The organism is Gordonia sp. VNK1 (genome assembly GCF_040049135.1).
In the GTDB taxonomy this organism is placed as follows: domain Bacteria; phylum Actinomycetota; class Actinomycetes; order Mycobacteriales; family Mycobacteriaceae; genus Gordonia; species Gordonia oleivorans.
This window is the reverse complement of the sequence record NZ_JBDZDJ010000003.1, coordinates 173,015-288,357: the sequence shown is the minus strand read 5'-3', so window position 1 is coordinate 288,357 and position 115,343 is coordinate 173,015. Positions and strand designations below refer to the sequence as shown.

The 115,343-nt window shown below is 67.6% G+C and carries 104 protein-coding genes, 2 tRNA genes and 1 riboswitch (2 of these 107 running past the window's edge); of the genes, 79 read left to right on the top strand and 27 right to left on the bottom strand.

What is annotated here, in order from left to right; genetic code table 11:
• On the top strand, window positions 1-1,049 hold the 3' portion of the coding sequence (sthA, locus tag ABLE94_RS05220) for a Si-specific NAD(P)(+) transhydrogenase (RefSeq protein ID WP_348803345.1). It extends 397 nt beyond the left edge of the window; only the last 1,049 of its 1,446 coding nucleotides appear in the window; its start codon lies beyond the left edge, outside the window; it ends in the stop codon at window positions 1,047-1,049.
• Between the two features lie 119 nt (window positions 1,050-1,168).
• Here the strand turns inward: sthA and ABLE94_RS05215 are convergent, their stop codons facing one another.
• The 5 genes from ABLE94_RS05215 to ABLE94_RS05195 all read right to left on the bottom strand — a co-directional run bounded on the left by ABLE94_RS05215 (window position 1,169) and on the right by ABLE94_RS05195 (window position 5,354).
• Entirely contained in the window at window positions 1,169-1,864 is a 696-nt protein-coding gene (locus ABLE94_RS05215; protein ID WP_348803346.1) for a L,D-transpeptidase, read from the bottom strand.
• Between the two features lie 197 nt (window positions 1,865-2,061).
• On the bottom strand, window positions 2,062-3,261 hold the full coding sequence (locus ABLE94_RS05210; RefSeq protein WP_425476146.1) for a lipase family protein: 1,200 nt from the start codon (window positions 3,259-3,261) through the stop codon (window positions 2,062-2,064).
• A 204-nt stretch (window positions 3,262-3,465) separates the two neighbouring features.
• A complete protein-coding gene (locus ABLE94_RS05205; RefSeq protein ID WP_348803347.1) occupies window positions 3,466-3,651 on the bottom strand; it encodes a hypothetical protein in 186 nt (61 codons plus the stop codon).
• 87 nt (window positions 3,652-3,738) lie between these two features.
• Window positions 3,739-5,193 (bottom strand): cytochrome P450, encoded by a 1,455-nt coding sequence (locus tag ABLE94_RS05200; protein WP_348808190.1) that lies wholly within the window; start codon window positions 5,191-5,193, stop codon window positions 3,739-3,741.
• An 11-nt stretch (window positions 5,194-5,204) separates the two neighbouring features.
• Window positions 5,205-5,354 (bottom strand): hypothetical protein, encoded by a 150-nt coding sequence (locus tag ABLE94_RS05195; RefSeq protein ID WP_348803349.1) that lies wholly within the window; start codon window positions 5,352-5,354, stop codon window positions 5,205-5,207.
• 170 nt (window positions 5,355-5,524) lie between these two features.
• Between ABLE94_RS05195 and ABLE94_RS05190 the strand changes: the two genes are divergently transcribed.
• Window positions 5,525-6,760 carry a sensor histidine kinase gene (locus ABLE94_RS05190; RefSeq protein WP_348803350.1) on the top strand — a complete coding sequence of 412 codons (1,236 nt, stop codon included), beginning with the start codon at window positions 5,525-5,527 and terminating at the stop codon, window positions 6,758-6,760.
• Window positions 6,721-7,410: a response regulator transcription factor gene (locus tag ABLE94_RS05185; protein WP_348808189.1), complete on the top strand. Its 690-nt coding sequence runs from the start codon at window positions 6,721-6,723 to the stop codon at window positions 7,408-7,410. Before ABLE94_RS05190 ends, ABLE94_RS05185 begins: the two co-directional genes overlap by 40 nt.
• A 71-nt stretch (window positions 7,411-7,481) precedes the next feature.
• Here ABLE94_RS05185 and ABLE94_RS05180 read toward each other — a convergent pair.
• Window positions 7,482-7,552 (bottom strand) — tRNA-Gly (locus tag ABLE94_RS05180).
• A 223-nt stretch (window positions 7,553-7,775) separates the two neighbouring features.
• Between ABLE94_RS05180 and ABLE94_RS05175 the strand changes: the two genes are divergently transcribed.
• From ABLE94_RS05175 to clpX, 5 genes are all read left to right on the top strand, one after another.
• Window positions 7,776-7,849, top strand: a tRNA-Pro gene (locus ABLE94_RS05175).
• Window positions 7,850-7,926: 77 nt separating this feature from the next.
• Entirely contained in the window at window positions 7,927-9,318 is a 1,392-nt protein-coding gene (gene tig, locus ABLE94_RS05170; RefSeq protein WP_348808188.1) for a trigger factor, read from the top strand.
• A gap of 289 nt (window positions 9,319-9,607) precedes the next feature.
• Window positions 9,608-10,186, top strand: coding sequence for an ATP-dependent Clp protease proteolytic subunit (locus ABLE94_RS05165; protein ID WP_348803354.1), 579 nt, complete (start codon window positions 9,608-9,610; stop codon window positions 10,184-10,186).
• Between the two features lie 52 nt (window positions 10,187-10,238).
• Complete coding sequence (locus ABLE94_RS05160) at window positions 10,239-10,928, top strand: ATP-dependent Clp protease proteolytic subunit (RefSeq protein WP_348803355.1); 690 nt, start codon at window positions 10,239-10,241, stop codon at window positions 10,926-10,928.
• 244 nt (window positions 10,929-11,172) lie between these two features.
• Window positions 11,173-12,453, top strand: a complete 1,281-nt coding sequence (gene clpX / locus ABLE94_RS05155) for an ATP-dependent Clp protease ATP-binding subunit ClpX (protein WP_348803356.1) — start codon at window positions 11,173-11,175, stop codon at window positions 12,451-12,453.
• 80 nt (window positions 12,454-12,533) lie between these two features.
• On the opposite strand, the gene ABLE94_RS05150 is transcribed toward clpX, so the two are convergent.
• Window positions 12,534-14,849 carry an FdhF/YdeP family oxidoreductase gene (locus tag ABLE94_RS05150; protein WP_348808187.1) on the bottom strand — a complete coding sequence of 772 codons (2,316 nt, stop codon included), beginning with the start codon at window positions 14,847-14,849 and terminating at the stop codon, window positions 12,534-12,536.
• Between the two features lie 49 nt (window positions 14,850-14,898).
• Between ABLE94_RS05150 and mobA the strand changes: the two genes are divergently transcribed.
• The 11 genes from mobA (at window position 14,899) to proB (ending at window position 28,904) form a co-directional block, all read left to right on the top strand.
• On the top strand, window positions 14,899-15,519 hold the full coding sequence (gene mobA, locus ABLE94_RS05145; protein ID WP_348808186.1) for a molybdenum cofactor guanylyltransferase: 621 nt from the start codon (window positions 14,899-14,901) through the stop codon (window positions 15,517-15,519).
• Window positions 15,520-15,547: 28 nt separating this feature from the next.
• Window positions 15,548-18,193 carry a valine--tRNA ligase gene (locus tag ABLE94_RS05140; RefSeq protein WP_348808185.1) on the top strand — a complete coding sequence of 882 codons (2,646 nt, stop codon included), beginning with the start codon at window positions 15,548-15,550 and terminating at the stop codon, window positions 18,191-18,193.
• Between the two features lie 41 nt (window positions 18,194-18,234).
• Window positions 18,235-19,782 (top strand): bifunctional tetrahydrofolate synthase/dihydrofolate synthase, encoded by a 1,548-nt coding sequence (gene folC / locus ABLE94_RS05135; protein ID WP_348808270.1) that lies wholly within the window; start codon window positions 18,235-18,237, stop codon window positions 19,780-19,782.
• A gap of 68 nt (window positions 19,783-19,850) precedes the next feature.
• Window positions 19,851-20,192, top strand: a complete 342-nt coding sequence (locus ABLE94_RS05130) for a DUF4233 domain-containing protein (RefSeq protein WP_348803900.1) — start codon at window positions 19,851-19,853, stop codon at window positions 20,190-20,192.
• A 184-nt stretch (window positions 20,193-20,376) separates the two neighbouring features.
• Window positions 20,377-20,847 carry a hypothetical protein gene (locus tag ABLE94_RS05125; protein ID WP_348803361.1) on the top strand — a complete coding sequence of 157 codons (471 nt, stop codon included), beginning with the start codon at window positions 20,377-20,379 and terminating at the stop codon, window positions 20,845-20,847.
• Between the two features lie 64 nt (window positions 20,848-20,911).
• A complete protein-coding gene (gene ndk / locus ABLE94_RS05120) occupies window positions 20,912-21,328 on the top strand; it encodes a nucleoside-diphosphate kinase (protein ID WP_348808184.1) in 417 nt (138 codons plus the stop codon).
• Window positions 21,329-21,740: 412 nt separating this feature from the next.
• On the top strand, window positions 21,741-25,172 hold the full coding sequence (locus tag ABLE94_RS05115) for a translation initiation factor IF-2 N-terminal domain-containing protein (RefSeq protein WP_348808183.1): 3,432 nt from the start codon (window positions 21,741-21,743) through the stop codon (window positions 25,170-25,172).
• Window positions 25,173-25,487: 315 nt separating this feature from the next.
• A complete protein-coding gene (rplU, locus tag ABLE94_RS05110) occupies window positions 25,488-25,799 on the top strand; it encodes a 50S ribosomal protein L21 (RefSeq protein WP_348803364.1) in 312 nt (103 codons plus the stop codon).
• An 18-nt stretch (window positions 25,800-25,817) separates the two neighbouring features.
• Window positions 25,818-26,081, top strand: coding sequence for a 50S ribosomal protein L27 (rpmA, locus tag ABLE94_RS05105; RefSeq protein WP_348808182.1), 264 nt, complete (start codon window positions 25,818-25,820; stop codon window positions 26,079-26,081).
• A 162-nt stretch (window positions 26,082-26,243) separates the two neighbouring features.
• On the top strand, window positions 26,244-27,704 hold the full coding sequence (obgE, locus tag ABLE94_RS05100) for a GTPase ObgE (RefSeq protein WP_348808181.1): 1,461 nt from the start codon (window positions 26,244-26,246) through the stop codon (window positions 27,702-27,704).
• A gap of 84 nt (window positions 27,705-27,788) precedes the next feature.
• Complete coding sequence (gene proB, locus ABLE94_RS05095; RefSeq protein WP_348803367.1) at window positions 27,789-28,904, top strand: glutamate 5-kinase; 1,116 nt, start codon at window positions 27,789-27,791, stop codon at window positions 28,902-28,904.
• Window positions 28,905-28,917: 13 nt separating this feature from the next.
• Here proB and ABLE94_RS05090 read toward each other — a convergent pair whose 3' ends face one another.
• The 4 genes from ABLE94_RS05090 to ectA form a co-directional block, all read right to left on the bottom strand.
• Window positions 28,918-29,823, bottom strand: coding sequence for a Sir2 family NAD-dependent protein deacetylase (locus tag ABLE94_RS05090; protein WP_348803368.1), 906 nt, complete (start codon window positions 29,821-29,823; stop codon window positions 28,918-28,920).
• Window positions 29,824-29,868: 45 nt separating this feature from the next.
• Entirely contained in the window at window positions 29,869-30,303 is a 435-nt protein-coding gene (locus ABLE94_RS05085; protein WP_348803369.1) for an ectoine synthase, read from the bottom strand.
• Window positions 30,300-31,571 carry a diaminobutyrate--2-oxoglutarate transaminase gene (gene ectB / locus ABLE94_RS05080; protein WP_348803371.1) on the bottom strand — a complete coding sequence of 424 codons (1,272 nt, stop codon included), beginning with the start codon at window positions 31,569-31,571 and terminating at the stop codon, window positions 30,300-30,302. Before ectB ends, ABLE94_RS05085 begins: the two co-directional genes overlap by 4 nt.
• A gap of 330 nt (window positions 31,572-31,901) precedes the next feature.
• The gene (gene ectA, locus ABLE94_RS05075; RefSeq protein ID WP_348803372.1) at window positions 31,902-32,429 is read right to left on the bottom strand and encodes a diaminobutyrate acetyltransferase; all 528 of its coding nucleotides are present in this window, start codon (window positions 32,427-32,429) and stop codon (window positions 31,902-31,904) included.
• A 198-nt stretch (window positions 32,430-32,627) separates the two neighbouring features.
• Here ectA and rsmD point away from each other — a divergent pair, with 198 nt between their 5' ends.
• The 6 genes from rsmD (at window position 32,628) to ABLE94_RS05045 (ending at window position 37,857) form a co-directional block, all read left to right on the top strand.
• Entirely contained in the window at window positions 32,628-33,197 is a 570-nt protein-coding gene (gene rsmD / locus ABLE94_RS05070) for a 16S rRNA (guanine(966)-N(2))-methyltransferase RsmD (RefSeq protein WP_348803374.1), read from the top strand.
• An 11-nt stretch (window positions 33,198-33,208) separates the two neighbouring features.
• Entirely contained in the window at window positions 33,209-33,697 is a 489-nt protein-coding gene (gene coaD, locus ABLE94_RS05065) for a pantetheine-phosphate adenylyltransferase (RefSeq protein ID WP_348803375.1), read from the top strand.
• A 104-nt stretch (window positions 33,698-33,801) separates the two neighbouring features.
• Window positions 33,802-33,910: riboswitch (SAM riboswitch) on the top strand.
• A 46-nt stretch (window positions 33,911-33,956) separates the two neighbouring features.
• On the top strand, window positions 33,957-35,015 hold the full coding sequence (locus tag ABLE94_RS05060) for an amino acid ABC transporter permease (RefSeq protein ID WP_348803376.1): 1,059 nt from the start codon (window positions 33,957-33,959) through the stop codon (window positions 35,013-35,015).
• Window positions 35,012-35,833, top strand: a complete 822-nt coding sequence (locus ABLE94_RS05055; RefSeq protein ID WP_348803377.1) for an amino acid ABC transporter ATP-binding protein — start codon at window positions 35,012-35,014, stop codon at window positions 35,831-35,833. The genes ABLE94_RS05060 and ABLE94_RS05055 overlap by 4 nt, the downstream gene beginning before the upstream one ends.
• Window positions 35,834-35,969: 136 nt before the next feature.
• Complete coding sequence (locus ABLE94_RS05050; RefSeq protein ID WP_348803378.1) at window positions 35,970-36,977, top strand: ABC transporter substrate-binding protein; 1,008 nt, start codon at window positions 35,970-35,972, stop codon at window positions 36,975-36,977.
• Between the two features lie 160 nt (window positions 36,978-37,137).
• Window positions 37,138-37,857, top strand: coding sequence for a GNAT family N-acetyltransferase (locus ABLE94_RS05045; protein ID WP_348808180.1), 720 nt, complete (start codon window positions 37,138-37,140; stop codon window positions 37,855-37,857).
• Window positions 37,858-37,946: 89 nt separating this feature from the next.
• On the opposite strand, the gene ABLE94_RS05040 is transcribed toward ABLE94_RS05045, so the two are convergent.
• Window positions 37,947-40,124: an HNH endonuclease signature motif containing protein gene (locus ABLE94_RS05040; protein ID WP_348808179.1), complete on the bottom strand. Its 2,178-nt coding sequence runs from the start codon at window positions 40,122-40,124 to the stop codon at window positions 37,947-37,949.
• A 595-nt stretch (window positions 40,125-40,719) separates the two neighbouring features.
• Between ABLE94_RS05040 and ABLE94_RS05035 the strand changes: the two genes are divergently transcribed.
• The 13 genes from ABLE94_RS05035 (at window position 40,720) to ABLE94_RS04975 (ending at window position 57,531) form a co-directional block, all read left to right on the top strand.
• Window positions 40,720-41,535, top strand: coding sequence for a DivIVA domain-containing protein (locus tag ABLE94_RS05035; protein WP_348808178.1), 816 nt, complete (start codon window positions 40,720-40,722; stop codon window positions 41,533-41,535).
• Window positions 41,536-41,622: 87 nt separating this feature from the next.
• A complete protein-coding gene (locus ABLE94_RS05030; protein WP_348808177.1) occupies window positions 41,623-42,273 on the top strand; it encodes a YceD family protein in 651 nt (216 codons plus the stop codon).
• Complete coding sequence (gene rnc / locus ABLE94_RS05025; RefSeq protein WP_348808176.1) at window positions 42,270-43,001, top strand: ribonuclease III; 732 nt, start codon at window positions 42,270-42,272, stop codon at window positions 42,999-43,001. The genes ABLE94_RS05030 and rnc overlap by 4 nt, the downstream gene beginning before the upstream one ends.
• Window positions 43,002-43,016: 15 nt before the next feature.
• Window positions 43,017-43,892, top strand: coding sequence for a bifunctional DNA-formamidopyrimidine glycosylase/DNA-(apurinic or apyrimidinic site) lyase (gene mutM, locus ABLE94_RS05020; protein ID WP_348803383.1), 876 nt, complete (start codon window positions 43,017-43,019; stop codon window positions 43,890-43,892).
• 116 nt (window positions 43,893-44,008) lie between these two features.
• Complete coding sequence (locus tag ABLE94_RS05015; RefSeq protein ID WP_348803384.1) at window positions 44,009-44,485, top strand: OsmC family protein; 477 nt, start codon at window positions 44,009-44,011, stop codon at window positions 44,483-44,485.
• 7 nt (window positions 44,486-44,492) lie between these two features.
• A complete protein-coding gene (locus ABLE94_RS05010) occupies window positions 44,493-44,789 on the top strand; it encodes an acylphosphatase (protein ID WP_348803385.1) in 297 nt (98 codons plus the stop codon).
• Between the two features lie 114 nt (window positions 44,790-44,903).
• Window positions 44,904-48,569, top strand: a complete 3,666-nt coding sequence (smc, locus tag ABLE94_RS05005) for a chromosome segregation protein SMC (protein ID WP_348808175.1) — start codon at window positions 44,904-44,906, stop codon at window positions 48,567-48,569.
• A gap of 21 nt (window positions 48,570-48,590) precedes the next feature.
• The gene (gene ftsY, locus ABLE94_RS05000; protein ID WP_348808174.1) at window positions 48,591-50,213 is read left to right on the top strand and encodes a signal recognition particle-docking protein FtsY; all 1,623 of its coding nucleotides are present in this window, start codon (window positions 48,591-48,593) and stop codon (window positions 50,211-50,213) included.
• 213 nt (window positions 50,214-50,426) lie between these two features.
• Window positions 50,427-51,773, top strand: coding sequence for an ammonium transporter (locus tag ABLE94_RS04995; RefSeq protein ID WP_348803390.1), 1,347 nt, complete (start codon window positions 50,427-50,429; stop codon window positions 51,771-51,773).
• 60 nt (window positions 51,774-51,833) lie between these two features.
• Window positions 51,834-52,172: a P-II family nitrogen regulator gene (locus ABLE94_RS04990; protein WP_348803391.1), complete on the top strand. Its 339-nt coding sequence runs from the start codon at window positions 51,834-51,836 to the stop codon at window positions 52,170-52,172.
• Window positions 52,173-52,181: 9 nt separating this feature from the next.
• Complete coding sequence (locus ABLE94_RS04985; RefSeq protein ID WP_348808173.1) at window positions 52,182-54,767, top strand: [protein-PII] uridylyltransferase; 2,586 nt, start codon at window positions 52,182-52,184, stop codon at window positions 54,765-54,767.
• Between the two features lie 96 nt (window positions 54,768-54,863).
• The gene (gene ffh, locus ABLE94_RS04980) at window positions 54,864-56,429 is read left to right on the top strand and encodes a signal recognition particle protein (RefSeq protein ID WP_348803394.1); all 1,566 of its coding nucleotides are present in this window, start codon (window positions 54,864-54,866) and stop codon (window positions 56,427-56,429) included.
• A gap of 4 nt (window positions 56,430-56,433) precedes the next feature.
• Window positions 56,434-57,531, top strand: a complete 1,098-nt coding sequence (locus ABLE94_RS04975; protein WP_348808172.1) for an amidohydrolase family protein — start codon at window positions 56,434-56,436, stop codon at window positions 57,529-57,531.
• Window positions 57,532-57,857: 326 nt separating this feature from the next.
• On the opposite strand, the gene ABLE94_RS04970 is transcribed toward ABLE94_RS04975, so the two are convergent.
• On the bottom strand, window positions 57,858-58,517 hold the full coding sequence (locus ABLE94_RS04970) for a GAP family protein (RefSeq protein ID WP_348803396.1): 660 nt from the start codon (window positions 58,515-58,517) through the stop codon (window positions 57,858-57,860).
• Between the two features lie 316 nt (window positions 58,518-58,833).
• Between ABLE94_RS04970 and rpsP the strand changes: the two genes are divergently transcribed.
• The 16 genes from rpsP (at window position 58,834) to ABLE94_RS04890 (ending at window position 70,496) form a co-directional block, all read left to right on the top strand.
• A complete protein-coding gene (gene rpsP, locus ABLE94_RS04965; RefSeq protein WP_348803397.1) occupies window positions 58,834-59,304 on the top strand; it encodes a 30S ribosomal protein S16 in 471 nt (156 codons plus the stop codon).
• The gene (locus ABLE94_RS04960; RefSeq protein ID WP_348803399.1) at window positions 59,301-59,543 is read left to right on the top strand and encodes an RNA-binding protein; all 243 of its coding nucleotides are present in this window, start codon (window positions 59,301-59,303) and stop codon (window positions 59,541-59,543) included. The genes rpsP and ABLE94_RS04960 overlap by 4 nt, the downstream gene beginning before the upstream one ends.
• An 11-nt stretch (window positions 59,544-59,554) precedes the next feature.
• On the top strand, window positions 59,555-60,103 hold the full coding sequence (gene rimM, locus ABLE94_RS04955; RefSeq protein ID WP_348803400.1) for a ribosome maturation factor RimM: 549 nt from the start codon (window positions 59,555-59,557) through the stop codon (window positions 60,101-60,103).
• A gap of 11 nt (window positions 60,104-60,114) precedes the next feature.
• The gene (gene trmD, locus ABLE94_RS04950; protein WP_348808269.1) at window positions 60,115-60,810 is read left to right on the top strand and encodes a tRNA (guanosine(37)-N1)-methyltransferase TrmD; all 696 of its coding nucleotides are present in this window, start codon (window positions 60,115-60,117) and stop codon (window positions 60,808-60,810) included.
• A 227-nt stretch (window positions 60,811-61,037) separates the two neighbouring features.
• On the top strand, window positions 61,038-61,349 hold the full coding sequence (locus tag ABLE94_RS04945) for a YbaB/EbfC family nucleoid-associated protein (RefSeq protein ID WP_348808171.1): 312 nt from the start codon (window positions 61,038-61,040) through the stop codon (window positions 61,347-61,349).
• A complete protein-coding gene (locus ABLE94_RS04940; protein ID WP_348808170.1) occupies window positions 61,346-61,678 on the top strand; it encodes a hypothetical protein in 333 nt (110 codons plus the stop codon). Before ABLE94_RS04945 ends, ABLE94_RS04940 begins: the two co-directional genes overlap by 4 nt.
• Window positions 61,675-62,700: a hypothetical protein gene (locus ABLE94_RS04935; protein WP_348803403.1), complete on the top strand. Its 1,026-nt coding sequence runs from the start codon at window positions 61,675-61,677 to the stop codon at window positions 62,698-62,700. The genes ABLE94_RS04940 and ABLE94_RS04935 overlap by 4 nt, the downstream gene beginning before the upstream one ends.
• A gap of 220 nt (window positions 62,701-62,920) precedes the next feature.
• Window positions 62,921-63,262: a 50S ribosomal protein L19 gene (rplS, locus tag ABLE94_RS04930; RefSeq protein WP_348803404.1), complete on the top strand. Its 342-nt coding sequence runs from the start codon at window positions 62,921-62,923 to the stop codon at window positions 63,260-63,262.
• An 18-nt stretch (window positions 63,263-63,280) separates the two neighbouring features.
• Window positions 63,281-64,138 carry a signal peptidase I gene (lepB, locus tag ABLE94_RS04925; RefSeq protein ID WP_348803405.1) on the top strand — a complete coding sequence of 286 codons (858 nt, stop codon included), beginning with the start codon at window positions 63,281-63,283 and terminating at the stop codon, window positions 64,136-64,138.
• Between the two features lie 38 nt (window positions 64,139-64,176).
• On the top strand, window positions 64,177-64,875 hold the full coding sequence (locus ABLE94_RS04920) for a ribonuclease HII (RefSeq protein WP_348803406.1): 699 nt from the start codon (window positions 64,177-64,179) through the stop codon (window positions 64,873-64,875).
• Window positions 64,872-65,183 (top strand): DUF2469 domain-containing protein, encoded by a 312-nt coding sequence (locus tag ABLE94_RS04915; protein WP_348803407.1) that lies wholly within the window; start codon window positions 64,872-64,874, stop codon window positions 65,181-65,183. The genes ABLE94_RS04920 and ABLE94_RS04915 overlap by 4 nt, the downstream gene beginning before the upstream one ends.
• Window positions 65,184-65,386: 203 nt before the next feature.
• The gene (locus ABLE94_RS04910; protein WP_348803408.1) at window positions 65,387-65,800 is read left to right on the top strand and encodes a YraN family protein; all 414 of its coding nucleotides are present in this window, start codon (window positions 65,387-65,389) and stop codon (window positions 65,798-65,800) included.
• Window positions 65,781-67,352, top strand: coding sequence for a YifB family Mg chelatase-like AAA ATPase (locus ABLE94_RS04905; protein ID WP_348803410.1), 1,572 nt, complete (start codon window positions 65,781-65,783; stop codon window positions 67,350-67,352). The genes ABLE94_RS04910 and ABLE94_RS04905 overlap by 20 nt, the downstream gene beginning before the upstream one ends.
• The gene (gene dprA / locus ABLE94_RS04900) at window positions 67,349-68,476 is read left to right on the top strand and encodes a DNA-processing protein DprA (protein ID WP_348803411.1); all 1,128 of its coding nucleotides are present in this window, start codon (window positions 67,349-67,351) and stop codon (window positions 68,474-68,476) included. Before ABLE94_RS04905 ends, dprA begins: the two co-directional genes overlap by 4 nt.
• A gap of 111 nt (window positions 68,477-68,587) precedes the next feature.
• Window positions 68,588-69,481, top strand: a complete 894-nt coding sequence (locus ABLE94_RS04895; protein WP_348808169.1) for a siderophore-interacting protein — start codon at window positions 68,588-68,590, stop codon at window positions 69,479-69,481.
• 94 nt (window positions 69,482-69,575) lie between these two features.
• A complete protein-coding gene (locus ABLE94_RS04890; protein ID WP_348803414.1) occupies window positions 69,576-70,496 on the top strand; it encodes a tyrosine recombinase XerC in 921 nt (306 codons plus the stop codon).
• A 23-nt stretch (window positions 70,497-70,519) separates the two neighbouring features.
• Here ABLE94_RS04890 and ABLE94_RS04885 read toward each other — a convergent pair whose 3' ends face one another.
• The gene (locus tag ABLE94_RS04885; RefSeq protein ID WP_348808268.1) at window positions 70,520-71,059 is read right to left on the bottom strand and encodes a M23 family metallopeptidase; all 540 of its coding nucleotides are present in this window, start codon (window positions 71,057-71,059) and stop codon (window positions 70,520-70,522) included.
• A gap of 442 nt (window positions 71,060-71,501) precedes the next feature.
• Here ABLE94_RS04885 and rpsB point away from each other — a divergent pair, with 442 nt between their 5' ends.
• The 5 genes from rpsB to ABLE94_RS04860 all read left to right on the top strand — a co-directional run bounded on the left by rpsB (window position 71,502) and on the right by ABLE94_RS04860 (window position 75,785).
• Window positions 71,502-72,311 carry a 30S ribosomal protein S2 gene (gene rpsB / locus ABLE94_RS04880; protein WP_348803415.1) on the top strand — a complete coding sequence of 270 codons (810 nt, stop codon included), beginning with the start codon at window positions 71,502-71,504 and terminating at the stop codon, window positions 72,309-72,311.
• A 98-nt stretch (window positions 72,312-72,409) separates the two neighbouring features.
• Window positions 72,410-73,234: a translation elongation factor Ts gene (tsf, locus tag ABLE94_RS04875; protein ID WP_348803417.1), complete on the top strand. Its 825-nt coding sequence runs from the start codon at window positions 72,410-72,412 to the stop codon at window positions 73,232-73,234.
• Window positions 73,235-73,400: 166 nt separating this feature from the next.
• The gene (gene pyrH, locus ABLE94_RS04870; RefSeq protein ID WP_348803418.1) at window positions 73,401-74,141 is read left to right on the top strand and encodes a UMP kinase; all 741 of its coding nucleotides are present in this window, start codon (window positions 73,401-73,403) and stop codon (window positions 74,139-74,141) included.
• 55 nt (window positions 74,142-74,196) lie between these two features.
• Window positions 74,197-74,754, top strand: a complete 558-nt coding sequence (gene frr / locus ABLE94_RS04865; protein ID WP_348803420.1) for a ribosome recycling factor — start codon at window positions 74,197-74,199, stop codon at window positions 74,752-74,754.
• Between the two features lie 113 nt (window positions 74,755-74,867).
• A complete protein-coding gene (locus ABLE94_RS04860; protein ID WP_348803421.1) occupies window positions 74,868-75,785 on the top strand; it encodes a phosphatidate cytidylyltransferase in 918 nt (305 codons plus the stop codon).
• Window positions 75,786-75,817: 32 nt separating this feature from the next.
• On the opposite strand, the gene ABLE94_RS04855 is transcribed toward ABLE94_RS04860, so the two are convergent.
• A complete protein-coding gene (locus ABLE94_RS04855) occupies window positions 75,818-76,198 on the bottom strand; it encodes a LapA family protein (RefSeq protein WP_348803422.1) in 381 nt (126 codons plus the stop codon).
• A gap of 30 nt (window positions 76,199-76,228) precedes the next feature.
• On the opposite strand from ABLE94_RS04855, the gene rlmN reads away from it, so the two are divergent.
• Entirely contained in the window at window positions 76,229-77,335 is a 1,107-nt protein-coding gene (rlmN, locus tag ABLE94_RS04850) for a dual-specificity RNA methyltransferase RlmN (protein WP_348803424.1), read from the top strand.
• 91 nt (window positions 77,336-77,426) lie between these two features.
• Here rlmN and ABLE94_RS04845 read toward each other — a convergent pair whose 3' ends face one another.
• Window positions 77,427-77,693, bottom strand: a complete 267-nt coding sequence (locus tag ABLE94_RS04845; protein WP_348803426.1) for a DUF2631 domain-containing protein — start codon at window positions 77,691-77,693, stop codon at window positions 77,427-77,429.
• A gap of 155 nt (window positions 77,694-77,848) precedes the next feature.
• Here ABLE94_RS04845 and puuE point away from each other — a divergent pair, with 155 nt between their 5' ends.
• The 6 genes from puuE to ABLE94_RS04815 all read left to right on the top strand — a co-directional run bounded on the left by puuE (window position 77,849) and on the right by ABLE94_RS04815 (window position 85,411).
• Window positions 77,849-78,829 (top strand): allantoinase PuuE, encoded by a 981-nt coding sequence (gene puuE / locus ABLE94_RS04840; RefSeq protein WP_348808168.1) that lies wholly within the window; start codon window positions 77,849-77,851, stop codon window positions 78,827-78,829.
• Between the two features lie 65 nt (window positions 78,830-78,894).
• Complete coding sequence (gene dxr, locus ABLE94_RS04835; RefSeq protein WP_348808167.1) at window positions 78,895-80,061, top strand: 1-deoxy-D-xylulose-5-phosphate reductoisomerase; 1,167 nt, start codon at window positions 78,895-78,897, stop codon at window positions 80,059-80,061.
• A 46-nt stretch (window positions 80,062-80,107) separates the two neighbouring features.
• A complete protein-coding gene (locus ABLE94_RS04830) occupies window positions 80,108-81,340 on the top strand; it encodes a M50 family metallopeptidase (RefSeq protein ID WP_348803431.1) in 1,233 nt (410 codons plus the stop codon).
• Window positions 81,341-81,403: 63 nt separating this feature from the next.
• The gene (ispG, locus tag ABLE94_RS04825) at window positions 81,404-82,597 is read left to right on the top strand and encodes a flavodoxin-dependent (E)-4-hydroxy-3-methylbut-2-enyl-diphosphate synthase (protein WP_348803433.1); all 1,194 of its coding nucleotides are present in this window, start codon (window positions 81,404-81,406) and stop codon (window positions 82,595-82,597) included.
• Window positions 82,598-82,631: 34 nt separating this feature from the next.
• A complete protein-coding gene (locus tag ABLE94_RS04820; protein WP_348808166.1) occupies window positions 82,632-83,468 on the top strand; it encodes a GNAT family N-acetyltransferase in 837 nt (278 codons plus the stop codon).
• A gap of 113 nt (window positions 83,469-83,581) precedes the next feature.
• Window positions 83,582-85,411, top strand: a complete 1,830-nt coding sequence (locus tag ABLE94_RS04815; protein ID WP_348808165.1) for a penicillin-binding transpeptidase domain-containing protein — start codon at window positions 83,582-83,584, stop codon at window positions 85,409-85,411.
• Window positions 85,412-85,420: 9 nt separating this feature from the next.
• Here the strand turns inward: ABLE94_RS04815 and ABLE94_RS04810 are convergent, their stop codons facing one another.
• Genes ABLE94_RS04810 through ABLE94_RS04800 form a run of 3 tightly spaced genes read right to left on the bottom strand, consistent with a single transcriptional unit; the run spans window position 85,421 to window position 88,270 of the window.
• On the bottom strand, window positions 85,421-86,197 hold the full coding sequence (locus ABLE94_RS04810; RefSeq protein WP_348808164.1) for a heme ABC transporter ATP-binding protein: 777 nt from the start codon (window positions 86,195-86,197) through the stop codon (window positions 85,421-85,423).
• Window positions 86,198-86,199: 2 nt separating this feature from the next.
• Complete coding sequence (locus tag ABLE94_RS04805) at window positions 86,200-87,285, bottom strand: FecCD family ABC transporter permease (protein WP_348808163.1); 1,086 nt, start codon at window positions 87,283-87,285, stop codon at window positions 86,200-86,202.
• A 7-nt stretch (window positions 87,286-87,292) separates the two neighbouring features.
• Window positions 87,293-88,270, bottom strand: coding sequence for a heme/hemin ABC transporter substrate-binding protein (locus ABLE94_RS04800; RefSeq protein WP_348808267.1), 978 nt, complete (start codon window positions 88,268-88,270; stop codon window positions 87,293-87,295).
• A gap of 214 nt (window positions 88,271-88,484) precedes the next feature.
• Between ABLE94_RS04800 and map the strand changes: the two genes are divergently transcribed.
• Window positions 88,485-89,348, top strand: coding sequence for a type I methionyl aminopeptidase (gene map / locus ABLE94_RS04795; protein WP_348808162.1), 864 nt, complete (start codon window positions 88,485-88,487; stop codon window positions 89,346-89,348).
• A gap of 55 nt (window positions 89,349-89,403) precedes the next feature.
• Here the strand turns inward: map and ABLE94_RS04790 are convergent, their stop codons facing one another.
• The 5 genes from ABLE94_RS04790 to ABLE94_RS04770 form a co-directional block, all read right to left on the bottom strand.
• On the bottom strand, window positions 89,404-91,515 hold the full coding sequence (locus ABLE94_RS04790) for a protein kinase domain-containing protein (protein ID WP_348803442.1): 2,112 nt from the start codon (window positions 91,513-91,515) through the stop codon (window positions 89,404-89,406).
• A 128-nt stretch (window positions 91,516-91,643) separates the two neighbouring features.
• The gene (locus tag ABLE94_RS04785) at window positions 91,644-92,612 is read right to left on the bottom strand and encodes an RCC1 domain-containing protein (RefSeq protein WP_348808161.1); all 969 of its coding nucleotides are present in this window, start codon (window positions 92,610-92,612) and stop codon (window positions 91,644-91,646) included.
• A gap of 27 nt (window positions 92,613-92,639) precedes the next feature.
• Window positions 92,640-93,860 (bottom strand): serine/threonine-protein kinase, encoded by a 1,221-nt coding sequence (locus tag ABLE94_RS04780; RefSeq protein ID WP_348808266.1) that lies wholly within the window; start codon window positions 93,858-93,860, stop codon window positions 92,640-92,642.
• 94 nt (window positions 93,861-93,954) lie between these two features.
• A complete protein-coding gene (locus ABLE94_RS04775; RefSeq protein WP_348808160.1) occupies window positions 93,955-95,232 on the bottom strand; it encodes an RCC1 domain-containing protein in 1,278 nt (425 codons plus the stop codon).
• The gene (locus ABLE94_RS04770; protein ID WP_348808159.1) at window positions 95,229-97,286 is read right to left on the bottom strand and encodes a protein kinase domain-containing protein; all 2,058 of its coding nucleotides are present in this window, start codon (window positions 97,284-97,286) and stop codon (window positions 95,229-95,231) included. The genes ABLE94_RS04775 and ABLE94_RS04770 overlap by 4 nt, the downstream gene beginning before the upstream one ends.
• A 139-nt stretch (window positions 97,287-97,425) precedes the next feature.
• On the opposite strand from ABLE94_RS04770, the gene ABLE94_RS04765 reads away from it, so the two are divergent.
• The 4 genes from ABLE94_RS04765 to ABLE94_RS04750 all read left to right on the top strand — a co-directional run bounded on the left by ABLE94_RS04765 (window position 97,426) and on the right by ABLE94_RS04750 (window position 102,083).
• Entirely contained in the window at window positions 97,426-98,976 is a 1,551-nt protein-coding gene (locus ABLE94_RS04765; RefSeq protein WP_348803446.1) for a cobyric acid synthase, read from the top strand.
• Between the two features lie 37 nt (window positions 98,977-99,013).
• Entirely contained in the window at window positions 99,014-99,838 is an 825-nt protein-coding gene (locus tag ABLE94_RS04760; RefSeq protein ID WP_348803448.1) for an alpha/beta fold hydrolase, read from the top strand.
• Window positions 99,839-100,110: 272 nt separating this feature from the next.
• A complete protein-coding gene (locus ABLE94_RS04755) occupies window positions 100,111-100,857 on the top strand; it encodes a DUF222 domain-containing protein (RefSeq protein ID WP_348808158.1) in 747 nt (248 codons plus the stop codon).
• Window positions 100,851-102,083 carry an HNH endonuclease signature motif containing protein gene (locus tag ABLE94_RS04750; RefSeq protein ID WP_348808157.1) on the top strand — a complete coding sequence of 411 codons (1,233 nt, stop codon included), beginning with the start codon at window positions 100,851-100,853 and terminating at the stop codon, window positions 102,081-102,083. The genes ABLE94_RS04755 and ABLE94_RS04750 overlap by 7 nt, the downstream gene beginning before the upstream one ends.
• 295 nt (window positions 102,084-102,378) lie before the next feature.
• On the opposite strand, the gene ABLE94_RS04745 is transcribed toward ABLE94_RS04750, so the two are convergent.
• Window positions 102,379-103,773, bottom strand: coding sequence for a mycothione reductase (locus ABLE94_RS04745; protein ID WP_348803450.1), 1,395 nt, complete (start codon window positions 103,771-103,773; stop codon window positions 102,379-102,381).
• A 3-nt stretch (window positions 103,774-103,776) separates the two neighbouring features.
• Window positions 103,777-104,835: an alpha/beta hydrolase gene (locus ABLE94_RS04740; RefSeq protein WP_348803451.1), complete on the bottom strand. Its 1,059-nt coding sequence runs from the start codon at window positions 104,833-104,835 to the stop codon at window positions 103,777-103,779.
• Between the two features lie 181 nt (window positions 104,836-105,016).
• Here ABLE94_RS04740 and mqo point away from each other — a divergent pair, with 181 nt between their 5' ends.
• The 6 genes from mqo (at window position 105,017) to ABLE94_RS04710 (ending at window position 112,920) form a co-directional block, all read left to right on the top strand.
• On the top strand, window positions 105,017-106,534 hold the full coding sequence (gene mqo, locus ABLE94_RS04735) for a malate dehydrogenase (quinone) (protein WP_348803452.1): 1,518 nt from the start codon (window positions 105,017-105,019) through the stop codon (window positions 106,532-106,534).
• A 62-nt stretch (window positions 106,535-106,596) separates the two neighbouring features.
• Window positions 106,597-107,127, top strand: coding sequence for a GNAT family N-acetyltransferase (locus ABLE94_RS04730; protein ID WP_348803454.1), 531 nt, complete (start codon window positions 106,597-106,599; stop codon window positions 107,125-107,127).
• A gap of 1 nt (window position 107,128) precedes the next feature.
• Entirely contained in the window at window positions 107,129-109,171 is a 2,043-nt protein-coding gene (locus ABLE94_RS04725; protein ID WP_348808156.1) for a VWA domain-containing protein, read from the top strand.
• A 21-nt stretch (window positions 109,172-109,192) separates the two neighbouring features.
• On the top strand, window positions 109,193-109,810 hold the full coding sequence (gene cobO, locus ABLE94_RS04720) for a cob(I)yrinic acid a,c-diamide adenosyltransferase (RefSeq protein WP_348803457.1): 618 nt from the start codon (window positions 109,193-109,195) through the stop codon (window positions 109,808-109,810).
• Window positions 109,811-109,814: 4 nt separating this feature from the next.
• Window positions 109,815-111,281, top strand: a complete 1,467-nt coding sequence (locus ABLE94_RS04715; RefSeq protein ID WP_348803458.1) for a cobyrinic acid a,c-diamide synthase CobB — start codon at window positions 109,815-109,817, stop codon at window positions 111,279-111,281.
• On the top strand, window positions 111,268-112,920 hold the full coding sequence (locus tag ABLE94_RS04710; RefSeq protein ID WP_348808265.1) for a GAF domain-containing sensor histidine kinase: 1,653 nt from the start codon (window positions 111,268-111,270) through the stop codon (window positions 112,918-112,920). Before ABLE94_RS04715 ends, ABLE94_RS04710 begins: the two co-directional genes overlap by 14 nt.
• A 332-nt stretch (window positions 112,921-113,252) precedes the next feature.
• On the opposite strand, the gene ABLE94_RS04705 is transcribed toward ABLE94_RS04710, so the two are convergent.
• The gene (locus ABLE94_RS04705) at window positions 113,253-113,966 is read right to left on the bottom strand and encodes a response regulator transcription factor (RefSeq protein WP_348803459.1); all 714 of its coding nucleotides are present in this window, start codon (window positions 113,964-113,966) and stop codon (window positions 113,253-113,255) included.
• A 220-nt stretch (window positions 113,967-114,186) separates the two neighbouring features.
• Here ABLE94_RS04705 and ABLE94_RS04700 point away from each other — a divergent pair, with 220 nt between their 5' ends.
• Together ABLE94_RS04700 and ABLE94_RS04695 are read left to right on the top strand one after the other, a co-directional pair.
• Window positions 114,187-115,185 carry an acyl-ACP desaturase gene (locus ABLE94_RS04700; protein ID WP_348803460.1) on the top strand — a complete coding sequence of 333 codons (999 nt, stop codon included), beginning with the start codon at window positions 114,187-114,189 and terminating at the stop codon, window positions 115,183-115,185.
• Between the two features lie 144 nt (window positions 115,186-115,329).
• A protein-coding gene (locus ABLE94_RS04695) for a hypothetical protein (protein ID WP_348808155.1) crosses the window boundary here: on the top strand, window positions 115,330-115,343 show its 5' portion. The gene runs 181 nt beyond the window's last position; only the first 14 of its 195 coding nucleotides appear in the window; the start codon lies at window positions 115,330-115,332; its stop codon lies off the right edge, out of view.

Here is a 115,343-nt window from a genome sequence, read left to right as displayed (position 1 = left end):
AACGGGTGACGTCGGACAAGTTCGTCATCGCGGTGGGTACCCGCCCCGCCCGTCCGAAGACCGTCGAGTTCGACGGCGAGACCGTCGTCGACTCCGATCAGATCCTGGAGATGGATCGGGTACCCGGCTCGATGGTCGTGGTGGGCGCGGGCGTGATCGGTATCGAGTACGCCTCCATGTTCGCCGCCCTGGGCACCAAGGTGACCGTCATCGAGCAACGTCCGGCGATGCTGGACTTCTGCGACCGGGAGATCGTCGAGGCCCTGCAGTACCAGCTCCGCGAACGGGGCGTGACCTTCCGGTTCGGTGAGCACGTCAAGACCGTCGAGACGCATCCGTCAGGCACCTTGACGGTCCTCGAATCGGGCAAGCAGATTCCCGCCGACACCGTCCTGTACTCCGCCGGACGGCAGGGCGTGTCCGACGAGCTGAAGGTGGAGGCCGCCGGGCTGACCGCGGACTCCCGCGGCCGACTGAAGGTCGACGGACACTTCCGGACCGAGGTCGAGCACATCTACGCCGTCGGCGACATCATCGGCTTCCCCGCGCTGGCGGCCACCTCGATGGAGCAGGGGCGTCGTGCCGCCTACCACGCCTTCGGCGAACCGGTCGGGGAGACGGCGGAGGAGTTGCAGCCGATCGGTATCTACGCGATCCCGGAGATCAGTTTCGTCGGGCGGACCGAGGATCAGCTGACGACCGCCAACATCCCGTTCGAGGTGGGGGTCGCCCGATACCGCGAACTGGCCCGCGGTGCGATCATGGGCGACTCCTACGGACTGCTGAAACTGCTCGTCCACGCCGAGGACCGGACCCTGCTGGGTGTGCACGCGTTCGGTTCCAACGCGGCCGAACTCGTGCACATCGGGCAGACGGTGATGGGCCTGGGCGGCACCATCGACTATCTGGTCGACGCGGTGTTCAACTACCCGACACTCGCCGAGGGGTACAAGGTGGCCGCGCTCGACGCGTCGAACAAGATGCGGGCCATCGCCCGCGTGCGCGCGGAGGGCCGTTCCCTCGATCTCGACGCCGACGCGGCCGTCTGACAACGGCGCCCCGCGGCCACCCCCACCGCCACCACACCGAACGACGAAGGCCGGTCCCTGTCGGGACCGGCCTTCGTGGTATCAGCTCAGCGGTATCGGCTCAGTGGAGCCCGGAGCGCTCAGTCGCCGGTGTACTGGCCACCGATGGTACCACGGACCACGATGGGGGTTCCCTCACCGATGGTGTCGTAGACCCACTTGCCGTTCTCGGTGCTCACGTTGATGCAGCCGTGGCTGACATTGCTCACGCCCTGCTGGGCGAGTGACCACGGTGCGGCATGGATGAAGATGCCGTCCCAGGACATGCGGGTCGCGTACTCGACGTAGGTGCGGTAGCCCTCAGGGGAGTCGACCGGCACACCGTAGGTGGAGGAGTCCATGTACATGTCACGGTACTTCTCCTTGGTGTGGTACACGCCGTTCGGAGTCGGGTGCTCACTGGAGCCCATCGAGATCGGCATCGACTTCACGAAGTCGCCGTCCTTGTACCAGTAGATGGTGTGGCTGGCGTCGTCGGCCAGGGCCACCCATCCGGTCGGTGTCGAGACACGCGGGACGGCCGGGACACCGGGGGTCTCCGGAGTCGTGGTCGTCGGCGGCGGAGTGGTGGTCTCCGGCGTCGGGGTCTGGGTCGGCGGAGTCGGGAGACCCGGGATGGCGGGAATCTCGACCGGCGGCAGGCCGGGCACGACGGTCACGGGCGCCGCCTGTGCCAGACCCGGAAGGGCGAAGGCCATCGCGATCACGCCGAGGACGACGGCGACAAGGCGGAAGCCTCCGCGACGGCGGCGGCGAGAGGAAGTGGTGTTCAGCACGGGACGTTGAAACCTTTGCTTTCGGGAAACTCCAGGCGCCTCCCCCGGAGTGCGCAGCCACCATCGTTACACAACCGTTGTCTTTCGGCCAAAGGCCTGCGGGGTCGGCGGTGTGTGACGGTGCCGCATCGGGGATGCGATATGTCGAAACAACAGGTGAGGGACCCTGAGAAAAGTCGATGTGACAAGCGACACACTCAGCAGGTGCGGGGTGCCGGGATCCCGGCGAATCGGTCGCCGAGGTAATTGAAGGCGGGCAGCAGCCCGATCACGGCGGCCGACATGTGGTCCGGTGACGGCGTCGAGAAGTGTTGCACTCGCACCCCGGCCCGGCAGTAACGCCCCAGGGTCTGATCGATCGACGACACCGGGATCAACGCATCGGTCGGACTGTGCCACTCGAAGATCGGGGTGGTCGGTATCCCCGGATAGAAGACGAGACTGTTGTCCCGGACCACACGTCGCGCCGTGGGGTCCTCGAAGATCTGCTCGCCGCCGACCGACACCTCCTTGGCCGAATGGCCCGCGCCGAGACGCAGGATGTCGTTGGTGCAGGCGTTGCGCATCTCGAGGAACATGCGCATCCCCACCGGCGACAGATACTTCAGCATCGGAATCTGCTGCGGATACTCGCGCGAGAGTCCGATGGCGGCGGCGAAGGCGAGACCGAAGGCCGGATGCGGATTGTTGTAGCCCAGACCCTCCGCCATCTTGATCAGATCCATCGGCACGCCGCCGTAGGCCGCGCCGACGATGTCGAGGTCGGGGGCATAGGTGGGGGCGAGAGCCGCGGCCCACGCGGTGGCCATGCCACCGCCGGAGTATCCGGCCATCGCGACCTTGCTCCGCGCGACGCCGGCGGGGGAGAAGTGCTGCACCGCGCGGATGCCGTCCAGGGTGATCTGGCCACCGAGCTTCGCCGCGCCGTAGGAGCTACGCGGCCCGAGGTGATCGGGGATGGCGATCGTCCAGCCGCGCTGCAGCGCGACGTTGAGGCCGGGTGCCTCGCGAATCGTGAGGTTCGGGTCGCTGGTCCACAGTGCCTGCGAGGGGGCGCATTCGAGTCCGGTGGCATTGATGATGTGCTGGAACGACAGCAACGGCCCGTTGGCCTGCTTGTGAACCGGAACGAGCAGCGTGGTGACCGCGGCGATCGGCGCGCCCTCGCTGTCGGTCGTGCGGAACTTGATCTGATACGTCCGCACATCGACGAATGCCGGCGGGTTGACGCGGGTGCGGGTCGCGATGATGTCGCCGTCGCGGAAGCGCCCGATGTCGGCGGGAGCGGCGTAGAACGGGTCACTCAGTGAGGTGGGCAATGCGACGTTGTCGGCGTGGGCCGGGCCGGCGGCGGTGGCGGTGATCGCCGCGCCGAGGCCCGCGACCGTCAATGCGATACACGCGAGCCGGGTGAGCGCGGCCGCGCGCACGCGACGGCCGAAGATTGTGGACAAGGTCCCCCCAAGGGATTGTGCCTGCACGCCTGCGCGGTGTGGAGTACCGCCGCAGGACCCCCGCCCGGGTCACAATCTCTTGGGTCACGCCACCGCTGTCAACTGGAACAAATGACCAGGTGCGGCCGTGGTGACGTGGGACCGGGCTCAGGCGGTCTGCAGGTGCTCGGTGTGGAGGTGGCGTGCGGGTTCCGAGCAGGCCTCGTCGCGGCACACGAGCATCGTGTCGACGCGGCGGTGACCTCCCTCGCTGGTCGCGACGTCCTTGCGGACGTGCAGATTCGCCCCGCACGAGGGGCACTTGCGTTGGCTTTTCACATGACTGGAAGACATGGCCTCAGACTACGCCGAATGTGGCGAATATCACATCAACGGACGGCCGTGTGGCGGACGCCGTGGGCGACCCGTCGGCGCCGGGCGTCAGTGCACCGCACGTGCGCGGACGCGACCCCCGTCCGCCGGGATCATCGTGACATTGCGGTGCCGCGGCCGCTCGGGCGCGCGGTCGGTGGCCTCGAGGTCGACCCGGCGCAGGACCTCGGTGACGATGATGTCGAGTTCGGCCATCGCCAGATGTGCGCCCAGGCAACGGCGGTTGCCGCCCCCGAAGGGGAGGAAGGCGTGCGGTGACGGACGCGTGCCGAGGAACCGTTCCGGCCGGAATGCGAAGGGCTGCGGGTAGAGGTCGTCGCGATGGTGCAGCAGTATCGTGCTCGCGATCACCACGGTGCCCGCGTCCACGCGGAATCGTCCGAACTTCCAGGGGCGCAACACTTCTCGCGCAATGGACGGAACCACCGGGCGGCACCGCATCGTCTCGGTGATCACCGCGTCGACGACGTCGCGTTCGCCGGCGCGTGCCGCGTCACGCGCGTCGGCCAGCATGCGCGGATGGCGGGTCAGACGCTCGAACACCCACGCCGTGGTGTGTGCCGTCGTCTCGTGACCGGCGAGGAGGAGCCCGACGAGTTCGTCCCTGATCTCGGAGTCGGAGAGTCGGGCGCCGTCGGGGGTTCGGGCGGTGAGCAACACCGACAGCACGTCGTCGCGGTCGGTGTCGCCGTGACCGCTGTCGTCGAGGCTGCGGCGTTCGGCGATCAGTCGGTGCACCGCGCGGTCCAGCGGCGCCAGACCCAGCGCGAGAATTCCGGTCGCCTCCTCCCTGCGCGCATTGCGCAACTGCGCGGCGACCCCGATGCGTGTCGTCGAGAACCGCATGCTGCGTCGCACCGCGACCCGCAGGGCACGCTCGGCCGGAGTCGACGAGGCGTCGTCGGTGAGGCCGAAGGCGACACGGGTGATGACGTCGAGGGTGATCTCCTCGGCAATGCCGGCCACCGCCACCTCCGAACCCGGCCGCCACCGGTCGATCCGCTCGCCGCAGGCCCGCTCGATGTGACCACGGCAGTCGGCGACCGCGGAACGGTGAAACGCGGGCATCAACCGGGCGCGCTGACGACGATGCTGCTCGCCGAGCGTCGTCAGGACCGAATCTCCGCCGACGATGGGCCGCAGCAGGGAATGGCGGGTGGCCGAGGGCGCGATCTCCGGCGCCGCCGTCACGATCGACCGGATGTGGCCGGGATCGGAGATCGTCACGATCGCGCCGGGCCCGCCGACGAGGTCATAGGCGACCACATCGCCCAATCGGGCGGCGTCGGCGAACATCAGGTCGGTTTCGTTGCGGGCGAAGTCGATCGTGCGCCACAGTGACGCGGCGCGGGCCAGTGGTGCGCGCGGCAGGTCGCGGGCGTCGTCGGCGACCAGTGGACCCGCCTCGCCATCAAGGGTGAGCAGACCCGACCGGGCGTCGGACGCGGCGGCGAACCAGGCGCGGCCGGGTCCGGAGTGTGAGCGCATGGTCGGGGCACTCATGCGACTCCCGCTCATGAGAACCGCGCCGTGCGGATGCGACGTTCGCGGGCGGCGAAGGCGGCCCGTTCCTCGCGGCCGCGGTAATCCATGTTGTCGGGGTCGTGTGTCAGCCAGGCGAGGAGCACGAGAACGAGAATGGTGATTCCGAGGAGCAGCCACATGACGTCTTTCCCTTCGATCGAATCCCGGTGTGGGGGTACCGATAACGCTAGGAAGAATGTCGCTGCAGGTCAGCGGGCTGCGGGTGGATCCTTTCGTCCGTCTCGGGCAGGACCGGAGAATCCGACCGTGGGTGGATGTGGCCGGTGTCACGCGGCGATAGAATCGGCGGATGCGCTGGTTGGACGCCCATTACCGGCACGCGATGGAACGCTTCGGTTTCGACTATCCGCCGGGGTACATGATGATCGCCGATCTCGCGGTGGTGACGCTGTGCGTGGCCGCGGTCGTGCAACGCGGCATCGACGGTGTTCACGGTGCGGCCTGGTTGTGGCCGGTGGCCGGCGCGCTGGTCAGCGTGGCACCTCACCTGGTGTGTCTGGTGGCGCCACTTCGCCCCTGGGTGATGGGCCTGGCCGCGTCGTCGATCATCTCGGTGGTGCTGTTCTGGCAGACGCCGGTGCACGTGGATGTCGCGTCACTGTTGCTGCCGCTGTCGGCCACCGTCACCGCCGCCATCGCCACCGGCCACCGGGGGCTGATCACCACGGCTGCGCTGTCGCTCACCGCCGTCGGCGGGGGCCTCGCCGGTGTCATCGACCAGGGCTGGTTGCTCGCCCTGATGGTCGGTTTCGCCGGCGTGGTCGGCCACCTGATGCAGAAACAACTGCATCTGTTGCGGGCCGAGCGCACCGCGCGTACCCAGCAGGCCGCACTGGACCGGGCGGCGATCGCGGGTGAGATCCACGACGTACTCGCACATTCGTTGAGCATTGTGCTGCTCAACGTCACCGCGGCCCGGCGTGCGCTGCGCGAGGACGCCGGCCGCTCTGCTGATGACCGCTCGGCTGATGACCGCTCGGAGGCGGCCGAGGCCCTCGAGGACGCCGAGAAGGTCGGCCGCGCCGCCATGCACGACGTCCGTCACACCATCGAGTTGCTGCGGGGCGAGGGGATGGACGGTGATCCGCAACCGGGGGTGGCCGACCTCGACGATCTGATCGACGGTTTCCGCCGGGCCGGTGTCGAGATCGACGGTGACCTCGCCGACGTCGGACCCGTCACCGCCGGAACCGGGCTGGCGGTGTACCGGGTGGTTCAGGAATCCCTGTCCAACGCGAGCAGACATGTGCCGGGGGCGTCGGTGACCGTGCACGTCGGGCCGGCGGGTGATGGCCGGTTGGTGATCCGGGTGGCAAATCCGGTGCCGCCCAACCTCCGTCGCGGCCGGGGCGGGTCGGGTCTGCGTGGGATGGACTCCCGGGTGCGCAACCTCGGCGGAACCGTCGACGTCGGCGTGGTCGCGGGCCGATGGATGGTGGAGGCGACGCTGCCGGCCGGGATCACCGAGGTCGCCGACCCGGGTGGGTGCGCACGAGACCACATCCCGGCGGTGACGTCGGCGTGACCCGGGTGGCGCTGGTCGACGACCAGGAACTCGTGCGCGCCGGTCTGCGCCGCATCCTGCGGGCCAGGGACGGCTTCGAGATCGTCGCCGAATGCGGCGACGGCGACGAGGTGCCCGACATGGTCGCCGAGCATCGGCCCGACGTCGTGGTGATGGATCTGCGGATGAGACGCGTCGGCGGGGCCGAGGCCACTCGCAGGCTGTCCGAGTGTGCGGGGGCGCCGCCGGTGTTGGTGCTGACGACCTACCGCGACGAGCAACTCCTGTCGGAGGCACTACGGGCGGGCGCGGCCGGATTCGTGTTGAAGGACTCGCCCGCCGAAGACCTCATCCGCGCGGTGCGAGTGGTCGCCGCGGGTGAGGCCGTCCTCGATCCGGCGGTCACCGGGCACGTTCTCGACGCGTACCGGTCCATGCCGGTCACCACCGATGCGGCCGCGGCGCCCGATCATCTCACCGCGCGCGAGATAACGGTGCTCGGACTGATCGGGCGGGGACTGACCAACGACGAGATCGCCGCGGAACTGGTGATCTCGGTGGTCACGGTCAAGAGTCACGTCGGCAAGATCTTCACCAAACTCGGGGTGCGTGATCGGGCGGCCGCGGTGATCTACGCCTTCGACCACAAGATGGTGACGCCGCGGGCGTGAGGTCACGCCCGCGAGCACCTGCGGCGAAAAACGCAGAATGCCCCGGTCCGAGGGGACCGGGGCAGTGCGCGAGCGGGTGACGGGAATCGAACCCGCGTAGCTAGTTTGGAAGACTAGGGCTCTACCATTGAGCTACACCCGCGTGCGCCGTCACAACCGCCCGAGGGGCCGTCCGAAGTGCGCGCATGAGACTGTACAGGTTCGGTGCCCCGGATCAGAAATCGCCTGCCTCGCGGCGGGTCTCCGGGTCCCGATCGGCTGCGTGGGGTGGACCGGTTTTTCTCCCCCGGTGCCCGACCCGTAAGATCGGCTGTCGGCCCTGCCTCGACACGTCGTGATGGCGGCATGTTCGGTGAACGGGACCACGGGATGTGGCGCAGCTTGGTAGCGCATCCGCTTTGGGAGCGGAGGGTCGCAGGTTCAAATCCTGTCATCCCGACAGAACCGATGACGGCCCACGGAATGGGGGCCGCGACGATCATGGCGTACGCAACGCAGATATAAGGAGCATCAGGCGTGAAGAGCACCGTCGAGCAGCTGAGCCCCACCCGGGTGAAGCTCAACGTGGAAGTCCCGTTCGAGGAGCTCTCGGGCGACTTCGACCGGGCCTACAAGGCCCTCGCACAGCAGGTCCGTATCCCCGGCTTCCGCCCGGGCAAGGCCCCCGCGAAGCTCATCGAGGCGCGCGTCGGTCGCGACTCGATCCTCGCGCAGGTCGTCAACGACGCGCTGCCCGGCAAGTACAGCCAGGCCGTCGCCGAGACCGAGACCAAGGCCATCGGTCAGCCCGAGATCGATCTCGAGGAACTCAAGTACGGCGAGTCGATCTCGTTCACCGCCGAGGTCGACGTCCGTCCCGAACTCGAACTCCCGGACTACTCGACCCTGTCGGTCGAGGTGGATCCGATCGCCGACGACGAGGACGCCGTCGACGAGCAGATCGAGGGCCTGCGTGCCCGTTTCGGCACCCTCACCGGTGTGGATCGCGGTGCGCAGGACGGCGACATGGTGTCGATCGACCTCGCCGCGAGCATCGACGGCGAACCGGTCGAGGAGGCCTCCACCGAGGGCCTGTCCCACGAGGTGGGCGCCGGAGACCTCATCGACGGCCTCGACGAGGCCCTCGTCGGACTCAAGGCCGGCGAGTCGAAGGTCTTCACCACCACACTCGTCGCCGGTGAGCACGCCGACGAGGAGGCCGACGTCACCGTGACCGTGAACTCGGTCAAGGAACGCGAGCTGCCCGAGCTCGACGACGAATTCGCGCAGATGGCAAGCGAATTCGACACCGTCGACGAACTTCGTGAGTCGCTGGCCGAGCGGGTGGCGCAGTCGAAGAAGATGGAGCAGGCCAACAAGGTCCGCGACGCCGTCCTCGACGAGCTGCTCGCCAAGGTCGAGGTCCCGTTGCCGGAGAACGTCGTGCAGGCCGAGGTCGACAACTCCCTCGAGCAGGTCCTGCACAGCATCGGACACGACGAGGCCATCTTCGCCCAGCTCCTCGAGGCCCAGGGCACCACGCGGGAGGCCTTCGAGGCCGACGCCCGCGAGACCGCCGAGAAGTCGGTGCGTCAGCAGCTGCTCCTCGACGCCATCGCCGAGCAGCAGGACACCGAGGTCAGCCAGGACGAGCTGACCCAGCAGATCCTCTTCTCCGCGCAGCGGTACGGGATGGCTCCGCAGGAGTTCATCCAGCAGCTGACCCAGGCCAACCAGGTCGGCGCCGTCTACGCCGACGTGCGGCGCAACAAGGCGCTGCTCGGCATCGTCGGTGAGGTCACCGTCACCGACACCGACGGCAACGCCGTCGACACCACGGAGTTCTTCGGCACCGCCGACGAGGACGATGCGGATGCCGACGCCACCGCAGAGGACAAGGGCGCAGACGACAAGAGCTCTGACGCCTGATCGCTTCACCATGACCTGACAGCCGGACACCGCACGAGGTGTCCGGCTGTCATGTCTTGTCCTCCGGTCCACCGATTCGGTTCTGCTGTGAGCGAAGACGGGCGTTGACGGGAGTGCCCGTGGCACCGGATTGGTTAGTGTCGGTGACGAGCGAACGACGTGCGAAGTACAGGTGCCGGCCCGGTGCGGCCGGTACGTGAAAGAGCTACGACAGGTAAAGGTAGGAATCGTGAGCAATCCGACTGTTGACCCCGCGGGTGCAATGTCCTCTGGCGGCCGCACTCCTTCGATGAGTTCGGGTGTTGCCGGGCTGAACCTCACCGATTCGGTGTTCGAGCGGCTGCTGCGGGAACGGATCATCTTCCTCGGCACCCAGGTCGACGACGACATCGCCAACCGGCTGTGCGCGCAGATCCTGTTGCTGGCGGCCGAGGACCCGACCAAGGACATCCATCTCTACATCAACTCACCGGGCGGATCGGTGACCGCGGGCATGGCGATCTTCGACACCATGCAGCTCGCCGAGTGCGACGTCGCCACCTACGCGATGGGGATGGCCGCGTCGATGGGGCAGTTCCTGCTCGCCGCCGGGGCCAAGGGCAAGCGGCACGCCCTGCCGCACGCCCGGATCATGATGCACCAGCCGTCCGCCGGCATCGGTGGTACGGCCGCCGACATCGCGATCCAGGCCGAGCAGTTCGCCGCCACCAAGAAGGAGATGAACCGGCTCAACGCCGAGTTCAGTGGGCAGCCGTTGGAGAAGATCGAGGCCGACGCCGATCGCGACAAGTGGTTCACCGCGGCCGAGGCCAAGGACTACGGCCTCGTCGACCATGTGATCGCCCGTGCCGCGATCGGCTCGCAGTAGTCGCCCGGTAGCAGTCGAGACCATCCCACCACCACCTTCACGGAGTAGGACCATGACCAACATGTATGACTCGCTGCCGGCCGACGTGGCCGCCGGAATTCCCGCCTCGGCCTTGGCGCTCAAGGGCATCCAGGCGCGCTACATCCTCCCGCAGTTCATCGAGCACACCCCCAACGGGCAGCGGCAGTACGATCCCTACGCCAAGCTGTTCGAGGAGCGCATCGTCTTCGTCGGTACGCCGATCGACCAGACCGTCGCCAACGACGTGATGGCGCAGCTGCTGGTGCTCGAGTCGCAGGATCCCGACCGCGACATCACCATGTACATCAACTCGCCGGGCGGCAGCGTGCCGGACATGCTGGCCATCTACGACACCATGCAGTACGTCCACTGCGACATCGTCACCGTCTGCCTCGGTGAGGCGGCGTCGGCCGCGGCGATCCTGCTGGCCGGTGGCACCCCCGGCAAACGTGCCGCGCTGCCCAATGCGACGATCCTCATCCACCAGCCCCGCACCGGCGGCGCCTACCAGGGACAGGTCTCCGACCTGGAGATCCAGGCCGCCGAGATCGAGCGGATCCGCAACCGGCTCGACGAGATCCTGGCGGGCCACACCGGTCAGGATCCGGCGAAGATCCGCAAGGACACCGACCGCGACAACATCCTCACCGCCGCTGCCGCCAAGGAGTACGGCATCGTGGACGAGGTGTTCGAATACCGCAAGAAGTCGCTGAAGAAGTGAGGTGAGCGGTGGTCGCGGCACCGCGACCACCGGCTCTTTCCGGCAATCTGCGCGACATTTGGCCCAAGCGGTCGAAGTAACGCGCGACCGCGGGTACCGTCGGGTGAACGAGCCTTTCGTGACGCCCGTCGAGCCTGCCCGCGGGCAGCTCACGACCGACCGCACCGCCGGTGGCGTCGTCGCCGATCCGGTGGCGATCCACGCAGGTGGTTCGGACACATCGAGGAAGTAGGTACAGCACAAGATGGCACGTATCGGAGATGGTGGCGATCTGCTGAAGTGCTCCTTCTGCGGAAAGAGCCAGAAGCAGGTCAAGAAGCTCATCGCCGGTCCCGGTGTGTACATCTGCGACGAGTGCATCGATCTCTGCAACGAGATCATCGAAGAGGAACTCGCCGAGAACGGTGACGTGAAGCTCGACGAGCTGCCCAAGCCCGCCGAGATCAAGGACTTCCTGGAGAACTACGTCATCGGCCAGGACACCGCCAAGCGGACCCTCGCGGTGGCCGTCTACAACCACTACAAGCGGATCCAGGCGGGCGAGAAGAAGGAAGCGCGCGGCGGTGAGAGCGTCGAGCTGATGAAGTCGAACATCTTGATGCTCGGCCCCACCGGCTGCGGAAAGACCTATCTCGCCCAGACCCTCGCGAAGATGCTCAACGTGCCGTTCGCCATCGCCGACGCGACCGCCCTGACCGAGGCCGGCTACGTCGGTGAGGACGTGGAGAACATCCTCCTGAAGCTCATCCAGGCTGCCGATTACGACGTCAAGCGCGCCGAGACCGGCATCATCTACATCGACGAGGTCGACAAGATCGCCCGCAAGAGCGAGAACCCGTCGATCACCCGCGACGTGTCCGGTGAGGGTGTGCAGCAGGCGCTGCTGAAGATCCTCGAGGGAACCCAGGCGTCGGTGCCCCCGCAGGGTGGTCGCAAGCATCCGCATCAGGAATTCATCCAGATCGACACCACCAACGTGCTGTTCATCGTGGCGGGTGCCTTCGCCGGCCTGGAGAAGGTGATCTCCGAACGAATCGGTAAGCGCGGCATCGGTTTCGGCAACGAGGTGGCCTCCAAGAACGAGGTGGACACCACCGATCACTTCGCCGAGGTGATGCCGGAGGATCTGATCAAGTTCGGTTTGATCCCGGAGTTCATCGGCCGTCTGCCGATCATCGCCTCGGTGACCAACCTGGACAAGGAATCGCTCGTGTCGATCCTGTCCGAGCCGAAGAACGCGCTGGTCAAGCAGTACACCAAGCTCTTCGAGATGGACAATGTGGAACTCGAGTTCACCACCGATGCGCTCGAGGCGATCGCCGATCAGGCCATTCATCGTGGGACCGGCGCCCGTGGACTCCGCGCCATCATGGAGGAAGTGCTGCTGCCGGTGATGTATGACATCCCGAGCCGCGACGATGTGGAGAAGGTCGTCGTCACGGGCGAGACCGTGAACGACAACGTGCTCCCGACGATCGTCCCGCGCAGCGACAACGACGACGAGCGGCGCGACAAGAGCGCCTGACACGCGCCCCACGCACAGACACGACGCGGGCCGCTCCACAGTCAGATCGTGGAGCGGCCCGCGTCGTTGCGCTGTCCGAATCAGTCCGGAGCGTTTGCGGTGCGCTCGAGCCGGATGACGACGGCCTTGGACACCGGTGTGTTGGATTCCTCGGCCACCAGGTGCAGGGGGACGAGGGGATTGGTCTCCGGGTAGTAGCCGGCGGCATTGCCGCGCGGGGTGTCGTAGGCGACGACCTCGAAGTCGGTGACGCGTCGTTCCTCCGGTCCGTCGGGCCCGGCGAACTCCGACACGATGTCGACGTGATCACCGGCCGTCAGGCCGTGTGCGGCGATGTCGTCGGGATGGACCATGATCACGCGGCGATTGCCCTTGATGCCGCGGTAACGATCGTCGTGGCCGTACACCGTGGTGTTGTACTGGTCGTGGCTGCGCAGCGTCTGCAGGATCAGACGCCCCTCGGGGACCGGCACCCACCGCAGCGGATGGGCGGCGAGGTTGGCCCGGCCGGTGCCGGTGGCGAACTCCCGCGAATCCCTCGGCGGGTGCGGGAGCACGAATCCGTCCTTGGCGCGCACGCGGGTGTTGAAGTCGGTGAAGCCGGGGATGACCCGGGAGATGTGGTCGCGGATCACGTCGTAGTCGCGGGCCATGGCGGTCCAGTCGACGGGGTGATCCGTGCCGAAGGTCGCCGTCGCCAGATCGCAGACGATGCCGACCTCGCTGTGCAACAGCGGTGATGACGGTGTCAGAGATCCGCGGGACAGGTGTACCACCGACATCGAGTCCTCGACCGATACCTGTTGTGCCACACCGTCGACGATGTCCTTGTCGGTGCGGCCCAGGCTGGGCAGGATCAGTGCGGCGGTGCCGGTCGCGAGGTGGGACTCGTTGAGTTTGGTGCTCACCTGCACGGTCAGTCGGCAGCGGCCCAGTGCCTGTTCGGTGACCCGGGTGTCGGGGGCGGCGGCGACGAAGTTACCGCCCATCGCCATGAACACCCGCACCTCGCCGCGAACCATGGCGTCGATGGCGGCGACGGTGTCGTGGCCGTGCGCCCGGGGACTGGCGATGCCGAACTCCGCGTCGAGCGCGGCCAGGAATGTCTCCGGCATCTTCTCGTAGATGCCCATCGTGCGATCGCCCTGCACATTCGAGTGGCCGCGCACCGGGCAGACGCCGGCGCCGGGCTTGCCGATCATCCCGCGCAACAGCAGCATGTTGACGCCCTCGGCGATGGTCGCCACGCCGTGGCGTTGCTGGGTGAGGCCCATCGCCCAGCACAGCACCACCCGCTGCGACCGCGCGACCCGGGTGGCCAGGTCGCGGATCGTGGCATGGTCGAGTCCGGTGGCGGCGAGGATCTCATCGATGTCGACCGCGCCGAGCAGATCGAGATAGGACTGCACCCCGGCGCACCTGTCGCGCAGGAAATCGTGATCGAAAACCGTTCCGGGACTCTCGTTCTCGTCGTCGAGCAGCATCCGGCAGATGCCGCGGAACAGGGCCATGTCGCCGCCGATGCGGATCTGCAGGAAATCGTCGGCCAGCCGCACACCGTCGCCGACGACTCCGCTGGGACGCTGCGGATCCTTGAACCGCATCAGTCCGGCCTCCGGCAGCGGATTGATCGCGACGATGTGCGCGCCGCCCCGTTTGGCCTTCTCCAGCGTGGAGAGCATGCGCGGGTGATTGGTGCCCGGGTTCTGTCCCGCGACGATGATCAGGTCGGCGGTCTCGAGGTCGGGGACCGACACCGAGCCCTTGCCGATACCGATCGCCTCGGTCAGCGCGGTGCCGGACGACTCGTGGCACATGTTGGAGCAGTCGGGCATGTTGTTGGTGCCGAGGCTGCGGGCGAACAACTGATAGACGAAGGCGGCCTCGTTGCTGGTGCGTCCGGAGGTGTAGAAGACGGCCTGATCGGGGTGATCCATCGCGCGCAGTTCGTCGGCGATGATGTGGTTGGCCTCGTCCCAGCTCACCGGTCGGTAGTGGGTGTCGCCCGGCGCGAGGTACATCGGGTGGGTCAGCCGCCCCTGCTGGGACAGCCAGTACCCCGAGCGGGTGCGCAGGTCGTCGAGCGGATGCGCCGCGAAGAATTCCGGTGTCACCACCCGGCGGGTCGCCTCCTCGGCCACCGCCTTGGCGCCGTTCTCACAGAACTCGGCGTGCTTACGGTGCCCGGGGGTTTCCGGCCAGGCGCACCCGGGACAATCGAAACCGTTGCGCTGGTTCAATTTTGCCAGGGTGCGTGCGGTCCGCACAGTGCCCATCTGCTCGATGCCGCGACGCAGTGCCACCGCCACCGCGGGCACGCCCGCCGCATAGGTCTTGATGTGACCGACGTGGACGTCGGCGGGTTCGTCGACCGGCGTCGTTTCCCGATGATTCATCTGCTCATCTTCGCGTATTTGTGACCCGATATCGATCACACTGTGTGTCATGACGAACACCACACAGCAATCCCGACTCGCCGCCATCGTGCTCGCCGGGGGACGATCGCGGCGGATGGGAACGGACAAGGCCGCGTTGGACTGGGACGGCGAACCGATGCTGGCGCGAATCGTGCGGATCTCCTCGGAACGCTGCGAGCCGGTCTTCGTGGTCGCGGCGGAGTCGTCGTCGGCGTATCGGCTGTTGCACGGCACCGGCGGCCCGGAGGCCACCTGGGTCACCGACGAGGCGCCCGAGGCCGGTCCGGTGGGTGGCCTGGCCGTCGGGCTGGCCGCCGCCGCGGCCGCCGGCGCCGATCTGGCCTTCGTCTGCGCCACGGACATGCCGCTGATCTCGGCCCGGCTGATCGACGAGCTGTCCGGAGCGGTCGTCGACTCCGCCGACGCGGTGATCGCCCACGACACCGAACGTGATCACCCGATGGCCGGGGTGTATCGCACCTCGGCGGCGTCGAGGATCGCCGAGTTGGTGGCGACCGGGGAGAAACGGATGACCGCCGTGCTCGACGCGCTGGCGACCCGTCGGGTGAGTGTGTCCGATCCGGACTGGCTGACCAACGTGAATGCCCCCGAGGACCTGCACCGGCTGCGCGCGGCCTCCGGGATCTAGCGCCGGAGGCGTTCCCTAAGATTGTGGGGTGAGCACACCCGAATCCTCCCGCGAGCTGCCGAAGTCCTGGGACCCCGCCGAACACGAGGCGAAGCTGTATCAGGGGTGGGTCGACGCCGGCTACTTCACCGCCGACGCGGCAAGCGAGAAGCCCGCATTCTCGATCGTCATCCCGCCGCCCAACGTCAACGGTTCCCTGCACATGGGGCACGCCTACGAACACGTCCTGATGGACGCGTTGTCGCGGTGGCGGCGCATGCAGGGGTATGAGGTCCTCTGGCTGCCCGGCATGGATCATGCGGCGATCGCGATGCAGACGATGGTCGAACGCAAACTGGCCGACGAGGGACTGACCCGCGACGACCTGGGGCGCGAGAAGTTCATCGAACGGGTGTGGGCCGAGAAGGTGGAGATCGGCGGCAACATCGGCGAGCAGATGCGCCGCCTCGGTGACGGCGTCGACTGGAGCCGCGAACGCTTCACCATGGACGAGGGCCTCTCGCGGGCGGTGGCCACCGTCTTCAAGAAGATGTACGACGACGGGCTGATCTATCAGGCCGAACGCCTGGTCAACTGGTCGCCGGTGTTGCAGACCGCGGTCAGCGACATCGAGGTCAACTACGCCGACGTCGAGGGCGAACTGGTCAGCTTCCGTTACGGTTCGCTCGACGACGCGCAGCCGCACATCGTCGTCGCGACCACCCGACTGGAGACGATGCTCGGTGACACCGCGATCGCGGTGCACCCCGACGACGAGCGCTACGCCCACCTGGTGGGCACCGAACTCGAGCATCCCTTCGTCGACCGCAGCATCCCGATCGTGGCCGACGACTACGTCGACCCGGAGTTCGGTTCCGGCGCGGTCAAGATCACCCCGGCACACGACCCGAACGACTTCGCGCTCGGGCAGCGTCACAACCTGGCGATGCCCACGATCATGGACACCCAGGCCCGGATCGCGGGCACCGGGACACCGTTCGACGGCATGGACCGCTTCGAAGCGCGTGTGCGGATCCGGGAGGCGCTGGCCGAGCAGGGACGCATCGTCAAGGAGGTGCGGCCGTACCTGCACAGCGTCGGTCATTCCGAACGCACCGGCGAACCGATCGAGCCGCGTCTGTCGATGCAGTGGTGGGTCGATGTGTCCTCGCTGGCCAAGGCCGCCGGCGACGCGGTGCGCGACGGGTCGACCGTCATCCACCCGACGACCATGGAACCGCGGTGGTTCGCCTGGGTCGACGACATGCACGACTGGTGCATCTCGCGGCAGCTGTGGTGGGGTCACCGCATCCCGATCTGGTACGGACCCGAGGGCGAGGTGGTGTGCGTCGGTCCCGACGAGACGCCGCCGGCCGGCTACACCCAGGAGACCGACGTCCTCGACACGTGGTTCTCCTCCGGGCTGTGGCCGTTCTCCACGATGGGCTGGCCCGATCAGACCGCCGACCTCGAGAAGTTCTATCCCACATCGGTTCTCGTGACGGGCTACGACATCCTGTTCTTCTGGGTGGCGCGGATGATGATGTTCGGCACATACGTCGGCAAGGACCTCGGGCCCGGCAACGAGGTCCCCTTCCACAACCTCTTCCTGCACGGATTGGTGCGCGACGAGCACGGCCGGAAGATGAGCAAGTCCAAGGGCAACGGCATCGATCCGCTGGACTGGGTGGAACGCTTCGGCGCCGACGCGCTGCGGTTCACCCTGGCGCGCGGGGCGAATCCGGGCAGCGACATCTCGGTCGGCGAGGACCACGCGTCGTCGTCGCGTAACTTCGCGACCAAGCTGTTCAACGCCACCAAGTTCGCCCTGATGAACGGCGCCACCCTCGGCGAGGTCCCGTCGCCGGAGCAGCTGACCGTCGCCGATCGCTGGATCCTCACCCGGCTCGACGAGGTGCTCGCACAGGTGCAGGGCGGCCTCGAGTCCTTCGAGTTCTCCAAGGCGTGTGAGGCGCTGTATCACTTCGCCTGGGACGAGTTCTGCGACTGGTATCTCGAACTCGCCAAGGTCCAGTTCGCCGAGGGTGATGAGAGTCGCTCGCAGACAACACGTCTGGTGCTCGGGGGAGTGCTCGACCCGCTGCTGCGGGCGCTGAGCCCGGTGATGCCGTTCGTCACCGAGGTGCTGTGGACGGCGTTGACGGGAGGCGAGTCGGTGGTGATCGCGCCGTGGCCGCTGCCGTCGGAACGTGCGGCCGATGCCGCGGCCGCGGGCAGCGTCGAGGATCTGCAGAAGCTGATCACCGAGGTGCGCCGATTCCGCAGCGATCAGGGACTCAAACCCGGTCAGAAGGTGCCGGTGCGTTTCGATCATCTCGCCGAGTCGGGGCTCGAGCCGTTGACGCCCGCCATCGCCTCGCTGGCGCGACTGGAGGATCCGTCCGAGGCGTTCACCGCGACCGCGACGCTGGAGGTGCGCCTGTCGGCCGCCACCGTCGGCGTGCAGATCGACACGTCCGGAACCGTCGATGTGGCCGCCGAACGCAAACGCATCACCAAGGATCTCGCGGCGGCCGAGAAGGAACTGGCGCAGACCACGGCGAAACTGGGCAACGAGCAGTTCCTGTCGAAGGCGCCCGAGCCGGTCGTCGCCAAGATCAAGGCGCGGCAGGGGATCGCCACCGAAGAGGTGGAACGGTTGACCGCCAAACTCGCCTCGCTGGGAGGATCGTGAGCGACCGCAGGGACGACGCCGTCGACGATGACGGTCAGGAGATGGGGGCCGACGAACCCATCTTCACCGCCGAGGATCTCGCCGGTTTCGAGGATCCGGGTGCGATCGAACCGGACCGGATGGATCTGGCCTCGCTGCTGACCGACGACGACGCCGAGGGCTCCGACGTCGACGATCCCGACGCGCCGATCTTCCGGGTCGACAGCGCCTCGGATCTCGCCGAACTCGCCGACCTGGAGGCCGAACTCGACACCCGGTGGCCGGAGACGAAGATCGATCCGTCCCTCGCCCGGATCTCGACGCTGATGGATCTGCTGGGTTCGCCGCAGCACGCCTACCCGGCGATCCACGTGGCCGGAACCAACGGCAAGACGTCGGTGACCCGGATGATCGACGCGCTGCTGATCGCGCTGCACCGGCGCACCGGCCGCATCACCAGCCCGCACCTGCAGCGGGTCACCGAACGCATCGCCGTTGACGGACAACCGATCTCGGCGCGCGCCTACATCGACACCTACCATGATCTCGAGCCCTACATCACGATGGTCGACGATTCGTCGACGGCCGCCGACGGCCCGCGGATGAGCAAGTTCGAGGTGCTCACCGCGATCGCCTACGCCTACTTCGCCGAGGCGCCCATCGACGTGGCGGTGGTCGAGACCGGGATGGGTGGCCGCTGGGATGCGACCAACGTCGTCGACGCGACCGTCGCCGTCATCACGCCCATCGCCATGGACCATGCCGATTACCTCGGCGACACCCTCGCCGCGATCGCGGGGGAGAAGGCCGGAATCATCAAGCGCGGCAAGGACGATCTGGTACAGGTCGATCCGGTGGCGGTGATCGCGCCGCAGCAACCCGAGGTGATCGACGTCCTGCTGCGCGAGACCGTCGAGAAGGGAACCATTGTCGCCCGCCAGAATTCGGAGTTCGCCGTCCTCGAGTCGGTGACCGCCGTTGGCGGCCAACAACTCCGGATACAGGGCCTCGGTGGCGTGTACGACGAGGTGTTCCTGCCGCTGCACGGTGAACATCAGGCGGCCAACGCGGCGCTCGCGCTCGCGGCGGTGGAGGCGTTCTTCGGGGCCGGTCCCGATCGTCAACTCGACATCGACGCCGTGCGAGCGGGATTCGCGTCGGTGACCAGTCCCGGTCGCCTCGAACGGGTGCGCAGCGCGCCGAGTGTGTTCGTCGACGCCGCCCACAATCCGCACGGGGCACAGGCCTTGGCGCGGGCGCTGACCGACCAGTTCGATTTCCGCCGCCTCGTCGGCGTGATCGGCGTGCTCGGTGACAAGGACGCCGAGGGTCTGCTCAGTGCGCTCGAACCGATCCTCGATCAGGTGGTGGTGACCAACAACGGGTCGCCCCGCGCGCTCGACGCCGAGGACCTCGCCGAGATCGCCCGCGAGGTGTTCGGTGAGGACCGGGTGGTGGTGGAGCCGTTCCTGCCCGATGCGGTGGCCGCGGCCATCGGCCTCGCCGAGGAATCCGAGGGCGAACCGGTGTCCGGTGCGGGCGTCATCATCACCGGGTCGGTGGTCACCGCCGGTGCCGGACGAACCCTCTTCGGGAAGGAACCCTCGTGAATCAGGCCGACGAACACCCGGGTTTCACCGCTCCGGCCACCGACCCGTGGCGCGGTCTGCGTGGCGTGATGGCCGGAACGTTGATCCTGGAGGTCATCGTCATGGTGCTGACGTTCCCGGTGGTCGCGAAGATCGGGCCGGGACTGTCCTGGTTCTCCGGTGTCTACCTCGGTGTGGTCACGCTGTTGCTCATCCTCGCCGCCGGCATCCAGAAACGTTCCCGCGCCCTCGACATCGATCTCGGCCTGCAGGTGCTGGTGATCCTCGGCGGCTACTTCCACTGGTCGATCGCGATCGTCGGGGTCATCTTCCTGTTCGTGTGGATCTACATCCGCTACGTGCGCAACGACGTTGCCCGCCGGATGCGTGAGGGCCGACTGGCCGGGCAGGAGCCGATCGGCAACGCGTGAGGTGTGTACGCACCGCGACCGGATCGTGACCTGTTCGTGGCCCCCCGGGGACGCGACGGTGCCACACTGGCGGCCAGTGTGTCCGGGGACACGTGCGCGTCCGCCGCATGTCCGTGGCACATCGATTCCGATGCCGACACGAGACGTCGACATCGCACACTGACGTCAACCCGTGAGGAGCCGCGTGACCGTCGATCGACCCCGCACCCTGCCCATCAGCCGTTTCTCGACACGACTCCGGGCGGCGGCGCTGGCCGTCGGGGTCGGTGCGGCACTGGCATCGGCGCTGTCGGCGGGCACCGCGCACGCGGCACCGGTCGCACCCACCGAGACGACGCCGAGTTTCTCGGTTCTCGAGATTCCGCAGGCCGGTCCGCCGATGTCGGTGCCGGCCGGATCATTCGAGTACACCGCGACCCACTCGGTGACCAAGCAACTGTCGACGATGAGCATCCCGGAGGCGATCCTCGCCCTGCCGGTACCCGCCGATTACCGCCCGGCCAACGCCGCATTGGCCGCACGCCTCGATGTCGCGATGATGGCGGCGCTGGCCGACCCGCGGGGATGCCTGCAGATCATCGTCGATCCGCAACCCGACAGCGGCAACCTCTTCGATTACGGGGTGTACCCGATCTCCGGCGAGTACTGCCCCTGATCTGGTACGGCCCTGATCCGGTACTGGCCCTGATCCGGGCGGTCCCGATGGATACAGTGTCGGGGTGACTGAACGGACACTGGTACTGATCAAGCCCGATGGCGTCGCCCGATCGCTGGTCGGCGACGTCATCGCCCGCATCGAACGCAAGGGCCTGACCCTGGTCGCCCTCGAATTGACCCAGGTCAGCGACGAGGTGGCGCGTAAGCACTACGCCGAACACGAGGGCAAGCCCTTCTTCCCGTCGTTGCTGGAATTCATCACCTCGGGACCGCTGGTGGCCGCGGTCGTCGAGGGGCCCCGCGCGGTGGCCGCATGGCGGCAGATCGCCGGCGGCACCGACCCGGTGGAGAAGGCCGTCCCGGGAACAATTCGCGGCGACTTTGCGCTGACCACACAGAACAACCTCGTACACGGATCGGATTCCATCGAATCCGCGGAGCGCGAGATCGCGATCTGGTTCCCCGACCTCGACTCCTGAGGCGTTCGGCGGACGCCGACGACACCGGGCCGACGCGCATTGCGGCACACGTGTGCCGGCGTCGGCCCGTCGTGTGGGATACTTGGGAAGTTATCGCGGACACACTTTGCCCGCGTTGACGCCGATGACGAACGGAAAACGGGTCGGACCAGCACGAAACATCTTGTGCCCGCCCACCCGCCCTCCCCATCGAGGTGGTTCACCAGCGGTGATCCATTCACAGGCCACAGCCCATTCGATGGCGTGGAGGGTGGACCAGAGCTCATCACCCAGCAAGAGCGTCTTGCGGAGCCGGATTCCGGCACCGACGGGACGCGCAGACCACACAACACCGGCCGAAGGCCGGGACACAGGATGAGGCCCTCGCGTGGCCGCGTCGATACGACGCGCCCGGGGGCTCGAGGAGACACGAGTGACCGACAACGGGTCACCGGCTGACGCGAACGCTGCGTCGGATCCGGTGGAAGAATTTCCCAGCAAACTCCGTGTGCACGCGCTGGCGCGCGTACTCGGCGTGACAAGCCGCCAGGTCTTGGCCCACCTGGCAGAACTGGGCTCGCATACGCGCAGCCCACAATCGAGTATCGAACGCGACATGGCCGAGGCCGTCGCCCAGCGGGTTCGCGACCCCGAGGCCGCCGACGGCGCTCCCGAGCCGACCGACAACGCTCCCGACACCACTGACAGCGCTCCCGACACCGCTGACAGCGCTCAGTCGGACGTTGACAGCGCTCCCGAGGTCACTGACAGCGCTCCCGAGGCCACTGACAGCGCTCAGTCCGACGTTGACAGCGCTCCCGAGGCCACTGACAGCGCTCAGTCCGACGTTGTCAGCGCTCCTGAGGTCACTGACAGCGCTCAGTCCGACGTTGTCAGCGCTCCCGAGGTCACTGACAGCGCTCAGCCCGACGTTGACAGCGCTCCCGAGGTCACTGACAGCGCTCAGCCCGACGTTGACAGCGTTCCCGAGCCCGCCGCGATGACGTTGTTCTCGGCGGCCGACGCCGCCAGTCATGAGCCGGTTGTGGTGACCGAGGTGGCCGACGGCCCGCTGTTCCTGCAGCCGAGTGCTCCCGAGGCCACCGGCTCGGGTGGTTCGGGGCGTCGCCGGACCGCGAGTGCGCCGACCGAGAGCTGGTCGAAGACCGACACTTCACCGACGACCGACAGCTCACCGAAGACCGAATCGTCGGCCGATCAGGCCGACGCCGATGCCGATGCATCGTCCGACGACTCCGACGATGCCGGCTCGGGGGAGTCCGGTCGCAACCGTCGGCGGCGTCGCGGACGTCGAGGTCGCGGTCGCGGCCGTGGCGACCAGGGCGAACGGTCCGACTCGGGTGACGACTCGACGAGTTCGGAGGATTCCGACGACACCTCGGTCGCGGCGTCCGACGACGACGCGTCCGAGGACAACGCCGATGCCGCATCCGGTGGCGGCAAGAAGTCCAAGAAGGGCGACAAGAAGGGCAAGAAGTCCGACGCCAAGAAGGACGAGGCCGCGAAGGACGGGGCCACGAAGTCCGCCGCCACGAAGGACTCGGACACCGACGCGGCCGGGGCCGCCGAGGACACCGAGTCCGACGAGTCGACGGAATCCGACGACGATGATGCCGATGCGTCGGTGCCCACCTCCAAGCGCCGGCGTCGTCGTCGGCGTCGCAAGGGTGGTGGCGAGCCCGATGAGGCCTCGCCGGACGATCCGCCGAACACCGTCGTGCACGAACGGGAACCGCGCAGCAAGCGGGTCCGCGACGAGGTGCAGGGCATCTCCGGATCGACACGCCTCGAGGCGAAGCGTCAGCGACGCCGCGACGGACGTGACGCGGGCCGTCGCCGGCCGCCGATCCTGAGCGAATCGGAGTTCCTCGCCCGCCGCGAATCGGTCGAACGCGTCATGGTGGTGCGCGAACGCAGCGCCAACAGCGCGCTCACCGGATCCGATCACTCCGACCACTCGGTGATCGAGGACTACACCCAGGTCGCCGTGCTCGAGGACGGCGTGCTCGTCGAACACTTCGTCACCACCGAGACGTCGTCGTCGATGGTCGGCAACATCTACCTCGGCCGCGTGCAGAACGTGTTGCCCGGGATGGAGGCGGCGTTCGTCGACATCGGTCGCGGCCGCAACGGCGTCCTCTACGCCGGTGAGGTGAACTGGGATGCCGCGGGCCTCGACGGCGGTTCCCGCAAGATCGAACAGGCGTTGAAGCCCGGCGACAACGTCGTCGTGCAGGTCAGCAAGGATCCGGTGGGTCACAAGGGTGCCCGACTGACCACGCAGATCTCCCTCGCCGGTCGCTACCTGGTGTACGTACCGGGCGGATCGTCGACCGGCATCAGCCGCAAACTGCCCGACGTCGAGCGCAAGCGCCTCAAGCAGGTCCTCGCCAAGTTGGTGCCCGACGATGCCGGGGTGATCATCCGCACCGCCTCGGAGGGCGTCAGTGCCGAGGATCTCGGAACCGACATCGAGCGGCTGGAATCCAAGTGGAAGTCCATCGACGCCTCGGTCGCCGACGCGAAGAAGAGCAACGGCTCGGCCGGCCCCCGGGCACTGTACGAAGAGCCCGATCTGCTGGTGCGGGTGGTCCGCGACCTGTTCAACGAGGACTTCCGCAAGCTCGTGATCGAGGGCAACAAGGCCTGGAGTCTGGTCGAGGGCTACGTGCAGACCGTCGCGCCGGATCTGCTCGATCGGGTGGAGCGGTTCGAGCGGACGCACGCCGACGCCCCGGATTCCTTCACCGTGCATCGCATCGACGAGCAACTCGCCAAGGCGCTCGACCGCAAGGTGTGGTTGCCGTCGGGCGGCACGCTGATCATCGAGCACACCGAGGCGATGACCGTCATCGACGTCAACACCGGTAAGTTCACCGGCTCCGGTGGCAACCTCGAAGAGACCGTCACCCGCAACAATCTCGAGGCCGCCGAGGAGATCGTGCGGCAGATGCGGCTGCGTGACATCGGCGGCATGATCATCGTCGACTTCATCGACATGGTCCTCGAATCCAACCGCGACCTCGTGCTGCGACGACTCACCGAGTCGCTGGCGCGGGACCGCACCCGTCACCAGGTATCCGAGGTGACGTCGCTGGGCCTGGTTCAGATGACCCGTAAGCGGCTGGGAACCGGTCTGCTGGAAGCGTTTTCGACCACCTGCACGTCGTGCGGCGGTCGCGGTGTGATCGTGCATTCGTCGCCGGTCGAGGTGAAGACCGAGGACACCGGGCGAGGTGATACGTCCGGGTCCAAGCGGTCCCGCCGCGGCAAGCGCAAGAACGACCAGCCCGCCGAGACGCCCGCGAAGCCCGCACACAATCCCGCCGAACACCCGATGTTCCGCGCCATGGCGGCACACGCGCACGACGACGACGTCGAGCCGGTGTCGGTTGAGCAGAACGCCGACGACCAGACCCCGCCCGAGCACAACGCTGCCGACCGCGGCACCGACGCCGGCGTAACGACCGTTGCCGACGAGTCGCACGACGATGCGGTCGAGGTCGACGGCGCCGGTTCCGACGGCTCAGGAGGGGCGCCGCCCGCACCCACCGACACCCCGGAGGTCGAGGCAGCCGAGGTGCACACCAACGGTGCGAACGGCGCCGCATCGGGAACCCAGGCCGCTTCCGGGCAGCGGCGCCCGCGGCGCCGGGCCGCTCGTCGTGCGGCATCGCCGACGACGACGGAGGCGCCGACGATGATCCGCGCCGAGACGACGGCAGCACCGCTGACGACGTTCGGCCCGATCTCCACCTCGCCCACCGAGGCGGTCGTCGCGGTACGCCGACGCCCCCGTCGACGGGCCGCCGGACGCCCGGCCGGTCCGCCGGTGGAGGACTGACGCCGATCACGGGACACGGGGCCGGAGGTCGGGGTCGTCCACGCTCGTCGGAGCGAGTTTGACCTGACGTGACCGGCTCCCGTAACCTTGATTGGTCGCCTCTGGCGAAGGGTTCCAGCTGTGCGCGGTATCCATCCGGATGCACCGCGAACGGTGATCGGAGATCCTTCCCGGCAGGCCCTTCGGAGCGATCTGAGCGAATCCCCACCGCTGTGCGGGGTCTCGCACGGCCCGCACCGGACGCACACACCCACACACTCCGTGGCACGCGAACGCATGACACGGCCCGAGATGATGAACAAGAGGACAGCTTCGATGGCAACGTACGCGATCGTCAAGACCGGCGGTAAGCAGTACAAGGTCGCAGAGGGCGACATTGTGAAGGTCGAGAAGATCGACAGCGAGCCGGGCAGCACCGTCAGCCTGCCGGTGGCACTGGTCGTCGACGGTTCGACGCTGACCACCGATGCCGACAAGCTCGCCAAGATCTCCGTGACCGGCGAGGTCGTCGAGCACGTCAAGGGCCCGAAGATCCGTATCCATAAGTTCAAGAACAAGACCGGCTACCACAAGCGCCAGGGACACCGTCAGAAGCTGACGGTCCTCAAGGTCACCGGTATCAAGTAAAGCCAGGAGGACGAGACAATGGCACATAAGAAGGGCGCGTCCAGCTCGCGCAACGGTCGTGATTCCAACGCCCAGCGCCTCGGCGTGAAGCGCTTCGGTGGTCAGCAGGTCAGCGCGGGCGAGATCCTGATCCGCCAGCGCGGCACCAAGTTCCACCCCGGCGTCAACGTCGGACGCGGTGGCGACGACACCCTGTTCGCCCTCGAGGCGGGTGCGGTCGAGTTCGGCACCAAGCGCGGCCGCAAGACCGTGAACATCGTTCCGGAAACCGCTCAGGCCTGACCGAGCGGTTCACCAGAACCACCAGAGCTCTTTTCGACAGGGCGGGCAGGGGCATACGCACCCGGCCCGCTCTGTTGTCGTTTGTGGGTCGTGCCGATGGCACGGCTGTTTGTTTGAGACGTCCGTCCCGGTAGGGGAGTTCGTCAACGGAAGGAAGTCCTCATGTCGCGGTTCGTCGACCGGGTGACCATTCACGTCGCCGCCGGCAACGGCGGACACGGCTGTTCGTCGGTGCACCGGGAGAAGTTCAAGCCCCTGGGCGGACCGGACGGCGGCAACGGCGGCAACGGGGGATCGGTGCGCCTCGTGGTCGACCCGCAGGTGCACACGCTCCTGGACTTCCACTTCCGCCCGCACGCCAAGGCGAGCAACGGACGGCCCGGCATGGGTGACAACCGGGACGGCGCGACCGGTGACGATCTGGTGTTGGCGGTCCCCGACGGGACCGTGGTGCTCGACGGCAACGGGACGATCCTGGCCGATCTGGTCGGGGAGGGAACGACGTTCGAGGCCGCTCAGGGTGGCCGCGGCGGCCTGGGCAACGCCTCGTTGGCGTCGAAGGCCCGCAAGGCGCCGGGTTTCGCGTTGCTCGGTGAAGAAGGACAGCATCGCGACCTCGTCCTCGAACTGAAGTCGGTCGCCGACGTCGGACTCGTCGGTTTCCCGTCGGCGGGCAAATCGTCTCTGGTGTCGGTGCTGTCGGCCGCCAAGCCGAAGATCGCGGACTATCCGTTCACCACGCTGGCACCGAATCTCGGTGTGGTGCAGTCGGCCGGCGACGTGTTCACCATCGCCGACGTACCGGGCCTCATCCCCGGAGCGTCCACCGGACGCGGACTGGGCCTGGAGTTCCTGCGTCATCTCGAGCGGTGCGCGGTGCTCGCCCACGTCGTCGATTGCGCGACACTGGAACCCGGGCGTGACCCGATCTCCGACATCGATGCCCTCGAGGCCGAGTTGGCGGCCTATCGTCCCGCTCTCGACGCCGATCACGGACTCGGTGATCTCGCCGAACGTCCGCGCGTGGTGATCCTCAACAAGATCGACGTCCCGGACGCCGCCGAACTCGCGGACCTGGTGGAACCCGAACTGGTACAACGCGGTTGGCCGGTGTTCCGGATCTCGGCGGTGACCCATCAGGGACTGAGGGAACTGACCAATGCCCTGGCGCGGATGGTTGCGGACTACCGTGAAGCCCATCCGAAACCCGCGGCCCGGCGAACGGTCATCCGGCCCAAGGCGATCGACGAGGCGCAGTTCAGTGTCGAGCCGGATCCGTCCATCCCCGGCGGCTTCATCGTGCGGGGTACGCGACCCGAGCGGTGGATCGCGCAGACCCAGTTCGACAACGACGAGGCCGTCGGCTACCTCGCCGACCGACTCAACCGTCTCGGCGTCGAGGACGAATTGACCCGTCTGGGAGCCGAACCCGGTGCCTCGGTGACGATCGGCGACATGACCTTCGACTGGGAGCCGTCCACCCCGATGGGTGAGGACGTCCCGATCACCGGTCGTGGTACCGACGTGCGACTCGACCGTTCCGAACGGATCGGCGCCGCCGAACGCAAGCAGGCCCGCCGCCTGCGGCGCGGACTCGTCGACGATGACGACAGCGACGAATGAGCGGCGACGAATGAACGGCGACGAATGAGCGGCGACGAATGAGCGGCGAGGAATGAACGGCGAGAGTGCAGTGAGCGATCAGGCATGAGCGATGTCCGTGACACGATCACCCATGCGCGCAGCCTCGTCGTCAAGATCGGCTCGTCGGCGCTGACCGACCTCGGCACCGGACTCGACACGGCACGTCTGGATCGGCTCGCCGACGCACTGGAAGCGCGGATGCGATCGGGCTCGGATGTGATCGTGGTGTCCTCGGGTGCCATCGGTGCCGGTATCGCCCCGCTGGGCCTGAAGAAGCGACCGACCGATCTGGCCACCAAACAGGCCGCGGCCAGCGTCGGTCAACTCGTCCTCGCACACGCCTGGGGCACCTCGTTCCATCGATACGGACGCACCGTCGGACAGGTGTTGCTGACCGCATCCGACATCTCCAACCGCGCCCATCACGCGAACGCCCAACGCACCCTGGACCGGCTGCGTTCGTTGGGGGCGGTGGCCATCGTCAACGAGAACGACACGGTGGCGACCAACGAGATCCGCTTCGGCGACAACGACCGCCTCGCCGCGCTGGTGGCCCACCTCGCCGGTGCCGACGCCCTCGTCCTGCTGTCCGATGTCGACGGCCTCTACGACGGTGACCCGCGCAAGGTCGGCCCGAACGGCCATGTCGCACAATTCATCTCCGAGGTCAACGGGCCCGACGATCTCGACGGGGTGATCGCCGGTTCGGGCGGGGCGCTGGGCACCGGTGGGATGGCATCCAAGCTCGCGGCGGCGCGATTGGCCGCCGATGGTGGCGTCCCGGTGCTGCTGGCCGCCGCGGCCGATGCCGCCCAGGCGTTGAGTTCGGCATCGGTGGGTACCGTCTTCGCGCCGCGTCCCGAACGTCTCTCGGCGCGGCGATTCTGGGTGCGGCACGCCGCCGATGCGCACGGTCAGATCGTCATCGACGACGGTGCGGTGGCCGCGGTGTCCCATCGTCGCCGGTCGTTGCTGGCCGCCGGAGTGGTCGGGGTGCGGGGCGGCTTCTCCGACGGGGACGTCGTCGAACTCGTCGGCACGTCGGGGCGGGTGTGTGCGCGTGGCGTGTCGTCGTATGACGCCGACGACGTCGCGGCCATGGTGGGCCGCTCCACCTCGGAACTGCCGGTGGAGTTGTCCCGGCCGGTCGTGCACGCCGACGATCTGGTGACCGTCTGACGTTCGGTCCGGGTCAGGGTGCGTCGAGATCGGCCGCCGCGGAGTCGGCGGCGAGTGCGGGCAGGACAACGCCGCAGTAGTGGTCGATCTTGAGGTCGGCGATGTCGTCGGCGCGGGTGGCGCCCCGGTTCACCACGATCAGCAACTTACCGGTGCGTCGCGCATACCGGGCGAAGCGCAGACCGCTCATCACGGTGAGCGAAGAACCCACGACCAACAGGGCGTCACTGTCATCGACGAGTGAGAATGACTGTGCCACAGCACTCTTCGTCGCATTCTCACCGAAGTACACGATATCGGGTTTGAGGATTCCGCCGCAGCGCGGGCAGTCGGCGACGACGAAATCGCCGGTGTGCTCGACGGTCATGTCGGCGTCGGGGGCCACCTCGATGGCGCCACGACCCAGAACCCGGTCGGCGAAACCGGGATTCAGCGATTCCAGACGTTCGGCGAGCCGGTGCCGCGAGGTGATGGCGCCGCAGCGCAGGCAACGTACCCGGCCGTAACAGCCGTGCAGTTCGATGACGCGCCGCGTGCCGGCCTTGGTGTGCAGCATGTCGACGTTCTGGGTGATGATCCCGGTCAGCCGGCCCGCGGCCTGCAGATCGGTGAGCGCCCGGTGGGCCGCATTGGGACGCGCGGCGTCCATGTGGCGCCAGCCGAGATGGTTTCGGGCCCAGTAGTGTTGCCGGAACTGCGGCGACGATCGGAACATCTGCGCGGTCATCGGCGTGCGGACCGGGGCGCCGGGACTGCGATAGTCGGGAATCCCGGAATCGGTCGAGATGCCGGCCCCGGTGAGCGCGCAGATCCGCGCACCGTCGGTCAACGCACGAAGCCGCTCGATCCGGATGTCGATATCCGGATCGAGCGGCGTCTGTTCGGCCGGGGTCCAGCCGATCTGTAGGCGGGTGCGCACGTGATCCAGGGTATCGGCGCGCACGCGTCGAGGTGGCCGGGCGGCTCAGGCCTCGACCGGCTCCGCGTGCCGACCCTCGGGTTGTTCGGGCACTGTGACCAGGGGATACACCCCGTTCTCGTCGTGCACCTCGGTCCCCACCACGGGCGGATTGAACACGCACAGCATCCGCATCTGCGTGTCGGCGGTGACGGTGTGCCGCTCGTGCCCGTTGAGCAGATACATCGTGCCGGGGGCGAGCGGGTAGGTCTGCCCCGTCTCGCGGTCGAGGAGCGTGCCGGTGCCCTCCACCAGCCACACCGCCTCGATGTGGTTGGCGTAGTGGAACTCGTTGACGCTGCCGGCGTTGATGGTGGTCTCGTGGAAGGAGAAACCGACCCCGTCTCCGCCGAGCACGATGCGCTTGGACACCCAATTGCCCTTGGGGTCGGCGACATCTCGGTCGGTTCCGGTGATCTCGTCAGTGGTACGGACGATCATGCGAGTACCTCCTCGGTGGCATCGGCGAGGATTCCCAGACCGCGGTCGAGATCCTCGGGCGAAATGGTCAGGGGCGGGAGCAGTTTGACGACCTCGTCGGACGGTCCGGAGGTCTCGGTGAGCAGTCCGGCGCCGAAGGCGGTGGCGCACACCTTGCCGGCGTTGGCGGGCTCGTCGAAGACGAGTCCTCGAACCATACCCCGGCCGCGGGTCGACACGCCCTCGTGCCGGGTCGCGAGGGTGGTGAGCACCTCGTCGATCTGGCGGCCCTTGATGTGCACGTCACGCGACAGCGCGTCGTCGGACCAGTAGTGCTCGATGGCCCGCGTTGCGGTGATGAAGGCCGGGTTGTTGCCGCGGAAGGTGCCGTTGTGTTCGCCGGGTGACCACACGTCGAGGTCACGGCGGATCAGGGTGAGTGCCAACGGTAGGCCGTATCCACTGATCGACTTCGACAACGTGACGATGTCCGGGGTGATCCCGGCCTCCTCGAACGAGAAGAACTCGCCGGTGCGGCCGCAGCCCATCTGCACGTCGTCGACGATGAGCAGGATGTCGCGGCGGGCACACAGGTCTGCCAGGGCGCGCAGCCACTCCGCACGGGCGACGTTGACGCCACCCTCACCCTGCACGGTCTCGACGATGACGGCGGCCGGCAGGTTGAGGCCGCTGCCGGAGTCGTCGAGGACCCGCTCGAACCAGCTGAAGTCCTCGACGGCGCCGCCGAGGTAGTTGTCGAACGGCATCGGGGTGGCGTGCACCAGCGGAATGCCCGCACCGGCCCGCTTCATCGAGTTGCCGGTCACCGACAGGGAACCCAGCGTCATGCCGTGGAAGGCGTTGGTGAAACTGACGATCGACTCACGGCCGGTGACCTTGCGGGCCAGCTTGAGGGCGGCTTCGACGGCGTTGGTCCCGGTGGGGCCGGGGAACTGGACCTTGTAGTCGAGACCGCGCGGGGTCAGGATCTTGTCGGCGAACGTCTCCAGGAACCGGCCCTTGGCCGCGGTGGCCATGTCGAGTCCGTGGGTGATGCCGTCCTCGTTGATGTAGTCGAGGAGTGCGGACTTGAGGACCGGATTGTTGTGACCGTAATTCAGCGATCCGGCGCCGGCGAAGAAATCCAGATAGCGATCGCCGTCGGTGTTGGTGAGCCACGATCCGCGGGCCCGGCCGAATACCGTCGGCCAATTGCGGCAATAGCTGCGGACCTCGGATTCGTGCTGGGTGAAGACCGAATCGTCAATCGTTGTATCGAACATACTCATGAACAAACCTCCGATAGGTGAAAAATCGTGGGTAATGACGCACGGCCGCGTCCCGGGTCGTGCCCCATGCGCGATGGAATACCAACGAGCGCAAGGGATACGGACGCGCATGCGACGGAATCGCATGCGGCACTACGGTGCCGCCTGTGCCGAACCGTGCCACTTCACCGGCGGGCGGACGATCGCAGTGCGAGCCCGGTCGAAACTGCTCGCTGAGCGCCGTCACACCGTGCGCTCCCTCAACACCGTGCGTTGAGCTCGTCAAGCCGCTCGTTGAGCTCCGTCACACCGCTCGTTGAGCTCCGTCGAAACGTCAGTCCTGAAAGTCCCTCAGGGTTCCGGGATCTCGGGTTCCAGCAGGTAGAGATCCTCGGGCTCGTGGGCGTCGGGGAAGTCCGTCGCGGCGAAGAGATCGCGCCGGTCGAACCGAAGGCCGCGGGCCGCTGCCACGGACGCGAAAAGCCGTTGGGAGGCAACGTTATCCGGGCTGATGGTGGTGTGCATCGCGACGATGCCACGTTCTGCGGTGCGATCGAAGAGGCGATGCAGCATCGCGGCGGCGATGCCGTGGCCGCGATGGTCGTCGTCGACGGCGACCTGCCACACCATCAGGGTCGACGGGTCCGACGGTCGGCGGTAGCCGGTGACGAATCCGACTGCGCGGCCGTCGACTTCGGCAACGATGGACGTCTCTGCGAAATCGGAGCACCACAGTACGTAGGCGTAACTCGAGTTGACGTCGAGGACGCGGGAATCGCGGGCGATCTCCCAGAGCCGGGTTCCGTCGGTCACCGTCGGAATGCGGTAGTCGAGAGTGAGTGTGTTGGATGGGGCCGTTCTTATGTGGGACGGGCTCATGACGGATCCGACGTTAACAATGTGTGTCGTCGGATTCACCCACCGACGGAAATCGGTCACGGAATGACCCACCAATTCCCAGTTCAGCGGGCACATGTGAGGCCAGTCACATCGGGGGATCTGCAGGGCGGCAGAGCGGGGTCGCACGGGCGCGCTGGGCTCCCCTTCGTCGGCGCGGCCCTGGGGCACAATGGCGGGGTGACCCGCATCATTGCCGGCCGGTTCGGTGGACGCCGACTCAAGGTCCCCGACGACGGCACCCGACCGACCTCGGACCGGGTGCGAGAAGCACTGTTCAGCATGCTCGCCGCCCGCATCGACCTCGACGGCGCCCACGTCCTCGATCTGTACGCCGGATCGGGTGCCCTCGGCATCGAGGCCCTGTCGAGGGGTGCAGCGACGGCGACCTTCGTCGATGCACGCCGCAAGGCGAGCGGTGTCATCACGGCGAACGTCGCGGCGCTGGGCCTCGCCCCCGATGCGCAGGTCGTCACCTCGTCGGTGTCGACCTTCCTGGCCGGCTCGCCCTCACAGCCGTTCGATCTCGTCTTCAGCGACCCGCCGTATGCCATCGACCCGGCTGAGATCGAGGACGACCTCGCGCGACTCGGTGAGCGGTGGGTGTCCGCCGATGCATTGATCATTCTCGAACGTGCCCGGCGGACGTCGGTGAGCTGGCCGGAGGACCTCGAGGTGATCCTGACGAAGATGTACGGGGACACCGCCGTCGACGTGGGCATGCGACGGTGGGCCGCAGGGGACGGGTAGGTTCAACGGTCATGACCAGTGCGGTGATCCCCGGCTCCTTCGATCCCTTCACACGTGGGCACCGTTATGTGGTGGAGCGCGCCGCGAGGTGTTTCGACGAACTCGTCGTCACCGTCGTGGTGAATCCGAACAAACGGGGACTGTTCACCGTCGACGAGCGCCTCGAACTCATCGCCGAGGACTGTGCCGATCTGCCCAATGTGCGGGTGGACCGGTGGACCGGCTTGCTGGTGGACTACCTGCGGGAGAACTCGATCCATTCGATCGTGAAGGGTCTGCGGTCGGCGGTCGACTTCGATTACGAACTGCCGATGGCCCAGATGAACCGCGACCTGGCCGACGTCGAGACGATCTTTCTGCTGACCGATCCGCGCTACGCGCATGTGTCGAGTTCGTTGGTGAAAGAGGTCGCGAAACTGGGCGGTGACGTCTCGCCGTTCCTGTCGGCCCATATCCATCAGCGTCTCCTCGCCGAGATCGCGGGCGAGCGGCGGGTCTGATCGGCCGCTCGTTCGGCACGAGATCTTCACCTCTGCACAGAGAAAAACTCTCGCGGGTGCAAACCCGACATCGAAACATCCTCGCGCAGTAGCGTTCTGACCACGGTGATGAGCGTCAGCGTCAAGCCCTGGCTTGCTGGCCGGCAACCCTCGCGTCGCGGTGGGGTGCTCCAGGTGACAACCGGATCGGTATCGGACCGATAAGCGCGATGGCCACCGTGTGGCCGGAAGAGGTTGTATTGATGTTGCTGGATGTGTCATGCCGTTCGACGTCGTTGTCGACGAGACCACAGGGTTCGGCGGGCCGGAGATGACGGCATCTCGGGGCCGCGATGCGGGCTCGGTGGCGCTGACGGAGTCGCCGCAGGCCCGCGATGATCACCCGACCGTGCCGGTCGATGTACCCGCGCCGCCGTCGCGTGATCCGGTGATACCGCTGCGTCATCCGGGGCGGTGGATGCTCACGGCAGTGGTCGCCGTGATCGCCGCGCAGATCGTCCACGGGCTGATCACCAACCCGTTCTTCCAGTGGGATCGCTTCGCGTACTGGTTCTTTCGTCCGGTCGTGATCGAGGGACTCTGGGTAACCCTCGAGGTGGCGGCCTACAGTGCGGTTCTCGGGTTGCTCGGGGGTATCGTCCTGGCCCTCATGCGCCTGTCGCGGAGTCCCGTTCTGGCAGCGGTCAGTTGGATCTACGTGTGGGTGTTCCGATCCATTCCGCTGATCGTGCTGCTGCTGATCTTGTACAACTTCGGTGCGCTGTATGAGTCGCTGAGTCTGGGAATTCCGTTCGGGCCCGGGTTCTTTCACTTCTCCGAGGCCGATCTGGCGACTCCGCTGATCATCGCGATCGTCGGGATCAGCCTGCACGAATCGGCCTTCGCCGCCGAGATCGTGCGGGGCGGAGTGCTGTCGGTGGACGCCGGCCAGCACGACGCTGCCGCGGCACTGGGATTGCCGCGCCACTATCACTTTCTCCGCATCACCCTTCCTCAGGCGTTGCGCACCATCGTCCCGTCCTATGTGAACCTCCTGATCGGTCTGATCAAGGCGACGTCGCTGGTCTATTACGTGTCGCTGCTGGATCTGTTCGGGGTCGTCTCCACCCAGAGTTCCACTTACTCCGGCGACGTGGTGCCGCTGCTCCTCGTCGCGACAGTCTGGTACATCGTCCTGACCAGCATCGTGTCGGTCGCACAGTTCTATGTCGAGCGATACTTCGCGCGTGGTGCGGTTCGGACCCTACCGCCGACACCGCTGCAGCGACTGCGGATGACCGCGGCGACACTCAGCCGGCAATCGAGGTGGACATCATGAACGCGGCATCGGGAGTCGGCATCGACGCCGCGGACCTGGCTGGCGTCACCGGCGCCGGTGCTCGGGTCGAGGTGCGCAACGCCCATCGCTGGTACGGAAACCTCCATGTTCTGAAGGGAATCGATCTCACGGTCGAACCCGGTCGGGTCGCGGCGATCCTCGGCCCGTCCGGGTCGGGAAAGTCCACCTTGCTGCGTACGATCAATCATCTCGACCGCCTCGACGCCGGACATGTGAGCATCGGGGGAGAGTTGATCGGCGTGCGCCGCGTCGGGGGTGGGCGTCTCAAGGAGCTGCCGGAGCGGGTCATCCTGCGTCAGCGACGTGACGTCGGCTTCGTCTTCCAGAACTTCAACCTCTTCGCCAATCTCACCGCCCTGGACAACGTTGCTGCGGCGCCCACGGCGAGCGGAGTGTTGTCGCGTGCCGCAGCGGTGGCGCGGGCCCGTGACCTCCTCGACCGAGTCGGGTTGTCCGACAAGGCCGATGCCTATCCGCGGCAACTGTCCGGCGGTCAGCAGCAACGTGTGGCGATTGCGCGTGCTCTTGCGCTCGAGCCGCGAGTGTTGCTGTTCGACGAGCCGACCTCGGCACTCGACCCCGAACTGGTCGGCGACGTGCTCTCGGTGATCGCTGATCTCGCGGCCACTGGTACCACGATGCTCATCGTGACCCATGAGATCGGCTTCGCGCGTCAGGTCGCCGACTCGGTGATCTTCATCGATCACGGCGAGATCATCGAACAGGGCACGCCGGACCAGGTCCTCGATCATCCGTCGCACCCACGGACACAGGACTTCCTGCGCCGCGTCCTCTGACGCACGCCCGGTAACACCATCCGGCGCACGTGGCCGGAGACGATTCATCGCCGCTCGGGAGTCCGTCGGCCAGGCCGGCGTTCCGGCACCGCAGTCACTCGGTTCCCGCCCACACCCACCCACTGAAGGAGTAGTCATGTCTCGACATCGATCGTTCGTCCGGCGCGTCGCCGCCCTCGCTGTCGGCGGGGTGATCGCCGCGACCGCACTCAGCGCGTGCGCGGGGGCATCCGCCGACGACACCGCCACACCCGGCTCGGTGGTGGTCGGTGCCGTCTCGAACGGAGCCGCCAAAGAAGTCACTCTGTCTGTGCCGCAGGTGGATTCGATTCGCGGTCAGCTTCCTCAGGAGGTCCGTGACTCGGGTGAATTGTCCATCGGGATCGGCGCACTCCCGTCGGGATACCCGCCGTTGGCCTTTGTCGGGTCCGACCAACACACGTTGACCGGTGCCGAGCCGGATCTGGGCCGGCTGGTGGCATCGGTGTTCGGACTGAAACCGGTGATCGAGAACTCGACCTGGGAGAACCTCTTCGTCGGAATCGACAGTGGGCGAGTCGATGTCGGATTCTCCAACATCACCGTGACCGAGGAACGCAAGGACAAGTACGATTTCGCGTCGTACCGTCGCGACCAGCTGGCATTCGAAGTGCCGGCGTCGAGTTCGTGGAACTTCGACGGCGACTATCACACGCTGGCGGGAAAGACGGTCGCGGTGAATTCGGGAACGAATCAGGAGCGCATCCTGTTGGCGTGGCGTGATGCTTTGGCTTCGGAGGGGAAGACGCTGACCGTCGTCCACTTCCCGGATTCGAACGCCACCAATCTCGCCCTGGCGTCCGGCAAGATCGACACGTATCTCGGGCCCAATCCCTCGATCTCTTACCACGTCCGGCAGACCGCGAACACTCCCAAGGCCACCCGCATCGCGGGCACCTACTCCGGTGCCGGTGCGAGCCTGCAGGGCATGATCGCCGCCACGACCAAGAAGGGGTCCGGGCTCGCCGCTCCGATCGCGGCGGCGATCAATCACTTGATCGAGACCGGTGTATACGCGAAATGGATTGCCGCATGGAATCTCTCGGCCGAGGCAGTGCCTGCCTCCCAGATCAACCCGCCCGGACTACCCCGCTCGGACTCCTGATCACCTCGGTGCACGACTCATCGGAGAGTGAACTGCCGCGCGGAGTAACAGCCGTGCGGGGGCAACAATGGAGTTGACTGCGGCGGCGACCAACTATGACCAACGGAGCCGTGAGAGGTGGGGGCGAAAGGAGTCGGGTGAGGTGACCACACACAAGGACATGACAACAGACCGGGCGGCGGATGTTTCGGCCGTCGGCAGTGCCGATGTCGGGGTGCTCGATCACGCCGTGCGTTCGGCTCTGACCGGCCCCCATGCGCACTTCGCGGAGCGCCGCGGACGGGTGCTCCGCTACCCCCGCGATGTGTCGGTGTACGGCGATTTCCCCGAGGACCCGACTCCGCAGGATTGGGCCGACGCGGCCGAACTCTATGGGCCGGGCGCGGATCTGCCGGTGTCCGGCGATCTGCCCTCGCCCCCGCCCGGGTGGGCGGTGTCGATGAATATCCCGGGTGTGCAGATGGTCGGCACGAACGTGTGGGGCGCGGCAGACGCCGAGGCGGTGGTGTTGACGCGCGCCGACGTGCCGGAGATGCTGGCGTTGGTTGGGCGCACGCGTCCGGGGCCCTTTCTGACGCGGACCATCGAGCTGGGTACCTACCTCGGAATCCGGCGTGGGGGAGAGCTGGTCGCCATGGCCGGGGAACGTCTCCATCCGGTGGGGTGGACGGAGATCAGTGCCGTCTGTACCGATGAGGCGTTCCGGGGGCAGGGGTTGGGGACGCGGCTGGTCCTCGCGGTCGCCGCGGGTATCCGTGCCCGGGGCGAAATCCCATTCCTGCACACCGCGGCTGCCAATGTCACTGCGATCCGCCTGTACGAGGAACTCGGCTTCGTTCTTCGGCGCACGTTGACGTTCGGAGGCATTCGCATCCCCTGATGGCGGCCGACGCTGAGCGCTGAGTCCGTAAGTGGGGCTTGCCACGTCCCGGGAGGCGACGCACTCGGGCCCGTGGGCGCGGGGTGGGTTCAGGAGGTGTCGAGGCCGGCGTGTTGCAGGGCGGCCAGGAGACGTTCGGCTCGATTCCCGCGCGGGATCATGCCGGCGGCGTCCATCTCGGGTCGCTCGACCTCGGGCTCGACGCGACCCATACGAATGAGGTGCTGACGTGCCTGCCCTTCGGTAATCGTGCCGCCGACCTGGATACGGGCACTCAGAGCACGACGCAGCGCCGCAGCGGTGTCGATCTCCCCGGTGTTGGTGACACCAGGTTCGTCGGAGTGCTCGTCGCCCATGGCGTCGGGCCCGTCGGGTGGTCGGGGCTCGACAGGGTCGGATTGGCCTGCGCCTGAATCGTATTCGTCGATGACCGGGTCGGGCTGGCGTCCGACGACGTCGCCGTCGTGATCGTCATCCTCGTCGACGCTGTCTATATCGTCGATGCTCGAGGAGTCGGCGGTCGGAGCCTGATGATCCTTCAAAAGACCACGATCGGACAAGGTTTCGGCATCCACAGCCGACGGCGCGGTGTCCTCGTCGTCGCTGTCAACGTCGGGATCGGCCGGTACATCGACGTCGGCGGCGGCGTCGGCTTCGACCGACTCGGTCTCAACCTCTGCTTCGGCGTCGGCTTCGATGTCAGCAGTTTCGGCATCGACCGCTTCGGCGTCGACCGCATCGGTGTCTGCGGCTTCGGTTGCCCCGGAACCACTATCGGTGCCGGTATCCGCGCCGTTGTGGTCGCGGTGGATCTGGTCGCGGATCTGGTCGAGTTTCTGCTCGTAGAGTGCGGTGATGTCGGGGTGATCGTTGACGATCTTCGGGTTTGCCGGCATCCCGGGTTCGGCGTTGAGTTGCCACCAGCAACGTCCGGCGAGGGGGCCGTCTTCGTAGATGCCGGTGGTGTACTGCCCGGGGTTGGGGCCGACCATCCGGTTGTGCGGCCCGCATGCCGGCGCAAGGTCGGTGATGTCGGTTTTCCCGCCGTTGGCCCAGTCCTGTTTGGCGTGGTGCATTTCCGAACGCGACGCGGGTTGTCCGCAGCCGGGGAACGAGCACACTTCACCGCCGGTGCGGGAGAACGACGCGATCCGCTGCTCGGTGGATGCCAGGCGTCGGGACCGCCCGAGATACAGGGGCAGGTCGATGGCGTCGGAGAACACCGCCAGGAACTGCTGCACATCGGTGGGGTCGGTGACCTCACCCAACGCGGTCAGCAAATCCGGAATAGGAATGGTGGAACCTGAAGCGGTGGTGGCATATCCGGCGCCGGCCAGCAGATCCGTCACGGACGCTTTCGCGATCAACGCCACGGGCAGGCCTCGATGAGTTTTGCCGAGGACGCCTTCTTTCATCGCCGACACCAACAACATGTGCATCGCATCAAGATTGCGTTGCGCCTGGCTGCGGTCGTCACGCTTGACCGCGGCCGCGAGGACGTCGGGGTCGGCGTCACCAATAGCACCGGTCGGCGATTCCGGATCGCTGAGACTGTTCATTCCGGGCTTGGCCCAGGCGTCGAGCATGGTGTCCCACAGGGCACGGGTGATCGGGGGCAGGTGCCCGTTGAGTTTCGCCATCCCATCGACCCGGTTCTGGTTGATCCACAGGTTGCGGCGCTGTTGGCGTTCTTTCTCCTCCACCAACTGTCCGTCGGGGTCGAGGTGCGCCAGGATCCGGGCGCCCATGTTGGTGATGTCCGACGGAATATGTTCGGTGGCTTTCTCACCCAAAGTGGCTTCGGCGGCGACCTTCTTGTCGTGCGGGACCGCGCCCGGGATCTTGTCCAGGGCTTCCAACGCCGCGGACAGGTGGGTGTGACCGATCAAGCCCTGCTCGTACGCCTTGGAGAGGGTGGGGTATTTCGGTTCCTCGGGTTGCCCGGTCAGCCCGTGGAATCGGGCGGTGGCCTTCATATGCGCGATGCGCATGGTGGGTTGCGCGATCCGCAGATCGTAGTTCAGGAAATTCGACAGGCTGACTTTGCCGACTTTGCGGTGCACACCACGATCAGAGATTTCCAGGATCGCGCGGTCGCCTTGGAAGTGAGTACGCATGGCGATCTGCTCGGACAGTTTCGCCGCCTCCACCACCTCGAGGTCGGAGCAGGCGGTCATCGGAGTCTTCGCCAGCTCGTCCAGGATTTCGGAGAGTTGGTGCATCAGCTGCAGTGGTCGTGACATGGGAGTGTCGGTTGTGTCTGTCATGCTGATGTCACCTCCCCCGAGAAGGACGTTGTGGCGTATGTGTTCTATTATAGCCGATCTCAACGACAATCGCAATTGTTTTCTATCCACAGGATGTGGATGCGTGAATGTGGTTGGGGTGGTGGAGTTTTCAGAGTCGGCTTGCGAGGTCTCGACACGGGCTCCGCTAGCGCTCCGCCCGGCTCGACCGGCGGGCTAGCGGCTCGACTTGCGGGACAAAGATGTTCGGCCGGTGGGATGAGGGGCTCGACCTGCGGGATGCGGGCTCGACCTGCGGGATGCGGGCTCGACCTCGACCTCGACCTCGACGAGCTCGGCCCGGCGGACAAGCTCGGCTCGGCGGACACGGACGTCGTTTCGACAGAGCTCAACGCGGCTGCCGGCGCTCCGCCCGGCGAATGCGGGTCTCGGCTGGCTGCCGGGTGCGGTGACCTGGCTCGGCGGCGGTATCGCGCGCGGTCCCCGGATGGCGGGTCGATGTGCCATCCCGACACGCCGACCCCATTCACCTCCTGAGTCACAACCATCTCATTCGGCACAATGGCCACAGACGTTTCACCAAGAGACCAATGGCAGAAGCCGGATTGGGGTGGCTGTGTACCGGGTATTCGAAGCACTCGACGAACTCATGGCAATTGTCGAGGAGGCACGGAGCGTGCCGATGACGGCGGGCTGCGTGGTGCCGCGGGGTGATGTCCTCGAACTTCTCGACGACATCAAGGATTCGATCCCCGGCGAGCTCGACGACGCGCAGGACGTGCTCGACAACCGGGACTCGATGCTGAACGAGGCCCGCTCGCACGCCGACACCGTCATCACCGGGGCCGACTCGGAATCCGAGGCCGTGCTCGCCCACGCCCGCGCCGAGGCCGACCGCGTCCTGTCGGAGGCCAAGGCCCAGGCCGATCGCATGGTCGACGAGGCGAGCAACCACGGCAAGTCCCTGGTCGACGAGGCCACCGAAGAGGCGCGTCGGATGTCGGCCAGTGCATCCCGCGAGTTCGAGGCCGTCACCGGCCGGGCCCGCGCCGAGGCGCAGCGCACCATCGACTCCGCGAACAACATCTACGACAAGTCGGTCGCCGACGGCATCGCCGAACAGCAGCGTCTGGTCTCCGAGGCCGAGGTCGTGGCGGCGGCCAAGTCGGAGGCCGAACGGATCATCGACGCCGCACACGCCGAGGTCGACCGCCTGCGTGGCGACTGCGATGTCTACGTCGACGAGAAGCTCGCGCAGTTCGAGGAGGTCCTCACCAACACCCTGCGTTCGGTCAACCGCGGCCGTCATCAATTGCGCACGGGTGCGGGCATGCACGACTACGTCGAATACCCCCGCAGCGTCGATCAGGACGTCGCGCGGGGCCGGGGTCGCGCCGACGCCGACGACGAGGTGTCACCTCTCGCTGTCTGACTCTCGCCGTCTGACCCGGCCGGTGGTCCGGGCGACACGGATCAGTGGTCATTCGAGGAATTTCTGACCCGAGCGTATGGTTTTTGTGTGGCCGACAACGCAGTGACGCCGGATGCATCCACTCCCGGCGCCGATTCACACGGGACAGTTCGGGATCCTTTCGTCCTCGACATCCGTTCCCTGGGACGCCGCCCCGGCACCATGACCGAGGTGCATCGCACCGTCGCGACTCCCGAACGCATTGGCGTCGAGATGATCGCCATCCCGACGGGCTCGGACGTCGACCTCGATCTGCGCCTGGAATCGGTGAGTGAGGGCGTCCTGGTGACCGGGACCGTCGCCGGTGAGACCGAGGGGCAGTGCTCGCGCTGTCTGGAACCGCTCGACGGCACCGTGACGGTGTTCCTCACCGAACTGTTCGCCTACCCCGACAGCGAGACCGAACAGACCACCGATGCCGACGAGGTGCACCGGATCGTCGACGACCGCATCGATCTCGAACAGTCGATCATCGACGCCGTCACCCTGGAACTGCCGATGTCGCCGCTGTGCCGCGACGACTGCCAGGGACTGTGCAGCGTCTGCGGAATACGGCTCGCCGTCGCCGAACCCGATCACGGACACGAGGTGATCGATCCGCGGTGGGCGGGACTGGCCGACAAGTTCGGCTCCCTGAACGAGTCATCGGACGACCTGGGCAAGGGTGACGCCGATACCGAGGTGCGAGGCGACAAGTGACCGACGGTAAGCGACGGGGTAATCAACCGCCCTCGTTCGATCCGCTGCTGAGCGCGCTCGGCGTCGAGATCTCCGATGAGATGCTGACGCTGGCGCTGACCCACCGCTCCTACGCCTACGAGCACGGCGGCCTACCCACCAACGAGCGCCTCGAGTTCCTCGGGGATTCGGTGCTCGGCGTGGTGATCACCGAATGTCTCTACAAGCGATTCCCCGAGCGTCCCGAGGGCGAGCTCGCGAAGATTCGTGCCAGCGTCGTCAACATGCATGCGCTCGCCGACGTCGCACGTGGACTCGGACCCGACGGGCTCGGCCACTTCCTGTTCCTGGGCCGAGGTGAAGAACTGACCGGTGGCCGCGACAAGGACTCGATCCTCGCCGACGGCCTCGAATCCCTTTTCGGCGCCGTGTATCTCGAACACGGCCTGGCGATCTCGCAGAACGTCGTCATGGGGTTGTTCGACGAGATCATCGATCGCGCAGGCGATCTCGGTGCCGGATTGGACTGGAAGACGTCGCTGCAGGAACTGACCGCCGAACGAGGCTATGGCCCCCCGCAGTATCAGATCACCTCGACCGGACCCGACCACAACAAGGAGTTCACCGCCGTTGCGGTGGTGGCCGGCGAGAACATCGGCGAGGGTACCGGCCGCACCAAGAAGGAGGCCGAGCAGAAGGCCGCGGCACTCGCCTGGCAGGCGTTGTCGGACCGGGCCGGCGCCTCGTGAGTCCCGCACCCACAGATGCCTGAACTCCCCGAGGTCGAGACGGTTCGCCTCGGTCTTGCCGATCACGTTGTGGGACAGCGGATCACCGATGTCGACGTGATGCACGAACGGGCCGTCCGGCGGCATGCCGGCGGCGCGCCCGACCTTCGCTCACGTCTGCGCGGCAAGACGGTCACCGCGGCACGGCGTCGCGGCAAGTACCTCTGGCTCGACGTCGCCGACGCCGACGATGACGCCGCGCTGGTGGTGCACCTGGGGATGAGTGGCCAGATGCTCATCGCTCGTGAGGGCGCGCCCGATCACACCCATCTGCGGATTCGGGCCCGGCTCGCCGACGGCAACGAACTGCGATTCGTCGATCAGCGCACCTTCGGTGGGTGGCACGTCGATGATCACGTCCCCGATCCGTTCGGCGGCGCCGGGCAGGTGCCCGCCTCGATCGCCCACATCGCACCCGATCCCTTCGAGACCGCCTTCGACCGCGAGGCCGTCGTCGCGGCGATGCGTGCCAAACACACCGAGATCAAGCGGGCTCTGCTCGATCAGTCCCTGATATCCGGGGTGGGCAACATCTACGCCGACGAAGCGCTGTGGCGAGCCCGGCTGCACGGCACCCGACTGACCGACACCCTCGCCCCGAAACGGCTACGGGAACTCCTCGATGCGGCGACGGCGGTGATGTCGGAGGCACTCGACGTGGGTGGGACGTCGTTCGACACCCTCTACGTCAACGTCAACGGTCAATCCGGTTACTTCGAGCGATCGCTGAACGCCTACGGGCGAGAAGGGCAGCCGTGCCGACGATGCGGCCGAACGATGCGCCGCGAACACTTCATGAACCGCAGTTCGTTCTCCTGCCCGCAATGCCAGCGACGGCCGCGCGAGGCGTAGACAGTTATCGAGCGGGAAGCCACGGAAACGCCACGGTGTTGAGCAAACACGGTGTTGAGCCACACGATGATGAGCACACACGACACGACAGATGCCACGAAGGAGCCGTCACCACGATGACCGTTGAGCAGGAGAACGCGCAGGCCGGGTCGAGCACCGCCGACACCGCCGGAGGGGCGCAGCCGCACACCGAACTGTGGGTGCAACGCACCGGCACGCGTCGCTACACCGGGCACAGTTCACGTGGCGCGCAGGTGCTCGTCGGTTCCGAGGATGTCGAGGGCGTCTTCACCCCCGGTGAGTTGCTGAAGATCGCGCTCGCCGCATGCACCGGCATGTCCTCGGATCGCCCACTGTCGCGGCGCCTCGGCGATGACTACGACGCCACCATCCGTGTCGGCGGCGCCGCCGACCGCGAGAACGAGGTGTACCCGAAGCTCTCCGAGGTTCTCGAGGTGGACCTCTCGGAGCTGGAACCCGAAGCGGCACAACGGCTTCTCGTCGTCGTCGAGCGTGCGATCGACGCCGTCTGCACCGTCGGACGCACCCTGCGGGCGGGCACCGACGTCGACCTGCGGATCGACACGGAATGAGCGTGTCATGACCGACGCGTCCGATGCCGCAACCACCGTCCGCCTGACCGCGTTCGTCCACGGGCACGTGCAGGGCGTCGGATTCCGGTGGTGGACCCGTTCCCGTGCCCTGGAGCTGGGCCTCGTCGGCTACGCCGCGAACCAGCCCGACGGCCGGGTCCTGGTGGTTGCCGAGGGGCCACGCTCGTCGGTGTCCGCGCTGGTGGAAGCGTTGCGCTCGGACCGGACCCCCGGGCGGGTTGATCTGGTGGTGGATCGACTGGATCCGCCGCGCGGGGATCTGACGGGGTTCGTCGAGAAGTAGGGCCACCTCGACGATGCCGTCCGTGGGTGTGGACGCGGGGTCGATTGTGGACAAGTGCTGCGCCGTCGCGGTGTCGGCCGCCCGACGATCTCCAGGTGGGTAGGCTGTACCGTCGTGCACCTCAAGTCGCTCACCCTCAAGGGCTTCAAGTCCTTCGCGTCGGCGACGACCCTGCGTTTCGAGCCCGGGATCACCTGCGTCGTCGGCCCCAACGGCTCGGGCAAATCGAACGTCGTCGACGCCCTGACCTGGGTGATGGGGGAGCAGGGCGCCAAGGCGCTGCGCGGCGGGAAGATGGAGGATGTCATCTTCGCCGGCACCTCGGGCCGCCCGCCCCTCGGCCGCGCCGAGGTGACCCTGACCATCGACAACTCCGACGGCGCCCTGCCGATCGAATACTCCGAGGTGTCCATCACCCGGCGGATGTTCCGCGACGGTGCCGGCGAATACGAGATCAACGGCAGTACGTGTCGCCTGATGGATGTACAGGAGTTGCTGTCGGATTCGGGTATCGGCCGGGAGATGCACGTCATCGTCGGACAGGGGCGTCTCGCGACGATCCTCGAATCCCGGCCCGAGGACCGTCGCGCCTTCATCGAGGAGGCCGCCGGCGTCCTCAAACATCGAAAACGCAAAGAGAAGGCCGTCCGCAAACTGCAGGGCATGCAGGCCAACCTGGACCGGCTCTCCGACCTGACGGCCGAACTGCGCCGGCAGCTCAAACCGCTCGGTCGGCAGGCCGAGGTCGCCCGCCGCGCCCAGACCATCCAGGCCGACCTGCGTGATGCGCGACTGCGCCTGGCCGCCGACGACCTCGTCAGCCGGCGCGAGGAGATGGCCGAACACACCGCCGTCGAGGACCAGATCCGCGGCGAACAGGACGAGGTGTCGGCCGAACTCGACACCGTCAGCGCCGACGTCGCCGATCACGAGGAGCACCTCGCCCAGGTCGTGCCCGCCGCCGAAGCCGCCGGTCAGGCGTGGTTCACGTTGTCGGCGCTGGCCGAGCGGGTGGGCGCGACCGGCCGGGTGGCCGCCGAACGCAGCCGCTACCTCGACGAGCCGGCGGCCGAGACGGGCGGACCCGACCCCGACGACCTCGAACGTCAGGCCGATGAGGCCGCCGAGACCGAGGCCGAGATGACCTACGCGGTCGAGAGCGCCGCGGAAGTCCTCGAGGGAGCGGCCGACGACCTGGCCGATGCCGAACGTGCCGCCGGTGCCGCCGAGGCCGCCCACCTGGCCGCGGTCCGCGCCGTCGCCGATCGTCGCGAGGGCCTGGCCCGCCTGGAGGGTCAGGTCGGGAGTCTGCGCACCAAGGCCGAATCGGTCGACGCCGAGATCGACCGCATGACCACCTCGATCGCCGAGGCCACCGAGCGTGCCCAGCGGGCCCAGACCCAGCAGGACGCCGTGGCCGAGTCGTTGGGTGAACTCGAGGCATCCGAACAGGGTCTCGACGAGCATCACGAGCGATGTGTCTCAGCGCTCAACCTGTCCAATGAACGGGTCGCCACCCTGCAGACCGAGGAGCGGGCGACCGAACAGCGCATCGCGTCGCTGACCGCGCGGATCGAGGCCCTCTCGGTGGGACTGGAACGTGGCGACGGCGGTGCGTGGCTGCTCGAGCACGCCACCGACGGTCTGCTGGGACCGATGTCGGGGCTGATCACGGTCACCTCCGGATGGGAAACGGCCATCGCCGCAGCCCTCGGCTCGGCTGCCGATGCCATCGCGACGGTCGACTCGCTGGCGGCGCTTCGAGCCCTCGACGCGCTCAAGGGCGGCGACGGGGGACGGGCGTCGCTGATCGTCGGCGGTCTCGCCGAAGCCGCGGCGCCCCGCACCGACTCTCTTCCCGACGGGGTGGTGTGGGCGGCGTCCGTGGTGACCTGCGACGACGCGATCCGGGGCGCGGTCGATCACCTGCTCGCCGACACCGTCGTGGTGGACACGACCGCCCGGGGCGTCGATGTGGCGACGGCGCTCGGCGTGCGCGCGGTCAGCCGCGAGGGTGATCGCATCACCCGCGCGTCGCTGGAGGGTGGTTCCTCGCATCGCCCGTCGACCCTGGAGGTGACCTCGGCGATCGACGCCGCCACCGCCCAGTTGGCGACGGCCCGACGCCGCGTCGAGGAGATCGGTGCCGCCCTGCAGGGTGCGCTCACCGAACAACAGCAGCGTCGGGAGGCGGCCGAGGAAGCCCTGGCCGCGTTGCACGAGTCCGACAGCGCGGTCGGCGGCGCGTATGAGCACCTGGCGCGATTGGGGCAGGAGATCCGCGCCGCGGAGGCCGACGCCGATCGCCTCACCCGGCAACGCACCTTCGTCGAGACCGGTCGTGCCGAAACCCTGACCTCCCTGCACGAACTCGAACAGCGTCTGGCCCTGGCCCGCGACGAGGGTTCCGACGAACCCGCCGACATCGAGTCGCCTGACCGTTCGGCGGCCGCCGAGGCGGTCGCGGTGGCCCGCGCCGCCGAGATGGAGGCGCGTCTGGGGCTGCGCACCGCCGAGGAACGGTTGGCCTCGGTGCGGGGGCGCGCGGAATCGCTGCGTCGCGCGGCCGCGCGGGAACGCGACGCCCGTGAACGGGCCCGACGGCAGAACGAGGCGCGCCGTCAGGCGGCCACCGTCGCCGCGGCCGTTGCCGCCGCGGCCGCCGAGGTTTCCACCCGACTCGTGGGTGCCGTCGCCGACGCCCAGGCCGGTCGCGACGAACTCGAACAGGTCCGGGCCACCCGAACGGTGGCGCTGGATGAGCTCAAGAGCCGTGCGAATCTGCTGTCGCAGCGACTGAGCACCCTCAAGGACGCGGTACATCGTGACGAGGTCGCCCGCGCCCAGGCATCGCTGCGCATCGAACAGCTCGAAGAACAGGTGATGGAGTCGTTCGCGATGACACCGGACGATCTCGTTGCCGAATACGGCCCCGACGTGCCGATGCCGCCGTCGGCGTTGGAGATGAGTGAGTACGAGGCTGCCAAGGCCCGTGGTGATCAGGTGGTGGCCCCGGCCCCGATGCCGTACGACCGTGCCACCCAGGAGTCGCGGGCGAAGAAGGCGCAGAAGGATCTGAACACCCTCGGCAAGGTGAATCCGCTTGCGCTGGAAGAGTTTGCGGCGCTGGAGGAGCGTTACAACTTTCTCTCCGCCCAACTCGAGGACGTCAAGGCCGCCCGCAAGGACCTGCTGTCGGTGGTCGAGGAGGTCGACGCCCGCATCCTGCAGGTCTTCACCGACGCCTACGCCGACGTCGAACGCGAGTTCGCGCAGGTCTTCTCGACACTGTTTCCCGGCGGCGAGGGACGTCTGGTGCTGACCGAGCCCGGTGACATGCTGACCACCGGCGTCGAGGTGGAGGCGAGGCCGCCCGGCAAGAAGGTCAAGCGGCTCTCGCTGCTGTCCGGCGGTGAGAAGTCGTTGACCGCCGTCGCGATGCTGGTGGCGATCTTCCGCGCCCGGCCGTCGCCGTTCTACGTCATGGACGAGGTCGAGGCCGCACTCGACGACACCAACCTGCGACGACTCATCAGCCTGTTCGAACAGTTGCGGGAACGCTCGCAGCTGATCGTCATCACCCATCAGAAACCGACCATGCAGGTCGCCGACGCGCTGTACGGCGTGAGCATGCGCGGTGACGGGATCACCACGGTGATCTCGCAGCGGCTGCGCGGGGTGGAGATCCCCGTCGCCGCGACATCCGACCCAGCCGCGTCCGACCCCGCCGCGTCCGACCCGGCAACCGGGTCGGATCAGCAGGACCCAACGAGCGCGTAGAGAACAGGACAGGACCCCTCAGTGGACACCCAACTCATCATCGGCATCGTCGTCATCGCCGTCGTCGTGATCCTCGCACTGATCGTCGCGGGAATCATCCTCGCGCGGCGGCGACGGATCTCGTTGAGCGACAAGCCCGATACGCAGGTCATCGACGGCAGCAAGCCGCAGGTCGACAGATCCGGCGGCTACCAGGCCGGGTCCGGGTTCAGTTTCAGTCAGGGTGGGACCACCACAGTCGCACCCCCGCCCGAGCCGGTGCGCCCACCCGTGGAACGGACCGAGACCGACGGTCAGCCCGGGGTCGGCGACGACGCCTCGGTTCCACGCGATTCCGAGCAGCGCAAGATCACCGACATCACGCTGCCCGACAGCGACACCGTTGAGACCGACACCTCCACCGCCACCGACACCATTGACAGCGCCCCAGAGGTCACTGACAGCGCTCCCGACACCGTTGACAGCGCCCCGGAGGTCGTTGACAGCGCTCCGGAGGTCGCCGACAGCGCTCCGGAGGTCGTTGACAGCGCTCCGGAGGTCGCCGACAGCGCCCCGGAGGTCGTTGACAGCGCTCCGGAGGTCGCCGACAGCGCCCCGGAGGTCGTTGACAGCGCTCCGGAAGTCGTTGACAGCGCTCCCGAGGTCACCGACAGCGCTCCGGCACCCGAGATCACCGCTCCCACGGATGCCTCCACGGCCGAAGTGGCGCCCCCGCGGGAGGAGATCGCGCCGACCGCCGGTCGCCTCGGCCGCCTGCGCGGGCGACTGTCGCGGTCGCAGGGCGCCATCGGCAAGAGCATGCTCGGCCTGCTCGGCGCGGGTGACCTCGACGAGGATTCCTGGGAGGAGATCGAGGACACGCTGGTGATGGCCGACCTCGGTACCGCGTCGACCACCGCCGTCGTCGAACGGCTGCGGACCGAGTTGGCGACCAATCCGGTCCGCACCTCCGACGATGCACGGGCACTGCTGCGACGTGTCCTCGTCGAGCAGCTTCATCCCGAGATGGATCGTTCGGTCCGGGCGCTGCCGCATGCCGGTAGTCCCGCCGTGGTGCTGGTGGTCGGCGTCAACGGCACCGGAAAGACCACCACCACCGGCAAGCTGGCGCGGGTTCTGGTCGCCGACGGCCGGCGCGTGTTGCTCGGTGCGGCGGACACCTTCCGTGCCGCGGCCGCCGATCAGCTGCAGACCTGGGGGGAGCGGGTCGGCGCCGACATCGTTCGTGGCAAGGAGCAGGCGGATCCGGCCTCGGTGGCCTTCGACGCGGTGGCCAAAGGCATCGACACCGGTGTGGACGTGGTGATGATCGACACCGCCGGGCGCCTGCATACCAAGACCGGCCTGATGGACGAGTTGGGCAAGGTCAAGCGGGTCGTCGAGAAGAAGGCCCCGGTCGACGAGGTTCTCCTCGTTCTCGACGCCACTGTCGGCCAGAACGGGCTCACCCAGGCCCGGGTGTTCGCGGAGGTCGTCGACATCACCGGCGTCGTGTTGACCAAGCTCGACGGTACGGCCAAGGGCGGCATCGTCTTTCACGTGCAGGAAGAACTGGGTGTTCCGGTCAAACTGGTCGGGCTCGGTGAGGGGGCCGACGATCTCGCCCCCTTCGAGCCGGAGGCGTTCGTCGACGCGTTGCTGTGACGACACGCAGACACTGATGTGGGAATCGGTGGAATTGCCTGTGGGATTTCATGCGGCGCCGTGCATATGTGACCAGGGATGTTACCTGCGCGAAATGTAAACCGGCCACCGGTTCACATATCGGAAACGTCAGAGCACCACGGCTGAAACCGAGTGCCGACAGTCTCTTTGGAGGCGCCGAGCGGTCGGCGCACTCTAGGGAGGTTTCTCACAGTGGTTTCTGCACTGCCAGAAAGCGTTTTCGGAGAGTTCGACACCGGTGATACGGCATGGGTCATCACGGCCGCCGGCCTGGTGCTGCTGATGACTCCCGGTCTTGCTTTCTTCTATGGGGGTTTGTCTCGGGGCAAATCCGTCCTGAACATGATGATGATGTCGTTCGGCGCACTCGCCACGGTCAGCGTCATCTACGTTCTGTGGGGTTTCTCGATGTCGTTCAGCGACGGCATCACCGGGGAGAGTGACATCGCAGGCATTTTCGCGAATCCGTTCGCATTGTTCGGCTCCGATCAGTTGATGAACACGATCGGGGAGGGCGACACCGAAAAGGTCGTCACCGCAGGGTTGTCCATTCCGGCGGTCGTCTTCCTCGGCTTCCAGCTCACCTTCGCCGTGATCACCGTCGCGCTGATCTCGGGCGCGGTCGCCGAGCGCGTGAAGTTCTCGACCTGGTTGGCGTTCTCGGTGCTGTGGGCCACCATCGTCTACTTCCCGCTGTCGCACATGGTGTGGGGTGGCCTGGTCGGCGGCGGCGGCATCATGGGTGGCGGCGAGGACGGCTTCGCTGCGTGGATGTTCGGTACCACCGACGGTGAGGCCAACGTCGCGCCCATCGACTTCGCCGGTGGCACCGTGGTTCACATCAACGCCGGTATGGCCGGCCTGGTGCTCGCGCTGATCGTCGGCGCCCGCGTCGGCTTCGGCAAGACCGCCTACCGTCCGCACAACATCCCGTTCGTCATGCTCGGTGCCGCTCTGCTGTGGTTCGGCTGGTTCGGCTTCAACGTCGGTTCCGAACTCGCCGCGGACCTGACCGCCGGCAAGGTGTGGCTCAACACGACCGCCGCCACCGCTGCGGCGATCATCGGCTGGCTCGCGGTGGAATTGATCCGCGACAAGCACGCCACCAGCGTCGGCGCGGCCTCGGGAATCGTTGCCGGTCTCGTCGCGATCACCCCCGCGTGTGGCAATCTCACCCCGGTCGGGTCGCTGATCCTCGGCGTGATCGCCGGTATCCTCGCGGCGCTGGCCATCGGACTGAAGAACAAGTTCGGTTACGACGACTCCCTCGATGTCGTCGGCGTTCACCTCGTCGCCGGCCTCTGGGGCACCGTCGGTATCGGATTCCTGGCGCAGGACACCGGCCTGTTCTGGGGTGGCGATTACAAGCAGCTCGTCGTGCAGGTCGTCATCGCCCTGTTCGCGCTCGCCTTCACCGGCGTTCTGACCACCATCATCGCCCTGATTCTCAAGCCGCTCGGCTGGCGTGTCGCCTCCGACGAGGAGAAGAGCGGAATCGACGAGGCAGAACACGCGGAGACAGCGTATGAGTTGGCGTGAATCCGGCACCGTTGACCACTACGCTGAATCACAGCTGAATCCTTTGGAGAGGGATAATTCATGAAGCTGATCACCGCGATCGTGAAGCCGTTCACGCTCGAAGACGTCAAAGCAGGTCTCGAGCAGGCCGGCATCCTGGGCATGACCGTCAGTGAGGTCCAGGGTTACGGACGCCAGAAGGGCCACACCGAGGTCTACCGTGGCGCCGAGTATTCCGTCGATTTCGTTCCCAAGGTGCGTGTGGAGGTCGTCGTCGACGACGCCGCCGTGGACAAGGTCGTCGACGTCATCGTCGAGGCCGCCCGCACCGGCAAGATCGGTGACGGCAAGGTATGGGTGTCGCCGGTGGAGTCGGTCGTGCGCGTCCGCACCGGTGAGCGTGGCTCCGACGCCCTATAACGAGGGTCGATGCCCTTCGTGAGCACAGGTCACGGCCCCGCATCCGACGACGAGTCGGGCGCGGGGCCGCGTCCTTCCCAGACACCGGTCGCGGCAACAGATCTCGCGGCCACCCGGCGGCAACTGACCGAGGCCACCGGACCCAACCGACTCGACGCTGCCGGACTCCGGCAGGTGCTCGTCGATCTGCACGAGTTCTGGCTGACCAGCAAGGGTGCCGAACTCGGCATCCGGCCCGGCAGCGGCTTGTCGATCGTCGCCGTCGGCGGACTCGGCCGGGGCGAACTCCTGCCGTTCTCCGACCTCGACCTCATCCTGCTCTACGAGGACCAATCACCGGAGCGGGTGTCCGAGGTCGCCGACGGACTCTGGTATCCGCTGTGGGACGCCAACATCCCACTCGATCACAGTGTCCGGACGGTTCCGCAGGCCCTGCAGGTCGCCTCCGACGACGTGACCGCGGCACTCGGCCTGCTCGAGGCCCGACACATCGCCGGCGACGAGGACCTCTCGGCGCTGCTGATCGGTGCTGTGCGCCAACAGTGGCGATCGGAGATCCGTACCCGATTCGGTGCGGTCGTCGAACACGCGCGGGATCGTTGGCGCCGCAGCGGCGACATCGCCCACCGCGCCGAACCCGATCTCAAGAACGGCCGTGGCGGCCTGCGAGACGTGCAGCTGTTGGGCGCACTGTCGATCGCCCAGCTCACCGACGGCATGGCCAACCTGCGGCCCGACTCGCCGGGCGCCGGCCCCCAGGTGGCCTATCAGCGACTCCTGGACATCCGTACCGAATTGCATCGGATCGCCGGGCGGCCCCGGGAGCAGGTCCGCGCCCAGGACGCCGACGAGATCGGCGCCGCGTTACGCATCGGCGACCGTTTCGATCTCGCGCGCGTCATCAGCGACGCCGCACGCACCATCAGCTACTCCACCGATGTGGGGCTGCGTACCGCCGGTAACGCGCTGCCCCGACGCGGCCTGGCCAAGTTGCGGCGGTCACCGATCCGCCGACCGCTCGACGAGGGGGTCGTCGAGCACAATGGCGAGATCGTGTTGGCGCGCAATGCACTTCCGAGCAAGGACCCGGGTCTGATCCTGCGGGTGGCGGCCTCGTCGGCGCGCACCGGACTGCCGATCAGCGCCTCGACACTGTCGCGGCTGGCCGACTACGCCCCCGAACTGCGCGAACCCTGGCCCGCCGAGGCCCTCAGCGACCTACTGGTCCTGCTCGGCTCGGGCCCGCACATGGTGGCGCCCATCGAGGCCCTGGATCGCACCGGACTGTGGGGGCGTCTGCTCCCCGAATGGGGTGCGGTCCGTGACCTCCCGCCGCGCGACGCCGTGCACACCTGGACGGTGGATCGCCACCTGGTGGAGACCGCGGTCAACGCGAGCCGGATGACCACACGTGTCACCCGGCCCGATCTGCTGCTGCTCGGCGCACTGGTCCACGATCTCGGCAAGGGCCGCGGCGCCGACCACAGCATCGTCGGCGCCGACCTCGCCATTCAGGTCGGCACGCGGATCGGATTGTGGCCGCAGGACGTGACGATCCTGTCGGAGATGGTGCGGTATCACCTGCTCCTGCCGACCGTCGCGACCAGGCGGGATCTCGACGACCCGGCGACCGCGCAGGAGGTGGTCGACAAGCTCGGCCGCAGCCGGGTGCTGCTCGAGTTGCTCGCCGCGCTGGCCGAGGCGGACTCGCTGGCCACCGGCCCGGGCGTGTGGGGGGACTGGAAGGCCTCCCTCATCGGTGACCTGGTGCGGCGGGCCACCCGACTGCTCGACGGCGACGAACTGCCCACGCCGGAACCGCTCACCGATGAGATGATCGCGGTCGCCGAGAGCGGCGAGTACGCCGTGAAGGTGTCACCGACCGAAGGGCCACATACCTTCTCGGTGATCATGGTGGCCCCGGACCGTCCCGGTCTGCTGTCGAAGATGGCAGGTGTGCTGGCGCTCAACGGCCTTCGGTCGCATTCGGCGACCGTGCAGGGCCACGCCGGTCGCGCGGTCAACGCGTTCGTGGTGGTGCCGGCGTTCGGTGATCCGCCCGAGGCGGGTCTGTTGCGTCAGCAGCTGATCGCGGCGGTCGAGGGCAAGATCAAGGTGCTCGACCGGCTCGACAAACGGGAGCGCGAATCGCCGACACCGACGATCGGGACCGTGGCCGGCTCGCCGGGTGCGGCCACCACCGAGACCGACGACGACATGCCGACCGTGGCCGCGGTCAACGCGGTGCCGGCCCTGTTCGCGGTGGCGCCGTCGCGGGTGCTGTGGGCCGAGGTCGGCGACGCCGGCGAGTTGCTGATGGAACTGCGCACCGACGACCGGCTGGGTCTGCTCAGCCGGGTCAGCGCCGTGATCGAGGAGTCGGGTGCCACTGTACGGTGGGCCAAGGTCGCGACGCTCGGCAACACCGTCGTCGACACCTTCTGCCTGACGCTGCCCGCCGACACCGACGAGACGCGCGCCGCGTTGGAAGAGTCGGTTCTGGCCGTGTGTCCGGTCATCCGCCCGTTCTCGGACGACGACGACGCGGGCCCGCCGACCGCGGGGTCGTCGCGATCCGGGGTTCCCATCAGCTGACCGCTCGGCCTCGCACGGGCCGCGCCCGGGCGCCGACACGGACGAGGCGACGTGGTCGAGCGGTCACCTCGAGCGCGGTCATGGAAAGATGGGGGAATGTTCGACTCCCTCTCCGATCGGTTGACCGGTGCGCTGAAGGACCTGCGTGGCAAGGGCCGCCTCTCCGACGCCGACATCGACCGCACCTGTCGTGAAATCCGGCTCGCACTGCTCGAGGCCGACGTCTCGCTGCCCGTGGTCCGTGCCTTCATCGCACGGATCAAGGAACGTGCCAAGGGCGCGGAGGTGTCCGGTGCGCTCAACCCGGCCCAGCAGGTCGTCAAGATCGTCAACGAGGAACTCGTCGCGATCCTCGGCGGCGAGACCCGGCGGGTGCAGTTCGCGAAGACCCCGCCGACCGTCATCATGCTGGCCGGTCTGCAAGGTGCCGGTAAGACGACCCTGGCCGGAAAGCTCGGTGCGTGGCTGATCAAGCAGGGGCACACCCCGTTGCTGGTGGCATGTGACCTGCAGCGCCCGGGTGCGGTGTCCCAGCTGCAGATCGTCGGCGAGCGTGCCGGCGTGCCGGTCTTCGCGCCGCATCCGGGTACCTCGATCACCGGCGAGTCGTCGCCAACCGGGGTGAACGCATTGGGTGTCACCGCCGGTGACCCGGTGTCGGTGGCCAAGGCCGGTGTGGACGAGGCGCGTGCACGCCACCACGATGTCGTCATCATCGACACCGCGGGCCGGCTCGGCATCGACACCGAACTGATGAAGCAGGCGTCCGACATCCGCGACGCCACCCAGCCCGACGAGGTGCTCTTCGTCGTCGACGCCATGATCGGTCAGGACGCGGTCTCCACGGCCGAGGCGTTCGCCGACGGTGTCGGATTCACCGGCGTGGTGCTCACCAAACTCGACGGCGACGCCCGCGGCGGTGCGGCGCTGTCGGTGCGTGAGGTGACCGGCCGACCGATCATGTTCGCCTCCTCGGGTGAGAAACTCGAGGACTTCGACGTCTTCCACCCCGACCGGATGGCCAGTCGCATCCTCGGCATGGGCGATGTGCTCTCCCTGATCGAACAGGCCGAACAGCACTGGGATGCCCAGCAGGCCGAGGAGGCCGCGGCCAAGATCACCCAGGGGGAGCTGACCCTCGAGGACTTCCTCGAGCAGATGCAGATGATCCGGAAGATGGGGCCGATCGGCAACATCCTCGGCATGCTGCCCGGCGCCAACCAGATGAAGGACGCCCTCAGCCAGGTCGACGACAAGCAACTCGACCGGGTGCAGGCGATCATCCGTGGCATGACCCCCGCCGAGCGGGAGAATCCGAAGATCATCAACGCCTCCCGCCGACTGCGCATCGCCAACGGTTCGGGTGTGACGGTCAGCGAGGTCAACCAACTCGTCGACCGGTTCTTCGAGGCCCGCAAGATGATGGCCCAGATGTCCGGCCGGATGATGGGCCCGGGCCGAAAGACCAACCGTAAGAAGGGCAAAGGCAAGAAGGGCAAGAGCCGCGGACGCGGACCGACCCCGCCGAAGGTACGCGGCGGCTTCCCGGGCATGCCCGGCGGCTTCCCGGACCTGTCCAACATGCCGGCCGGACTCGATCAACTCCCGCCGGGCCTCGAGGGCATCGACGTCTCGCAGTTCCAGCAGCCGAAGAAGAAGTGAGCCGATGACCGTCGGCGGTGGATCCGGTACCGCACCCGCACAGCACTACCGGGGTCGGGATCCGCTGACCGACGAGCCACTCGAATTCTGGGTGGTCGACGGCACGATCACCTCTGAGCCGGTGGCCGCGGCCGACACCGTCGTCGCCGACGGCTGGATCGTGCCGGGACTCGTCGACGCGCACAACCATGTCGGGATCGCACCCGGACTCGGTGTGACCATCGAGCAGGCCCGCGACTTCGCCCGTCAGGACGCCCTCGCCGGCACCCTGCTGATCCGCGAGGTCGGATCCCCGCTGGACACCCACCCACTCGACGACGATCCGGCGGGGCCGCGATTCATCCGTTCCGGCAAGCACATCGCCCGGCCGAAGCGGTATCTGCGTGACTACGGTGTCGATCTCGACGATCCGGACGAACTGGCCGACGAGGTGGCGCGGCAGGCGAAGGCCGGCGACGGATGGGTGAAGATCGTCGGGGACTGGATCGACCGGGAGGTCGGGGATCTCGCGCCCCTGTGGACCCGGCGCCAGCTCGACGCGGCGGTGACCGCGGCGCACGACAACGGTGCCCGCATCACCGCGCATGTCTTCGGCACCGACGCGCTCGGCGACCTCATCGACGCCGGCGTCGACTGCATCGAGCACGGTACCGGCCTGACCTCCGAGCACATCGATGCACTCGTCGAGCGCTCGATCGCCTTGGTGCCCACACTGATCCAGGTCGACAACTTCCTCCAGATCGCCTCCGGCGCCGACCGGTTCCCGACCTATGCGGCGACGATGCGCAAGCTGTACGCGCACGCCGAGGACACCTTCGCCGCGGCACGCGAAGCCGGAGTGACGATCTTCGCGGGCACCGACGCGGGTGGATTCGTCGAACACGGACGCATCGTCGACGAGGTCGAACGGCTCGCCGGCGTCGGTCTCGGCGCCCGGGGAGCTCTCGCCGCCGCCACCACCGAACCGCGGCGCTGGCTCGGTGCCGGAATTCTCGACGACGGTGACCGCGCCGACTTCCTGGTGTTTCGGGAGAACCCGGTGGAGAACCTGAACATCCTGCGTCATCCGGCGGCCATCGTCTGCGCGGGCACGCACCTCTGATCACGCCGCCGCGATCGCGACAGCATGCTGGTCGCCGAGCGGGAGGTCGTCGAGTGAGGGGTCGGGTTATTCCGCGCTATACACCTCACGGGCCGATTTTGTGAGCCAAATCACCCATTGACCGTTGGTCGATATCCTTACTGTTCGGTAGGGTCACAGTCACATCGCGAGGTTGACCACTTCGTGATCAGTTCACAAGTCTTCTCGTCGCCCGTACCGCGGTGCGATCGGCGGGATGTTCACCGGGGTGAGGTGCGGGCATGTGGGTGTCCTTCGCGGGGTGGACAGCCACATGCCCGATCCCGTTTCCGGGTTCGGATCACCCGTCAGAGCAGTCGCAGGATGCCGATCGCGATCAACAGTGCCGAGACCAGGTAGGCGGCACCGCGGGCGACGAGTGTGTGGTGTCGCCGAGCAGTGACGAACAGCCGTCCGGCCCACGATCGCGGCCGGACCCGGACCAGTCCGAGCGCCATCGCGGCCAGCACCGGGATGCTGAGGGCGACCGTCGCGTAGGCCAGCAGCGCGGTGTAGCGCTCGCCGGTCGGTAGACCGCTCGACGACAGCACCGCGAGCCCGGCGTAGAACGGCACCGAGGTGGCCGACTGCACCACGCCGAGACCCACACCGGCCAGCACGGTCAACGGCGACGCCGTACGCACCGGCGTGAGGATGCGGTCGACGATCGGGGGTGGCCCGTCGTCGCCCTGGCGCAGCGTCCACAACGCGGTGACGACACCGGTGAGGATCAACAGCGCGCCGAATGCCGGAGAGTCGACGACCCGCTCGACGATGGTGCCCAACCCGTCGAAGGCGAGCAGGACGATCAGGGCCAGGCCGATGACGCCCAGCCAGTTGCCGATGAGCAGCAGAATGGTGATGGAGCGATACCGGCCGCGTGCGGTCATCATCGCGAGCGCGACCAGGACGCCGATCAACAACACGTTGACCGCATCGACGAGGGCGTAGGCCAGGGCGTTGAGCATGGGGTGCGGTGCTCTCCTCGCTGACTGTGTCGACTGCTGGTGTGGGAAGGGTTGCGGCCCGACGTCAGGTCGCCGAGTACCGCCCGCTGGTCACCCCCGACCGCCCGGACGAGCGTACCGGGTCGATCGCAGGGGGCCGATGCGCGCTGGTCGATCGGCCGCGATTTGGGCCGGTGGGCGCGTCTCTGGCAGAATCGAACGCTGGTTCGTCGGACACGGTCACGTACCGGCCGACGGTCACACCCGATCGCAAAACCGGGCCCCGCATTCCGGCGGGGTCGCTGAATTGCGCAGTGGCCAACGAAAGAAGAAGAACATGGCTGTCAAGATCAAGCTCACGCGGCTCGGCAAGATCCGCAACCCGCAGTACCGCATCATCGTCGCCGATTCCCGCACCCGCCGCAACGGCCGGGTGATCGAGACCATCGGCAAGTACCACCCCAAGGAAGAGCCGAGCCTCATCGAGGTCGACTCCGAGCGCGCACAGTACTGGCTCGGCGTGGGCGCCCAGCCGACCGAGCCCGTCGCCGCGATCCTCAAGGTCACCGGCGACTGGCAGAAGTTCAAGGGCCTGCCCGGCGCCGAGGGAACCCTGAAGACCGCCGCCGAGAAGCCCTCCAAGCTGGACCTGTTCAACGCGGCCCTGGCCGCCGCCGACAGCGAGCCGGTCGCCGAGGCCACCACCCCGAAGAAGAAGGCCGCCAAGAAGGACGAGGCCCCGGCCGCATCCGCCGACGAGGCCGTCACCGATGAGGCGGCCGCCGAGGGCGACAAGGCCCAGGCGTGAGCGCTGTCGTCGCCGACGCCGTCGAGCATCTCGTTCGCGGGATCGTCTCCAACCCCGATGACGTGCGCGTCGAACTGATCACCGGCCGTCGTGGTCGCCTCGTCGAGGTGCACGTGAATCCGGAGGATCTCGGCAAGGTGATCGGTCGCAACGGCCGCACCGCCACCGCACTGCGCACCCTCGTGAGCGGTATCGGTGGCCGCGGCATGCGTGTCGACATCGTCGACACCGACCGCTGAGCGTCACATCAATGGAGCTCGTGGTGGGCCGTGTGGTCAAGTCGCACGGCATTCGCGGCGAGGTCGTCGTCGACGTCCGTACCGACGAACCGGAGCAACGGTTCGCGACGGGTGCGACTCTGGTCGGTCGCCTGCCACGAGGTGGGGGCGAACGCGATTTCACGGTGACAGCCGCCCGGGAACATTCCGGGCGGCTGTTGCTGTCGCTGGCCGAGGTCGGCACGCGGGCCGACGCCGACGACCTGCGGGGGACGTTGTTCCTCATTGACAGTTCGCAGGTCGATTCCGGTGACGATCCCGACGCCTTCTACGACCACGAACTCGAGGGTCTGCCGGTGACGACCGTCGCGGGAGTGGCGGTCGGTGTGCTGTCGTCGGTGCTGCATCTGCCCGCCAACGACGTGCTGGCGGTGCGTGCCCCGGACGGTCGGGAGATCCTCATCCCGTTCGTACGGGAGATCGTCCCGGTGGTCGGGCGCGACGGTATCGTCGTCGACCCGCCGATCGGTCTGCTCGACGACGCGGACGCGGACGCGGGCACTCCCGACGGCGCATCGTGACCGATCCCCGCATGCGTGTCGACGTCGTCACCATCTTTCCCGAGTACCTCGAGCCGGTGCGAGTGGCCTTGCTGGGCAAGGCAATCGACCGTGGCGTCATCGAGGTCGGGATACACGACCTGCGGTCCTGGACCCACGACGTGCACCGCAGCGTCGACGATTCCCCGTACGGCGGCGGTCCGGGCATGGTGATGAAACCCGATGTCTGGGGTCCCGCGCTGGACGAGGTGTGCCCGGACGAGGCGTTGCTGATCGTCCCCACACCGGCGGGGGTGCCCTTCACCCAGGCCACGGCCGTCCGCTGGAGTACGGAACTACAACTCGTGTTCGCATGCGGCCGATACGAGGGCATCGACCAGCGGGTCTTCGACGACGCCGCACGCCGGGTGCGCGTCGAGGAGGTCTCGCTCGGTGATTTCGTCCTCATCGGGGGTGAGGTGGCGGCGATCGCGATGATCGAGGCCACCGTGCGGTTGATCCCCGGGGTCCTCGGCAATCCTCGTTCCCACCAAGAGGATTCGTTCTCCGACGGACTCCTGGAGGGGCCGAGCTATACCCGCCCGGAGACGTGGCGGGGGCTGCCCGTGCCGCCGGTGTTGCTCTCCGGCGATCACGCCAAGGTCGCGCGGTTCCGCCACGAACAGTCGTTGCAGCGCACGCGCGAGCGTCGCCCCGACCTCCTCGCCGAACCCGGCGCCGACAACTGACGGCGACGAACGACCCGTCCCCGCGCTGACGGGTTCGCCACTGTGGACGCATTCGCGGTGGGAGCACTCTGTTCGGGCTACGCTCGGTCGATCCGCGTCCGACGACCTCACACGCGGGTACTGACGACCTCACACGCGGGTACCAGGGGGAAACGACGGTGGATGAACGGTCCGATGCACACGACACGCGTGATCCGGGTCGGCCGGGTGACTCCCACTGGTCGGCGATGCTCGAAAAACTGGACCGGCAGCGCACCGACCTCGCCCGCGCCGCCGAACAACTCGCGACGCTGACCGCCCGCGCGGTCAGCACGGACCGGCTGATCGAGGTCACCGTCGACGCGCGCGGCCTGCTCGTCGACCTGCAGATCGAACCGGCGGCCCTGCGCCGACACCGCGCGCCCGTGTTGGCCGAGCTCATCACGGACCTGGTCGCCGCGGCCGACCAGCAGCTGCGTCACCAGCGTGAACACCTCCTGGCGGCGGTGGCCGAAACGGCCCCCGGATACGCCGATGTGTCCGGCGGGAACCGCACATGAGCCGGTCCGAGGGCGTCGCGGTCGACCCGGAGGCGGGCCACACGCTCGTCGGCGAGGTGACCGAACTCGCCGACGAGGTCACCGCCATCGGGGCGGACCTCGGTCGCATCATCGACGAACTCACCGAAGCGCTCGGACACGACGTCGGCGCGACCGCGTTCGCCGCCGCCTTCGTCCCCGGTGTCACCGCGCTGCACGATGCCCTCGGCCGGATCGCCGACGCCCTGACCACCCAGGCCGCACAGATCGCTCACGGCGTGCTCGGCGTCGAGGCCGCCGAGGACACCGCCGCCCATGGCGTGCGACGAAGCGTGGACCGGACCGCATGAGTGGGCCGGACGACCTGCGGCGCATCGCCGAGGAACTCGCACCCGATCGGTGGCCGGACACCGACGTCATCGCCATCGGTGAGCTCGCGCAGCGACTCGCCGGGCTCGCCGCGCGACTACGGGCGGTCGCGAACACCGTCGAGACCGTCCACCACGTCCACCGGATCGGTGCGGGCGCCTTCGACCAGGCGACCATCGACACCGCCGCCCGGCTCGCCGACGACGCGACCGGGACCGCCGGCGGGCTCGCCGTCTCGGCGACGACCCTGGCGGCCTTCGCCGACCTCACCACCAGGACGCGGCAGAAGATGGCGGTCGTGGCGACGATCGCCGATCGTGATCGGCTGCTCGGGATGATCGGCTCCGCGGTCGGCGACGACACGCCGGCTGTCCGGGCGGCCAGTGCCGGACGCGCGGCGATGACCGCTGCCGGCGACGACTACGCCGACGAGGCCGCGGCACACGGAACCGCGGCCACCACCACCGCGACCACCGACGATCCGCAACATCCCGCCGCCGCGACGAGCGGGATGATGCCGATGGGTGGGCTCGGGACCATGGGCGTGGGTGCGGTGGGCGTGGGTGCGGTGGGCGCCGCGGCTGCTGCCGGGAGAAACCGGCGGGAGCCGGGAACCGACGACGACGAACCGCCCGAACTCACCCGCGCTGAGCACGAGGACCTCGTGCGCTACGCCCGGACTCTGGCCGCCGACCTCGACGGTCGGGCCGGGGGCTGGGTTCAGGTGGCCGTCGGCATCGGGCACGATCGGGCCCAGGGACGCGCGACGGTCGTCGGGACCAGCGATCCGGTGCCCTATCTGCGCGTCGGGATGCGGGTCCGCACCACCGACGAGGTGGCCGGTGACGGGCGGGCACCGGAGATCGCGGTGGTCGACCATCTCCGCGCCCGCGGATACGAGCCGATCGCGGTGGCCTCACCGTCGACGCCGTCGGCGGCGGCGCGGGCCGTCCTGGCGACGGCCGGGGTGACCTCGATCATCATCGACCCTACCCGGACGTGACGACGTCACCGCTGGTGAGGTCGCGATTTCGTCGGACGCGGGTCGGTCTGGCACAATAGTCGGGTTGCCTGACGACGGCCCCCGGTCGGGGTCGCGAGCAGGCGCGCACATGACTCGGAGCACGAACCGGCCGAACCCATGCCCCCGATCCGGGTGATCCGGGTGGGGGAGGGCCGCCAGGTTCCTCTGTTCGCAGCTAGCACCCTAAGGACCAACCATCATGAACACCCTGGACATCCTCGACCAGCAGTCCCTGCGCGACGACATCCCCGCATTCGGACCCGGCGACACCCTCGACGTGCACGTCAAGGTCATCGAGGGCAGCAAGGAACGTGTCCAGGTCTTCAAGGGCGTCGTGATCCGTCGCCAGGGTGGTGGCGTCCGCGAGACCTTCACCGTCCGCAAGGTCTCCTTCGGCGTCGGCGTGGAGCGTACCTTCCCGGTGCACAGCCCCAACATCGCCAAGATCGACGTCCTGACCCGCGGTGATGTGCGTCGCGCCAAGCTCTACTACCTGCGCGATCTGCGCGGCAAGGCCGCCAAGATCAAGGAAAAGCGCTGACGCGTCTACCCTGGCGACGTGGCTGACACTGACCGCCGAGGCGATGAGGCCGGCGAGGACCGGGTCCCGCGCGACGACGATTCCGTCGACGCCGACTCCGCGTCCCGCCCCTGGCGCACCAAGAGCGACAAGCCGGAAAAGAAGGGTTCCCTGCTGCGGGAGACGATCATCATCGTCGCCTGCGTCCTGCTGATCAGCTGGATTCTGCAGACCTTCATCGGACGGCAATACGTCATCCCGTCCGAGTCGATGGAGCCGACGCTGATCGGCTGCACCGGTTGCTCGAACGACCGGATCTTCGTCGACAAACTGTCCTACACCTTCGGTGATCCCGCACCCGGCGACGTCGTGGTGTTCAAGGTTCCCGAGTCGTGGGGCGAGGACGGATGGGTGTCACCCCGATCCTCCAATACGGTGATCCATGGACTGCAGAACGGCCTGTCGTGGTTCGGCTTCGCGCCGCCCGACGAGAACGACTACGTCAAACGCATCATCGCCACCGGCGGTCAGACCATCGAATGCCACAACGCCGACGGCGTCGGCGTGAAGGTCAACGGCAAGGTTCTCACAGAGCCGTACGTCGACATGGCCCTGCAGGAGCAGAACCTCGCCGACGGCACCGCGACCCCGACCGCCATCGGCGAGGACGGGAAGCTCAACAGCTGCCTCGGCAAGGACTTCGGCCCGATCGTGGTGCCCGAGAACAGCGTGTTCGTGATGGGCGACAACCGCACCCGTTCCTCGGATTCGCGCTACCACATCACCGAGACCAGCGACGGCACCGTCCCCGTCGACGATATCCGCGGCAAGACGCAGTTCATCATCTTCCCGTTCTCCCGGATGGGCGGGGTGGACTCCGTCAACCCCCAGCAGTGATCCCACAGCAGTGACCGCGAGTCGATAGCAGATCCACGATGAGTCGCTGGCCACCCCGTCTGCCGATCCGCCGCGCGGCGGGCCTGCGCACCTTCGAGTTCGCCCTGCATCGCAGTGGTCTCGGTCCGGTCGCCGGGGTCGACGAGGCCGGGCGCGGCGCGTGCGCCGGGCCGCTGGTGGTGGCCGCGTGCGTGCTGCGACCCACCCAGCTCGTGTCGTTGTCGGAACTCGACGACTCCAAGAAGCTCACCGAGTCAACGCGTGAGAAGCTCTATCGCTCGGTCACGCGATACGCCGACGCCTGGTCGGTGGTGATCGTCGACGCCGACGAGATCGATCGGATCGGCATCCACGTCGCCAACATCGAGGGGATGCGTCGCGCCGTGGCCGGTCTGGATGTGACTCCGGGCTACGTCCTGTCCGACGGGTTCGCGGTTCCCGGACTGACCGCCCCGTCGCTGCCGGTGATCGGCGGTGACGGCGCCGCCGCCTGCATCGCCGCGGCCAGCATCCTGGCGAAGGTGACCCGCGACCGCATCATGGTGGCGATGGACTCCGAACTGCCGGGGTACTCCTTTTCCATCCACAAGGGCTACAGCACGGCACTGCACATGAGCTGCCTGGACGAACTCGGACCCTCGCCCCAGCATCGGATGTCGTATCGCAACGTCGCCGCCCGCAGTCGCGACATTCCTGCCGCATCCGCCGACACGTCGCGCGATAGGCTTACAGGATGAGTGCTGAGGATCTCGAGAAGTACGAAACCGAGATGGAGTTGTCCCTGTACCGCGAGTACAAGGACATCGTCGGTCAGTTCACGTACGTCGTCGAGACCGAGCGCCGTTTCTATCTCGCCAACTCGGTGGAGGTCGTGCCACGTAACCCCGAGGGTGAGATCTACTTCGAGCTGAGGATGAGCGATGCGTGGGTCTGGGACATGTACCGCCCGGCTCGTTTCGTCAAGCAGGTCCGGGTGCTGACCTTCAAGGACGTCAACATCGAGGAACTGGAGAAGTCCGAACTGCGGCTGCCCGACGAACCGTGATCTGACATCGCCTCGATTGCGACGAAAGTCGTTGTAGGGGTATCGCTTTTGCGGTCTGATGGTCCGCCGAAGGTGCGCCGATCCGGTTGAACCGCGGGTCTGATCCCGGCGGTGATCCCCAGAAGCGCCGTCATCCACAGGTATCGCCCGTCGCGGCAGACATCCGGGCGGTCCGGTCTGCGCGGTGAGTGATGCTGTCGGACATGACAGCACAATCGGTGGGACCCGGGCCCAATCGCCGGCCCAATCGCCGGGCCGGGGTGGGGCGGTTGGGTGAAGACCTCGCGGCCGACTACGTCAGCGGTCTCGGGTGGAACATTCTGGATCGCAACTGGCGCAACAGGTATGGCGAACTCGACCTGATCGCGGCCGACGGACGCCGACTGGTGGTCGTCGAGGTCAAGACCCGCGCCTCGCGGATCTTCAACGATCCGGTGGCGGCGGTGACCCGCGACAAACTGATGCGGATGCGACGGCTGACGCGCATGTGGTTGGCGCAGCAGGATCGGCACTGGGAGCAGATCCGATTCGACATCATCTCCATCCAACTCGATCCGGCACATCCGATGTCGGCCGACGGCGCGCGGGTGCGGCACCATGTCAACATCGTGGAGTGAGGACCCATCGCGGAATGAGGATGAGGAGTCCTCACGGATGCTCGGGTGCACGAACTCCGTGGGGCTCAACGCCTTCGAGGCATCGCCGGTCGAGGTGCAGGCCAATGTCGGGCACGGCCTGCCCGGCGTGACGATCTCCGGCAGCGTGGATTCGTCGCTGCGCGAGGCCAAGGAACGCATCCGTTCGGCGATCAACAACTCGGGATTCTCGTTCCCCGACATGAAGGTGACGATCAGCCTGTCGCCGGCCGAAATGCCCAAACGGGGTTCCACCTACGACCTCGCGATGGCGGTCGCGGTGCTCGCCGCGATCAAACGGGCGCCGACGGCCAGGCTCGGTCGCACCGTGCTGGTGGGTGAACTCGCACTCGACGGCAGCCTCCGGCCGGTGCGGGGTGTGCTGCCCGCGGTGATCGAGGCCCGCGCCGCGGGCATGGCCGCGGTGGTGGTGCCGATGGCCAACATCGCCGAGGCGACCCTGGTCTCGGGGATCGAGGTGGGTGGCGCGCACAACCTCGCCGAGGTCGTGCGGTGGCTCGCCGGCAACCATGTGCTCGACACCGTCGACGACGCGACGCCGCGGCAATCGCCGTCGCGGATACCGGCGGACATGGCCGATGTGGCGGGTCAGGCACAGGCCCGGCACGCTCTCGAGATCGCCGCCGCCGGAGGGCATCACGTCCTGATGACCGGTCCGCCCGGGATCGGCAAGACGATGCTGGCGCGTCGGCTGCCGGGGATTCTGCCGCCACTGTCGACCGACGAGTCCCTGCAGGTCACCGCGATTCACTCGATCGCGGGTGCGCTGTCGCCCGGCTCGCCGCTGGTCGTCGAACCGCCGTTCATCGACCCCCACCACAGCATCTCGCTCACGGCGATGCTCGGCGGCGGAACCGGCATGGCCCGCCCGGGTGTCGTCTCGCTGGCGCATCGGGGAGTGCTGTTCCTCGACGAGTGCGCGGAGATGGGCACCAAGGTCCTCGATTCGCTCCGTCAACCGCTCGAGGAGGGCGAGGTGCGGGTGACCCGCCGCGACGGGGTCGCGGTGTATCCGGCGCGTTTCCAGCTCGTGCTGGCCGCCAACCCGTGTCCGTGTGCCCCGGTCCGTGACGTCGAGTGCGTCTGCAGTTCGGTGACGCGGCGTCGCTACCTGGGCAAGTTGTCCGGGCCGTTGATGGATCGGGTGGACATCCGGGTGCGCATGGATCCCCCGGGCAATGCGGCACTGACCACCGACACCGGGGAATCGAGTGCCGACATCCGGGCGCGCGTCGCGGCCGCCCGGGAAGCGGCGGCCGAGCGGTGGAGTGGGCGCGGCTTCCGCACCAACACCGAGGTACCGGGACCACTGCTGCGACGCGAGTTCCGTCTCCCGCCGGCGGCGACGCGACCCCTCGAACTGGCGATGCGCGACGGCCGGCTCACCGCCCGTGGCGCCGACCGCGCATTGCGGGTCGCCTGGACACTCGCTGACCTGTCCGGGCAGACCGTGCCCGCAGAAAACGAAGTGGCACAGGCCCTTCACTACCGTGACCGGGGAATCCATCGATGACGAGCAATGATTCCGAACGCGCCGCATGGGCCTATCTGGTGGCGGTGGCCGAGCCGCCGTGCCGCGCGGTGGGTGCGCTGGTGGCCGACATCGGGGCCGAGGCGGCGGCCGAGGCCATCCGCACCCGAATGGTTCCCACGGCACACCGGGCGGTGCTCAAGCCGACCGCATCGCGGGCGGCGGCCGTCCGTCCGGAGCAGGCGCTGGCGGCCGCCGACGCCGTGGGGGCGCGGCTGGTGACCCCGGACGACGACGAGTGGCCGGGATTCTCCCTGCTCGCATTGGATCAGGCGGACACGGCATCCGCGGGGGGAATGCCGTTGGCGCTGTGGGTACGCGGTCCTCGGCGACTGGACGACTTCGCCGAGCAATCCATCGCCGTGGTGGGGTCCCGCGCGGCGTCGGACTACGGCACCCACGTCACCGGCACCCTGACCGAGCAGTTGGTGTCCCGTGGGTGGGGCATCGTCTCGGGTGCGGCCTACGGCGTCGACGTCGCCGCTCACCGTGCCGCGCTCGCGTGTGACGGCGCGACGATGGCCGTCATGGCCTGTGGCATCGACCGGGACTATCCGGCCGCACATTCGCGGCTGCTGGCCGCGATCGCCGAGAGTGGGCTGATCGTGTCGGAGTACACGCCCGGGACGACGGCCGCCCGGCACCGGTTTCTGGCGCGAAATCGCCTGGTCGCGGCCCTGTCGTCGGCGGTACTGGTGGTCGAGGCGGGTGCGCGGTCCGGGGCGGTGAGCACCGCGGCCTGGGCCTGCAAGCTGGGACGTCCATTGGGTGCGGTACCCGGACCGGTCACCTCGGCGACGTCGGTGGGATGTCACGAGATGATCGCCGATGGCCGTGCCGCCCTCATCGCCGACGTCGACGCGCTGGTCTCGGTGGTCCGCCCGGACGGCCTGGGGGTACCCGATCACGGTGCGGCCCGGCCCACCGACGGTCTGACCGCGCAACAGAAACTGGTGCACGACGCCATTCCCGGTCGCGGCGGGGCCACCCTGGAGGAGATCGCATTCTCCGCGGGTGTCGAGATCGATGCCACCCGGGTGGCCCTGGTGATGATGGAACTCGGGGGACTGGTCGGCACCGACGGCAGTACGTGGCGACTGGCGTGAGGCCGTGCCACGGGTGTGGGTGTTCGGTGTGCGCTTTCTGCGAGAAGCCAACCGCCGCCCAGTTAGGTAAACCTAACTCGGCGTACGCTGGTTCGGGAGAAGGAGGTCTGCATGGCCAAGCGAGTGAATACGATGACCGTCCTGCGACGTGAGCAGGTGACGCCGCACATGGTGCGGCTGTTCTTCGGCGGAGAAGGGTTCGACGACTTCCTGCCGGCCGTCGGCAAGGACGGTCTGCCCGAGACCGACATGTACATCAAGCTGATCTTCATGCCCGAGGGCGTGGAGTTCCCGGAGGATTTCGATCCGCGCGCGTCGCGGTCGTTGCCCACCGAGCAGCAGCCGACGTTGCGCACCTACACGGTCCGCAAGGTCGACGCCGAACGCCGGGAACTGCTCGTCGACTTCGTGGTGCACGGCGACGAGGGGCTCGCCGGACCGTGGGCGGCCTCGGTCGAGCCGGGAACTGTCGTGCGGTTCCTCGGGCCGGGCAGCGGTTATCACCCGAACCCGGACGCACCCTGGCATCTGCTCGCCTGCGATGAGGCGGGATTGCCCGCGGTGGCAGCAGCGCTGGAAGCACTGCCGGCCGACGCGACCGCGCGGGTGTTCATCGAGGTCGCCGGTCCCGAGGACGAGATCGATCTCGTCGCCCCCGCCGGGGCGCAGATCACCTGGGTGCATCGGGGTGGCGGTGCCGGTGAGGTCGGCGACGATCGTGCCGGGGACAACGCCCCGCTGATCGCCGCGGTCCGCGGCGCGCAGTGGCTCGACGGTGAGCCGCAGGTCTTCATCCACGGGGAGGCGCAGGCGGTGATGCACAATCTGCGTGCCTACATCCGCAAGGAACGTGGTGTGGGCGCGAAGAATGCGTCCATTTCCGGATACTGGCGCCGCGGCCGCACCGAGGAGGGCTTCCGCGAATGGAAGGCCGATCTGCGCGCCACCGAAGAGGGGGAGCAGAAGGTCGGCGTCGGGCAGCGCCTCCGCAATCTGGTGCGCTGAACCGGGCGCGAGGACGATCGGGCGGTCGTACCGATCCGGCAACGGCGTCGCGTGTGCGGTTGCGTGAGTGCGGCGCGGTGGGTGTGCTGGGGTGATGACCGAGTCGGTGGTGTCGGAATTCGCGCGGTATCTGCGCTTCGAGCGTGGACTCAGCGAGCACACGATCCGTGCGTACACCGGTGATCTGCGCGGCCTGATCAGCTTCGCGGGCGTGCGCGGCGTACCCGTCGGCGACATCGATCTGGCGCTGTTACGCGCCTGGCTGGCCGACCACACCCGTCGGGGAGCCGCGCGGACAACGGTCGCCCGACAGGTGTCCTCGGCAAAGACGTTCTGCGCGTGGGCCGTTCGCGAAGGGATTCTCGGCGCGGACCCGGCCACCCGGCTGCAGGCCCCGAAGGCGCACCGGAGGTTGCCTGCCGTGCTCACCGCCGAACAGGCGGCGACGGTCGCCGCCGGCACCGCCGTATCGGGTGCCGACGACTCCCAGGGCGACGCCGGCCCCGACGATCCGATCGTGCTGCGTGACCGCGTGATCACCGAGCTGCTCTACGCCAGCGGAATCCGGGTGGGCGAGTTGTGCGGTCTCGACCTCGCCGACGTCGACGACGCGCGAGCGGTGCTGCGGGTCATCGGCAAGGGGGACAAGCAGCGCAGTGTGCCCTACGGTGCGCCCGCCGCGCGCGCGTTGCAGCGGTGGCTTGCCGTCGGACGGCCCGCGCTGGCGACCGCCGCCTCCGGGTCGGCCCTGCTGCTCGGTGCCCGGGGCGGCCGACTCAACCAGCGGGTCGCGCGGGCGGTCGTCTCCTCGGCGGTCGCCGCGGCCGGCGGCCCGCACATGGGACCCCACGGTCTGCGCCACAGCGCCGCGACGCATCTCCTCGAGGGCGGTGCGGATCTCCGTGTCGTGCAGGAACTCCTGGGACATTCGTCGCTGGCGACGACCCAGATCTACACCCACGTCAGCGTCGAACGGCTACGCGCCGCCCACCGGCAGGCGCATCCGCGGGCATAGGGCATACGGCATAGGGCACGGTCTCACCCGTCGAGCGGCTTGAGCCGCACCCGGACCGCACCCAGCAACGCCAGCGGATCGAGATACTGCGCCGCGTGACCGGCCCCGCGTCGCGCGCCCCAGTGCAGGCAGGCGGCCGCGGCGCAGCCGGGATGACCGGATTCGAGGATGCCGATCGGCTCACCGCGCCGCACCAGGGTGCCCCGTCGCACGCTCGCGCGCACCGGCTCGTAGGTGGTGATCACGCCGTCACCGTGCTCGATCGACACCGACGGTTTACCTGCGACGATCCCGGCGAACCGGATCACACCGTCGCCGGCCGCCCGGATCACCGCACCCGCCGGCGCCGCCAGATCGACTCCACGGTGACCGGGTTGCCACCGCTGCGGGGGATTGTCGAAGCCGCGGACCACCGTCGGCCGCGGGGACAGCGGCGCCGAGTAACCGCGCGGTGACACCGGGATCTGGGACACCGGGATTTGGGACACCGGGGTCGGGGACACCGGGATTTGGGACACCGGGGTCGGGGCGGCACCGACGACACCGGGCACCACCAGCATCATCGACGCGACGACCAGCAGCTCGACGAGCACCGCCGTCAGATGCCGGATCAGGCCCACCGCTCGTCGTGGTCGTGGCGGCGTCACGGCATCGTCGTCATCACGGTCGTCGGCGCCGAGATGCGCGGTCTCACGCCATGTCGCAGAATCTGCAGAACGGGTCACAACAGATCAGACGCACGCCGGGGCCATTCGGCTCCATCGCGGGCCGAGAAATTTCGGGGAGTTCTCGGGCTTTTTGGAGACCGGCATGCGCGCGCGTAGACTTGCCAGAGCACCTCGCTTCGGCGGGGTGACTTCGCGCGTCTGCACCCGGTCGCCGCACTGCGGCCCCGAACAACCTCCGCGCGGCGGTCCCGGTCTCCCGGGTCCGCGTGGACGCAGACGCCAGGGTCGACGCCACCCGGTGTCGACGTCAACTGCGCACAAAGGAATGAACACACTCATGGCTGTCGTAACCATGAAGCAGCTGCTGGACAGCGGCGCACACTTCGGGCATCAGACCCGCCGTTGGAACCCGAAGATGAAGCGATTCATCTTCACCGACCGCAACGGCATCTACATCATCGACCTGCAGCAGACGCTGACCTACATCGACAAGGCGTACGAGTTCGTCAAGGAGACCGTCGCCCACGGCGGCACCATCCTGTTCGTCGGCACCAAGAAGCAGGCCCAGGAATCCATCGCCGCCGAGGCCACCCGCGTCGGCATGCCGTACGTCAACCAGCGTTGGCTCGGTGGCATGCTCACCAACTTCCAGACCGTGCACAAGCGTCTGCAGCGTCTCAAGGAACTCGAGACCATGGAGCAGACCGGTGGCTTCGAGGGTCGCACCAAGAAGGAAATCCTGATGCTGACCCGCGAGAAGAACAAGCTCGAGCGGACACTCGGTGGTATCCGCGATATGGCCAAGGTGCCGTCTGCCATTTGGGTGGTGGACACCAACAAGGAGCACATTGCTGTCGGTGAGGCACGCAAGCTCAACATCCCGGTCATCGCGATCCTCGACACCAACTGCGACCCCGACCTCGTCGACTACCCGATCCCGGGCAACGACGACGCCATCCGCAGTGCCGCCCTGCTCACCCGCGTGGTCGCCTCGGCCGTCGCCGAAGGCGTCCAGGCCCGCGCCGGCCAGTCCTCCGACGACTCCAAGCCGGAGGCCGGTGGCGGCGAGCCGCTCGCCGAGTGGGAGCAGGAACTGCTGACCCAGGCGGCCGCACCCGCCGAGGGTGGCGCCACCCCGGCGTCCTGACCTGATCGGGTCCACGTCGTCGACCTGCGCGCCCGGTATCTCGGGCGCGCAGGTCACCAGACACATCGACACTCTTTCCTAAAGGAGGCTCGCCAACGATGGCGAACTACACCGCAGCGGACGTGAAGCGTCTCCGCGAGCTCACCGGCTCCGGAATGATGGACTGCAAGAAGGCCCTCGAGAACAACGACGGTGACTTCGACAAGGCCGTCGAGGAACTGCGCATCAAGGGCGCCAAGGACGTCGGCAAGCGTGCCGAGCGGTCCACCGCCGAGGGTCTCGTCGCCGCTCGCGACGGCGTCATGGTGGAGATCAACTCCGAGACCGACTTCGTCGCCAAGAACGCCGAGTTCCAGGCGCTCGCCGACCAGGTCGTGGAGGCCGCGATCGCCGCCAAGACCAGCGACGTCGACGAACTCAAGGCCGCCAAGCTCGGCGACGGGACCGTCGCCGACGCCGTCCAGGCACTCTCGGCCAAGATCGGCGAGAAGCTCGAACTGCGTCGCGTCGCCTACTACGACGGCCCGGTCGCGATCTACCTGCACAAGCGTGCCTCGGATCTCCCGCCGGCCGTCGGTGTGCTGGTGTCCTACACCGGTGAGGGCGACGCTGCGGCCGAGGCCGCACGTGGCGCCGCCATGCAGGTCGCCGCGCTCAAGGCGCGCTACGCCACCCGCGATGAGGTCCCCGCCGACATCATCGAGAACGAGCGTCGCATCGCCGAGGAGACCGCGAAGGCCGAGGGCAAGCCGGAGAAGGCACTGCCCAAGATCGTCGAAGGTCGCGTCAACGGCTTCTACAAGGATGTCGTGCTGCTCGACCAGCCGTCGGTGCAGGACTCCAAGAAGACCGTCAAGGCACTCCTCGACGAGGCCGGTGTGACCGTCAACGGTTTCACCCGCTTCGAGGTCGGCCAGGCCTGATCGGCCCTGATCGCACGACGACCCCGTGTCCGCACTTCTCGTGGACACGGGGTCGTCGCGTCAGGGCGGCAATCGGGCACGCCCTAAGATGATTCGAGAAGGTCGTGTGCACCGCCCGCGCGGATCGCATGCGGCCCACCACCGTCGGCTGTCAGTGAGGAAGTAGATGATGCAATCCCCTGATCCCCAGCAGTCCGAGCGTTCCGGTTTCCACCGGGTGCTCCTCAAGCTCGGCGGTGAGATGTTCGGCGGGGGAGAGGTCGGACTGGATCCCGATGTGGTGGCCACCGTCGCCGATCAGATCGCCGAAGTGGTGGAATCCGGGGCGCAGGTGGCCGTCGTCATCGGCGGCGGCAACTTCTTCCGCGGCGCCGAACTGCAGCAGCGCGGCCTGGACCGGGCCCGCTCGGACTACATGGGCATGCTCGGGACCGTCATGAATTGCCTTGCGCTGCAGGACTTCCTGGAGAAGCGCGGGGTCACCACGCGAGTCCAGACGGCCATCACGATGGGTCAGGTCGCCGAGCCGTACCTGCCGTTGCGGGCACAGCGTCACCTCGAGAAGGGCCGGGTCGTCATCTTCGGCGCCGGTATGGGCATGCCGTACTTCTCCACCGACACCACCGCCGCGCAGCGCGCCCTCGAGATCAAGGCCGAGGTGGTGCTGATGGCCAAGGCCGTCGACGGTGTCTACAGCGCCGACCCGAAGGTCGATCCCGACGCGACCCTGTTCCGCGAGATCAGTCACCGCGAGGTCCTCGACCGCGAACTCAAGGTCGCCGACGCGACCGCGTTCAGCCTCTGCATGGACAACAAGATGCCGATCCTGGTGTTCAATCTGCTGGAGCGGGGCAACATCGCCCGGGCGGTGGCCGGTGAACCGATCGGGACACTCGTGAGCACCTGAGCCCCACACACCTTCGCGACCACCCACCACACACCAGAACCAGGGAACTCAACACATGATCGACGACACCTTGCTCGATGCCGAAGAGAAGATGGAGAAGGCCGTTGCCGTCGCCAAGGACGACATGGGCTCCATCCGGACCGGCCGAGCCAATCCGGCGATGTTCAACAAGGTCACCATCGAGTACTACGGCGCCATCACCCCGATCACGCAGGTGGCCGGCATCACCACCCCCGAGGCCCGACTGGTGGTCATCAAGCCCTACGAGGCGTCGACCCTCCGCGACATCGAGACCGCGATCCGCAACTCCGATCTCGGGGTCAACCCGACCAACGACGGTTCGCTGATCCGGGTGTCGATCCCGCAGCTCACCGAGGATCGGCGCAAGGACCTCGTCAAGCAGGCCAAGGGCAAGGGTGAGGACGCGAAGGTCGCCATCCGCAACGTCCGGCGCAAGGCCGTCGACGAGCTCAAGCGCATCCAGAAGGACGGCGAGGCCGGCGAGGACGAGGTCGTGCGGGCCGAGAAGGAAATCGACAAGACCACCGCCGACTACGTTCATCAGGTCGACGAGCTGGTCAAGCACAAGGAGTCCGAACTCCTCGAGGTGTGAGGATCGCGAACCCCTGGTGAGTCGGGACCCGGGGACCCGACGACCTCGAACCCAACACCTCAACCTCGCGACGCACCTCGACTCAACGGAGATGACAGGCGGACACCACAGCAATGCCACACGAATCGTCGGCGCAGCCGTCGGGGACGGACGGATCTTCGGAGGGTCGGGAGGCCGGATCACCTGCGGATCCGTCGGCATCGGCCCCGAAGAAGTCACGCGCCGGTCGGGATCTGCCGGCGGCCATCGGGGTCGGTGTGACCCTGGGTGTCTCCATCATCCTCATCCTGCTGTTCGCACCCATGGTCTGGTACGGCGTCGTCTCGGTGGCCTTCGCGATCGCCACCTGGGAGGTCACCAAACGGCTCCGCGGCGGCGGCTATGACGTCGCGTTCTGGCCGCTGCTGATCGGTGGGCAGGCCATCGTGTGGTCGAGCTGGCCGTGGGGAACGACCGGCATCCTGGTGGCATTCGTCGCGACCGTGCTCGTGCTGATGGTGTGGAAACTGTTGTCGCAGGGCATCACTCACGCGCCGGAAAACTATCTGCGCAACCTCGCCGTGTCGATCCTGGTGCTGGCGTGGCTCCCACTGTTGGCCTCGTTCGGCGTCGTGATGGTCACCCAGGATCACGGGGCCGCCCGCGTCGCCACCCTGATGGTCGTGGTGGTGTGCTCCGACGTGGGCGGCTACGCCGCGGGAGTGCTCTTCGGCAAACATCCGATGGCGCCGGCGATCAGTCCGAAGAAGTCGTGGGAGGGCCTCGTCGGCTCGTTCGTGGTGGGGACCGCGGGCGCGGTCGGATGCGTGATGCTGTTGCTCGACAACGCCTGGTGGGTGGGCGTCATCCTGGGGCCGGTCCTGGTGATCTGTGCGACCCTCGGTGACCTCGTCGAATCGCAGATCAAACGCGATCTCGCGATCAAGGACATGGGAACCCTGCTCCCCGGCCACGGCGGCATCATGGATCGCCTGGACTCGCTGTTGCCGTCGGCGTTCATCGTGTGGGCGGTCCTCACCGCCCTGCTGTAGACGACGCCGCCTCGACGGTTACTTCTTGGCCTCTACTTTTTTGCCTTCTTCAGGGCCCGGCTGAGCTGAATCATCCGGAGTCCGCCGACCAGCGCGACGATCAACGCACCGGCGATGGCGGCGATGAGCAGACTCACGCCCATCGGTAGCGTGACATGCCACGCGAGGAACGTGATCTGCTGCTTGTCGAGATTCTGCAGGATGAAGACCAGGAGCAGGACGGTGATGACGGCCCCGATCACCAGCCCGATGAAGGTGGCGCGGGTCCGCGTGTGCTCGACCTTTTTCACTTGTTTGCGCAGCGCGTCGCGCTCGTCGAGCAGTGCTTGGCTGTCCACATCGGGGGTGGCGGGGTCGGTGGTTCCGGCAGAGCTATCCTGCGCCGCCGGACCGTGCGGATCGGGACTCGTCATGCACCCATCATGACATGCGACAATGGCGTTATGACGTCATTGCCACTCGTGTTCGACGCGCCCAAGCGTGGGCGTCCGCCGACACACTTCGCCGATCTCGACGCGGCGGACCGTGTGGCGGCCCTCGGCGAGATCGGGCTCCCACGATTCCGCGCCGATCAGCTCGCCCGCCAGTACTACGGCCGCCTCAACGGCGACGTCGACGAGATGACCGACCTCCCCGCCGCCGCCCGTGACAAAGTCGGCGCGGCGCTGTTCCCGCAGCTCCTCACCCCGGTCCGGCACATCTCCTGCGACGACGACAGCACCCGCAAGACCCTGTGGCGGCTGCACGACGGCACCCTTCTGGAAAGCGTGCTGATGCGCTATCCCGACCGCAACACGTTGTGTATCTCCAGTCAGGCCGGCTGCGGCATGGCCTGCCCGTTCTGCGCGACCGGGCAGGGCGGCCTCGACCGCAACCTGTCCACCGGCGAGATCGTCGACCAGGTGCGCGCCGCCGCACGGGCGCTGCGCGACGGCGAATTCGGCGAACCGGGCCGACTGTCCAACGTCGTGTTCATGGGAATGGGTGAGCCCCTCGCGAACTACAAGCGCGTGGTCAGCGCGGTCCGCCAGATCACCTCGCCGGCACCCGCCGGGCTGGGGATCTCGGCGCGGTCGGTGACGGTGTCGACGGTCGGTCTGGCGCCGGCCATCCGGCGCCTGGCCGACGAGAAACTGTCGGTCACCCTCGCCGTGTCCCTGCACACCCCCGACGACGAACTACGCGACACCCTGGTCCCGGTGAACAACCGGTGGTCGGTGGCCGAGGTCCTCGACGCCGCGCGGTACTACGCCGACTCGAGCGGTCGTCGCGTGTCGATCGAGTACGCCCTCATCCGGGACGTCAACGACCAGCCGTGGCGCGCCGACATGCTGGGGGAGAAGCTGCACAAGGCGCTCGGTTCACTGGTCCACGTCAATCTCATCCCGCTGAACCCGACCCCGGGCTCGGAGTGGGACGCCAGTCCCAAACCGGTGGAACGGGAGTTCGTGCGACGGGTCCGCGAGCAGGGTGTCTCCTGCACGGTGCGCGACACCCGCGGGCAGGAGATCGCGGCGGCCTGCGGTCAGCTCGCCGCCGAGGAGAAATAGACCTCTCCGGGCCCGGCGACACGACCGGAAGAACGACCAGAGCCCGGCCGGTGATCACCGGCCGGGCTCTGTGACGTCTGGGAGGAGCGGGCTAACTCCACTTCTTCTTGGCGAACATCGCACGCAGGAGGAAGACCGCCAGCACCGCCGCGGAGACGGCCAGCCAGATGTCCTCGACGTGCCCCACGTGATTGCCGAAGAACATGAGCAGCAGCAGGATCACGCTCAGCCAACCGGCGATGTAGAAGGTCTTCGTCGCGGTGCCGTGCCAACCGAACCGCGCCGACGGCGCATCGGCGGGTTCGTGCACCCAACCGGTGTCGATGTCCTCGCTGTGCTCCACATCGGTGCTTGCCACGCCTGGCTCCTCACTGCGGGCGCCGAAGCCCCCGGAGGGATCTTCGACGGTCGGTAGTAGTTCTGCTCTGGGGAAAGCATAGCGGCCCGACCCACACGGCGTCGCACTCCCCACGCCGACGGGTGCCGACGTCGGATCGGTGTAAGAATCTGGCCATGCATCCGCCGTCTCGATCACTCGCCGACCATCGCTCCGAGGACTACCCACGCGACATGGTGGGATACGGTCCGACGCCGCCGGACCCGCAGTGGCCGGGTGGCGCGAAGATCGCGGTGCAGTTCGTCCTCAACTATGAGGAGGGCAGTGAGAACAACGTCCTCGAGAACGATCGCGGCAGCGAGACCTTCCTCTCGGAAATGATTGGCGCCCAATCCTTTCCGAACCGACACATGAGCATGGAATCGCTCTACGAATACGGGTCGCGGGCCGGTGTGTGGCGCATCCTGCGGACCTTCTCCCGTCGTGGTCTCCCGTTGACGATCTTCGCGGTCGCCCAGGCGATGGCCCGCAACCCGGAGGCGGCCGCGGCCTTCGTCGAACGCGGCGACGAGATCGCCTGCCACGGCTACCGGTGGCTGAGTTATCAGATGGTCGACGAACACGTCGAACGCGAGCACATGCGCACCGCGATCGATGTCCTGACCGAGATCACCGGCTCCCGGCCACTGGGCTGGTACACCGGACGCGATTCACCCAACACCCGGTCCCTCGTGGTCGAACAGGGCGGCTTCGTCTACGACTCCGACAGTTACGCCGACGACCTGCCGTACTGGGTGAAGGTCCCGCGCACCGACGGCTCGGTCACCGGGGCGGTCGATCACCTGGTGGTGCCCTACACCCTCGACACCAACGACATGCGGTTCGCCTCGCCCGGCGGATTTCCGTCGGGGGAGCAGTTCTTCGCCCATCTGCGGGACGCGTTCGACGTGCTCTACCGCGAAGGCGTCGAAGGATCACCCAAGATGCTCTCGGTGGGTCTGCATTGTCGTCTGGTGGGTCGCCCCGCCCGGCTGGCGAGCCTGGAGCGCTTCCTCGACCATGTCCAGTCCCACGACGATGTCTGGATCACCCGCCGCATCGACATCGCCGAACACTGGCGCACGGTGCATCCGGCGCCGGGCGGAATCGGCGGCTGAGCCCGAGCCCGCATCGTCGGCAAGGGTGGCGGTGACCTGTCGCGGCCGTCGGCCACAATGAACGTGTGACGACGCGCGTGCTCATCCTCGGTTCCACCGGATCGATCGGGGTCCAGGCCCTCGACGTGATCACCGAACATCCCGACCGGTTCTCGGTGGTCGGACTCGGCGCCGGAGGCGGCAATTGTGACGTCCTCGCACGTCAGGCCCGGGAACATGGCGTGCCCGCGACGGCGATCGCGGTCGCCGATCCGGCGGCGGCCCAGGCACTGACCACCGAACTCGGTGACGGCGTCCTCGGTGGCGAGGATGCGATGTGCCGGCTCATCGAGACCGTCGAGGCCGACGTCGTCCTCAATGCCGTCGTCGGGTCGATCGGACTGCGGCCGAGTCTCGCCGCACTCGACTCGGGTGCGCGACTCGCGTTGGCCAACAAGGAATCGCTGGTCGCCGGTGGTGCGCTGGTGTTGCGGGCCGCCGCACCCGGCCAGATCGTGCCGGTCGATTCGGAGCACTCCGCGATCGCGCAGTGTCTGCGGGCGGGCACCGCGGCCGAGGTGGATCGGCTGGTGCTCACCGCCTCCGGCGGGCCGTTCCGCGGGTGGAGTGCCGCGCAGCTCGAGGATGTCACCCCCGAACAGGCCGGGCGGCATCCGACGTGGTCGATGGGGCCGATGATCACCCTCAACTCGGCGACGCTGGTCAACAAGGCCCTCGAGGTGATCGAGGCGCACCTGCTGTTCGACGTGCCCTACGACCGCATCGACGTCACCGTCCACCCCCAGTCGATCGTGCATTCCATGGTGACCTTCGTCGACGGTGCGACCATCGCCAAGGCGTCCCCGCCGTCGATGAAACTGCCCATCGCGCTGGCCCTCGGCTGGCCGGACCGGGTGCCCGGATCGTCGCAGGCCTGCGACTTCTCCACGGCCTCGGCGTGGACCTTCGAACCCGTCGACGACGAGGTGTTCCCGGCGATCGAGCTGGCCCGGCGTGCCGGTGGGGCCGGTGGCAGCCTGACCGCGGTCTACAACGCCGCCAACGAGGCCGCGGCGGCCGGCTTCTTCGCCGGTGAGATCGCCTTTCCCCGCATCGTCGAGGTGATCGGTCGTGTGCTCGACGACGCCGATCAGTGGCGTGCGACCCCGGGTACTGTGGACGAGGTCCTCGCCGCAGACACCTGGGCGCGGGTCCGTGCGGCGGAGCTGGTCGCGGCATCGCGCCGGGGTTGAGACGGCCGGCACAGGCTGATCGGTAATCAACAGGAGAGTCGGAGAAGTGGTTTTTGCGATCGGGGTGGTGCTGTTCGCCCTCGCGTTGCTCGCGTCGATCGCGTGGCACGAATGCGGTCACATGTGGGCCGCTCAGAGGACCGGGATGAAGGTCCGGCGCTACTTCGTCGGTTTCGGGCCCACCCTGTGGTCGACGCGTCGCGGTGAGACCGAGTACGGCGTCAAGGCCCTGCCGTTCGGCGGGTTCTGCGACATCGCCGGCATGACACCGCACGAGGAGCTGACCGCCGACGAGCGTGAGCGTGCGATGTACCGGCAGAAGCCGTGGAAACGGCTCGTCGTGCTGTTCGCCGGTCCCGCGCAGAACTTCATCCTCGGATTCGTCCTGATCGTGATCGCCGGGCTGGTCTGGGGACTTCCCGATCTCTCGCCGCCGGCCACCGGCACCACCGTCGCCAAGATCTCCTGCGTCACCCCGACCATCACGGTCGATGCCGGCAACTCCGCCACCGAGGCGCCCTGCGCGGGCAGCGGACCGGCCGGTGCGGCGGGACTGCGCACCGGTGACCAGATCGTCGCCGTCAACGGCACACCGGTGGACACCGCATCGGACCTGACCCCGAAGATCCAGCAGAGCGTCGGTCCGGTCGAACTCACGGTGCGTCGCGACGGCAGCGACTTCACCGCCGTGATGACCCCGCAGCCGGTGACGATCAACACCACCGACAAGGCCGGTGCCACGACCAGCCGAACCATCAACCGGGTCGGGATCACCTTCGAGCAGCCCCCGTTGTGGAAGCACTACAACGCGCTGACGATCCTGCCCGGATCCGCGGTGTTCACCGCCGAACTGGCACATCAGACCTGGAATGCGCTGCTGTCGATGCCGACGAAGGTGCACAACCTGTGGATCGCGGTCACCGGCGGCGAACGCGACCCGGACACCCCGGTCAGCGTGTACGGCGCCACCGTGCTGGGCGGTCAGGCCGCCGAGCGGGGCCTGTGGGACACCTTCCTGCTGCTGCTGATCAGCATCAACTTCTTCCTCGGACTGTTCAACCTCGTCCCGCTATTACCCTTGGATGGTGGACACATGGCCATCGTCGGGTACGAGAAGGGACGTGACACGGTGCGTCGGTGGTTCGGCCGGGCCCCGGGCGGTCCGGTCGACTACTACAAGCTGCTGCCCCTGACCTACGCGGTGGTGGTCGTGATGGCCGGATTCATGGTGCTGACGCTGACCGCCGACATCATCAATCCGATCACCATCCCCAACTGATGGTTGCCCTCCCAGCCCCGCGAGCCCGCCTCGCACCCCTCGACACGCCCGCAGGAGAACGCGATGTCCGCCCCTGACCCGAACTCGTCCGGCCCGATCGCGATCGGCCTCGGCATGCCCGAGGCGCCACCGCCGGTGCTGGCCCCCCGACGCAAGACCCGCCAGATCCAGGTCGGCTCGGTCGGCGTCGGCAGCGATCACCCCATCTCGGTGCAGTCGATGACCACCACCAAGACCCACGACATCAACGCGACGCTGCAGCAGATCGCCGAACTCACCGCGTCGGGCTGCGACATCGTCCGCGTGGCGTGTCCGCGTCAGGAGGACGCCGACGCGCTGCCGATCATCGCCAAGAAGTCCAAGATCCCGGTGATCGCCGACATCCACTTCCAGCCGAAGTACATCTTCGCCGCCATCGACGCCGGATGCGCGGCGGTGCGCGTGAACCCCGGCAACATCAAGGAATTCGATGGCCGCGTCAAGGAGGTCGCCAAGGCCGCCGGGGACGCCGGCATCCCGATCCGCATCGGCGTCAACGCCGGATCGCTGGACAAGCGCATCATGCAGAAGTACGGCAAGGCCACCCCGGAGGCGCTGGTGGAGTCGGCGCTGTGGGAGGCGGGCCTGTTCGAGGAGCACGGCTTCGGCGACATCAAGATCTCGGTCAAGCACAACGACCCGGTCATCATGGTCGAGGCCTACCGCCAACTCGCGGCGCAATGCGACTACCCGCTGCACCTCGGCGTCACCGAGGCCGGTCCCGCATTCCAGGGCACCATCAAGTCCGCGGTCGCGTTCGGGGCGCTGCTGAGCCAGGGCATCGGCGACACCATCCGGGTGTCGCTGTCGGCGCCGCCCGCCGAGGAGATCAAGGTCGGCGATCAGATCCTGCAGTCGCTCAACCTGCGTCCCCGCAAGCTGGAGATCGTCTCCTGCCCGTCGTGCGGGCGTGCCCAGGTCGACGTCTACAAGCTCGCCGACGCGGTGACCGCCGGGCTCGAGGGCATGGAGGTACCCCTGCGGGTGGCGGTGATGGGCTGCGTCGTCAACGGTCCGGGCGAGGCACGCGAAGCCGACCTGGGCGTGGCGTCGGGCAACGGCAAGGGTCAGATCTTCGTCAAGGGGGAGGTCATCAAGACCGTCCCCGAGGCCGACATCGTCGAGACACTGATCGAAGAAGCGCTGCGAATTGCCGAGGAATCAGGGGACACTGGTGAGGGCGCGCCGGTCGGGCCGCCGGTCGTGACCGTCTCGTAGGGTCGCGCAGGGCTACGGGAGCGAAGGAGCAGCGGTGCTGAAGCTGCTGGGCGACAAGCCGCTCGGAGCGCGGGACGCACCCGCGGTCAGTCGTGTCCTCAACGCCGACCCGGTCGCCAACTGCATGGTCGCCGCGCGCTTCGAGTCCCACGGCATCGAACCCCGGATGCTCGGTGGGGAGATGTGGTCGGCCGGTCATCCCGAATCGTCGCTGTGCTTCTCCGGTGCCAACCTCATCCCGATCCGGGGATCGCTGGCCGACATGGCGTACTTCGCCGACCGTGCGACGTCGGGGGCCCGCGTCTGCTCCTCGATCGTCGGGGACACCGATCTGGCGTTGACCCTGTGGGAGAACATCACGCCGGTCTGGGGGCCGGCCCGTGAGGTCCGTCCCACCCAGCCGCTGATGGCGCTCTACGGCCCGCCCGCCGTCGAACCCGACCCCGCGGTCCGGCTGGTCACCCCCGACGACCTCGACGCCTACCTGCCGGCGGCCGTCGACATGTTCATCGGTGAGGTCGGCGTGGATCCGCGTGCCGGCGACGGTGGCCGGTCCTATCGCCGTCGTCTCGCGTCACTGATCGCGGCGCGCCGGGTGTTCGCGCGCTTCGACGACGGCGAGGTCGTGTTCAAGGCCGAGATCGGGTCGATGTCACGGGCGGTCGGCCAGATCCAGGGTGTCTGGGTGGACCCGCAGATGCGTGGGCGCGGGTACGGCGCCGCCGGTACCGCCGCCGTGGCCGCCGCGGTCGCCGCCTACGGGCGCATTCCCAGCCTCTACGTCAACAGCTTCAACCTGCCGGCCCAGGCCGTCTACCACCGCGTCGGGTTCACCCAGGTCGGCACGTTCGCCACGGTGCTCATCGACTGACCGGCCGCGGTGCCCATCGGCACATCGGTGGGCCGAGAAGATCGCAGAGTCACAGCCTTTGGCGCCGCGTGGCTCCCGGATTCCGGGTGCCGCCGACCCTAGGATCGGCAGCGATGGAATTCTCGACGCGCAGAGCGGCCTTGATCCTGGCCATGCTGATCAGCGCTGTGCTCGTCGTCGGCGCGGCGACGGCCTGCAGTTCGGCCGACGACGGACCGCGTGGTGCCGTCGACGACTTCCTGTCCGCCTACAGCCGCGGCGACATCGCCGGCGCCGCCGCACAGACCGACAATCCGCAGGCAGCCGCGGCCGCGTTGCGTTCGGCATGGGATGGGCTCGCCGCCGAGTCGGTGACCGGGCGGACCGGCCGGGCCGACGTCACGCAGGACACCGCCGACATCGACGTCGCCTACACGTGGCGGTTGGCCGATGCGCGGGAATGGCGCTACGACGCGACCATCAAGGTGGTGCGGTCGGACTCACGCGGCTGGCAGGTGCGCTGGACCTCCACCGACATCCACCCGAACCTCGGCGCCGATCAACGGCTCATCCTGCGCACCACCGCCGCGCCGCGGGCCACCGTGAACGAGGCCGACGGTTCGGAGGTGATGGTCAACGGCACCGTCATCGGCATCAACTTCGACGCGAAAGCCGCAGCGGCCCAAGGGTCCGTCGGTGATTCGGTGACCCGCCTCGTCGACGTGCTGGCACCCATCGACCCGACCCTCAACGCGCAGAAGATCGCGGAGGAATCGACCGCCGACGACGGGCAGTACCCGATCACCCGCCTGTCCACCGCCGACTTCGACCGGTTGCGCGACCAGTTGGCGATCCCCGGCGTGGTCCACAACGAGCAGGCCGAACTGGTCCCCACCAACCCCGCCTTCGCGCCCGCACTCCTGACCGGGGTGCGCAGCGTCGTCGACGGCGAACTCGCCGGGCGGTCCGGCTGGCAGATCGTCACCGTCAATCCGAACGGCCTGGACGCCGACACCCTCACCGACCACGCGGCCGAGCCGTCGCCTGCGGTGTCGCTGAGTCTGTCCCGTCAGGTGCAGGACGCGGCGCAACGAGCGGTCAACGCCACCAACGCCTTCCAGATCGCCATGGTCGTCATCCAGCCGTCGTCCGGCCGTATCCTGGCGGTCGCGCAGAACCCGGCCGCCGATGCCCACGGACCGATCGCGACCACCGGCCTGTACCCACCGGGCTCCACCTTCAAGATGGTGACCTCGGCGGCGGCGTTCAATGCCGGAATGGTGCACCCGGATTCGACGGTGGGGTGCCCCGGCGAGGTGACCATCGGGCCGCGCACCATCCCCAACTACGACCGGTTCGCGTTGGGGCCGGTCAGTCTGCTGCGCGCCTTCGCGCAATCGTGTAACACCACCTTCGCCAAACTCGCGAGCGAGATGGGGCCGTCGGATCTGCCGCATGCGGCCGCGGCGATGGGTATCGGACGCAACTACGACATCCCCGGCCTGGCCACGGCCACCGGGTCGGTACCGATCGAGAGCGATCTGGTGGCGCGGACCGAGGACGGCTTCGGGCAGGGCCGGGACCTGGTCAGCCCGTTCGGCATGGCGCTCGTCGCGGCGACCGTCGCCAACAACGGCACACTGCCTGTCCCGCAGTTGATCCTGGGCCGCACCACACAGGTGAGCGGGCCGTCGGCGGAACTCAACCCCGACGTCGTGGGCCAATTGCGGCCGATGATGCGCGAGGTCGTGGTCTCCGGCACCGGCACCGCCATCGCGGGGCAGGGTGAGGTGTACGGCAAGACCGGTGAGGCGGAGTTCGATGGTGGGTCGCACGCCTGGTTCGCCGGTTACCGCGGAGATCTCGCATTCGCGACTCTCGTTGTGCGCGGCGGTGATTCGAACAACGCCGTGGGCGTCACCCGTGACTTCTTCTCGTTCCTGCCGGCCGGTTTCGGAGTCTGATCACAGCGTTCACCTGCGACGCGGTATGACGATCAGCCGACCGCCGCGGTCGAGGATCTCGACCGGGTAATCGTAGGTCTCCGACAGCAATTCGGTGGTCATCACCGCACGGGTCGCGCCGAAGGCGCGAAGGTGACCGTCCTTCATCACCGCCACTTTGTCGGCGTAGGCGGCCGCGAGTGTCAGGTCGTGGACCACGAGGAGGACCGCAGCGCCGGAATCTCGGTGCTCGCAGAGGATGTCGAGGACCTGCTCCTGATGCCGGATGTCGAGGGACGCGGTGGGCTCGTCGAGCATCATCACCGGGGTATCCTGCGCGATCGCCCGGGCCAGCGACACCCGCGCCTGCTGACCGCCGGACAGCTGCGGAAACGGCCGCGCCACGATGTCGGACAGGTCGCACCGGGCGATCGCGTCGGCGGTCACGGCGGGGGAATCGGCCGCACGTGGGGTGCGCAGCCACGGGAAACGTCCCATCTCCACGACCTCCCCGACGGTGAACGGGGTGTCGACGCGGTTGTGCTGGGTGACCATCGAGCGGCGGCGCGCGAGATCGCGATGGGAGGTGTGGGCGACGTCGTGACCGTCGATGAACACCTGCCCGCGTCGGGGGCGGCGTACTCCCGACAGCACCGACAGCAGGGTGGACTTGCCACAACCGTTGGGGCCCACCAGCGCGACGAGCTCGCCGGGACGCACCGACAGCGACACCCCGGACACCACGTCGCGGCCACCGAGTTCGACGACGATGTCGGTGGCCTCGATCCCGGCGTGGGGGTCGGCCATCGTCACCACCCGGCCCCGGCGTGGCGGCTGCGGCGCAACAGGATGAAGAACACCGGGCCACCCACCAACGAGGTGAACACGCCCAACGGCAGGTCGGCCCCGCCGAGTACGGTGCGTGACGCCAGGTCGGCCGCCGCGAGGACCAGTGCGCCGCCGATCACGCTCGCCGGCAACAGCACCGCGTGACGCGGACCGACGATCAGGCGCATCACATGCGGCACGACCAGACCGATGAACATCACGATGCCGGTGAAGGCGACGGCGGCGGCGGTGAGGATCGCGACGAGCACGACGACCTGCCGGCGCACGGTCTCGACGTTCACACCCAGCGACGCGGCCTGGATCTCGCCGAGCGCGAGCAGGTCGAGCTTGTGCACCAGAAGCATCGCCGCCGCCACGCCCGCGACCACCAGGGGCAGCGTCACCCACACCGCGTTCCAGTTTGCCCCGGCGAGAGAACCCAACTGCCAGAACACGATCTGTTCGCGGGCGGCGGTGGTGGCGACGAAGGTGAGGTAGGAGATGATGCCCAGGGCGAACGCGTTGATCGCAATGCCGGTGAGCACCAACATGATCGCCGACGACGACCCGTCCCGCAGGGACAGCACGTACACCGCGGCGGTGGTGATCAACGCTGCCACGAAGGCCGCCCCGGCCAGTGCCCAGCCGTTCACACCGACCCCGCCGATCACGATCATCAGGCAGGCGCCGACCGCCGCTCCCGACGACACCCCGATCACACCGGGTTCGGCCAGTGGGTTGGCCAGCACCCCCTGTAGTAGGCATCCGCCCGCTCCGAGCGCGGCGCCGACGATGAGGCCCAACACGATTCGTGGGAATCGCACCACCCACAACGCGTGCTCACCCTGCGGATGCGACGGCAGCGATCCGATGTTCAGGCCGAAATGGTGGGCGATGCTGCCGAGTACCTCGCTCGGCGCCACCGGAATCTGACCGATGGCGGCCGACGCGACGACGACGACGATCGTCGCCACGATCAGTGTCGCGATGACCACCGGTGCCGAGACTCGTCCGGCCGCCCGCGCCCCCGGCCGCGACGTCGACGGTGACTCCGTGGGAATGCTCATGTTGTGCTCACGTGTAGATCGCGTGGGACAGTGCGCCGAGGACCCTCCCGACGTCGGGTCCGAAGGCGAGGATCTCGGTCTCGTCCATCTGCACCACGCGGCGTGCCCGCCCGGCATCGGTGTCGGCGACGCCGGGCAGTGCCAGGACACCGTCGAGTCCACCTACCGAGTCCGCGCCCTGGGTCATCACCAGGATGACGTCGGGGTCGGCGCGCAGCAGCGCCTCCGGGGTGATGGCGGTGAAGGCTGCGCTCAGACCCGCCGCGGTGCCGGCGTCCTTGCCGCCGAGCGCCTCGATGAGATCGTCGGCGCCGGAGTTCGGGCCGGCCAGCAACACCAGGTTCGGTCCGCGGATGTACAGGAACGCCATCGTGGGGTCGCCGGACGGGTCGGGGATCGTTGCCTGCGCGTCGGCGATCTGCGCCTGGGTTCGTGCCACCAGGGCGTCGCCCGCGGGCGTGACGCCGAGTGCGGCCGCCACCGCCCGGATGAGATCGGGTGTGGTGGACACCGACCGCGTGTCGGTGAACGCCACCACCGGGATCTGCGAGGCACGCAACGCTTCGACCGCCTGTGGCGGGGTGGTCGTCTTGTCGACGAGGACCACCGACGGGTTCAGCGCCAGCACGGCCTCGGCGTTGAGTTGGTGCCCGTTGCCGGTGACCACCGGCAGGTCGGCCGCCGACGGGAACGTCGTCGACTGATCGCGTCCGACGACGCGGGAGCCCAGTCCCAGGGAGAACACGATGTTGCTCAGGGTGCCGTTGCGGTCGATCGCGATGATCCGGCTGGTATCGGTCACGGTCACGCTGCCCCCCGATGCCGACCCGACGGTGACCGGCAGGGTGATCGTCGGATTCGAGGTCACCGGCACGACGTCCGCATCGGGCAGAGTGGCCGTTTGCGGGCCACTGCGCAGGTGCGCGGCCGCGTCCGACGGCGATGCCTGTTCGATCGGCGCGGTGCTGCACCCGGTGGTCAGCATCAGAGTGGCGGCCAGAGCCACCAGCGCGGGGAGAACCGCGGGCCGCCCCGACGGTCGACGATACCGAGCCCGCTTCCCGATCAGGTCGCCGCCGATGACGGGCGTGGCCGTCTCCATCTGTTGCACAGGCTCACCTTAATCACGGATGGTGAGAGGTCGGCGATGTACCTCCGGCCGGTCCGGGGCGCTCATCGGCGTTCACTAAGCTGGGGCCATGACCGTTCGTGCCCCGCTTCACCCCGGCAAACTCTCACCCATCCGCCAGGTGCCCGACTCGATTGCACGGCCGGAGTACGTCTGGAAGGACAAGGTCAACGAGGGACACGAGCCCTGGGTGCAGACTCCCGAGGTGATCGAGAAGATCCGGGTGGCCGGCAAGATCGCCGCGAACGCCCTCGCCGAGGCCGGCAAGGCAGTCGCCCCCGGAGTGACCACCGACGAACTCGACCGCATCGCGCACGAGTACATGATCGACCACGGTGCCTACCCGTCGACGTTGGGCTACAAGGACTTCCCGAAATCCTGCTGCACCTCGCTGAACGAGGTCATCTGCCACGGCATCCCGGATTCGACCGTCATCGCCGACGGCGACATCGTCAACATCGACGTCACCGCCTACATCGACGGGGCCCACGGCGACACCAACGCCACCTTCCTCGCCGGCGACGTGTCGCAGGAGGCACGCGATCTCGTCGAGCGCACCCGCATCGCCACCGAACGCGCCATCAAGGCGGTCAAACCGGGACGTGAACTCAACGTGATCGGCCGCGTCATCGAGGCCTACGCCAACCGATTCGGCTACACCGTGGTCCGCGACTTCACCGGCCACGGCATCGGCGAGACCTTCCACAACGGACTCGTCGTCCTGCACTACGACCAGCCCAACGTCGACACCATCATCGAACCCGGCATGGTGTTCACCATCGAACCGATGATCAATCTCGGTGGGCTGCCGTGGGAGATGTGGGACGACGGGTGGACCGTGGTGACCGTCGACCGCAAGTGGACGGCCCAGTTCGAGCACACGCTCGTCGTCACCGACACGGGCGCGGAGATCCTCACGGTGCCCGACGCCTGACCGGGCCCGACGCCTGACCGGGCCCGACGCCCGACCGGCCCGACGCCGACCGGCCTCACGCCGGATCGCGGACCCGCACCGGCTGATCGATCGAGGTGGTCGTCGTCCCGTCGCCGAGTTGCCCGGCATTGTTGAGACCCCAGCAGTACAGCCGGCCGGCCGAGATCGCGCAGACGTTGATGTTGCCGTCCAGCGCCGTCACCTGATCGATGCCCGCCACGTCGGCGGGCGTCGGCGCCACGTCGCCACCACTACGCCAGCACGAGACGTGGCCGCTGACGACCGCGGCGCATCCACCGGTCCCGGTGTTGGCGACGTATCGTGCGCCGTCGAGTCCGATCGGCTCGGGGCGCAGATGCTCGTTCTCGGTGCCCGAGGGATACTGGCCGGGACCGTACCCCCAGCAGTAGACCTGCCCCTCGGCCACGGCGCAGGTATTGCTGGTGCCGGGACTGACCGAGGTGACCGAACGTAGTCCGGGGATCTTCACCGGGGTTGCGCGGTTCTCCCGGGTGCCGTCGCCCACCTGGCCGGTGTTGTTCTGGCCCCAGCAGTACAGTTCGGCCCCGCGAGTGATGGCACAGGTGGTGGCGACCCCACTCGTGATCGACGCCACGTTCTCCAGACCGGCCACCTTCGTCGGATCGGCCACCGACGTGGATGTCGTTCCGACGCCGGCACTTCCGTACACGTTGTTTCCCCAGCAGTACACCTCACCCCGACGCACCACACACGTGGCGATCCCGGAGGAAACCCCACTGACATCGGAGATGCCGTCGACGCGAGTGGGGATTCGCTGCATGTCGCCGCCCGCGAGATCCTGACCCCAGCAGTACAGGTCGCCCTTGCTCACCGCACAGACCCGGGCCTGACCGAACGCCACCGACACCGACGAGACATCACTGATGCCCGTGACCGCCGTCGGGACGGTGCGGTCGGTGGTCGTGCCGTCACCGACGGCGCCGTAATCGTTGTCACCCCAACACAACAGCGCACGCCCCTTGATCCCACAGCTGACGGTCGTCGAGGTGCTGACCGCGGTCCAGTCACCGCTCGCGTCCGGCGCGCTCGTGGCCGCCGGCGCACCGGTTCCCGACGCGGCGGCCGGCGGCGTGGACGGTTCGTCACCCGCCGACAACCAGACGGCGACACCCGCGACGGCCGCGACGAGGAGCAGCACACTCACTGCAGCGGTCACCAGCAGGGCCGTTCGCCGTGCCGATGACCCGCGCGGCGACGTCGGAGCGGGTGGCGCAGGCGTGGCAGGGGTCAGGCCGGTACCCGGTGCGCCGGGGTGCTGCGGCGGCATCGGTACCGCGCCCGGTATCAACGTCGGTGCACCGCGGGACGACATGGCGCGGTGGAGGTCGGTGGTGAAGTCGTGGCAGGTGGGGTAGCGGTCGGTGGGGTTTTTGGCCATGGCTCGTGCGATGACCGCGTCGGCTGCCGGTGGTGTGGGGATGCGTTCGGAGAGTCGGGGGATGGGGGCGTGGAGGTGGCCGGAGATGAGGTGGCCGGGGTTGGTGGCGGGGAAGGGTGGGGTGCCGGTGAGGAGGGTGAAGGTGGTGCAGGCCAGGGCGTATTGGTCGGAGGCGGGGGTGGCGGGTGCGCCGTTGAGTATTTCGGGTGCGGCGTAGGCGAGGGTGCCGATGAAGGCGCTGGTGGCGGTCATCTTGGGGGCGTCGATGAGTCGGGCGATGCCGAAGTCGAGGACGGTGACGCGGTCGGGGTGGCCGTGGGGGTCGGTGGTGATGACGATGTTGGCGGGTTTGATGTCGCGGTGGATGATGCGGCGGGCGTGGGCGTAGTCGAGGGCGTCGGCGACGCGGGTGGTGATGTGGAGGGTGTCGTCGATGGGGAGTGGGGGGTGGTGGTCGAGGTCGTGTCCCTGGAGGTAGGTCATGGTGAACCAGGGGGTGCGGTTTTCGATGCCGTGGGCGTAGACGGTGACGATGCCGGGGTGGTCGAGGGAGGCGGCCATGCGGGCTTCGTTGGTGAAGCGGGCGAGGAAGTCGGGGTCGTCGGTTCCGGTGGAGACGATTTTGAGGGCTTCGTGGCGGTGGAGTGAGGGGTGTTCGACGAGGTAGACCTGGCCCATGCCGCCGGCGCCGAGTTGTCGGATGACGCGGTAGCCGGCGAAGAGTGTGCCCGGTTCGAGCAGCGTCATGCGCCGATTCCCCCCAACTGCGTCGACAAATGTGCGATCAACTGTAGCGATACGCCCGTCGCGGACCGCGCGACCGGGTCGGCGGAGTCATCCGATCATGCCCCGACCCACCGCGACGGCGACCGCTACTACTCCGGATCACGAACGCGCACAGGTTGATTGAGGGATGCGGTGGTGGTGCCGTTGCCGAGTTGTCCGGAGTTGTTGAGTCCCCAGCAATACAGTTGACCCGCCGAGATCGCACACATGGTCGCCGCGCCGAGCAACTGCGTCACATGGTCGAGCCCGGAGAGCTCCGTCGGTCCGGGTTCGGACGAGGTGTCGAAAGCCCCGAAGCACTGCACGTCTCCGCTGATCACCGACGCACATCCGCTGTCACCGACGGAGACAACCTGTCGAGCGCCCTCGATGCCGTCCACGCGCTCCGGTGCCAGATGCTCGTCCTCGGTCCCGGCCGGATACTGGCCGGTCGAGAATCCCCAGCAGTAGACGGTGCTCTCGGCGACGGCACACGTGTTCTGGGGTGAGAGACTGACCGAGGTCACCGAGCGCAGGCCGGTGATCTTCACCGGGGTTGCGCGGTTCTCCTGGGTCCCGTCGCCGACCTGTCCATTGGCGTTCAATCCCCAGCAATACAGTTCCTGGGCGCGAGTGATCGCACACGCGCTGCCGACGGCGGTGCTCACCGATGCGACATTGTCGAGGCCGACGACCTTCGTCGGGTCGGGGACCGAGCCGCCGATCTTTCCGTTACCCGCGTTGCCGTATGAATTGTTGCCCCAGCACCACACCTCGGCCCGGCGCACGGCACACGAGGTGAGTCCCGCGGAGACCGAGGACACGTTCGAAATGCCGTCGACGACGACCGGGGTCCGACGGACGTCACCGGTGACGATGTCCTGCCCCCAGCAGTACACCTGGCCCTTGCTGACGGCGCACGTCATCGGTGCTCCGGGCGCGACGGACACCGAGGTGACCTCGGTGAGTCCACTCACCGGCGTCGGGACATGGCGATCGGTCGTGGTGCCGTCGCCGACGGCGCCGTAGTCGTTGTCACCCCAGCACAGCAGGGCACGACCCTTGATCCCGCAGGACACGTCGTTGTACGCGGTGGCCGTCGTCCACTAACCGCTGAAATCCGCTGCGGGACTGGGCGTCACCGAGCTGGTCGCGATCGGCGCATCGGGCTCGTCGTCGCCACCGGACGACCAGATCGCCACACCGGTCACCGCGGCGACCAGCAGCATCACGCTCCCGATCACCCCCGAGACAACCGCGGCGCGGCGCCTGGTAAAGCGTTGCGGCGACTGCGGAGGTCCTACCGGCTCGGGTGGCGCACCGAGGAAGTGGGGGAAGCGGGGAGGCACACCCCCGTGCATCGTGGGTAGGCCGGCTCGGGCACCCGAAAACTGCGTCGGTGGATTCCCTGGTGGGATCATCGTCGACCCGGGAGTCACCGTCGGCGCATACACGGGCGAGGGCGCCAGTGTCGGTGCACTGCGGCCGCCGTCCGGCGCAGCACCCGGGGACAGCAGCGCCTGCCGGAGGTCGGTGGTGAAGTCGTGGCAGGTGGGGTAGCGGTCGGTGGGGTTTTTGGCCATGGCTCGTGCGATGACCGCGTCGGCTGCCGGTGGTGTGGGGATGCGTTCGGAGAGTCGGGGGATGGGGGCGTGGAGGTGGCCGGAGATGAGGTGGCCGGGGTTGGTGGCGGGGAAGGGTGGGGTGCCGGTGAGGAGGGTGAAGGTGGTGCAGGCCAGGGCGTATTGGTCGGAGGCGGGGGTGGCGGGTGCGCCGTTGAGTATTTCGGGTGCGGCGTAGGCGAGGGTGCCGATGAAGGCGCTGGTGGCGGTCATCTTGGGGGCGTCGATGAGTCGGGCGATGCCGAAGTCGAGGACGGTGACGCGGTCGGGGTGGCCGTGGGGGTCGGTGGTGATGACGATGTTGGCGGGTTTGATGTCGCGGTGGATGATGCGGCGGGCGTGGGCGTAGTCGAGGGCGTCGGCGACTCTGCCGATGATGTGGGACACATCCTCGATCGGCAGCGCCGGGCTGTGATAGAGGTCGCGCCCCTCCAGATAGCTCATGGTGAACCACGGTGTGCCGTTCTCGACGCCATGCGCATGGACGGTGACGATGCCGGGGTGATCGAGGGACGCTGCCACTCGGGCCTCGTTGGCGAAACGATGAAAGAAGTCGGGGTCGTCGGTGTTGGCGGAAATGATCTTGAGCGCCTCGCGGCGATGCAAAGAGGGATGTTCGACGAGGTAGACCTGGCCCATGCCGCCGGCACCGAGCCGGCGGATGACGCGGTAGCCGGCGAACATCGTGCCGGGCTGGAGCAGCATCACGCGTCGATTCCCCCGACTTCGTCGACAAATGTGCGCTCAACTGTAGCGAAACGTGGTGGAAGGGGGCACGCCGAGAACGTTGCACGCACCGTCATTCCGGGTCGCTGACGCGTGCGGGTGTGCCGAACGACGTGGTCGTGGTCCCGTCGCCGAGCTGCCCCGCGTTGTTGCGTCCCCAGCAGTACAGGTGACCGGCCGAGATCGCGCACGTGTTCGCCACACCCACCAGGTTCGTCACCTGATCCAGTTCGGGCAGCACCGCAGGCGTCGACGGTGGCGCCGTGTCGAGGACCTGCCAGCAGGTGACGCGGCCGGAGTTCACCGTTGCGCAGCCGCCGTTGCTGGTCAGGGCGACGTCGCGGGCACCGCTCACACCCACCGGGGTGGGGCTGAGGTGGCCGACCCGGCCATTCTCCGGACGGCCGACGGGCCCGGAACCCCAGCAGTAGACGGTCCCGTCGGCGACGGCGCAGGTCGCGTCGGCGCCCAGGGTCACCGAGGTGACCGACCGCAGTCCCGCGATCCTCACCGGCGTCAGCCGATTCTGCGTGGTCCCGTCACCGACCTGTCCGGTGGTGTTCCTCCCCCAGCAGTACAGGTCGGCCGCGTGGGTGATCGCACAGGTGGTGCCGACGCCGGTGGCGATCGATGCCACATCCTCGAGTCCGATCACCCGCGTCGGCTCCGGGATGAAGCCGATCGTGGATCCGGTACCGGTGCCGCCGTCGACATTGCTTCCCCAGCAGTAGGCCTGTGACTGCCGCACGGCGCAGGTCGTCACTCCGGCGGTGACCTCGCTGGCACCGGAGATGCCGTCGACTCGGGTCGGTTTGATGTCGCCACCGGAGGCGTTCTGGCCCCAGCAGTACACGTCGCCGTCGCTCACGGCGCAGGCCCGGGCCTGCCCGTAGGCGACCGACACCGACGAGACGTCGCCGAGCCCGTGGACGGGCGTGGGAACCGAGCGATCGGTGGTGGTGCCGTCGCCGACGGAGCCGTATTCGTTGTCGCCCCAACAGAACAGCCCACGACTCTTGATTCCGCAGGTCACGTTCGTGGATGTGCTGACGGCGGTCCACTCGCCGACGGTCGACTCCCGTGATGCGGTGGTCGGCGCGTCCGATCCGTCGCCGACCGACGTCACGAGAGTGACACCCGCGATGGCGGCGAGGAGCAGGAGTACGCCACCGAGTACGACAGTTCGTCGTGCGGAGCGGGACCCGCGTCCCCGCCGATGGCCGGTGGACGATTGCCCCGCGGCAGGCTGCGCGAGCACCGGTGGTGGCGGAGCGGACCCCGGCGCGACGGTCGGAGCACCGGAGAACACCGTCGGCATCGCGGACGACGCATCCGTCGTCGGTGCGCTCATCGGCGGTGCGTTCCGGGGTGCGGACGCCGCGTGCGCGAGAGCAGCGCTGAACTCGCGGCAGCTCGCGTACCGCTCCGCCGGATCCTTGGCGAGGGCTCGAGCGAATACCGCGTCGACCTCCTCCGGAACCGGGACGTGTGGGCATCGCCGACGCTGATCGATGTCACATCGTCGACTCCGTGCACCTGTCGAGGGACCAGCAGGTTCGGCGCACCTCGCTCGCCCGATTCGTTGACGCCTGCCTGGCCCGAATGATTGTCGCCCCAGCAGTACACATCGGCCTTCGACAGCGCACAGGCCGTCCCGAACAGTGAGCCCACCGACACCTGCGACACCCCGGTCAGGGTGCCCGAGCGCACCGGAACCGTCGAGTCGGTCTCGTCCGAGGCCAGGGATCGCCCGTCCCCGAGCGTGCCCCGGCTCCCGCCGCCCCAACAGAACACGGTCCCGCCGGTTGCCGTGGCACACGAGGTGTTGGCGACGGTGCTCACCGACGTCGAATCCGTCAGCCCGAGTACCCGTACCGGCGTCGTGCTCGCGGTGGATGAACCATCGCCGAGCGCGAAAGTGCTCTTACCCCAGCAATACGGAACGTCCTGGGCCACCGCACACGTCACGTTGATCGACGCGGAGATGGCCGTGACGTCCGTGAGGCCGACGACCTCGACTGGAGTCGCGCTGTCGGTGGTGGATCGGTTGCCGAGTTGTCCCTTGTCGTTCTCGCCCCAGCACCATGCCCGACCGGAGTCGATGGCGCAGGTGTGGCCCGACCCGGCGCTGATCGCGGTCACGTGGGCGAGCCCGACGACCTTCACCGGGACCACCGGCGCGCCGGTGCTGATGCCGTTGCCCAGTTGGCCCGCATCGTTGTTTCCCCAGCAGTACGCCGATCCGGCCGTCGCGATGGCACACGCGTGACCGGCACCCACCGATGTACTCACCCAACCACCGACGGGGATCTCCGCGGGATTCTGCACCAGGAACTCGGAGCGCGGCAGTGCCGATGTCGAGTCCGCATCGCCGACGTCGGCGACAACTGCCACCACGACGGCGACGAGCGCCATCACGAGAACCAATGCCGCGACGCCGACACCGATCGCCAGTCCACGTCGCGGCCGTCCACGTGGAGGTTGCGGGTTCCATGCGGGCGCTGCCACGTGGGGATGGACGGGAGGACGCGCGACACCCGGCACCGGTGAGAAGTGCGCGGCCGGGGCTGGGGCGGACGGTCCCATGTGAGCCGCGGCGTTGGCAAAGGCCGAGGCGAACGCGGCGCAGTTCGGGAACCTTTGCTCGGGGGTCTTGGCGAGTGCACGTCGAAACACGTCGTCGAACGGTGCCAGGGTGGGGTCGGCTGCAGACACCCGCGGAATGGGTGAGTTGATATGACCCATCATCAACGCGCCCGGATTGTCGGCGACGTACGGCGCGCGGCCGGTCAACAATTCGAAGGTCGTGCACGCCAACGCATATTGATCTGACGCCGGACTCGCCGCCGAGCCGGTGAGGACCTCGGGCGCGGCGTAGGCGACGGTGCCGATGAACGCGTTGGACGTCGTCATCCTGGTGCTGTCGAGAAGGCGTGCGATGCCGAAGTCGAGCACCGTGACCCGGTTGAGGGAACCGTCGGCGCCGCGGGTGACGAGGATGTTGGCCGGTTTGATGTCGCGGTGAATGATTCGGTGAGCGTGAGCATCGTCGAGCGCGTCGGCCACCCGGGTCAGGATCGCAACTACCTCGTGCGGCGGGAGCGGGCCCGCACCGGACAGGTCGGTGCCCGCGATATAGGCCATCGTGTACCACGGCTGGCCGTCCTCGATCCCGTAGTGATAGACGGTGACGATGTCGGGGTGATCGAGGGACGCCGCGGTCCGGGCCTCGCTGGTGAATCTCTCGGAGAACGACGGGTCGTCGGAGCGAACCGAGATCACCTTCAGTGCTTCACGACGTCCGAGATGCGGGTGTTCGACGAGATAGACCTCGCCCATGCCGCCGGCACCCAGCTGTTCGATGACGCGACAACCGGCAAAGGTCGCACCGGCGGCCAGTGCCATCGATATCTCCTCACCCCGACGTTCTCGGGTGAGGGTATCGAACCCCGGGGGCCCCGCGTCGACGCGGATGGCGGAGGCGGGCTCTGATCGACGGCGCGGAAAGCACCCGAACGACGAACGCACCGATAGGGTGACCGAGGTGACCGGGATTCGTGGTGCCGTACTGATCGGGGGGACGAGCTCGGACGCCGGCAAGAGCCTGGTGGTCGCCGGGCTGTGCCGGGCGCTGGCGCGACAGGGCGTGCGGGTCGCGCCGTTCAAGGCCCAGAACATGTCCAACAATTCGGTGGTCACGATCGACGGCGGCGAGATCGGTCGCGCGCAGGCGTTGCAGGCGTACGCCTGTGGTCTGGAACCGTCGACCCGATTCAATCCCGTGCTGCTCAAGCCGGGCGGTGATCGACGGTCGCATGTGATCGTGCGTGGGCAGCCGGCCGGCGACGTGGGCGCTCGCGACTACATCACGCGCCGGTCCCATCTACTCGAGGTGGTCGCCGATGAATTGTCCTCGCTACGTGACGAATTCGATGTCGTCATCTGTGAGGGTGCCGGTTCGGTCGCCGAGATCAATCTGCGTGATACCGACATCGCCAACATGGGATTGGCGCAGGCTGCCGACCTTCCGGTGCTGCTCGTCACCGACATCGACCGCGGCGGATCGCTGGCGCACCTCTTCGGTACCACCGCCATCCTGGACAGCGCGGATCAGACGCGCATCGCCGGCTACATCATCAACAAGTTCCGTGGCGATGTGTCGATCCTCGAACCGGGACTGATGCAGCTGCAGGCGTTGACCGGACGGCCGACGCTGGGCGTGTTGCCGTTCGACACCGGCCTGTGGATCGATGCCGAGGATTCGCTGTCGTCGCCGGTCGGCCGTCGGGTGGGACCGCTCGGGACGTCGGATCGGTCGGGCCGCAACCTCACGGTGGCCGCGATCCGGCTACCTCGGATCTCCAACTCCACCGACGTGGAGGCCTTGGCATGCGATCCGGGCGTGGACGTCACGTGGGTGGACGATCCGGGCAGCGTCGCCTCCGCTGATCTGGTGGTACTCCCGGGCACTCGGGCCACCGTGTCCGACCTCGCGTGGCTGCGGTCACGGGGGATCGACAGCGCCGTGCAGGCGAGGGCTGCTGCCGGCCGGCCGATCCTCGGGATCTGCGGAGGATTCCAGATGCTCGGCCGACTCATCGTCGACGATGTGGAGTCGGCGACGGGACACGAGCGGGTGGACGGTCTCGGCCTCCTCGACATCGACGTGGAGTTCGATCAGCAGAAGATCCTCCGCGAGGTCAGTGGCACCGGTGGCGGTCTCCCGATCAGCGGATATGAGATCCATCACGGACGGGTGACGCGTTCCGCCGAGGAACCCTGGCTGCGCGACGACCGTTTCGGCGACGAAGGCGCGGCTCGAGGATCGGTACGGGGGACACACTGGCACGGCTTGCTCGCCTCGGACGGGTTTCGCCGGGACTTCCTCTGTTGGGTCGCAAGAGAATCGGGCCATAGCGAGTTCGAGCCCGACGAAACCGTCACCTTCGCCGACGTGCGCGCCGAGCAGGTCGACCGCATCGCGGATCTGGTGGTCGAGCATCTCGATCTCGACGCCGTCGTGGACATCCTCGCCGCCGGAGCTCGCGCGGACCTGCCGATCATCGCCAGCGCGCTGATTCCGCGCCCGTGTTGAACCTCTGACGTGTCGGCGATCACCTAGGCTGGACCGAGTGGACACACAACAGCGCACGGTCGATGTGGGGGATCTGAGTTTCGAGGTCACCACCGGGGGCCCGGACAAGGGCCCCTGGGTGCTACTCCTTCACGGCTTTCCGGTGAACGGTTCGTGCTACGACGCCGTCGTCCCGCGTCTTCATGAGGCGGGATTGCGGACCATCGTGCCCAACCAGCGCGGCTACAGCCCGGGTGCCCGTCCCGACAAGGTCGAGGATTATCGGATCGATCATCTCGTCGACGATGCGATCGGCATCCTCGATGCGCTCGGCGTGCACTACGCGTTGTTGGTCGGACACGACTGGGGAGGGCTGGTTGCCTGGCACCTCGCCGCCAAGCATCCAGACAGGTTCACCGGATTCGTCGCGGTCAGCACGGGTCACCCGTCGGCGACCCGAGATTCACTGGACACCAGTGATCAACGGGAAAGATCCTCCTACATCAAGGATTTCATTGCCGACGGTGCGGAGGAGAAGCTCCTCGCGCGCAACGGTGTACTGCTGCGTCGGGCGGGTGTCACTGCGGAAGAGCTTGCCCCACTGAAGGAACCGGGGGCGATGACCGCGGCGTTGAACTGGTACCGGGCGAACTTCACCACCGACATCGCCAAGACGATGTCGTGCCGACCCGTCGAGATTCCCACCACCATGGTGTGGAGCGACGCCGACTCTGCGCTCGGGCGTGAGCAGGCCGAGCAGAGCGGGCGGTATGCCTACTCGGACTTCCGCTTCTGCGTACTGTCCGGCGTCGACCACTGGATTCCGCAACACGCGCCGGCCGAACTGGCCAGCGAGATCTCCTTGCGCTCAGCAGTTTTCTGAGCGCCGTCGGTCAGGCGACGCTCGACCAACCCCATCTCCTGACGCGTCCCAACGGCCTCGTCGAGCACCCTCATCCCGCCGGTCGAGCCGGTGAGGAGCGCAAGCGACGAACCGTGTCGAGACCCGGTGACGCAAGGCTGGAAATAGCCAGCACCCCAACCATATTCACGCATGCACACCCTGTGGGTAGAAAAGCCTTGCGAATATAGATGTGGACCGCTATAATAGAACACATACGCCACAACGGCCTTCTCGGGGGAGGTGACATCAGCATGACAGACACCACCGACAGTCCCATGTCACGACCACTGCAGCTGATGCACCAACTCTCCGAGATCTTGGACGAGTTGGCCGAAACTCCGATGACCGCATGCTCCGACACCGAAGTCATCGAAGCGGCGAAACTGTCCGAACAGATCGCGACCCGTACCCACTTTCAGGGTGATCGCGCGATCCTGGAAATCTCTGATCGTGGTGTGCACCGCAAGGTCGGCAAAGTCAGCCTGTCGAATTTTCTGAACTACGATCTGCGGATCGCGCAACCCACCATGCGCATCGCTCATATGAAGGCCACCGCCCGGTTCCACGGTTTGACCGGGCAACCGGAGGAACCGAAATACCCGACCCTGTCGGCCGCGTATGAGAAGGGTCTGATCGGTCACACCCACCTGTCGGCGGCACTGGAAGCCCTGGACAACATCCCCAACGCCGTACCGCATGACAAGAAGGTCGCCGCCGAAGCCACCCTCGGTGAGAAAGCCACCGAACACATCCCGGCCGACATCACCAAGATGGGTGCCCGCATTCTGGCGCACCTCGACCCCGACGGACAGTTGGTCGAGGAGAAAGAACGCCAACAGCGTCGCAACTTGTGGATCAACCAGTCCCGTGTCGATGGGATGGCGAAACTCAACGGGCACCTCCCTCCGATCACCCGCGCCCTGTGGGACATCTCCTCGCGGGGGCTGGGTATGCCACCACTGCGTCCGGATCCACGATTCCTATTCCGGATTTGCTGAGTGCGTTGGGGGACATCAAAGACCCCAACGATCTGCAGCAGTTCCTGGCGGTGTTCTCCGACGCCATCGACCTCCCGTTGTATCTGGGGCGGGCCCGCCGGTTGGCGTCGACCGAGCAGCGGATCGCGTCGTTCTCCCGCACCGGCGGTGAGGTGTGTTCGTTCCCCGGATGTGGGCAACCCGCCTCGCATTCGGAGATGCATCACGCCAAAGAGGACTGGGCTGATGGCGGGAAAACCGACATCACCGATCTGGCGCCGGCGTGCGGGCCGCACAACCGGATGGTCGGGCCGAATCCGGGTCAGTACACCACCGGCATCTACGAGGACGGACCGCTCGCCGGTCGGTGTTGGTGGCAGCTCAACGCCGCACCCGGGATGCCGGAGAACCCGAAGATCGTCAACGATCACCCCGACATCACCGCACTCTACGAGCAGAAACTCGACCAGATCCGCGACCAGATCCACAGCGACCACAACGGCACCGATACCGGTAGTGGTGCCGGCGCAACCGAACCCGCAGACACCGACGTGGTTGACGCCGACGTGGTCGACGCTGAAGCGGTCGATGCCGAAACTGCTGACATCGAAGCCGAAGCCGCTGACGGTGAAGCACGTGGTGAGGCCGAGGACGACACTCGCCACGACCACGAGGGCGCGGCACCGACCGTCGAGGCCGAAACCCCGTGCGATCGTGGCGTTTCGAGTGACCATCCGGCTCCGGCCGTCGACTCGTCCAACATCGTCGACAGCATCGACGAGGGTGACGACCGCAAGTCCGGCGTCGCTGAGCAACCCGAACCAGGCGTCGACGAGTTCGATTCAGGCGCAGCCCATTCCGATCCTGTTGAGCCCCAACCACCCGATCAGCGGGACGGGCCCGACGCCGTAGGCGGCGAGCACCCCGACGAACCTGGTGTCACCGGTACCGGGGAGATCGACCTGGTCATCTTTGACGGGGACGGTGTTCCGATCACCGACGATCCCGACGACCCTGACACCGTTGCCGGGCTGGATCGTGCCTCACGTACCCGGATTCGTGTCCGCGACACGGCCACTGAAAGTCAGGCACGCGAGCGCCGCATCCGTGATGGCGGATTCCGTACCAGCGATGCCGACCGGGAGCGTGAGCTCGAGGAACTGGCCGCCATCGGCATGAACCCGCGCAACAGCCGGATCGAACGTGTCCTGGCCGCCAGGCTCCACTACCGGCTCGACACCTCCTGAACCAGCCCGCCCCACCGGGACTGTCCGGGCTCCGCTGCCGCAGAAACGTTGTGGCCGTGGGGAGTTACAGCGCTTGCCTTGCGAGGCCTCGACCTCGACAAGCTCGGCCCGGCGGACACGGTCCTCCGTTTCGACGGAGCTCAACGCGGCGGCTAACGCTCCGGACCGGCTCGACCACCGGGACGGGACCTCGACCTCGACCTCGACAAGCTCGGCCCGGCGGACACGGTCCTCCGTTTCCACGGAGCTCAAACACCGCGACCAACGGGACGGTCGGATCGACCAACGGGCCGGGTCAGATCTCCAGTCCGAGAAGGGCGTTCTCCAGGACCTCCGGCATTGCCGGGTGAATCCAGTACTGGCCGCGCGCCATCTCGTGGGCGGTGAGCCCGAAGGACATCGCCTGAATGACCGGTTGGATGACGGTCGGAGCCTGCGGACCGATGAGGTGGGCGCCCAACAGTTTGCCGGTGCCCTTCTCGGCGATCAGTTTGCAGAACCCGGTGGAGTCCTCCATCGCCCAGCCGTAAGCGACGTCACCGTATGCCTGGACCTTGACCGTGATGTCGTGGCCGGCCGCGCGGGCCTGCGCCTCCGACATGCCGACGCAGGCGATCTGGGGGTGGGTGAAGACGGCAGCAGGAACGTATCGATGATCAAAGGACTCGAGATCGTCGGCGTCCCAACCCTTGCACAGGTTGGCCTGCACGACACGCTGTTCGTGATTGGCGACGTGCTTGAGCTGGTACGGCGAACTGACGTCGCCCAGCGCCCATACGCCGGGGGCGTCGGTTCGGCCATGCTCGTCGGCGATGACCCGGCCGTCATCAGAGAGGGTGAGTCCGATTGTGTTCAACCCCAGCCGATCCGCGTTGGATACTCGGCCGACGGCCACCAGGAGCACGTCGGCATCGAGATGGGTCCCATCCTCGAAGTCGACGCGAACTCCGCCCCCGGGAAGATTCGCCGCCCCCGACACCTGCGTGTCGAGATGCACATCCCAGCGGTCCCGGGCGATCTCGGTGAACCGCTCCGAGACCTCGTCGTCCAGCTTGCGGAGCAGTCGCGGTCCGCGGGCCACGATGGACACGTCGGTACCCAATGCACCGAAGACATGCGCGAACTCGGCGGCGATGTACCCGCTGCCCACGATGATCATCCGTTGCGGCAGCTTCTCCAGCCGCATCACGTCATTGTTGGTGTAGTAGCGGACGCCGCTCTCGGCGATCGGGGTGGGGATGGTGGCACGCGACCCTGCGGCGATGACCACCTCGTCGGCGAGGACCACCGAATCCCCGGTGACGAGCCGATAGCGGCCGGAATCATCGCGACCGTCGAACTCGACATGGGAATCGAAGACGGTGATGTTGTCACAGTCCTCGACGCGATAACGTTTGCCGCCCACCGAGATTGGGTCGATCCGCCCGAAGACACGCGACACGATCGACGGCCAGTCGACCCCGTCGACACGCGAATGAACGCCGTACTTCTCACCGTGAGAGGCGATGTCGGCGACTTCGGAGGCGTAGACGAACATCTTGGTCGGGATACAGCCGACGTTGAGGCAGGTGCCCCCGTAGATGCTTTCCTCGAAGATGGCGATGCTCTTCCCGGCGAAGCGATCGTCGGGAATGGAGTTTCCACTGCCCGATCCGATGATGGCCAGATCGACAGATGTGGTTGTTCCCACGGGTTAGTGACCTTTCGCAGTCTGTTGTTCGTGCAGGGCCGCGAGCCATCGGTCGACCTCGAGGTAGGCCTGCTCACGGGCGTGACGCACCGACAAGAACACGTCGTGCCGGGCATCGGTGATCGGCACGGTGGTGACTCGATTACCGAGGCAGCCACTCCACTGGGCGATCTGCCCGACGTCGAGGACGGCGTCCGCGGTGTCGGTCGCCGACGAGTAGTGCGGGCTGAAATGTGTTTTGTCAGAACGTAAGACGAGTGATGGAACGCCGACGTCGATGCCGTGGTGCAGGTGCCGCTGAGCCGTTCGGGCGGCATTGAGGAAGCCGAAGGTCTTGGGAAACCCGCCGAGGGGCTTCTTTGCCAGGTCGTAGCTCCACTCGCCGAACTTGCTCACGTGGATGCTGTCGCCGTATGCGGATGAGAACTCCTGCGGGATCACGGTTTTCGGCCGAACCGCGGCCACGATCCGGAACAACAGGGTCACCGGGTACGAACGGAGCAACGGCGCGCCCTGCAGATCGAACCACGGACTGTTGAGCAGCAACCCGTGGATGCGATCGTGGCGGGTTGGGTCGGTTCGGCGGAGTCGGTCGAGCCACAGTGCTGCAACCAACCCGCCGGTGGAGTGGCCGGCAACCAGGATCTCGGCGTCGGCGCCCACGTCGGCGCCGATGATGTCGATCGCGGCGCGCAACTCCTCGTCGTACACCGCGAGATCGGCGGTGTAGTGCGGGGTGTGCTGGGGCAGCAGCGAACGCCCGCACTTGCGCAGATCGATCGCGTAGAACGCATAGCCGAGTTCGGCGAAGTGGTCGGCGAGGGGTTCATGAAAGAAGTAGTCGGTCAGGCCGTGCACGTACAGCACGGCTCCGCGTTCGGCATCGGCCTGACCGGCCGGGCGGCGGACGAGGGTCGCGGTGATGGGATCCTCGCCGTCGGGGTCGGGCCCGAGGTCGATGGTGCAGGTTTCGTAGCGGTCGAGGAAGTGGTCGGGTTGCCAGCCGTGGACGACGGCACCGGTGCTGCTGGCGGCGTTGACGAGGCCCTGCTGAGACGTCACGCCACCACTGTAGTGAAGCGGCACCGGCGGCATCGACCAGCGCAGGGGGTGCGAAAGTCCGGGTGCAGTGTCGCCCAGCCCACACTTGACAGGAGTCGATGCTGCCGGAGCGCCGCGATAGGGGACAATGGGCTATCGAGAAGGGACGACGGTCGTCCCGGCTGCGTGAATTGGGGTCCAGGTGTCTGAAACGGTGATCAAGACAGATGTGGCGTTGGTGGGCGCGGGCATCATGAGTGCCACTCTGGGAGCGCTGCTGCGGCAGCTCGAGCCCAATTGGTCGATCAGCCTGTTCGAACGGCTCGACGCCGCCGCCGCCGAAAGCAGCGACCCGTGGAACAACGCCGGGACCGGTCACTCGGCACTGTGCGAGCTGAACTACACACCGAAGACCGCCGATGGTGATGTCAACATCGACAAGGCCATCAACATCAACGAGCAGTTCCAGGTGTCTCGTCAGTTCTGGGCCCACGCCGTCGACAACGGCATCCTCGGCTCGCCCAGCGAGTTCATCAACCCGATCCCGCACGTCAGCTTCACCCACGGTCAGGCCGGCGCCGACTACCTGCGCAAGCGTTACGACCGTCTCTCCGGACAGGTCTTGTTCGAGGGCATGGAGTTCATCGACGACCCGGCCGAGTTCAGCGCACGGCTGCCACTGATGGCCCAGGGCCGCGATTTCAGCGATCCGGTGGCGCTCAACTGGTTCACCGACGGCACCGACGTCGACTTCGGCGCACTCACCCAGCAGTTGCTGAACTTCGTCAGCCAGGGCGGCGACATCTACTTCGGTCACTCGGTGACCAACCTGAACAAGCAATCCGACGGCAGCTGGATCGTCAAGGTGAAGAACCGTCGCACCGGCGAGAAGACCCAGGTGCACGCCAAGTTCGTCTTCGTGGGCGCCGGTGGCGGCGCGTTGAGCCTCCTGCAGAAGTCGGGTATCGCCGAGGCGAAGGGCTTCGGCGGCTTCCCGGTGTCGGGTGAGTTCTTCCGCTGCACCAACCCCGATCTGATCGAACAGCACGCGGCCAAGGTGTACGGGCAGGCCGCCGTCGGCGCCCCGCCGATGTCGGTGCCGCACCTCGACACCCGCGTCATCAACCACTCCAAGGGACTGCTGTTCGGCCCGTACGCCGGCTGGTCGCCGAAGTTCCTCAAGAGCGGCAAGGTCACCGACCTGCCCGCGACCATCAAGCCCGGCAACCTGCTGCCGATGATCTCGATCGCGCCGCAGGAGTTCGGTCTGCTCAAGTACCTGATCGGGGAGCTCGCCGCCAGCCCCGCCGACCGCGTGAAGACGCTGTCGGAGTTCGTACCCCGCGCCCTCGGGCACGACTGGGAGTTGATCACCGCGGGCCAGCGTGTCCAGGTGATCCGTAAGACCGGTGTCGGTGGCTCGCTGGAGTTCGGAACCGCGGTGGTCGCCGCCGGTGACGGCACCATCGCGGGCCTGCTCGGTGCCTCGCCCGGCGCGTCCACGGCCGTTCCGGCGATGCTCAACGTGCTCGAGCAGTGCTTCCCCACGGAGTATCAGGGGTGGACGTCCAAGCTGACCGAGATGATTCCGTCCTTCGGCCAGAAGCTCTCGGGCAATCGCGACCTGTTCCGGCAGGTGTGGGATTGGACCAGCGCCAGCCTGCAGCTCAAGAGCGGAGCCACCCAGTCCTCCGACGCGGTCGCGACCTCGGCCGGCTGACCGCGGCGGTGTGATGTGCGGGAAGGTGCACGGCCCGTGCGTCCTGTGATAGTCACGACATCATGAGCTCAGCGACGTCGAACGCGTACCGGCTGCATCACAGTGCCGCCGCCGACCTCGATCCCGCCACGCTGTACCGGATCCTGCGGTTGCGGGTCGATGTCTTCGTCGTCGAGCAGGCCTGCCCCTACCCGGAACTCGACGGCCGGGACCTCGAGTCCACCACTCATCACTGGTGGTTCACCGAGTCGCCGTCGGTGTCGGACGAGGTGGACGGCACGGGATCTCCGGTGGCGGCGACGTTGCGTGTCATGCAGGACGGTGTCGGTCCCGATGGCAGGCCCGAATTCCGTATCGGTCGGGTGTGCACCGAACGGGCCCACCGTGGCATGGGCCTGACCGCACAATTGTTGACCGCCGCGCTCGAGGACATCGGAGAACACGTGTGCCGGATCGAGGCGCAGACCTACCTGACGCAGATGTATGCGAAGTTCGGCTTCCGGGTCAACAGTGACGAATACCTCGAGGACGGGATACCCCACGTGTCGATGGTGCGTGACGGTGCTGGTCCGGCGGAGACGGGTGTGAGCTGAGATGACCGCAGACCTTGCGTCGGGACACACCCCGCGCGACCCGATCGCCGCACCGGTGCGGTATCCGTTCACCGCGGTCGTCGGACAGGACCGACTCAAACTCGCCCTCATCCTCAGTGCGATCGCACCCGGGATCGGTGGAGTGCTCATCCGCGGCGAGAAGGGCACCGCGAAGTCGACGATCGTGCGTGCGCTCGGTCCACTCATTCATGACGCGCGCGCGGACGGTCAAGGTGCCCGCGTCGTCGAACTACCCATCGGTGCCACCGAGGACCGGGTGATCGGATCGCTCGATCTCACCGGTGTCCTGCGCGACGGTCGGGCCGACTTCACTCCCGGATTGCTGGCGCAGGCCGACGGGGGAGTGCTCTACATCGACGAGGTCAATCTGCTCGCCGATCACCTCGTCGACGTTCTCCTGGACGCCGCGGCGAGCGGGCGGGTGACGATCGAACGTGACGGGGTGTCGCACACCCAATCCGCCGACTTCGTGCTCGTCGGCACCATGAATCCCGAAGAGGGAGAACTACGTCCGCAACTCCTCGACCGTTTCGGTCTGGCCGTCGATGTGATCGCCGGACGAGACGTCGACGAACGGGTCGAGATCGTCCGTCGTCGCATCGACTTCGACGCCGATCCGGTGGGTTTCGCGGCGCGCTACGCGGATTCCGAAGACGAACTCGCGCAACGTATCTCGGCGGCAAGGGCAAGTATCGACTCCGTTGCGCTCCCGACGTCGCAGCTGCGCCGGATCGCCGGGATCTGTGCTCACCTGCAGGTGGACGGATTGCGCGGTGACATCGTCGTGGCACGGACCGCGACGGCCCACGCCGCGTTGCGGGGTGCCACCGAGGTCGACGCCGAGGACGTGCGCGTCGCCGTCGAACTGGCACTGCCGCATCGGCGCCGACGCAACCCGTTCGACGAATCCGGTCTCAGCGATCAGCAACTCGACGATGCGATGGCGGCCGGCGATGAGGCCGCCGGCGATGATGATTCCCCGGAACCACCGGACGATCCCGGGTCCGGAGATCGTGAACCCGATGACCCAGGACCCGATGGGGGAGAACCGACGGGCGAGGCACCCCGCGATTCCACCGAGCCCTCCACGCCCGACCCCGCCCCACCCAACAACGCTGCCCCACCCAACAACGCTGCCCCATCCGACGACGCCGCCCCACCCAACGACGAGGAGGGTGCCGAGTCGACGACGCCGGCCGGTCCGGCGCCGGGGGCCCTGTTCGGCGGGCCCGCCGCGGCGACCGCCCGCCGGATGCGTCGCCTGCGTGTCGACGGCATCGGCGACGGCGAACCCGGCCGACGATCCCGCGCCCGGAGTCGACGTGGCCAGACGATCGGCGCCACCGATTTCGGTCCCGGCACACCGATGCATCTGTTCGGCACGGTCTTGTCGGCGGCCGGCCGCGGTGTCGACGACGCCGGGCGGGTACGGGTCGCCGAAAGAGATCTCCGTGGGGCCGCGCGGATCGGTCAGGAAGCCAATCTGGTGGTCTTCGTCGTCGATCTGAGCGGATCGATGACCGCGCGCCGCCGACTGGCCGCCGTCAGTGAACTGTGCGTCGATCTGCTCCGCGATTCCTACACCCGACGGGATCGGGTGGCCGTGGTGATCGCGCGTGGCTCGCGCGCCGAAGTCGCTGTGCCGCCGACGAAGTCGGTCGACATCGCGGTGCGTCGGATGGCCTCGGTCCGCACCGGTGGACGCACCCCGCTCGCCGAGGGGCTGCTCGCCGCCGACGAGGTCATCACCCGAGCCCGACGTGCCGATCCGCATCGACGCCCCCTGCTGGTGGTCCTGACCGACGGCCGGGCCACCGCGGGGGCCGACGCCGCGCCCCGGGCCCGCGCGGCCGCCGAGACGATCGGGCGCAAAGGCATCGACAGTGTTGTCGTCGACTGTGAGCAGGGCATGGTGCGTCTGGGTCTCGCGGCGGAGCTCGCGGTGCACCTCAACGCGGAACTGTTGCCCATGGAGCACCTGAGCCTGGCCGCCCTGGCCCGCCCCGTCCATTCGGCCGCATAACGATAGTCGAGGAGAAATTCTGTGCCGCAAGGTGTTCCGACCGCCATTCCCGACGACGGCCTGACCACTCGGCAGCGCCGGAATCTCCCGGTGCTCGCCGTGCACACCGGCGACGGGAAAGGGAAATCGACCGCCGCGTTCGGCATGGCGATGCGGGCGTGGAACTCCGGCATGCGGGTCGCGGTGTTCCAGTTCGTCAAGAGCGCCAAGTGGAAGGTGGGCGAGGAGTCTGCCATGACCGCCCTCGGCGAACTGCATGAGAGGACCGGGCAGGGCGGACCGGTCGAGTGGCACAAGATGGGCCAGGGCTGGTCGTGGTTGCGCGCCAACGCCGATGACACCGACGACCACGCCGCCGCGGCCCGCGCCGGGTGGGCGGAGATCGCGCGGCGCCTCGCAGCGAACGAACACGACTTCTACGTCCTCGACGAATTCACCTACCCGCTGGACTGGGGCTGGGTGGACGTCGACGAGGTCATCGAGGCACTGGCCGCGCGACCCGGCCGGCAACACGTCGTCATCACCGGACGCCGCGCCCCGCAGTCGCTCATCGACGCCGCCGACCTGGTCACCGAGATGCGCAAGATCAAGCATCCGATGGACTCGGGTCGTAAGGGGCAGAAGGGTATCGAGTGGTGAGGCCGTGACGTCGCCGACGGCCACCGGCATCCCCACCGTCGTCATCGCCGCGCCCGCGTCGGGTAGCGGCAAGACGACGGTGACCACCGGACTGCTCGGCGCGTTGCGCGCCGCCGGACACCGGGTTGCGCCGTTCAAGGTGGGACCCGACTACATCGACCCCGGGTACCACGCGGTGGCGGCCGGTCGGGTGGGACGCAATCTGGACCCGAATCTCGTTGAGGCGGAGATGATCGCCCCGCTGTTCGCCGCGGGATGCGGCGGAGCCGACATCGCCGTCGTGGAGGGGGTGATGGGCCTGTTCGACGGGCGGATCACCGGGATCGGCGACGACGCGGACATCTCGGAGGCCGACCCCATCGGCATGGGATCGACCGCGCATGTGGCGACGCTGATCGGTGCGCCGGTGATCCTCGTCGTCGACGCCGGCGGCCACAGTCAGTCATTGGCCGCACTGCTGCACGGCTTCCTCGGATACTCGCCGTCGGTGCGGATCGCCGGGGTGATCCTCAATCGTGTCGGTTCACCGCGGCACGAGGCGGTCCTACGTCAGGCGTGTGCGCGGGTCGGTCTCCCCGTTTTCGGTGTGCTGCACCGCAATCCCGAGCTGGCGGTCCCGTCGCGTCATCTCGGCCTGATACCCGCCGCCGAACGCAGCGCGGATGCGGTGACCGCGGTGGCCGCAATGACGGCGACGGTGGGCGCCGGACTCGACCTGCCGGCCATCGTCGCGGCGGCACACGCCGCGCGTGGGGTCCCGGATCGACCGTGGAGTGCGGCGGAGGCGATCGCCGAGGCCGTCGGCCCGGACGTGTCACCTCCCCGGGCCCGCCCGGTGGTGGCGGTGGCCGCCGGGGCGGCCTTCACCTTCGGCTACGCCGAGCACACCGAACTGCTGAGGGCCGCGGGTGCCGACATCGCCGAGTTCGATCCGCTGACCGACCGACTTCCCGACGGCACCGCCGCCGTCGTCATCGGGGGTGGGTTCCCCGAGGAACATGCTGCCGAACTGTCGGCGAACACGCTGCTACGCAACGATATTGCCGACCATGCCCGCGCCGGAGGCGCGATCCACGCCGAGTGCGCCGGCCTGCTCTACCTCTGCCGGGAGCTCGACGGGCATGCGATGACCGGTGTCATCGACGGTGTCGGCGTCTTCGGTCCACGGTTGAATCTCGGATACCGGGATGCCGTCGCCATCGCCGATTCGGTCTTGTATCGAGCCGGTGAACGGGTCACCGGCCACGAATTCCACCGCTCCTACGTCGACATCGACCAGGGGGCACCCGCCTGGGGATGGCGTGGCGTCACTGGGCTGCCCGTCACCGACGGGGCCATCGGTGACGGCGTGCACGCGTCCTACCTGCACGTACACCCGGTGGCGACGCCACATGCGATCGCGCGATTCGTCGACGCGGCAACGACGGCTATGACGATCGGTGGTGACCGCGATGACCATGTCCGGAACTGAACTGCGGGCCGTGCTCGACGCTCTGCTCGAGTACGGTGTCGACGACCCCGACATCCTTCGGGACCTGCTCGAGGCCGTCCTCGTTGTGGGGCAGGGACTCGAACTCGACCGCGCTCTGCAGCGGATCGTCGAGGTGGCGGTCGGCGTCGTCGACGCCCGCTACGGGGCGTTGGGCGTGCGCGGACCGGATGGCGGTCTCAGCGAGTTCGTCTACACCGGCATCACACCCGTCGAGCGGGCACGGATGGGGGCGCTGCCCGTCGGTCGCGGTGTGCTCGGTGTGCTGATGGACGATCCGCACGTTCTCCGGATTCCCGATCTCGCCAAACATCCGGCGTCGGTGGGATTCCCGCCGAATCACCCGCCGATGACCACCTTCCTCGGCGCGCCGATCATCATCCGCGGCTCGATCTTCGGGCGCATCTACCTGACCGAGAAGCGGGGCGGTGCACAGTTTTCCGAGCTCGACGAGACGTTGATCGCCGTCCTGGCGGTGGCCGCGGGTATCGCCGTGGACAACGCCCAACTCTTCGAGCGTGCGCGCACCCGACACCGGTGGATGCAGATCCTCGCCCGTCGCGGATCGGAGCCCCTGGCCGGAATCGCGTTGTCGGACACGCTGTCCCGGATGTGTTCGGACGTGGCCGAGTTGGTCAACGCGGTGGACGTGTACTTGATCACCGGCGAGCAGGGCGATCGGTCGGTCGCCGGGGCCACCCGCACCGGGTTGGATCTGTCGCGGTTGACACTGCCCGCCGGTACCGGGTTGTCGGTGGTGCCGATCGAGGAGATCGACTCGGAACTGTCACGTTCGGGGGCCGGGTGGGCGACGGTGCAGCCGCTGCATCGCGCGTCGGGGGCGTTCGGCTGGTTGCTGATCACCGCCCGCGAGAAGACGTTCTGGGAGGACGAGGAGATCGCCGGTCTGGCCGGTGTCGCCGAGGTGGCGTCGCTGGCCATCGTGTACGCCGAGCAGCAGCAGGTCGCCCGCGATCTGGAGGTACTCGAGGACCGGCATCGCATCGCCCGTGACCTGCATGACCATGTGATCCAGCGCCTTTTCGCGATCGGTATGTCGATCCAGACGATGCAGGCACGTTCGGCCGCCCAGCCGGGGACCACCGACGAGGCGACCACCGCGCGTCTCGAGCAGGTGATGACCGATCTGGACCGGACGATCGCCCAGATCCGGACCTCGATCTTCGATCTGCAGACCGTGTCGGATCATCACGACACCTCGACGTTGCGTCGTCGTGTCCTCGACATCGTCTCGGAGTTGTCGGTGCACGCGCCGATCGCGCCGAGCGTGCAGTTCATCGGCCCGGTCGACACCGTGGTACCCGATGCGCTCGGACCACACATCGATGCCGTGCTGCGCGAAGGGCTTTCCAATGCGCTCCGGCATGCGCACGCCGAGCACATCTCCGTGTCGGTGAGCGCCGACGACGTGCTGACCGTGAAGATCGAGGATGACGGCGTCGGAATCGCCAAGGACGTCAACTACCGGGGACTGGACAATCTGACCCGTCGCGCCGAAGAGTGTGACGGCGTCTTCGACATCCACACCGCACCACGCCGGCGCGATGGGCGCGGTGGTGGCACGACGCTGACCTGGTCGGTGCCGCTGGCCGAGGGGTGAGGAGGGCGCGTCCTGCCGGTCGGGGTGTGGTGGGCCGATCCGCTGGTCGGTGTGCGTTGTGGAGTCGCGGCGAGCCCCCAGGGCGAGCCGCCAGTCGCTTTGACCACCTGCCTGATGACACCGGCATTGGCCGATTCCAGCTCTGGCACAAGAGGTCTCGAGGCTCGTCGCTAGCGCTCCTCGCACCTCGACCGGCGGACTGGCCGCGCCACTACGCACCACCGACCGGCGGATTGGCCGCGCCACTACGCACCACCGACCGGCGGATTGGCCGCGCCACTACGCACCACCGACCGGCGGGACCGGCGCATTGGGTCGGCTCGACCGCAGGCCTACGCCTTCCCGTCGCGCAGTTTGGTCGCCATCACCGCGACCTGGGTGCGGCGCTGCATGTCGAGTTTGGCGAGGATGCGTGAGACATAGTTCTTGATTGTCTTCTCCGCCAAGAACATTCGTTCTGCGATCTGGCGGTTCGTCATACCGTCGCCGATCAGGTTGAAGACCTCGCGCTCCTGATGGGTCAGCTCGGCAAGCGGATCGGTGTGCTGCTTGCCGTCGCGCAGTTTCGCCAGAAGTGCCGCCGTGCTGCGATCGTCGAGGAGCGAACCACCCTTGCCGACGGTGCGCACGGCCGCCACCAGGTTGTGTCCGAGGATCTGCTTGAGCACGAATCCGGACGCCCCGGCCAGCACGGCGGCGAGCAGGGCATCGTCGTCGGCGTAGCTGGTGAGCATCAGACAGTGGATGGAGGGATCGGCGGCGCGGATGTCGCGGCACAGTTCGACACCGTTGCCGTCGGGCAATCGGACGTCGAGCACCGCCACGTCGGGCTTGGCCGCCAGGACGCCGACGCGGGCCTCTCCGACGCTCGCCGCCTCACCGACCACCTCGATGTCGCCGGCGGTTCCGAGCAGGTCACGCAGACCGCGCCGGACGAGTTCGTGGTCGTCGACGAGGTACACCCGAACCGGTGCGGTCGGCGCACCGTCGTGGCCGAGCTCACCACCGGAATCGTCGGCAGAAGCGGGATGGACGTCGGAGGACATGACACGAAGTTACCGCACCGGGCCGCCCAGATCGCGACGTCGGTCCCCACCGACAGGGGACCTTTGGCTCACGTGTGACGGGTGGGACGTGGCGGAGAGTGTGGAGAACCGGGAGCGCGTGTCGGGCCGCGCGCCGGGAGGACCGCCGAGCGGGCGTGGCAACGACGCACATCCCGCCGCGGTCGTAACGATCCGACACGAAGAGCACTAGGAGCGACGCGTGAGCACCCTCATCGGACCAGCCACCAGTGACGCCGGGATGACCGGCTCCGACTTGCTGCGTGAACTGTTGCCGGTCTGCGAGACCGAAGTCGAACGCCACATGAAGATGACCAAGGACTGGCACCCGCACGACTACGTCCCGTGGGACGACGGGCGCAACTTCGCCGCTCTGGGCGGCGTGGACTGGGATCCCGAGCAGTCGCAGCTGTCGGAGGTCGCGAAGGCGGCGATGATCACCAACCTGCTCACCGAGGACAACCTGCCGTCGTATCACCGCGTGATCGCCGACAACTTCACCCTCGACGACGCCTGGGGTTTCTGGGTCGGGCGGTGGACCGCCGAGGAGATGCGCCACTCGACGGTGATGCGCGACTACCTCGTCGTCACCCGCGGGGTTGACCCGGTGGAACTCGAGGAAACCCGCATGCTGCACATGACGCACGGATTCAATCCGCTGCCCGAGGACGACGGTCAGCGCGATCACAGCTTCGACATGCTCTACGCCGTCAGCTACGTCAGCTTCCAGGAACTGGCCACCCGCGTCAGTCACCGCAACACCGGCAAGGCGTGCGGCGACCCGATCGCCGACAAGATGCTGCAGCGTGTCGCGGCGGACGAGAACCTGCACATGCTCTTCTACCGCAACATCGTCGCCGGTGCGCTCGACCTGGTGCCCGATCAGGCGATGGCCGCCATCTACGGGATCGTCTCGAACTTCCAGATGCCCGGTGCCTCGATGCCGAACTTCCGGCGCAACGCGGTGCTCATCGCCAAGGGTGGCATCTACGATCTGCCGCAACACCTTTCGGAGGTGGTGATGCCGGTGCTGCGGAAGTGGCGGATCTTCGAGCGCGACGACTTCGGCCCACTCGGAGACATGTACCGCGACAAGCTCGCCGACTTCCTCGAGGAGATGAACGTCAAGGTGGAGAAGTTCCAGCGGGCCCGCGAGCGGGCGCTGGAGCGTGAGTCGCGAAGGGCGATGGCGGGCGCATGACGATCGCGGACCTACCGATGAACCTGGGAATCGAGCCGTCGGCACCCGCGGCGGGGGGGCTGCGGCGACTGCTGCGGCAGTTGTGAACGCCCGGTACCGGCACCGGAACCCGACGTCCCGGTCGGCTTCCACGCCGCGATCACCATGGCCGAGGCCGC

Coding starts and splice junctions, on each gene's coding strand:
- rplS (WP_348803404.1), top strand. CDS start 62,921: ATGAACACCCTGGACATCCTCGACCAGCAGTCCCTGCGCGACGACATC.
- rlmN (WP_348803424.1), top strand. CDS start 76,229: ATGACGTCATTGCCACTCGTGTTCGACGCGCCCAAGCGTGGGCGTCCG.
- clpX (WP_348803356.1), top strand. CDS start 11,173: ATGGCACGTATCGGAGATGGTGGCGATCTGCTGAAGTGCTCCTTCTGC.
- ABLE94_RS05085 (WP_348803369.1), bottom strand. CDS start 30,303: ATGATCGTCCGTACCACTGACGAGATCACCGGAACCGACCGAGATGTC.
- coaD (WP_348803375.1), top strand. CDS start 33,209: ATGACCAGTGCGGTGATCCCCGGCTCCTTCGATCCCTTCACACGTGGG.
- pyrH (WP_348803418.1), top strand. CDS start 73,401: ATGATGCAATCCCCTGATCCCCAGCAGTCCGAGCGTTCCGGTTTCCAC.
- ABLE94_RS05010 (WP_348803385.1), top strand. CDS start 44,493: ATGACCGACGCGTCCGATGCCGCAACCACCGTCCGCCTGACCGCGTTC.
- ffh (WP_348803394.1), top strand. CDS start 54,864: ATGTTCGACTCCCTCTCCGATCGGTTGACCGGTGCGCTGAAGGACCTG.
- ABLE94_RS05190 (WP_348803350.1), top strand. CDS start 5,525: ATGCGCTGGTTGGACGCCCATTACCGGCACGCGATGGAACGCTTCGGT.
- tsf (WP_348803417.1), top strand. CDS start 72,410: ATGGCGAACTACACCGCAGCGGACGTGAAGCGTCTCCGCGAGCTCACC.
- ABLE94_RS05055 (WP_348803377.1), top strand. CDS start 35,012: ATGAACGCGGCATCGGGAGTCGGCATCGACGCCGCGGACCTGGCTGGC.
- ABLE94_RS05060 (WP_348803376.1), top strand. CDS start 33,957: ATGCCGTTCGACGTCGTTGTCGACGAGACCACAGGGTTCGGCGGGCCG.
- ABLE94_RS05150 (WP_348808187.1), bottom strand. CDS start 14,849: ATGAATCATCGGGAAACGACGCCGGTCGACGAACCCGCCGACGTCCAC.
- ABLE94_RS04905 (WP_348803410.1), top strand. CDS start 65,781: ATGTCAACATCGTGGAGTGAGGACCCATCGCGGAATGAGGATGAGGAG.
- ABLE94_RS04885 (WP_348808268.1), bottom strand. CDS start 71,059: ATGATGCTGGTGGTGCCCGGTGTCGTCGGTGCCGCCCCGACCCCGGTG.
- ABLE94_RS04945 (WP_348808171.1), top strand. CDS start 61,038: ATGCTCGAAAAACTGGACCGGCAGCGCACCGACCTCGCCCGCGCCGCC.
- mobA (WP_348808186.1), top strand. CDS start 14,899: ATGACGAACACCACACAGCAATCCCGACTCGCCGCCATCGTGCTCGCC.
- ABLE94_RS04915 (WP_348803407.1), top strand. CDS start 64,872: ATGAGTGCTGAGGATCTCGAGAAGTACGAAACCGAGATGGAGTTGTCC.
- ABLE94_RS04805 (WP_348808163.1), bottom strand. CDS start 87,285: ATGAGCATTCCCACGGAGTCACCGTCGACGTCGCGGCCGGGGGCGCGG.
- ABLE94_RS04800 (WP_348808267.1), bottom strand. CDS start 88,270: ATGCTGACCACCGGGTGCAGCACCGCGCCGATCGAACAGGCATCGCCG.
- ABLE94_RS05200 (WP_348808190.1), bottom strand. CDS start 5,193: ATGAGTGCCCCGACCATGCGCTCACACTCCGGACCCGGCCGCGCCTGG.
- ABLE94_RS04790 (WP_348803442.1), bottom strand. CDS start 91,515: ATGACGCTGCTCGAACCGGGCACACTCTTCGCCGGCTACCGCGTCATC.
- ABLE94_RS05205 (WP_348803347.1), bottom strand. CDS start 3,651: ATGTCTTCCAGTCATGTGAAAAGCCAACGCAAGTGCCCCTCGTGCGGG.
- ABLE94_RS04705 (WP_348803459.1), bottom strand. CDS start 113,966: ATGTCCTCCGACGTCCATCCCGCTTCTGCCGACGATTCCGGTGGTGAG.
- ABLE94_RS04910 (WP_348803408.1), top strand. CDS start 65,387: ATGACAGCACAATCGGTGGGACCCGGGCCCAATCGCCGGCCCAATCGC.
- rpmA (WP_348808182.1), top strand. CDS start 25,818: ATGGCACATAAGAAGGGCGCGTCCAGCTCGCGCAACGGTCGTGATTCC.
- ABLE94_RS04985 (WP_348808173.1), top strand. CDS start 52,182: ATGCCCTTCGTGAGCACAGGTCACGGCCCCGCATCCGACGACGAGTCG.
- ABLE94_RS04755 (WP_348808158.1), top strand. CDS start 100,111: ATGACAGACACCACCGACAGTCCCATGTCACGACCACTGCAGCTGATG.
- ABLE94_RS04730 (WP_348803454.1), top strand. CDS start 106,597: ATGAGCTCAGCGACGTCGAACGCGTACCGGCTGCATCACAGTGCCGCC.
- rpsP (WP_348803397.1), top strand. CDS start 58,834: ATGGCTGTCAAGATCAAGCTCACGCGGCTCGGCAAGATCCGCAACCCG.
- ABLE94_RS04890 (WP_348803414.1), top strand. CDS start 69,576: ATGACCGAGTCGGTGGTGTCGGAATTCGCGCGGTATCTGCGCTTCGAG.
- mutM (WP_348803383.1), top strand. CDS start 43,017: ATGCCTGAACTCCCCGAGGTCGAGACGGTTCGCCTCGGTCTTGCCGAT.
- dprA (WP_348803411.1), top strand. CDS start 67,349: ATGACGAGCAATGATTCCGAACGCGCCGCATGGGCCTATCTGGTGGCG.
- ABLE94_RS04815 (WP_348808165.1), top strand. CDS start 83,582: ATGGAATTCTCGACGCGCAGAGCGGCCTTGATCCTGGCCATGCTGATC.
- ABLE94_RS05160 (WP_348803355.1), top strand. CDS start 10,239: ATGACCAACATGTATGACTCGCTGCCGGCCGACGTGGCCGCCGGAATT.
- puuE (WP_348808168.1), top strand. CDS start 77,849: ATGCATCCGCCGTCTCGATCACTCGCCGACCATCGCTCCGAGGACTAC.
- obgE (WP_348808181.1), top strand. CDS start 26,244: ATGTCGCGGTTCGTCGACCGGGTGACCATTCACGTCGCCGCCGGCAAC.
- folC (WP_348808270.1), top strand. CDS start 18,235: ATGGGGGCCGACGAACCCATCTTCACCGCCGAGGATCTCGCCGGTTTC.
- ABLE94_RS05195 (WP_348803349.1), bottom strand. CDS start 5,354: ATGTGGCTGCTCCTCGGAATCACCATTCTCGTTCTCGTGCTCCTCGCC.
- ABLE94_RS04940 (WP_348808170.1), top strand. CDS start 61,346: ATGAGCCGGTCCGAGGGCGTCGCGGTCGACCCGGAGGCGGGCCACACG.
- ABLE94_RS04860 (WP_348803421.1), top strand. CDS start 74,868: ATGCCACACGAATCGTCGGCGCAGCCGTCGGGGACGGACGGATCTTCG.
- ABLE94_RS04935 (WP_348803403.1), top strand. CDS start 61,675: ATGAGTGGGCCGGACGACCTGCGGCGCATCGCCGAGGAACTCGCACCC.
- ABLE94_RS04770 (WP_348808159.1), bottom strand. CDS start 97,286: ATGGCACTGGCCGCCGGTGCGACCTTTGCCGGTTGTCGCGTCATCGAA.
- ABLE94_RS04780 (WP_348808266.1), bottom strand. CDS start 93,860: ATGCTGCTCCAGCCCGGCACGATGTTCGCCGGCTACCGCGTCATCCGC.
- ABLE94_RS05015 (WP_348803384.1), top strand. CDS start 44,009: ATGACCGTTGAGCAGGAGAACGCGCAGGCCGGGTCGAGCACCGCCGAC.
- rpsB (WP_348803415.1), top strand. CDS start 71,502: ATGGCTGTCGTAACCATGAAGCAGCTGCTGGACAGCGGCGCACACTTC.
- ABLE94_RS04990 (WP_348803391.1), top strand. CDS start 51,834: ATGAAGCTGATCACCGCGATCGTGAAGCCGTTCACGCTCGAAGACGTC.
- trmD (WP_348808269.1), top strand. CDS start 60,115: ATGCGTGTCGACGTCGTCACCATCTTTCCCGAGTACCTCGAGCCGGTG.
- map (WP_348808162.1), top strand. CDS start 88,485: ATGACCGTTCGTGCCCCGCTTCACCCCGGCAAACTCTCACCCATCCGC.
- ABLE94_RS04970 (WP_348803396.1), bottom strand. CDS start 58,517: ATGCTCAACGCCCTGGCCTACGCCCTCGTCGATGCGGTCAACGTGTTG.
- ABLE94_RS04725 (WP_348808156.1), top strand. CDS start 107,129: ATGACCGCAGACCTTGCGTCGGGACACACCCCGCGCGACCCGATCGCC.
- ABLE94_RS05045 (WP_348808180.1), top strand. CDS start 37,138: ATGACAACAGACCGGGCGGCGGATGTTTCGGCCGTCGGCAGTGCCGAT.
- ectB (WP_348803371.1), bottom strand. CDS start 31,571: ATGAGTATGTTCGATACAACGATTGACGATTCGGTCTTCACCCAGCAC.
- ABLE94_RS05130 (WP_348803900.1), top strand. CDS start 19,851: ATGGCCGGAACGTTGATCCTGGAGGTCATCGTCATGGTGCTGACGTTC.
- frr (WP_348803420.1), top strand. CDS start 74,197: ATGATCGACGACACCTTGCTCGATGCCGAAGAGAAGATGGAGAAGGCC.
- ABLE94_RS04975 (WP_348808172.1), top strand. CDS start 56,434: ATGACCGTCGGCGGTGGATCCGGTACCGCACCCGCACAGCACTACCGG.
- ABLE94_RS05040 (WP_348808179.1), bottom strand. CDS start 40,124: ATGACAGACACAACCGACACTCCCATGTCACGACCACTGCAGCTGATG.
- ABLE94_RS04810 (WP_348808164.1), bottom strand. CDS start 86,197: ATGGCCGACCCCCACGCCGGGATCGAGGCCACCGACATCGTCGTCGAA.
- ABLE94_RS04775 (WP_348808160.1), bottom strand. CDS start 95,232: ATGAGCGCACCGACGACGGATGCGTCGTCCGCGATGCCGACGGTGTTC.
- ABLE94_RS04895 (WP_348808169.1), top strand. CDS start 68,588: ATGGCCAAGCGAGTGAATACGATGACCGTCCTGCGACGTGAGCAGGTG.
- ABLE94_RS04710 (WP_348808265.1), top strand. CDS start 111,268: ATGTCCGGAACTGAACTGCGGGCCGTGCTCGACGCTCTGCTCGAGTAC.
- proB (WP_348803367.1), top strand. CDS start 27,789: ATGAGCGATGTCCGTGACACGATCACCCATGCGCGCAGCCTCGTCGTC.
- ABLE94_RS04920 (WP_348803406.1), top strand. CDS start 64,177: ATGAGTCGCTGGCCACCCCGTCTGCCGATCCGCCGCGCGGCGGGCCTG.
- ABLE94_RS05165 (WP_348803354.1), top strand. CDS start 9,608: ATGAGTTCGGGTGTTGCCGGGCTGAACCTCACCGATTCGGTGTTCGAG.
- ABLE94_RS04855 (WP_348803422.1), bottom strand. CDS start 76,198: ATGACGAGTCCCGATCCGCACGGTCCGGCGGCGCAGGATAGCTCTGCC.
- ectA (WP_348803372.1), bottom strand. CDS start 32,429: ATGAGCCCGTCCCACATAAGAACGGCCCCATCCAACACACTCACTCTC.
- ispG (WP_348803433.1), top strand. CDS start 81,404: ATGTCCGCCCCTGACCCGAACTCGTCCGGCCCGATCGCGATCGGCCTC.
- rimM (WP_348803400.1), top strand. CDS start 59,555: ATGGAGCTCGTGGTGGGCCGTGTGGTCAAGTCGCACGGCATTCGCGGC.
- rplU (WP_348803364.1), top strand. CDS start 25,488: ATGGCAACGTACGCGATCGTCAAGACCGGCGGTAAGCAGTACAAGGTC.
- ABLE94_RS05050 (WP_348803378.1), top strand. CDS start 35,970: ATGTCTCGACATCGATCGTTCGTCCGGCGCGTCGCCGCCCTCGCTGTC.